Source organism: Microbacterium sp. S1037 (assembly GCF_048381605.1).
GTDB classification, from domain to species: domain Bacteria; phylum Actinomycetota; class Actinomycetes; order Actinomycetales; family Microbacteriaceae; genus Microbacterium; species Microbacterium testaceum_B.
Genome location: NZ_JBLWIG010000001.1, coordinates 1103723 through 1216750 on the forward strand (window position 1 = coordinate 1103723; position 113028 = coordinate 1216750).

The following is a 113028-nucleotide window of genomic DNA, read 5'->3' on the forward strand; positions in this document are numbered from 1 at the left end:
AACTGAACGGCGCCACGTTCACGGGCACGGGCCCGCGAAAGCTCACGGAGTTCCGTCGCGACCGCGTCGGATTCGTGTTCCAGTTCTACAACTTGCTCCCGCAGCTCACGGCGCTCGAGAACGTCGAGCTGGCCCGCCGCCTCCCGTCTCGTAAACGCGCGGACGTGCCGACGTCGATCGAACTGCTCGAGCGCGTCGGGCTGCGTGATCGCGCAGGCTATTTTCCTCCGCAGCTGTCGGGCGGCCAGATGCAGCGGGTCTCGATCGCGCGGGCGCTGGCGAAGGGGCCCGACGTGCTGCTGTGCGATGAGCCGACGGGAGCCCTCGACTCGGCATCCGGGGTCGAGGTGATGGCCCTGTTGACGGACGTCGCCCGCGAGGGCCGCACGATCGTGGCGGTGGTCACGCACGACCCCGCGATCCGCGACCTCGCTGATCACATCGTCGAGATGCGCGATGGGCGGGTCGTGGCCGACTCCCGCCCGCCCGTCTCATGAGCGTCCCGGCCCTGCTGCGTCGCAAGCTCGTGCGCGATCTGCGGATCCGCGCGGCGCAGTTCGGCGCCGTCTTCGTCATGAGCGCGCTATGCCTCGCCGTGTACGGCGGGCTCGAGGGCGGGTGGCGGGGGATGCAGGTCGAGCAGGAGCGGATGGATGCGGAGGCCCACCTCGCCGACGTCTGGATCACCGCGTCGTCCGTGTCGCCCGAACAGTTCGACGCGCTGCGGGGTCTTTCGGGGGTCTCGGATGCGGAGACGTCGGGTCTCGTCGATGCGACCGTCGTCGATGGTCGAAGCGTCCTCGTCGTAAGCGCACTGCCGGAACGGATCGACGTCCCGGAATCGGTAGACGGAGGCCTGGACGGTCTCTCGGACGACCAGATCGCTCTCGACGCCGCGTTCGCTTCGGCGCACGCGCTTCGGGTGGGGGACACCGTGCGGCTACGGATCGCGGGGACGGATCACTCCTTCACCGTCGCGGCGTCGGTGCGGGCAGTCGACCGGGTGTCGGATACCGGCGTCGATGGTCTGTACGCGCCTGACCCGGCGGCGTACGGGTATGCCTACGTCTCGCGGCAGCAGATGCAAGCTCTCGGTCCGAGTCGTGTATCCGTTGCCCTGGCGGGCTCGCCTGAGCAGATCATGGCCGAGGCGCCCGGGCTGCTCGGGGCGGAACGCCTGACCATATCCGATCGCTCCTCTCAGCCGGGAGTGGTGGGGTTGACCGACCGCATTCGACAGATCCGCAGTCTGTCTCTGTTGTTCCTCAGCCTGTTCGTCGTGGTCGCGATGCTGGCGATGTTCACCTCGATGCGGCGACTGGTCGACATGCAGCAGCGCGACATCGCGACGCTGAAGGCGCTCGGTGTCACCGACGCGGAGCTGCGACGGCACTACTCCCAGTACGCCGTCGTCGTCGCTCTGGGGGCCTTCGTCGGCTTCGCGTTCGCCCCCGTGCTCTCTCTTTTCGTCCTGGATTCTCAACGGTCGAGCTTCGGATTGATCACCTGGATTCCGGCGTACACCCCCGCGCCTGTGGCGCTGGCGGTCGCTCTGGTCGCGGGTGCGTCGATCGTGTCGGTCGTCGCCACTCGCGCGGCGCGGCGCGCGGAGCCGGCCGCGGCGATGCGCGGAGGGGGCGCGACGGCCCGGCGCGTCTTTCCGCGGCTCCGACGATTGTCGCCGCTGAACGCGTGGGGCCTGCGGGAGATCGCGGTAGCGCGCGGACGACTTCTCACGGCGCTGGCCGCCACGGTGGGCGGGACCACGCTTCTCATCGCGGGATTCGGGATGCCGGATTCCTTGCACCACCAGGTCGCGCGGTCGTTCGAATCGCAATACCTCTTCGACGCGCAGGCGCGGCTCTCTCCGGGCGCGTGGTCGCAGCAGGGTGAGGCCCTGGCATCCGGAATCGCCGACGTCCAGTGGCAGATGACGTTCCTCGCGCCAGGTGACGCTCTGTCAGGGGGAGAAGCCGTGAACGTCCTGTCGGACGGCGACCTCTATCGCCTGTCGGACGCTGACACCGCCGTGGCACTACCCGCCGATGGTGCGCTCGTGAGTATCGCGCTCGCCGACGCGCGCGGGATCGCGCTCGGGGATGAGGTCACGGTGCTTCCGCCTGGCTCCGCGAGGGGCGTCGCCGTCACCGTGCGCGGGGTCACTGACGCGGCGGAGCCGCAGGGACTCTTCCTCTCGCGGTCCGCGTGGGAGCGCGCGGGCGGCGTTTTCGAACCGAACGTGCTGCTTGCAAGGGGGGCTGAGGCCGCCGAGGTCCTCGACGGTCGACCCGGAATCGCGAGCGTCCTGACACACGACGCCCGGCGCGCGAACGCCGAGCAGGTGATCGACGGCCTCGGCGACGTCTTCGCGCTCATCAAAGGGTTTGGGCTGCTGCTGACCATGGTCGTGTTGGTGAACCTGGGGGCTCTGGCATTCGCCGAGCGCACCCGCGATTACGCCACACTCGCGGTGCTGGGAGTGCGTCCGCGCGAGATCCGAGCGCTCCTGCTGCGCGAGAACGTCGCCGTCACCGTCGCCGGTGCGGTCATCGGCATCCCTACCGGCATCGCCTTTCTGTCGGCGTACCTCGCGGTCTTCCGCACGGACCGCATCGTCTACGCACCGGCCGCATCGCCGGCCGCCATCGCGCTGTGCGTCGTCATCGTCGTGGGGTGCGGCCTGAGCGCATCTTTCCTCCTGGCGCGTCGTCTGCGTCGGGTTGACGTGCTGGGGGCGTTGAAGGGCGCTGAGTAGATCCGACCACCTCATTCCCGCTCCACGAGGTGTAAGGCGTCGGCGTGCCGGGTGTGGACGTTGCGCCGCTCGGGGTGGGGCGTCAGTGCTCGCTGCTCGATTGCATCCCGCGCGCCCCGTCTGCGACGCGGTGGTGGGACAATGGAGTCATGGCCGATCAGCCCGCCCCCGAACGACCGTCCTTCTCACGCGATGAGATCGAGACGGCCAGCGTTCGTCGCGCCCCCAAGTACGGCGTCTTCCTGGCCGCGGGCGCGTTCGTCGGCATCCTGGTCGCCCTCATCCTCACGTTCGCGATCGACAGCACCGACGTGAGCCCGTACACGCAGGTCGTGTACTCGCAGCTGCAGGTGTTCGGCTTCACCGCGCTGATCTGCGTCGTCGCCGGTGTGACGGTCGCGGCCATCGTCGCGTTGATCTTCGAGCGCGTCCTCGGTGGACGCACCCGCCAGGTCATCGTCGACCACGAGCAGCACGGCGTCTGACGCTCAGGCGAGCTCCGCGATGATCGGGTGGATCGCGGAGTCGAATGCCGCCACGTCTCCGCGCAGACCGTCGGTCACGGCGACCGTGAGCGAGCCGATCCACCACACTCCGCGCTGAGCCAGCGGCAGGATCTGCACGTTCAGCTCGAACGAGTGCGCGCGACGACCGACGATGCGTTCGTGCGCCGCGATCGCGCTGGCGTAGGCGCGATACGACACCCCCGGCCGTGCCGACGTCTCGCGCGCGTACCGTCCGTGCGCCTGCTGAGCGAAGTCGGTGGCCTCGTCGGCGAAGGGCGACGCGGCGTCGCGCAGGGCCTCCGCGCCCTCGATGGGCAGCGTCACGAGCCCGTCGAAGCCCTCGACCAGTTCGAGCGGGACGGGGGAGGGATGCGCCTGCGGCTCCACCGTCAACGCCCAGTAGGCGCGCCACTGTCTCTCGAGCTCCGACTGCGCGGCATCCGTTCTCGTCGTCTCCGCGGCCGCCGGCACGTGCCGCAGGGAGGGCAGGTCTTCGGGAGACCGGATGCCGAGCACCTGGCGTAGATACAGCGCGACGAGCACCGGCGACCCCGCGTCCTCTCGGATCACCCACTCGGGCTGGCCTGCCGTCATGGCGTCATTGTAGGGACGGGCTCACCCGGGGGCGATGGGCCTTGCGCGGGTGCCGCGGGGCGCGGGGCGGAGCGAGGGGAGGGCAGGGGACAAGCGGAGGATCGCGGCGCCGGATTCTTCCTCCCTCTGTCCCTCCCCCTCCGCTCGTCACGACCGGGTGCCCGCGTCGACTCCTCCTGCACACCAGCCGTTCTGCCAGAACCGTCCCCACCGGCCTCGAACGGTGCCATTCCGGCGCCCGGTATCGCCGACGCTGTGTCCATGCCGTCTCGCCTCATGGATGCCGTCGAGTTCGTTCGTCGAAGCGGGGGAGTCGTGCGTGGCGCGCGCCTGAAAGAAGAGGGTCTGTCCTGGCGTGCCGTCGCCGAAGCCGTCGATGGGGGTCATCTCCTGCGGATCCGGCGGTCGTGGCTCGCCCTCCCGGATGCCGATCCGACGCTTCGCGCCGCCGCGCGAGCGGGGGTGATCGTCTCCTGCCTCAGCGCCGCGGAGCACAGAGGACTGTGGGTGGCCAGGGGGCGCGGAATGCACGTCGCCGCAGCGCCGCATGCCGGTCGGATCGACGTCGCCGCGGGGACGCGCGTGCATCGATCGCGTCCCGCCGTGCCACGGCATCCCGATGCCCTCGTCGACGCACTCGAGAACGTGCTGGTCCTCGTCGCCACGTGCATCCCGCGAGAAGAGGCGCTCGTCGTCTGGGAGTCGGCCTTGAACAAGCACCTCGTCTCGCGCGAGGCGCTGACGCGCCTCGACCTGCCGGGCCGTGCTCGGTCGATCCTGGAAGAGGTCCAGCCTTTCGCCGACTCGGGCCTCGAGACGATCATCGTGGTCCGCTTGCGGTGGCTCGGACTTCGGCTCCTGCCCCAGGCCTTCCTCCACGGGCATCGTGTCGACCTCCTGATCGGAGAACGACTGGTCCTCCAGATCGACGGAGCGCATCACGTAGGCGCGCAGCGCGCGGAGGACATTCGTCACGATGCTGTTCTGACCCTGAACGGATACCACGTGATCCGCGTCGGATACCACCAGGTCATCGACGACTGGCCGAGCGTTCAGTACCTCATCACGCGCGCGGTCGCGCAGGGTCTTCACCTCGCGCGGCGCCGGTGACAGAGGCCGGTGGCAGGGGCCGGGGGCAGGGGCCGGGGGCAGGGGCCGGGGGTAGAGGCCGGTGGCAGGGGCCGGTGGCAGAGGGAGGGCGAGGGATGGAGGGAGGATGCCGTGGGGTTGATGGTCCTCCGCTTGCCCCTGGCCCTCCGTGGGTCACTGGTGCTGGTTCCGCGGCGTCGTGGCGGGTGCGCATTGCCTCCGGCAGCGTGAGGTGGGCGTGGGTGTGCGCGGGGGTGCGCGTGCGGTGGCGCGGGTGTGCGCGGGGCTGCGCGTGATGTCGGGAGGGCGAGGGATGGAGGGAGGATGCCGTGGGGTCGATGGTCCTCCCTTCGTCCCAGATCCTCCCTTTGTCACGCCGCCCCGCGCCGCACGGCCCCCGAGCCCACGCCGCCCCGAGCCGCCCGGCCCCCGAGTCCGCCCCGTCCCGAAGCCCACTCCGTCCCCGAGCCCACCCCGGCACCGAGCCCACCCCGGCCCCGCTCAGCCCGGCCCGCCCACCCTCGCCCCGCCGAGCGCGACGCCCGCACACAGCCGCCCCGGGTAGTCTGGTCCGGTGGCTTCCGCTCCCCACGAGAACCCCTATTCCGCTGCCGGCGTCGACACTGCCGCCGGAGACCTCGCCGTCGAACTGATGAAGTCGGCCGTGCGCCGCACGCACGGGCCCGAAGTGCTCGGTGGCGTGGGCGGTTTCGCCGGCCTCTTCGACGCCTCGGCGCTCCGCGACTACGCCAAGCCGCTGCTCGCGACCAGCACCGACGGCGTCGGGACGAAGGTCGCGATCGCGCAGGCGATCGACAAGCACGACACCATCGGCGAAGACCTCGTCGGCATGGTCGTCGACGACATCGTCGTGGTGGGCGCGCGTCCGCTCTTCATGACCGACTACGTCGCGTGCGGCAAGGTCGTGCCGCAGCGCATCGCCGACATCGTCGCGGGTATCGCGCGCGGGTGCGCGGCCACGGGCACCGCGCTTGTCGGCGGCGAGACCGCGGAGCACCCCGGCCTGCTCGGCATCGACGACTACGACGTCGCGGGAGCGGCGACCGGCGTTGTCGAGGCCGACCGCGTGCTGGGCGCGGATCGCGTGCGCAACGGAGACGTCGTGCTCGCGCTCGCCTCGAGCGGTCTGCACTCCAACGGCTACTCGCTCGTCCGCCACATCATCACCGGTGCGGGCATCGCGTACGGCTCGGCTTCCGCCGACCTCGGCGGCACGTGGGGCGAGGCGCTCCTCGAGCCCACGCGCCTGTACACCTCACCGCTGCTGCGTCTTCTCGACGACGCGGCGGTCGGTTCCGGCATCCACTCGCTCAGCCACGTCACGGGCGGCGGCATCGCGGCGAACCTCGCGCGCGTGCTGCCCCAGAACACGTGGGTCGACCTCGACCGGTCGACGTGGAGCCCCTCGCCGGTGTTCCGCGTGCTCGCTGACATCGGCGGCCTCGAGCTGACCGCGACCGAGGGCACCTGGAACCTCGGCATCGGCTTCCTCGCCGTCGTCTCGCCGGAGGTCGCGGATGCCGCGATCGCGGCGCTCACGGCCGACGGCATCGCCACGTGGCAGGTCGGTGTCGTCCGCGACGACCAGCGCCCCGACGGCGAGTACGAACAGGGCGCGAAGGGCGTCGACGGGGGCGCCGTGCGCCTGGTCGGCTCGTACGCGGATGCCGGTCACCCGGCGAACGGAGCGAAGTAACACCACATGTGCGGCATCGTCGGCATGGCCGGGCAGGGCCCGGTCAACCAGGAGATCTACGACGCGCTCCTCCTCCTCCAGCACCGGGGACAGGACTCCACGGGCATGGCCACGGCCGAGTCCAGCGGCGTCTTCCACATCCACAAGGCCCGCGGGCAGGTGCGCGAGGCGTTCCGCACCCGCGACATGCGCGCCCTCCTCGGCGACATCGGGCTGGGCCACGTGCGCTACGCGACGAAGGGCACCGCCTCCAACGAGGAAGAGGCGCAGCCCTTCTACGTCAACGCGCCGTACGGCATCGTGCTCGTCCACAACGGCAACCTGACGAACACTCGCGAACTCACGCGCGAGCTGTTCAGCAAGGACCGTCGTCACCTGAACACCAGCAGCGACACCGAGCTGCTCGTGAACATCCTCGGCTCGGAGCTGCAGTCCGAGATCACCGGCCCCGACCTCGACCCCGCTCAGGTCTTCCGCGCGGTCGGTCGCGTGCACGAGCGCGTCGAGGGCTCCTACGCCTCGATCGCCCTCATCGCCGGATACGGTTTGCTCGCCTTCCGCGACCCGTTCGGCATCCGCCCGCTCATCCTCGGCAAGCGTCCCGCGCCCGAGGTGCCCGGCGGCGAGCCCCGCGACGAGTACATCGTGGCATCCGAGTCGCTCGTGCTCGAGAACGCCGGCTTCGAAGTCGTCCGCGACGTCGAGCCCGGCGAGGCCGTCTTCATCAGCCTCGACGGCACGCTGCACGCCCAGCAGTGCGCCGAGAAGACGATGCTCGCGCCGTGCTCGTTCGAGTACGTCTACCTCGCGCGTCCCGACTCGGTCATGAACGGCGTCTCGGTGTACGAGACGCGCCTGCGCATGGGCGAGCGCCTCGCCGACACCGTCGCGAAGTACACCCCCGCCGGATCCATCGACGTGGTCATGCCGATCCCCGATTCGGCGCGACCGGCGGCGATGCAGGTGGCCCGCAAGCTCGGTATCGAGTACCGCGAGGGCTTCTACAAGAACCGCTACGTCGGCCGGACGTTCATCATGCCCGGGCAGGCGGTGCGCAAGAAGAGCGTGCGCCAGAAGCTCAACGCCATGTCCACCGAGTTCCAGGGCAAGAACGTGCTGCTGGTCGACGACTCGATCGTGCGCGGCACGACGAGCCGCGAGATCATCCAGATGGCTCGGGATGCCGGAGCCAAGAGCGTCACGTTCGCCTCGGCCGCTCCTCCCGTGCGCTTCCCGCACGTGTACGGCATCAACATGCCCTCCCGCCACGAGCTCGTCGCCCACGGTCGGACGATCCCGGAGATCGCCGAGGAGCTCGGCTGCGACTACCTCGTCTACCAGGAGGTCGACGACCTGAAGGCGGCGATCATGGAGGGCACCGATCTGGTCGACCTCGACATGAGCTGCTTCGACGGTCGTTACGTCACCGGCACCGTGTCGGAGGAGTACCTGGCCTGGGTCGAGGGTAGCCAGGAGTCTTGACTCCGCGCCGCGCGGGGACCGTCGCGCTCGCCGCGGCAGCGATCGTCCTGCTCGCGCTGACTCTGCGCATCGCCGTCGCGTCGCTGTCGCCGCTCCTGATCGTCATCGAGCGCGTCTTCCCCCTCCCGGCCGCCGTCGTCGGCCTCATCGGCATGGCTCCGCCGGTCGCCTTCGCGATCTCGGGCTTCGTGACGCCCGCGATCGAGCGACGCGTGGGTCTCGAACGCCTGGTGCTCCTCGCCGCGGTCGTCGCGGCGGCCATGCTCGGGATGCGCGCGATCGCCGTCGATGCGATCACCCTGCTCGCCGCGACCGCCGGGATCTTCGCGGCGGTCGGCGTCGCCAATGTGCTGCTGCCCGCGGTGGTGAAGAAGTACTTCCCCACCCGCATCGGCCTCATGACGACGATCTACACGACCACCATGGCGGTCGCCACCTTCATGCCGCCGCTCGTGGCGGTCCCGCTGGCCGAGAGCGTCGGGTGGCGCGGCTCGTTCGCGCTCTGGGCGGCGGTCGCCGTCGCCGCGGTGGTGCCGTGGGTCGCGATGAGCCTGCGTGGCCGGGCGGCCCGGGCGGACGTGATCGAGCAGCCGAAGACTCTGGTGCTGTCACGTGTGGTCCGCGTGCCGCAGACGTGGGCGCTGGCGGCGACGTTCGCCGTGAACTCCTCCGTCGCCTACGGTCTCTTCGCGTGGCTGCCACCGCTGGTGATGGGCGTGGCCGGGGTGGATGCCACCGAGGCCGGCGGGCTGCTCGCCCTGTTCTCGTTCATGGGTCTGCCGGTGTCGCTCGTGGTCCCGCTGCTGGTGGTGCGCGCACGGAGCGTCGCCCCGTTCTACGTCGTCGCCGTAGTGGGCGGGCTCGCCGGGGTCGCGGGGCTGCTCTTCGCGCCCGCGGCCGCGACGACGCTGTGGGTGGTGCTCATCGGCATCCCGCCCCTGCTGTTCCCGATGGCGCTCGTGCTCTTCGGCCTGCGCACGCGGTCGCACGACACCGCGGTCGCGCTCAGCGGGTTCGTCCAGAGCGTCGGCTACGGGATCGCCGCGCTCATGCCGCTCGCCATCGGCGTCACCCACGAGCTGACCGGCGGATGGACGGCCGGTTTGATCGTGCTCGGTGTCGTCATCGCGTGCGTGATCCCCGCGGGAATCGTCGTCTCACGCGGAGAGACGATCGAAGAAGCCTGGGAGCGCCGTCACGGCACCGCCTGGTGACAGCCGCGGACGCAGCCTGTGCAGGGCGCTGAGGCCCTACGCCTTCTCGTCTTCGTACTCGTCGGAGTACTCGTCCGCCCACTTGTCGACGTACGCGTCTTCACCCGGTTCGGGTGCGCCCAGTTCGCGCTCGAGCGCTGCGTAGTTCACCGAGTAGGTGTCGTACTTCAGCTCACGGGCGATCTTGGTGTGCTTCGCCTTCTGACGGCCACGCCCCATGCGAGACCCCCTCACGATCGACATCGCAGGCCGTGCTCAGGGCCATGCGTATTGCGGTTCCGGACCGAGCCGGTAAGAGTAACACCCAGGATATCACGGTGCCCCTCGACCCCGACCGTCGGCGGTCCGCGCGGGGGTTCACCGGCGACGAGGGGAGAACGGAATGAGCGACCACGAGCCGTCGGCGGTGGCATCCGGAGCCGTCATCGCGGGAGTCGTGCCGGGGCAATCGCCCCGCGTCGTGCACGAAGCCGCGCGGTACGCCGCACTGGCGGGCGTCGAACTGATCGTGGCGCACGTCGACACCACGCGGTTCGTCGCCTTCGAGGATCCGGACGGGTACGTGAACTCGGCGACCCTCGACGTCGCGGGCGAGGTGGCGCGGGCTGCGCTGGCCGAGGTCGAGAAGGATGCGGCGGTCGCCCTCGCGGGAAATCCCGTGACGTGGTCGGTGCGGCAGCTGATCGGCGATCCCGCGCTGTCGCTGATCCAGCTCGCCGACGAGGTGGGTGCGTCGTTGCTCGTCGTCGGTACCCGCAAGCGCGGACTGGGTGAGTCGCTCCGCGAGTTCCTGACGGGTTCGGTCGCCGCCCGGCTCTCCCACCGGCAGCACCGTCCGGTGCTGGTCGTTCCGCTGGGAGAGCCGGTCGGCGCCCACGAGGATCTGCCCTGGGAGTGAGGCGTCAGCCCTGCATCGCGCGCGCGACCGACTCGGACGCGTGACGCAGCGCCGCCTCGATCTCGTCGACTCCGGATGCCGTGAGCTCGCCGCCGCGGGCCACGTGCGACCGCAACTCCGACCGGACGCGTCCGCGGAACTCGGTGATCGCGGCATCCGCGCGGTGCAGCTGCTCGCGCGTGCGGGAGCGCGCGTCGTCGACGGGGGTCGTCTCAGCCTGCTCGCGTTCCTCACGGGACGCGGCGGCGAGATCGGCGCGGAGGCTGCGCATGGCATCCCGGACGCTCCCACGCACCTCGTCGGCGATGAGGCGCACGCTGTCGGCCAGGTCCGCCTGGATGCCCTCGAGGTCGCCCGTGCGGGCCGCGACCTCGGCGCGTCCGGCATCCGTGATCTCGTAGACGGTCTTGCGTCCGTCGACGGTCTTCGTGACGAGGCCCTCGTCCTCGAGCTTCGCAAGGCGCGGGTAGATCGTTCCGGCCGAGGGGGAGTAGGTGCCTCCCGTGCGGTCGGACAGGGCCTGCATGAGGTCGTATCCGTGGCGCGGGGCCTCGTCGAGGAGGCTCAGGATGTACAGGCGCAGACCGCCGTGCGAGAAGACCGGGCTCATCACCACTCCTCCTCTCCGGCGAGTTCCTCGGGGCGGAGTCCCGAGATGCCGCGGCGCAGCACCGTGATCTCTCCCGAGACCGTGTTGGCGCGCACGTCGACGAACGACCCGGCGAGGGTACCGGTCGAACCCGTGTAGTTGGTGGGGCCCGAGCCCGAGCGGACGTGTCCGTCGATCTGCACGCGCCCGCTCACCGAGCGGGAGACGTAGTTGGCGGGAAGGCCGCGGTCGAGGCGGATGGTGGCCGCGCCGTTGACGGAGTTGAGCGCGATCGACTGCACGGGGCCGGTGGAGTCCACGAGCATCGCTCCCGAGACCGTATCGATCGACGCCTTCGTCACGGCGCCGGTGACGGTGACGTCGCCGGAGACGCTGTTGGCGCTGAGTGCCCCCTCGAGCTCACGCACCTGCACGTCGCCCGAGACCGCGTTCGCGCTCACGTCGCCGACCAGGCCGTCGACGATGATGTCGCCGGACACGGTGTTGAGTCGGGCATCGGTGCGCAGACCCGAGACGAGGGCGCTCGCGCTCACGACGCCGAGGGTGAGGGCGACCGAGCGCGGCACGGCCACGCTCACTTCGGCCTTGGGGCCGCCGGCGCCGAAGTTGCGGAACACCTCGAGGAAGTTGTCCCAGCGCAGCTGCGGGTGGTCGATCTCGAGACGGCCGTCGGTCATCTCGATGCGGAGGTCTTTGACCGTGACGCCGTGCACCTCGATCCGCGCGCCGGGCTCGTCGTGGGCGATCACGTCGATCTGACCGCCGACGAGGCCGATCTTCAGCTCGCGCACGTCTTCGAGGTCGATGACGCGCGTCTCGCCGGGGTGGACGATCCATTTCTCCATGGCGGGCTCCTCTCTCGCGATATATCGCGTTCGACAACAGTATCGAGATATATCGCGTTTTCGTCAAGCGCCGGGTGTGATCGGCGCGCGTCGTGCCCGGGGCGGGGTGAGGGGAGGAGATGTGATGACGGGAGGAGGCTCGGCCCCGGATCGTCCTCCGCCGGTCCCCCGTCCTCCGCTCGTCCCCGCCGATCGCCTCGCTCCGACCCCCGGAACGACGGATGCCACGCGCTCGATGAGCACGTGGCATCCGGGGCGGGAGAACCGCCGAAGGGGAGGTGACGCGCACCCGAAACGCGTCGACCTCTCAGGGGGTCAAACGGGCTTGCGTCCGCTGATCAGGCGGAACAACAGCACGATGAGGGCGATGAGGCCGACGATGATCGCGACCCACAGGAGGAAGCTCGCGGCCTGGCTCATCCCGCTCACGATGGCGATGACGATCGCGGCCACGATGATGATGATGAGGAAGATGTTCATGGGGGGCTCCTTGCTGTTCACCGCGTCACGACGCGGCACCCTGGCGAGTGGTTCTTCAACCGTGTCACTCGGTCAGCGGATCGGGAGGGGGTTGACGCGCCTGGGAAAACGCTGTTAGCCGGGCTCGCGCGGGGAAGGGGAGGGCGCGGGCGATCGCGGGCGCGGTGTCAACCCCGAGGAGGTCCGCCTCGCGGTGGTCGTAGCGTCGGTGGTCCGACGGAAGGAGACGGTCATGCCCCAGGGGCGAGGATCCAACAGTCTGAAAGACCCGGAGCTCTACGAGGAACTGCGCAAGCAGGGCGACTCGAAAGAGAAGGCCGCGCGCATCTCGAACGCGGCCGCGGCCCAGGGTCGCGGCAAGGTCGGCGAGAAGGGCGGACACGCCGAGAACTACGAGGACCGCACGGTCGACGAGCTGAAGAAGCGCGCGAAGGAGCTCGGCATCACGGGCTACTCGGGCAAGAAGAAGGCGGAGCTGATCGACATGCTCCGCAACCACTGACCCGATGCCGCGGCTTATCCGCGTCCGGCCCTACGAGGACCCCGGGTTCCGCCGCGTGCGCTCGGGGTCGGGCTATCGCTTCGTGGACCATACGGGTGCCCCGGTGCCCGAGCGCGAAGCCGAACGCGCGCGGAGCCTCGTCATTCCGCCGGCATGGCGGGAGGTGTGGATCGCGACACAGCCCAACGCGCACATCCAGGCCGTGGGAACCGACGAGGCCGGGAGGCGCCAGTACACCTATCACGCCGACTGGTCGAAGCGGCAGGACAAGGGCAAGTTCGCCCGTGCGCTGCAGCTCGCCGAGGCGCTGCCGCGAGCCCGGGCCCGGGTGACGCAATCGCTGCGCCGGAGCGACATAGACCGGGAGCGGGTGCTGGCGGTGTCGTTCCGCTTCCTCGACCTCGTCGCTCCGCGCGTGGGGAACGCGCGGTACTTCGTCACGAACGGCAGCCGCGGCCTGACCACTCTCCAACGCAGGGATGCCACGGTCGAGGGCGACCTCATCCGGCTCTCGTTCCCCGCGAAGAGCGGCAAGCGCGCCGACCTTCGCGTTCACGATGCGGAACTGGCATCCCTCGTCGAAGAACTCGCGCTCGGCCGCTCGCGCGCCGCGCTCCTCAGCTACAAACGGGGGCGGCGGCGCGTGCCGCTCACCCCCGGCGATGTCAACGCCTATGTCCGTTCCCTCACCGGCGGACCGTTCAGCGCGAAGGACTTCCGCACGCTGCGCGGCACGATCCTCGCGGCGGAGTCGCTCGCGAAAGTCGGGGCCACGGGTGGCAAGAACGAACGCAAGAAGGCCGAGGTCGCTGCGGTTCGTGCGACCGCCGAGGCGCTCGGCAACACGCCCGCGGTGGCGCGGTCGAGCTACATCGACCCGCGCGTCTTCTCGCTGTACCGCAAGGGGCGCACGATGGAGCTCGGCGGGTCCAAGGATGCCGCGATCAGGCGGTTGATCCTCGGGGAGTGACCGCGTCGACGGTGATCGCGTCGACGATGTCGGGGAGCGCCGGGACGGGCACCACCACGACGTCCTGGATCTTCCAGTCGAGGGCGACGCATCCCTGTCGGGCACTGTCGACGTCGGCGAGCGCGACCTTCCGGCGACGGGGGACGACGAACGCCTCGATGTGGAACACGTGCCCCTCGTCTCGCACGCGGCTACCGGCCTCCCGTACCCACGGGAGCCCCGCGAGGTATTGGTCCACCCGGTCCACGAGAGGGTGCGGGTGGGCGTCGTCGAAGGTCGTCGCGCGCGCGTCCATCAGGTCGACGACGGCGGCGCGCAGGTTGCTGATGCCGTCGTGGACGATGCTCCCGGCGATGAAGATCGCCGCCGCGGCATCCATCCACCACAGGCCCACGCCGATCCCCAGGACACCCACGATGGTGCCGACGGAGGTCATCCAGTCGGCCTTGTTCATGTCGGCGTCGGCGTAGAGCACCTTGTCGTGCAGCTCGCGAGCGAGCCCGAGCTTCATCCGGCCGACGATGACCGGCGGGATGCCCGTGACCGCCATCACCGCGACCATCAACCAGCCGAGCCAGATCGTGACACCGAAGAGGTTCACGGTGCCGATCGTGGGGTGCTCTGCGGTGAGCAGGCCGATGCCGGAGTCGACGATGAGGAAGAGGCCCATCGCGGTCAGGGCGACAGCGGCGACGAGGTGGCCGATCGCGACCGAGCGATGGAAGCCGTAGGGGTGACGGACGGTGGGTCGGCGCCGCGCCAGACGCACGGCGATGAGGAACGCGATCGGAGGGATGAACGAGAGCAGGTCCTCGATCCAGGCCGCCTTCATCGCCTGCGAGTTGCCGAGGACGAGGAAGACGAGGGTGGCGGTCACCGCCAGGAACGCGAGCGTGATCCACTCGAGGCGGATCGCGCGGCGCAGGACCCGGGCCTGCCGCTCGGGGAGCTCGGTACGGCCGAAGCGCGCGATCATCCCCCGACCCCCTCGGTGGCGGCTTCGTCGGTCAAGAAGGTCTCGAGCCGCGAGACGAAAGCGTTCTCGCCGAGCGGGACGAGCATGACGAGCTTCGCGGTCGACCCGTCGTCGAGGGTGACCTCACCGTAGGGACGCGTCATCCCGGCCCGCTCCGTCCACGGGGTCTCGTCGGTCACGCCGCCGGCGACGACGTCGAGATCGCCGTTCTCGAGGCCGCGGACGAGCGCCTCCTCGGAGCCGACGGTCCAGTCGACCTCGGCATCCATCGATGCGGCGAAGTCGGTGAGGGCGTCGACCTCGCTCCCGCTCGGCAGGTCGCCGTCGATGCGTACGAAGTCGCCGTTGGGGGAGATGCCGGCGTGCAGGACTCCCCCCTCGACGCGGTCGAGGGTGCCCTGCGGGTCGGTAGGGATCCGGATGCCGCAGCCCGCGAGCAAGAGGACGCTCAGCGCCGCCACGACGACGGCCGCGGGTCTCGATCTGGGCATGACGCCGCCTTCCGTTGAGTGGACGCCGGGATTCTGCTCCGTCCGGGGCCGGCGCGTCGCGGGGGTTGCGTGCGCCCCGTCTCCCGCCCTCGCGCCTCGCTCCCTCGCCGCGCTCCCGGGCGTTGAGTGTCCAAGACACGCCGCAACGCGATGACCGGTTACGGCGTGTTTTGGACACTCAACGGGGCTTCGGGCGGGCGCGCGCTCCGGCGCCGGTGCGGGGGTGCGGCGTAGGGTGGCGCGGTGAGCATGTGGCGCGATGTCGTCCTCGTCGCGGTCGGCGGCGCGATCGGCACCGCCGCGCGCGCCGGGCTCACCCTCGCCCTGGGGGACGACCTCGGGCCCGCTCTCGTTCCCCTCATCAACGTGGTCGGGGCGTTCGCGATCGGCGTCGTGTTCGGCTTCCGAGCCCGGATGCCGGAGTCCTCGCGCGCGCAGCGAGCGCAACTGTTCCTCGGCACCGGGGTCCTCGGCGGCTTCACGACCTACAGTGCGCTCGCCGTCGAGTCCGCCGACCTCGCGCAGCTGTGGTGGGGCATCGCGACGGTGCTCGTGGGGACCGCGGTGGCATGGGTCGGCGTGGTCCTCGGGCGCGGGCGTCTTCGGTCGCGCTGAGCGGTGCGGCGCACTCGTCTGCGGTGCGCGTGACCTCGGGCTGCTTGTCCGCGCGGAGAGAAAATGGTACAAATGTGCCACTTACTCCGCGCGGGCCGTCCGTGCGGTGACCCGACCCGGAGGCTCGATGATGACCGCCGCCCCTCAGATCGTCACGCTCGGCGCACACGTGCTCGACACGATCGTGCAACCCGTCGACGAGATCCCCGAGGGACAGGGGTCCCTCCTCGTCGATGAGATCGTCATGTCGGCGGCCGGCCCCGCGGGTGGGACCGCGCTGGTCCTCGCCAAGCTCGGCGCCCGCGTCGTCACGAGCGGCTCTGTCGGCGATGACGTGACCGGGCGGGTGCTGGTCCAGCTCCTCGCCGACGAGGGGATCGACGTCGGCAACCTCCGCGTGGGCGACCTCCCCACCTCGGCTTCGGTGCTCCCGATCCGCTCGGACGGGTCGCGCCCCGCCCTCCACGTGGTCGGCGCGAACGCCCTCGCGGCCGACGTCGTGCCGTGGGACGCGCTCGCCGCGGCCGACCACGTCCACGTCGGCGCGCCCGAGCTGCTCGGTCCCGAGAACGTCATCGAGATCCTCGACTACGCGCGCGACCACGGTGCCACGACCTCGCTGGACTTCCTCATCGGCGGCGAGCAGGCCTTCTACGCGCTGATCGAGCCTCTTCTCTCGCACACCGACTACGTGCTCCCCAATGCCGAGCAGGCGCTCGGCTGGACCGAGGCCGCCGACCTGCACGCGGCCGCGCACGCCCTGGCCGCGGCGGGCGCGCGCGTGGTCGCGATCACCGACGGGGGCCGAGACATCGTGCTCGTCGAGGGCGGGGAGCTCCGCGAGATCCCGATCGTCCCGGCCGAGCCGGTCGACACGAGCGGGGGCGGCGACGCGTTCTCCGCCGGGTTCGTATTCGCGAAGCTGCAGGGACGGTCCTCCGCCGACGCGGCGCGGTTCGGTTCGGCGACGGCCGCGCAGGTGGTGGCCGGGGTCGGAACCTCGTTCGGCACCTACGACGCGGCATCCATCGACGCTCTTCTGGCGACGGTGCCCCGGTGACGGACGCACGCACGGCCGCGGCCGACGCGGCCCCGACCCCTGGCGCGGCGCAGCCCGCCGCAGCACAGCCCGCCGCAGCACAGCCCACCGGGGCGCAGCCCGCCGCGGCACAGTCCGCGGCGGCACCCGCGGACGACGCCCGCGAGCGCGTCGCGGCCGTGTGCCGCGCGCTCGCCGCCGACGGACTGGTGAAGGGGACGGCGGGCAACGTCAGTGTGCGCGTCGACGGCGGGATCGCGATCACCGCGACCGGTGTGGTCTTCGCCGAGGCGGTGGCCGACGACGTCGTGATCGTCGGTGAGGACCGGCACCTCGTACTCGGCCACCTCGCGCCCAGCTCGGAGCTCGACCTGCACTTCGCCGCGTACGCCGACGACGCGGTGGGCGCCGTCGTGCACACGCACGCTCCGGCTGCCATCGCCGTGTCGCTCGTTTCGGATCGTCTGCCCTGCGTGCACTACCAGCAGCTCACCCTCGGCGGCGAGATCGAGGTCGTCCCGTTCTCGGTGTTCGGTTCGCGCGAGCTCGCCGAGACCACGGGCGACGCGCTCTCGAGCGCGAACGCCGTGATCCTCGCGCACCACGGCGCGGTCACGACCGGGCGCGACCTCGCCGACGCCGTCGCCCACACCGCACTGCTGGAGTGGGCGTGCGACATCTACCTGCGCGCCCGCGCCGCGGGCGACCCCGCGGAACTGAGCCCGGAGCAGCAGGCCGACGTGGTCGCCGCGGCGGTCGCCACCGGCTACGGCCAGAAGCACGAGGCGTGAGATGACGTTCGACTCCCTGAGTCCGCTCGACGGTCGTGTCGTCGGGACGTTCCCCGTGCACGACGGCGACGACGTCGGTGCGGCCGTGGCCCGCGCTCGTCAAGGCGCGCGCGGATGGCGGATCCAGGGGTTCCGCGGCAGGCGCCGCGTCCTCGACGCGTGGCGGCGCGACATCGTCGCGCACCTCGACGAGCTGATCGCCGTCGTGCGCGCCGAGACCGGCAAGCCGGCCGGAGACGCGCGGCTCGAGATCATGCTCGCCCTCGATCACCTCTCGTGGGCGGCCGGGCATGCCGAACGCACCCTCCGCCGCCGCCGCGTGCGCGCGGGCCTGCTCATGCTGAATCAGTCCGCGAGCCTCGGGTATCTCCCGTACGGCGTGGTCGGGGTGATCGGACCCTGGAACTACCCGGTGTTCACTCCGATGGGCTCCCTCGCGTACGCGCTCGCCGCGGGCAACGCGGTCGTGTTCAAGCCGAGCGAGTACACCCCCGCGGTGGGCGATTGGCTGCGCCGCTCTTTCGTGCGGGCCGGGGGCGCGCCCGAGGTCTTCGAGATCGTGACCGGCTTCGGTGACACGGGTGCGGCGCTGTGCCGGGCGGGCGTCGACAAGGTCGCCTTCACCGGTTCGACCGCGACCGGCAAGCGGGTCATGGCCGCGTGCGCCGAGACCCTCACCCCCGTCGTGATCGAGGCGGGCGGCAAAGACGCCCTGCTCGTGGACGCGGATGCCGACATCGAAGCGGCGGCCGACGCGGCGGTGTGGGGCGCGTACTCGAACGCCGGTCAGACCTGCATCGGGATCGAGCGCGTCTACGCGCACACGCTCGTCTACGACCGCGTCGTGCACGCCATCTCGGAGCGCGTGCGGGAGCTGCGCGCGGGCACCGACGACGCGGCGCGGTTGGGTCCGCTCACGATGCCCCGTCAGGCCGATGTCGTGCGCGAGCACATCGCCGATGCGCTCGCATCCGGCGGCGTCCTCCGTGAGGGCGCTCTCGTCGAGACCGGGCAGACGCTCGCGCCGGTCCTCCTGGTCGACGTCCCCGAGTCGTCGTCGGCGGTGCGCGAAGAGACGTTCGGCCCGACGCTCGTCGTCAACCGCGTGGCATCCATGGACGAAGCCGTCGCGAAGGCGAACGCCGTGCGGTACGGGCTGTCCGGTGCGGTGTTCTCGCGGCGACGGGGGCACGCACTGGCCGAGCGCCTGCGCGGAGGCATGATCGCGATCAACTCGGTCATCTCGTTCGCCGCGGTGCCGTCGCTGCCGTTCGGCGGTGTCGGCGACTCCGGCTTCGGGCGGATCCACGGGGCCGACGGTCTGCGCGAGTTCGCCTACGCGAAGGCGATCACGCGTCAGCGCTTCCGACTCCTCACCCTCACGACCATGCGGCGCACGCCCCGGGTGGACGCGCTCGTGCAACGGATCATCCGCCTGCTCTACGGGTGAGGGCTCGGCGCACAGTGCGCGGTGCGCGCCCCGAGCCTCAGCGCACCGACCGCACCCGCATGACGGCCACGGCCCCGAGGAGCCCGGTCACGCCACTGGCGATGAACAGCCCCGGGAAGCCCCCGAAGAGCACCACGGCCCCGGCCCCGAGAAGGGGCCCGAACGCCTGCGGGCCGGCCATGGCGATGTTCATGATGCCGACGTCCTTGCCGCGCGTCTCGGCCGAGGGGAGCACCTGCGTCGCGAGAGCCTGGTCGACCGCGAAGAAGCAGCCCTGCCCGAGCCCGAGAAGCACGGCTCCCACGATCGAGGTGCTCTCGGCGGGGGCGACGGCGAGCAAGAGGGCGGCGACCGCCTGAGCGGTCCCGGATGCCAGGACGAACACCCGCCGTCGCCCCAGCACGTCGCTGAGCTTGCCGAGAGCGATGGACGCCCCGATCGTGACCACCATGTAGATCACCGTCGTGAACACGAGGAACCCGGTGGGGTCGGCGACGCCGAGCGCGAAGGTGAAGAAGTACAGCAGCATCGTGGTCGCGATCGCGTTGCCGAGGTTGATGAGCACGCGACTCATCACGGTCCAGGCGAAGTCCGGGTGCAGGCGCGGATCCACCCAGATGGATGCCAGCACCGACCGCGCCGTGAGCGGCCCGAGCCGGGCGGCATCCGACGCGCTCAACGGTGCATCGCGCAGCACGACGACGAACGGCACGGCGAGGACCACGGCGCAGACCGCGAGCGCGAGGTAACCCGACGGAATGGTCGTGAACACCGCGGTCACCAGCACGATGCCGAGCAGGATGCCGAGGGCGTTCGGCGCCGAGATCCACCCCGACACCAGTCCGCGCTGGCCCTCGGGCACTTGATCGGCCATCACGGCGGTGAGAGCCGCCGAGGCCATGCAGAACCCGAGCATGACGACGGTCCACATCACGATCGTGCCGACGGTCTCGGTCTGGATGCCGAGGAGCGCGAGACCGGCAGCGGCCGTCAGCGACCCGCCGAGGATCCACGGTCGCCGCCTCCCGAAGCGCGATCGCGTGCGATCGCTGAGCGCTCCGACGATCGGATAGGCGACCACGACGAACGCTCCGGCGACGGCGCTGACGAGGCCGTAGGAGACGAGAGAGGTGAGCCACTCGTCCGAGGCGTGCTGCGCCGCGATCTGCAGGGGGAGGAGCACCTGGACGGGCACGAGCTGAGCCATCCACAGGCCGAGCCAGGCTCCGGCGAACGCGGCGATCCAGCCCGCGTGCACCGGGCGGGTGGGTTCGGCGTAGGCGGCGACCGGAGCGGTCTGCTCCTCGGCGGTCACCGGCGTGCGCCCTCGGCGTGCGCGGAGACGCGCGACAGAGCCCACGTGCCCGCGGCGCTCACGGCATCCCGGGCGTCCTTCAGCGCTCCGCAGGCGTTGAAGAAGCCGTGGATCTGACCCGTGTGGTTCACGAGGGTCGTGTCGACCCCGGCCTCCTCGAGGCGCTGGGCGTACGCGATGCCCTCGTCGCGCAGCACGTCGAAGCCCGAGACGGCGACGTAGGCCGGGGCGAGGCCGCCGAGGTCTTCGGCGAGGAGCGGCGAGACGAGCGGATCGTCGGCGCGCCCGCCGCCTCCGAGGTAGTGGCTGGCGTACCAGTCCATCTGCGCCTCGGTGAGGAAGAAGCCGTCGGCGAACAGCTCGTAAGAGCGATGTTTGCGCGAGAGGTCGGTGACGGGGCAGAACAGGATCTGGAACGCGGGCGCGCCCTCGGCGTCATCGCGTGTGACGATCGAGGTGACCGCCGCCACGTTGCCGCCGGCGCTCTCCCCTCCGACCCCGACGGTTGCCGCCGTCCCGCCGTGACGCGCAGCGGTGTCGCGTACCCACCGGAAGGCGTCGATGCAGTCCTCGAGCCCCTCGGGGAACGGGTTCTCGGGGGCCAGGCGGTACCCGACCGAGACCACCGTCATTCCGGTGCTCTTCGCGAGCGTGCGGCAGGTGGCATCCGCGCTGTCGACGGATCCCAGTACCCACCCGCCGCCGTGGAAGTACACGATCGTGCCGGGGGACGGTCGGTCGAGCCGGGCCCGGTAGACACGTCCGGGAACGCCGCCCCCGCGCGTCGGAATCATGATGTCCTCGCGTTGCGCGAGGCGGGTGGTGCCGGCGAACGTCCACGCCTCGAGCTCGATGTGGGCGCGCGCGTCGTCGAGGGGGAGGCGTTCGAAGTGGGCCCCGGGAGAGTCGTTCATCACCCGGAGCGAGGTCTGTACCGCGGGGTGAAGGGTGTTGCCGTCGATGACGACGGGGCTGCCGTTCACCGAGCGGAGGACCGCGGGCGGCATCGAGCCCAGAGCGCGGGCACCCCAGCGGAGGAGGTGGTCCTGGGGGCGGGGACGGATCATCGAGGAACCCTTCTGTCGATCACGGCGATGGGATCGACTATCGGGTTACTTTATTGCACAGAAGTACCGTTTTCTGTATCCGTCGTGTGAATTCAGCGCGGACTGTGCAACTGGCTCCGTCTAAACATGTACATTTGTGCCAATTAGTCGCCCGAGCGATCCTCGCTCAGCGACGACGTCGTGGCAAGGGTCACGAACCCGACGATGGCGGCGCGCAGAGCGTGCGCCAGCGACTGGAACTGGACCTCCTCAGAACGGGCGATGCGATGCAGGGCGAAACCGTCGATCAGGGCGACGACCGCGGCGGCGGCGTGCGGGTCGGTCACGCCGTTGCTGCGCAGGACAGCCGCCGCCAACGCCCGCGTCTCGTCGAGGATGCGTTCGACGTGCTCCCGGAGGGCCGGGTGGCGCGAGGCGAACAGGTAGATCTCGAACTGCGCGACCGTGTTCTCCTGCGACTGGTTGCGCACGATCTCGACGAACTCGTCGATCGCCGCGCCCGGGTGGTTCCCGCCGGTCTCCAGCAGCGAGCGGAACTGCTGCAGACGATCCATCTCGGCGGCCATCGCGTGCGCGACGGCCTCGCCGATCATGTCGTCGAGGGAGTCGAAGAAGTACGTCGTCGACGAGTGCGGCACCCCCGCCGCCGCGGCCACCGCGCGGTGCGTGACGGCCGCGATCCCGCCCTCCGCGATGATGCGGAGCGTCGCGTCCAGCAGCAGCTCGCGTCGCGCGCGGCCGCGGGCTCGCATCGATCGACTCGTCGTCTCGCTCACGCTGCCCTCCTCGCCGACCGCGCCGGTCGGTGCCACACCAGAAACGGAGCAAGCCTATGACCGCTTCCTCGAACGTCGCGGATCGCGCCCCTAGCGCCGACGTCGACGTGATCGTCGTCGGTGCGGGTCTCTCGGGCCTGACCGCCGCCCATCGCCTGCGCCAGTTCGGGTCGACCGTGGCGGTGTTCGAAGCCGCCTTCCGCGTCGGGGGACGCGTGTCGTCGGCCGATGTCGACGGCGTCCACGTCGACCTCGGCGGTACCTTCGTGGGCCCGGGCCAGGACCGCATCCTCGCGCTGGCCGAGGAGGTGGGGGTCTCGCGCTACCCGACCTACTCCGCCGGTCGCAACGTGATCCGCTGGCGCGGTGAGCACCGGCGTTACCGGGGCACCGTGCCGCCCGTGGGGGCGAACCTCCTCGACGTCGGCCGCATCCAGCTCACCCTCGACCGCCTGGCGCGGACCGTTCCGTGCGGTGACCCGGCCGCGGCCGCGCACGCGGCGGAGTGGGATGCCGAGAGCCTGGGGTCGTGGCTGCGCCGCTCGCGCGCCTCGGCGGCGGCCCGCGACCTCATCGCCATCGCGGGCCGGACGACGTGGGGGTGCGAGCCCGACGAACTCTCTTTCCTGCACGCCCTGCACTACATCCACCAGGCCGGCGGACTGTCGTCGATGCTCGACACCGAGGGCGGCGCGCAGGAGGAGCACTTCGTCGAGGGGTCGCACGAGATCGCGGTGCGCCTCGCCGCGCAGCTCGGTCCGGCCCTCCGGCTGAGCGCGCCGGTGCGGTCGATCGAGGTCACCGACGAGGGTGTGCGCGTCTCGACCGCCGACGAACATGTCACGGCGCGCACCGTCGTGGTCGCCGTCCCTCCGTCGCAGCGCGGGCGGATCGACTTCTCGCCCGCCCTGCCGCCCGTTCACACGCAGATGGCGCAGCGCTGGCCCGCCGGAGTGCTGTCGAAGGCGTACGCGATCTACGAGCGTCCGTTCTGGCGCGACAGCGATCTGTCGGGCCAGGGGCTCTCCGACACCGGACCGGTGTTCATCACCTTCGACGCGAGCCCCGCGCGCTCCGACGGTCCCGGCGTGCTGCTCGGATTCATCGGCGGCGTCTACGCCCGCGAGTGGGACGAGCTTCCCGAGCCCGAGCGGCGGGCGCGCGCGCTGTCGTCGCTCGCCGATCTCTTCGGCCCGCGGGCTCTGGATGCCGTCGGCTACATCGACCAGCGCTGGGGGGCCGAGCCGTGGGTCGGCGGAGGACCCACGGCCGCCCCGGGGCCGGGGGCCGTGGTGCCCTATGCCGCCGCGGTCGGTGCTCCCGTCGGTCCTATCCTCTGGGCGGGAACCGAGACCGCGGAGCGGTGGACCGGGTTCATGGACGGTGCCGTCCGCGCCGGTGAACGAGCCGCCCTCCAGGCGCGCAACATCCTCGCCTCTTCTTCGACCGATCACGAGCAGACGGGAGCCGCCCGATGACCTGGCGCCGCGAGTACACCCACCTGACCACCGCCACCGCGGAGGCCGTGTGGAAGAGATGGACGACCCCCGAGGACTGGGCGATCGACGATCCCGATCTGCGCGAGGCGACCTTCGCGACGCCGCCGCGCGTCGGCGCGACCGGGCGCGTCGTCAACCACGGGACGCCCGCGCAACGGTTCACCTTCACCGAGCTGCAGCCCGGGGTCGCGATGAACTTCCGTATCGGTCTGCCGGGCGCGGTGCTGTCGTTCCCCCACCGGATGCGCGAGACCCCCCATGGGCTGTCGGTGACGCACGCGGTGGAGATCACCGGGCCCCTCGCCGCGGTGTTCGGGCCGCTGGTGGGGCGCAAGATCGCGGCGGGGCTGCCCACCGTGGTGCGGCTCGTCACGACGAACGCGCTCGCCGACATGGCCGCGGAGGGCTGAGCCCGTGTCGATGGCGATGAAGCTCACGGCGGCGGCGATGTGGATCAACGCCACGAGCATCCGCCGGGCGCTCGCCCGAGACGACTACCTCTCGACGCTGTCACCCGACCGCCGCCCCGTCGGTCCGCCGGCGCGGCTGCGCCGCTCGGGCCGCGTCGTCGTGACGAGACCCGGCGGGCTCCCCGTCGTCCGCTACGAACCGGCGACGCGCACGCCGGGCGTCGAGCTGATGTATCTGCCGGGTGGGGGACTCGTGAATCCGCTCGTCGCCGAGCACTGGTGGATCATCGAACGCCTCGCGCGGAGCACGGGAGCGGCGATCAGCGTGGTGAACTATCCGCTCGCTCCGGAGCATGACGCCGAGGAGACCGCGGCCTTCGTCGATGCCGAATACGCGCGTCTGGTCCGCCGCGCGGGCTCGTCGAGGCTCCTCGTGGCGGGGGACTCGGCGGGCGGGACGGTCGCCCTCGGGCTCGCGTCCCGCGCCGAGCGCCGCCCCGACGCTCTCGTGCTCTTCTCGCCCTGGCTCGACCTCGAGCTCGGTAACCCCGCGATCGCGCGCCGCGTGCGACGCGACCCGTCCCTGCGCGTGCCGGGGCTGCGCGCGGGTGCGGTCGCGTGGGCGCGCGGCCGGTCGCTTCGGGATGCCGCGCTCAACCCGATTCGCGCCGATCTGGCGGGCCTGCCGCCGACGGTGATCTTCCAGGGCGGCCGCGACATCTTCTTCGACGACGCGGTGTCGTTCGCCGCGCGGGCGCGCGAGGCAGGTTCCGCGGTGCGGCTGGAAACGGCCCCCGACGGCTTCCACGTCTACGTCGGCGCGTTCTGGACGCCGGAGGCCCGTGCCGCCTTCGCGCTGACCGGCGAGATCGCGCGGAATCCTTCCCGAATCCTGACATAGCTGTACATATGTGCAAAAATCTCGACAGGGTGACGACGGAGCACCCGGATCAGGAGACACGATGGCCGCTCGATACGACCTCGCGAAAGTGAAGCTCGGCAAGCTCATGACCGACCCGGATGCCGAGGCGATCATCCTCGACGTCATCCCCGACCTGAAGAAGAGCCCGACCTACCTCGTGGCGAAGACGCTCACCGCGAGCGCGGCCCTGCAGCTGGCGGCCGCTCAGATCGGCGCGGAGAAGGCGGCCGAGCTGCGTCGCCGGGTCGAAGCGCTCGAGGCCTGATCGCCGCGTAGATTGACGGGCGTGACCCCGCTCGTCTTCGCCGCCGTCGCCCTCGCGGGCGGAATCGGTGCGGCGGCGCGGTACCTGCTCGATGTCGCCATCCGTCGGCGGACGGGCGAGAGCTTCCCGTGGGGCATCCTCGTCGTCAACCTCTCGGGGGCGCTGGTGCTCGGCATCCTGAGTCGTCTTCCCGCGGACGAGGCGTGGCGGTGGATCGTGGGGACGGGGCTGCTGGGCGGCTACACGACGTTCAGCGCTGTCGCGGTGGCGACTGCGCTGTTCGCCGAAGAGGGGCGGACGCGGACGGCGACGATCTACGCGGTGGCGTCGTTCGTCGGTTCGGTGCTCGCCGCGCTCGCCGGTCTGGCCATCGGTTCGCTGCTCTGACCCGGCCTCACCCCCGGGGGTGCGTGGGATACTGGGCGTCGATACATCTCTGTATCGAATCGTGATCCCGAGAGGTCCTTCGTGTCGTATCTGGCCGTCCTGAGCCTGAAGAACCGCGCCCTGATCGCCCTTGTCACGATCGTCGCGGCGATCTTCGGCGGGCTCGCGCTGACGAACCTGAAGCAGGAGCTGATCCCCTCGATCCAGTTCCCGCAGCTCGCGGTCGTCACGACATACCCCGGCGCCTCTCCCGAGGTGGTCGAAGCCGACGTGTCGACACCGATCGAGAACGCGATCCGCGGCGTGGACGGGCTCGAGTCCACGACGGCCACCAGCACGACGAACTCGTCGATCGTCTCGGCGTCCTTCACCTACGGCACCGATCTCGCCTCGGCGCAGCAGAAGATCCTGGCCGCGATCGCGCGCATCAAGGACCAGCTCCCCGAGTCGGCCGACACCACCGTCGCGTCGGCGAGCATCGACGACTTCCCGGTCATCCAGCTCGCCGTCACCGGCTTCAGCGACGCCGAGGCCGTCCAGTCCACGTTGCAGACGAGCATCATCCCCGACCTCGAAGATGTGGAGGGCGTCAACGGCGCGCAGATCGTCGGCGGAACGGGGCAGCGGGTCACCATCACCCCCGACGCGGGCAAGCTCGCGGAGCGCGGGTACACGCAGCAGTCGATCACCGACGCCCTCGACGCGAACGGCGTGCTCTTCCCGGGCGGATCGATCACCGAGGGCGATCAGACCCTGACCGTCCAGACGGGCGCGAAGCTCACCAGCGTCGACGAGATCGCCGCTCTTCCCCTCGTTCCCTCCGATGCCGCGCAGTTCCGCGCCGGCGCCACGACGATCGCCGACGTCGCCAGTGTCGCTCTCGGGGCCGACCCCACCACGACCCTGTCGCGCGTCGACGGCAAGCCCGCCCTGACGATCGCCGTCACGAAGCTCCCGGCCGCCAACACCGTCGACGTGTCGCGCGGAGTGCTCGCCGCCCTCCCGGGGTTGGAGTCCACGCTCGGCGACGGCGCCACCTTCACGGTCGTCTTCGATCAGGCCCCCTTCGTGGAGCAGTCGATCGAGGCGCTCGCCCAGGAGGGTCTGCTCGGGCTCGTCTTCGCCGTCGTCGTCATCCTCATCTTCCTGATGTCGGTGCGCTCGACCCTCGTCACGGCGATCTCGATCCCGACGAGCGTGCTGATCACCTTCGTCGGACTCCAGGCGTTCGGCTACTCGCTGAACATCCTGACGCTCGGTGCTCTCACCATCGCGATCGGTCGCGTCGTCGACGACTCGATCGTGGTGATCGAGAACATCAAGAGGCACTACGTCGGCGACGCCGAGAAGATCCCCACCATCGTCCGCGCGGTGCGCGAAGTGGCGGCCGCGATCACGGCATCCACGATCACCTCGGTCGCGGTGTTCCTCCCGATCGCGTTCGTCGGCGACGTGACCGGCGAGCTGTTCCGTCCCTTCTCCCTCACCGTCACGATCGCGATGGCCGCTTCGCTGCTGGTGTCGCTGACGATCGTGCCGGTGCTGGCGTCGTGGTTCCTCAAGCCGGGCAAGGTCATCCGGGATGCCGAGGGCAACCCGATCGACCCCGAGGCCCCCGACGCGCCGCCCTCGCGTCTGCAGAAGGGGTACGTGCCCATCCTCCGGTGGACGCTGAAGCACTCCTGGGTCACGCTCACCGTGGCCGTGCTGGTGCTCGGCGGAACCCTCGCCGCTGTGCCCCTGCTCAAGACCGACTTCCTCGGGGACTCGGGCCAGAACACCTTCACCGTGACCCAGAAGATCGGGTCCGCTCCGAGCCTGGATGCCGAAGACGCCGCCGCACAGAAGGTCGAGGCCGTGCTCCTCGACACCCCCGGTGTCGAGACCGTGCAGACCTCGATCGGATCCAGCGGATCGGCCCTCCGGGACGCGTTCTCGGGCGGCGGCTCGGGCATCACCTACTCCATCACCTCGCAGGCGGGCGTCGATCAGGTCGACCTCCGCGAGCGCGTGCGCACCGAGCTCGAGGGGATCACGGATGCCGGCGAGATCGAGGTCGCCGCCTCGGGCGGCGGCCTGGGGTCCACCGACATCACCGTCGACGTGACCGCCGCCGACGGCCAGTCCCTCCAGGCGGCGAACGACGCCGTCGTCGCGGGCCTGCAGGGCAAGGACGGCATCGGGCAGGTCACGAGCAGCCTCTCCGCGTCGCTGCCGTTCGTCTCGGTACGTGTCGATCGCGCGGCCGCGGCCGAACGCGGGCTGTCGGAGCGGACGGTCGGTGCGCTCGTGTCCAACACGATGCAGCCGCGCCAAGCCGGCACCGTAGAGATCAACGGCCGCGGCGTGACGGTGTACGTCGCCGCGGAGAACCCGCCCGCGACGGTCGACGCGCTGCGCGCCCTCGAGATCCCCAGCGCGGGCGGGACCGTACCCCTCGACGAGATCGCGACGGTCGAGCAGAGCCAGACGCCCCCGTCGATCACGACCGCCCGGGGCCTGCGCACCGCGACGGTGACCGTCACCCCGACGACCGATGACCTGGGCAGCTCCTCGTCGAGCGTGAACGCGGCGCTCGCCGACGTGCAGCTCCCGGAGGGGGCGACGGCGAAGGTCGGTGGCGCGGTCACCGATCAGCAGGATGCCTTCGGGCAGCTGGGTCTCGCCCTGCTGGCCGCGATCCTCATCGTCTACGTCGTCATGGTGGCGACCTTCAAGTCGCTCCGCCAGCCGCTCGAACTGCTGGTGTCGGTGCCGTTCGCCGCGACCGGAGCGATCCTCCTGCTGCTGGTGACCGGGGTGCCCCTGGGGGTGGCCGGGATGATCGGCGCGTTGATGCTCGTCGGCATCGTCGTGACCAACGCGATCGTGCTCATCGACCTCGTGAACCAGTACCGCGCGCGGGGACTCAGCGTCTACGAGGCCACGATCGTCGGTGGCTCACGACGTCTGCGCCCGATTCTGATGACCGCGCTCGCCGCGATCTTCGCCCTCGTACCGATGGCGCTGGGCATCACCGGGCACGGGGGGTTCATCTCGCAGCCGCTGGCCGTCGTGGTGATCGGCGGGCTGGTGTCGTCGACCTTCTTGACGCTGCTGGTGCTGCCGACGCTGTACAACCTCGTCGAGGGAGCGCGGGAGCGACGCGTCGCACGGCGTGCGGCGCGCGAGACGCCTGAGCCCGCCGCGCCGGAGGTCGTTGCAGAGGACGGACACCCGCTGAGCCGACGCGAGCTGCGCGACCGGCACTGACGGCGCCGACCGCGCGAGCGGCGGATCGCGCCGCGGTGACTGAGCGTGTCGAAGCCGCCGCGCGCGTGTCCGATCCCTTCGACGCGCTCAGGGGCCTGTGGCCGGTGCTGCCGGCGCCAAGGGTCGCGAGGCGCGTCACCGGGCGACGCGCCGACGACAGGCGCCGTGCCGCCCGGCGGGCCGACGTCGCGGGGAAGGTGGGTTCTGCCTCGGTGGCGGCCGCGGGCGTCGCCTCCGGCCGGACGCCGGCCTGAGCGAGAGCGTGCGTGAACACGCCGGACCACCCGAACATCGCGGCGAACGCGATCACCTCGAACAGCGCGAGATTGATCGTCGCGGTGACGAAGAGCCATGCGCCCGCGAACAGGAACACGAAGACGAGGGCTGTCGAGATCGCCAGGCGCCGGTGCAGACGGTGCAGCAGCACGGGCGTGGTGATGAGCAGTGCGGCGAAGCCGAGGACCATCATGCCGGCGACCTTGTCGTGCAGGTCCTTGTTGGTGTTGAGGGGAACGCAGCCCACGAGCGCGAGGTTCACGCCGATCACGGAGAGGCAGATCAGGGCGACGGTCGCGGCTCCCCGGCGGCCCGCACGTGAACCGAGCCGGAGGAGGTCGCGGCGGACCCGGAAGGCGTAGACGACGACGAGAGCGCCCCCGACCTTGAGCGTGGTGTTGAAGAACGCGCCGGACACATCGTGGAAGGTGCCGAGCTGGCTGAAGTGCAGCTGCCACCAGAGCGGATCGGTCGTCGTGATGATCGAGGCGAGGATCCCGCCCACGAGCACGACCAGGACCAACGCCGCTACGTGCATCGTCGAAAGGGCGCTCACGCGCCGCGCCAGAGTGCGCGACGCCGTCAGCACCTCACGGGAGACGATGCGGAAGGAGGGGGAGGAAACGGTTGGTCGGACCGCGAGGCTCATTTTCGGGTGCTTTCCCTGAGGCGTGGACCGAAAGCCCCCCAGCACCGCGAGACCCTCGGCCCCCGTCGGCTAATCGGGTAAAGCCGAGAATCGAATTCCTTCGGTCCCCGGCGTCGACGGAGACCGTCAGCAGAATGCTAACTTTTCTTTCGCCTGGAGGGGAAATGTCTTTCGCAGAAATACCCCAGGTCGTAAGGGAAAAATATGTCCCCCAAAAGGGGGACATATTCGTTTGTTAAGCGCTAAAACGAATTCCCCACTCGCGGACGAGAATGCCGTTCGGCGCCAATGCGTGCACATCGATTCCGGAGGCGAAGGCATTCGCGGGTGCGGTCATCGGCTCGATCGCCACGGCGAGCGGCTGCCCGGGGTAGCGATCGGTCGTGAACACCTGCGCCCAGCCGAATCCGGCGTCCTGCCACAACTGCAGGACCCGACCGTCGGGGGCCGTGAGGGTGTGGACGGCCCGGCCCTCGGCATCCCTCTCCAGACCCCGGTATCCGTTGTCGAGTGAGGCGTCCCCGAGGCGGCGGCCACCACGCAGGTCGGTGTCGGCGTCGACCGGCACCTCGTCGATCGGGATGTTGCGCTCGTCGAGCACGAGCGTCGTCGTCCCGGTCGAATGGATGACCAGGTCGGCGGTCTCGACCCCGCCGATCTGCAGGTACGGATGCACGCCGAGGGCGACGGGGGCGGTCTTGGCGCCGACGTTCTCGATGTGGTGCGCGACGTGCAGCCCGTCGGGCAGGAGCGTGTACGTGACCCGCGTGCGCAGGTGGAAGGGGTAACCCGTCTGCGGCACCACGTCGGCGCCGAGGACGAGCCGATCGTCGGTGTGCTCGATCGGCTGGTACGTGCCGAAGCGCAGCAGTCCGTGGCTGGCGTTGCCGAACTTCGGCTCGCTGATCGCGAGCTGCAACTCTTCGCCCGCGAACGTGTACCGGCCGTCGCGGATGCGGTTCGGCCACGGGACGAGCACGACACCGGATGCCGCGGGCGTCGGCTGATCGTCGGGGTAGGACGGCACGAGGTCGACGCCGCCGACGGTCAGGGCCCGGAGTGCGGCACCCACCTGGGTGATCTCGGCGGAGGAGTGCTCTGCGCGGAGGACGAAGCGGGTTCCGGTCGGGTCAGCGGTCATGGCGAAGCCTTTCGCGTGCGGGGCGGACGCTGCAGCCACGGCCGCAGCAGTCGGGTGACCCACGGGAGCACCGCGTAGGTCATGACGGGGGTGAGCATGAGGGTCGTGGCCAGCACGCGCACGACGAGGGGGATCTCGGCGAACCCCGGGATGAAGCCGAGCAGCCACGACGCGAGCAGGTTCGTGGGGAAGAAGCCGACCCAGATCGTCACGGCCTGCTTCCAGCGCGGGGGAGCCGCAGGCACCGGCTGTTGCACGGGGGAGGTGGTGGCATCCGTCGGGTGGAGGACCGATCCGAAGGAGGCGTCGAACCAGCCCTCGATGCCGGTGCGGCGCTCGACGCGCTCCTCGCGCGCGAAGGGGCGGCCCGAGTCCAGCCACCACTGTCGCTGCGACGACGTCTCCCACCCCTCGAGCGTGGTGATGTCGCGGAAGCGGTACAGCATGTACCAGAGGTCGCTGTCTTCGCCCGCGCGCACCCACCCCGAGCCGAGGAAGCCCGGGAAAGCGGTCGCGAGGTCGGTGCCGGCCTGCATCCAGGAGGTCGCTTCGGCGGTGCGCGTCGGGTCGATGCGCCGCTCGATCGCCACCGTGATGGGGTGGGCGTCGGTGTCTGCCATGCGTCCATCTTCGTGCACCGCGCCGTGCCTTTCGGGCGCTTCTCCGTGTCGGTGCCACGGTGACCCTCGTCCCACATATGGCGGTGTATGTCCCTGTTGTAGAGGGTGCGGATGACTGGCACCGGCCATAAGTGGGACGAGGATCGATGGGGGCGACATGGATGCCATTCCCAGGCGCGACCTGTAACGTGGGCGGGTCGGCTCTGGACACCGCGTGTGATGCGCGGATGGGTTTGTGAGTCCAAGGGGCCGATGGACAGGACGCGATCGCGGCCTCGACCATCATCAGTGAATGGCCCCCGGCCGACGACGTTCCGGGTTTCGCACCGCCACGAGCGGTGCCGCTGTTTCGCGCGAACAGAACCCAGGAAGTCCCCCATGCCCAAGAACAAGAAGCCCGCCGGCGGCCGCGCCGCGAAGAACTTCGAGCCGCGCTACGGCGCGAAGACCTCGTTCCAGGACCGCAAGCGCCGCCCCGGCGCCGAGGCGCCCGCCAAGCCCGGCAGCAAGAGCCCGAACCACCGCGGGTACCGCCCCGAGGCTGAAGCCGCTCCCGACAAGCGCCGCTGGAGCGCGTCCGACCGTGCCGGTCGCGACGAGGCCCGCAGCATCCGTCACTCGGCTCGCGACGACCGCTTCGGTCGTTCGGATCGGGATGCCACGGCCGGCAGCCGCGACGAGCGTCCGGCGCGTTCGTTCGACGACCGCCCGCGTCGTGACTTCGGCGATCGCCCGGCCCGCTCGTTCGACCGCCCCGCGCGCTCGTTCGACCGTGACGAGCGTCCTCGTCGTGATGCCGGGGAGCGTCCCGCCCGGACCTTCGACCGCAGCGACCGCCCGGCCCGCTCGTTCGACCGGAACGACCGTCCTGCGCGTTCGTTCGACCGCGACGAGCGTCCTCGTCGTGACGCGGGTGATCGCCCCGCCCGCTCCTTCGACCGGAACGACCGTCCCGCGCGTTCGTTCGACCGCGACGAGCGTCCGCGTCGCTCGTTCGATGACCGCCCGGCGCGTTCGTTCGACCGGAACGACCGTCCCGCGCGGTCCTTCGATCGTGACGAGCGTCCCCGCCGTGACGCCGGCGACCGCCCTCAGCGCTCCTTCGACCGTGACGAGCGCCCGCGTCGCTCCTTCGATGACCGCCCGGCGCGTTCCTTCGACCGTAACGACCGCCCGGCGCGTTCCTTCGACCGCAGCGACCGCCCGCAGCGTTCCTTCGACGACCGCCCGCGTCGCGCCGACGGCCCGAGCCGCAGCGATTGGGCCCACGCGCCCGGAGGCTCCGCCCGCCGCGACAGCGGCGGGTGGAGTGGGCGTGGGGAGAACGCCACCCCCAAGCGCTCCGCCGAGCACGAGCAGCGCGTCGATGTCGTCCACGAGCGTCTGCAGGCCGAGGCCGTCGACGCCGCGACCGTGACTGACGCCGGCTTCGCCGACCTCGGACTCGGCGACAACATCGTCCGCGCGCTCGCCGGTCTCGGTGCGGCGAGCCCCTTCCCGATCCAGGCCGCCACGGTGAAGCCGATCCTCGAGGGCCGTGACGTCCTCGCCCGAGGCCGCACCGGCTCGGGCAAGACCATCGCCTTCGGCGCCCCGCTCGTCGAGAGCATCCTGCGCGCGCAGGCGGGCAAGCGCCGCGAGTTCGGCCGTGCGCCGAAGGCGCTCATCCTCGCTCCGACCCGTGAGCTCGCGCTGCAGATCGACCGCACCGTCCAGGTCATCGCGCGCAGCGTGGGCCTGTTCACCACGCAGGTCTACGGCGGCGTGCCGCAGGCACGCCAGGTCGGTGCGCTCAAGAAGGGCGTCGACATCGTCATCGGGACGCCCGGCCGCATCGAGGACCTGCTCAACCAGGGCAAGCTCGACCTGTCCGACGTGCAGATCGCCGTCCTCGACGAGGCCGACCACATGTGCGAGCTCGGGTTCCTCGAGCCGGTGCAGCGGATCCTTCGCGCAACCGCCGACGGCAGCCAGAAGCTGCTCTTCTCGGCCACCCTCGACCGCGAGGTCGCCGCGCTGGTCGACGAGTTCCTCGTCGAGCCGGCCGTGTACGAGGTCGCCGGTGAGGACCAGGACTCGGGCACGATCGACCACCGCGTCCTCGTGATCGACCACCGTGACAAGGCTGAGATCCTCGGGTCGCTGGTCGACCGCGACGGCAAGACGCTCGTCTTCGCCCGCACCCGTGCCTACGCCGAGATGCTCGCGGAGCAGTTCGACGAGGCCGGTATCGCCGCGGTCGCCCTGCACGGTGACCTGAACCAGCAGAAGCGCACCCGCAACCTGGAGAAGCTCACCTCGGGTCGCGTGAACGTGCTCGTCGCCACCGACGTCGCCGCTCGTGGCATCCACGTCGACGACATCGATCTGGTCATCCAGGCAGACGCCCCCGACGAGTACAAGACGTACCTGCACCGCTCGGGCCGCACCGGCCGCGCCGGTCGCAGCGGCACCGTCGTGACCCTCATCACGCGTCAGCGTCAGCGTCGGATGACCGAGCTGCTCGACCGTGCCGAGATCGACGCGCCCTTCGAGCCCGCACAGCTCGGCGACGACCTGATCGAAGAGATCTCGGGCCGCCAGCTGGCCGACGTCACGTCCTGATCCGGCCGTTCACCAGACCCCCGTCGCCTTTCGCGGCGGGGGTCTCGTGCGTTCGGAGTCCCGTGCGCTCAGAACAGCGTCGGCTCGCTCGCGGGGGCGACACGGGGTCTCACGGATGCCGAGCCCCCGGTGCCTCGCACCGGACCGAGGCTGCTGGTCGTCGGCGTGCGTGCGGCCAGCCCGGGCTGCGGTCGTCCGCGGGGGTGGTCGTCTTCATCCCAGCCGTCGAGGCGGTGCATCCGCAGGAGCGGGCGCATGCGCTTGCCGAGCCAGGTGCGGTAGGCCTTGGGGGCCGAGACCGAGACGCCGGGGTAAAGACCCCGATACGACGACACCAGGTGCGGATGCTCGCGTTCGAGCCACTCGAGGAACCATTGCTTGGCGCCGGGTCGGAGGTGCAGGGCTCCGTAAACCACGCGCGCGGCACCGGCCGCTCGGATGCGGGCGAGCGCGTCGTCGAGCACGGCGACCGAGTCGGTGAGGTGCGGCAGGATCGGCATCAGGAACACCGTGACGCGGAAGCCCGCCGCGGTCGCCGCGCGCACGGTCTCGAGTCGCGCCTCGGCGCTGGGGGTCCCGGGCTCGATCGACCGCTGCAGGGTGTCGTCGAAGACGGCGATCGACATCGCGAGGGACACCTTGACCTGGCGGGCGGCGTCCGAGAGAAGCGGCAGGTCGCGCCGCAGAAGCGTGCCCTTGGTGAGGATCGAGAACGGTGTGCGGTTCTCGGCGAGCGCGCCGATGATCTCGGGCATGAGGCGGTAGCGGCCCTCGGCGCGCTGGTACGGGTCGGTGTTGGTTCCGAGCATGACCGGCTCGCGGGTCCACGATCCCCGGCGCAACTCGGTGCGCAGCACGTCGGCGACATTGACCTTGACGACGATCTGCGAGTCGAAGTCGTTGCCGTAATCGAGGTCGAGGTACTCGTGCGTCTTGCGGGCGAAGCAGTAAACGCACTGATGATTGCAGCCCCGATACGGGTTCACCGTCCAGTCGAACGGCATCGCCGAGACCCCGGGAACGCGGTTCAGCGCGCTCTTGCAGAGCACCTCGTGGAAGGTCATTCCCGCGAACTCCGGCGTGGTCACCGAGCGGACGAGCCCGTCCATCCGCTCCATGCCGGGCAGTGCGGCGGTATCGTCGACACCCAGCTGCTGCCCCTGCCACCTCATGGAAAGAGTCGAACACAGATTCGAATGAATCGCAAGGTGGAAGCGTTTCTCATCGAAGATATGCAATGCCCCGTGCGTCGTCGGCATGGTTAGAGTGACAGCACGCCCATACGGCGGACCGGCGGGAGGGCAGGCCTGTGAGCTCAGGTGTCAGGGGTGAGCGACTGCTCGCTCGGTCGGGGCGGCGTCTCGAGCCCTTGCATCCGCGGTTCGTCAGTGAACACCCCACCGCCGCCGGGTGGATCTGGGTCGGCGCGATGGTCCTGCTGCTCGCCGTGTGCAACATCTTCGACCTCCCCCACGGTCTCCGCATGGTGATCTCGGCGGCCCTCGTCCTGCCGTCGCTGCTCGCGACCCTCCTCGTGCTCTCGCAGACGCCGCGCACCCACCTCGAATACGAGGAGTCGATCCTCGGACACTTCGCGTCTCGATTCGTCGGGCTGATGAGCGCGGTCGTGCTGTGGATGGGGTCGGTCGTGGTCGGTGCCGCCGTCGCCGTCCAGCTGACCGCCGACGCGGGACCCGATCCCGACGTCGCGTGGGACGAGGCGGCGGGCATCTTCGCGACGATCGTCCCCACCGTGATCGTGATCCTGTGGGCCGCGCTCGTTTTGCGATGCGTGAGCTACCTCGCGCGCCTGCGCGGGTGGGCGGCGGTCCCGTCGTCGCACCGCATCCCCGACCGCATGCTCGCCGAGGTGCCGCGGACGCGCCGCGTCGTCATCGGTCTCGCCCACCCGGGTCTGCTGCTGGTCTCCGGGCTCTTCACGGTCGTCGTCGGCTTCGGTTACGCCGGTCGGATCGCCCTCGACTTCATCTCCTGATCCGCACGGCTCCGCGCGGCCGTCCGGGTCCACGCACCCCGGGTCCACGCGCCACGCACCCCGGGTCCACGCACCCCGGGGCCGCGCACCCCGGGGCCACGCCCCCCGGCTCCGCACGCCGCCCCGGTCCATGCCCCCGGGGTCAGGGGTGGTACGAGGCTCCGTGGTGGAACTCTGGCGGCTCGGTCGCGTCGTCACCACCGGTCCGCGCCCCGAGCAGCAGTCGCGTGAGAGCGGCACCCGACGACAGCAGATCGTCCAGGGCCGTCTCCAGGTCGGCGTCGGTGACCGCGGTGCCATCCCCGCGGACCGCGGCGAGGAGGACCGTTCGGCGGATCAGCTCCTTCGCGAACGACCCCGTGGTTCCCTCGGCGCGGGCGGCGGCGGCATCCAGTGCGTCATCCGACAGGGGGAGGTTCGCGGCGTAGCGACGGAAGAGCCGGCGTCGCGCGTCCGGTCCCGGAAGGGGGATCTCGACGCCGAGGTCGACGCGGCCGGGCCGGGCGGCCAGTGCCTCTTCGAGGATGTGTACGTGGTTGGTCGTCATGACGAACGCGACGTCGGCGTCCCCCTCGAGGCCGTCCAGCGCGTCGAGCACCTCGAAGAGGATCGGTTGCGGCGAGTACCCGCGATCGGCGGCGACGAGGTCGATGTCCTCCAGCACGACGAGCGACGGCGGGAAGGTCCGGGCGATCTCGGCCGCCGCCGCGATGAAACGGATGCTCGAGCCGGTCAGGACGACCGCCGTGGTCTCGGGGGTCCGCGACAGGAGGTGCCGAACCGTCAGGGTCTTCCCGGTTCCGGGTGGGCCGTAGAGGAGGACGCCGCGCTTGAGGTGCTGTCCCGCCGCGCGAAGGGCCTCACGGTGCTCGCCGACGCCGACCACGTGCTCGACCACCCGCTCGAGGACCCCCTCCTCGAGCACGATGTCGTCGGCGTGCACGTCGGGACGCTCGAGAAACGTCGCGCCCGCGTCGTGGCCGTACTCCGTCGGCACGAACGACAGCACCCGCCCCTTCAGGACGCTGCGCTCGACCATCAGGCGCCGCAGCTCGGCGATCAGCGAGGTCGCGGCATCCTGATCCGCACTCAGCACCTCGAGGCGGGCCGTCTGCTCGCCGTGGCGGGGCGAGGCGCCGCGTTGGACGATCACGATCGGGTGTCCCGCGAACGACAGCAGGCGCACGCCGAAGGCCACCACGCGACGCTCGGTGTGCGGTCCGGTCGCCCGCATCTCGTACGACACCGGCCCGGGGGCGAAGCGGGTATGCGCGTTGGCGATCAGGTCGGCGACGGAGGAGTGCAGACGCTGCTCTCCGCCGGTGACGCCCAGGAGGGTTCCCCCACCTGTGGTCGTCAGTTCGTCGAGGGCGATGTCGGCATCGACCAGCCGGTGTGGCGGGACGGTCTCGGTCAGGACGGGCACGGACGCGGCGTCCACGCCCAGGTGCTCGCTGAGCGCGACACCCAGGGGCGTGCGTTCGCCGGCGGCTTCGGTGGCGGCGAGTCGTTCGACGTGCTTCAGGTAGCTCCGGACAGCGCGCATGAGGTCGCGATCGTCGTCGTCGAGCATGGGTGCTCCTCTCCCTCGGATCGGGACACGGTCTTCCCAGCGTGCCCTCGCCCTCGCCAGGTCGCAACCGAGGATTCACCGAGCGAGCCCCCGCCCGGGTCGACCCGGGTGAGCGCTCGGGGGACAATGGGGTGAATGAGCTCCTCTGATCCGACGTTCCCGACCCGTCGCGCCGCGCGCGCGGAGGCCGAACGTCGGGCGACGGCGGCCATCCCGATCGCCGGCGCCGAATCCGGCCCCCGCCGGTCCACCTTCGAGGAGCACGTCCCCGCCGAGCAGCCCCTCACGCGACGTGCGAGGCGTGACGGCGAGAGCCCGCGCACGGCGCTCGGCGCGCTCCTTCTGCGCCGACGTATCGCGGTGGCGGCCGCGGGGATCATCGTCGTCGCGGCGTGCGCGGTCGCGATCGGCGCAGCCGTCACCGGAGGATCACAGGATGCCGCGGGCCCGGCCAACGCCGCCGGCGCCGACGCGGTGGCCGTGGTGCAGGGACCCCCGGCCGTTCCCGCCGAGGGCTTGCCGGTCCCCACCCTCGCCGCCGCCCCCGCGGCCGCGACGCCGTGCGACAACCCCGCCTTCACCGCCGCTCTCGCCGCGAAGGACGACGGGGCGGCGATCGCCGCGGCCGGAGGGGGAGCGACCTTCCGTGACGCCGTGGCATCCGGGATCGCCCCGTGCGTCTCTCTGAGCGATCCGACGCATCAGTGGGTGGTGGTCAACAAGCAGCGCCCCTACGATCCGGTCGACTGGCGCCCCGACGACCTCGTCATGCCCGACGGCGTCCGGGCGCTGGAGCAGAGCGCGATGCGGTCGTCGGCGGCGAACGCGTTGTCGTCCCTCGTGCGCGCAGCCGACGATGCGGGTGCGGGCGAGATCGGATACCTCAGCGCCTTCCGCTCGTACGCGACGCAGCAAGAGACCTACGCCGGTCGCGTCGCGGTGGGCGGCGTCGAGGCGGCCGATCGCGAGAGCGCCCGCGCGGGGTACAGCGAGCACCAGTCCGGAATGGCCGTCGACATCGTGCCGTGCAGCGGTTCGTGCGGGTCGCTCGACGACATCGCCGGCTCGTCGCAGGGCGCGTGGGTGCGCGATCACGCGTGGGAGTACGGCTTCATCGTCCGCTACGTGGACGGGCAGGAGAGCGTGTCGGGTTACGAGCCCGAGGCCTGGCACCTGCGGTACATCGGGCCCGAGCTCGCCCAGGCGTACCACGACGGCGGGTACTCGACCCTCGAGGCCTTCTTCAACCTCCCGGCCGCGCCGAGCTACTGAGGGATGCGGCGCGCGGTCACCAGCGGCGCGCCCGTGACGCGCCGGCGCGTCAGTTCACGACGCCGTTGCTGCAGGTCTGCTGCGCCGCACTCGAGCCGGTGATCGACTCCGGAAGGGCGACGGACCCGGTGGTCGGGTCGACGGTGCCCGGCTCGACCTCGGGAGCATCGGTCGGCGCGGCGGTCTCGCCGGGGGCGGGCTCCGCGACGACGCCGTCGTTCGCGCCGACCGCACCGGTGACCTCGATCCCCTGGTTCGCCGAGAGCGCGTCCCACAGCACCTGCGCCGCGGCGTAGTTCGGCTCGACCCGGTTCGCGTCGGAACTCGCCGTCACCGTCGGGTACTGCACGAACACGATGTCTTCGAACGGCACGTCCTTGACCGCGGAGGCGATCTGGACGAGCGTCAGCGGATTGGTGAGGCTCTGGGTGGGCGTGACGTTGCGCAGTCCCGTGGACGCCAGACGGAACACCGTCGCGGGATTCGAGAGCACCTCTTCGCTGACGAGCTTGCGTGCCAGGCGCGACATGTACTGCTGCTGGTTGCTGATGCGCGCGAGGTCGCTGCCGCCGACGCCGTAGCGAGTGCGGAGGAACTGCAACGCCTCGTAGCCCTGGATCGTGCGGGGGCCCGCGGGCCAGTCGATCGCGGTGTTCTCGTCGCGCATGGGGCTCGCGAGACAGATCTCGACACCGCCGATCGCGTTGGTGATCTCGATCACGCCGCCGAAGGTCACCATCGCGCCGAACTGCACCTGCTGCCCGCTCATGTCCGACACCGCGGTCATGACGCACGACAGCCCGCCGTGAGAGTAGATCTCGTTGATCTGCACGTACCCGCCGCCCCACCGTCCGCCGTCGGGGGTGTCGCACGCCGGGGCCTCGAAGAGCAGATCGCGCGGGAACGACACGACCGTCACCCGACGCGGTGCGTCGGAGATGTGCAGCAGGATGTTGACGTCGTTCAGCTGGCCCTCGGCATCCGGACCTTCGCACCGTTCGCCGAACAGGGCCTTCAGGTGCTCCTCGCACGCGTCGATGCCGACGACCATCATGTTCACGCCGCCCTCGAGCTGCCCGAGGTCGGGCGGGATCGCGGGCTGGTTCTCGACCACGACGGCCTCGGCGACGTACTCCGAGGTCAGATCGACCGCGGTGTACGCCGTGACGCCGGCGACCGCGACGAGCACGACCGTGGCAGCGACGGCGAGCAGTTTTACCAGCTGCGCGAACGGGTGAGGGGAGCGCAGACGAGCGTGTTGCGCGACGGTGCGACGGCGCCGGGGCATGGCTTCTCCTGAGGTTTCCCCGAGTCTAGGGGGACGGATGCCGGAGCCCCGGCGCGCGAATCGCTCAGAACGGACGCACGACGACGAACACGGCGGCCGACACCGCCCAGCAGAGCGCGACGAACACCGTGTCTCGTCGGCGCCACGGAACCCGGTGGCGCTCGGTGCGGTCGGGGTGGGCGCCGAAGGCGCGGGCGTCCATCGCGAGCGCGACGCGTTCGGCGTGCCGGATCGCGCCGGCGAGCAGCGGGACGACGTACCCCGCCCACCGTGCGGGAGCCGACAGGAAGCCGCCGCGCGCACCCCGGATGCGGTGCGCCTGACGGATCACCGCGAGCTCGTGCCCGAAACGCGGGACGAACCGGATCGCGGCGAGGGCCGCGTATCCGATCCGGTACGGCACGCGGAGCTGCTGGACGAGTGCGCGCACGAGGTCGGAGCCCTCGGTCGTGAGTCCGCCGATGAAGGCGAGGGTCATGATCGCCGCGAGCCGTAGTCCGGTGGCGAGGCCGATGGCCAGCGCACCCTCCGTGAGTGCCCAATCGCCCACGCGAAGGACCTCGCTGGTGCCCTCGACGCGCTCGGGGTCGACCCACAGCGCGAACCCGACGGCGACGACGACGGTGGCCGCCGGGATCACGCCGATCAGGATGCCGACCACCCGCCGGGTGAGACGAGTGCCGAGTAGCAGGACGAGGGAAGCGAGAACGAGGAACACGAGCGGGCTCGTGAGGTCGCGGACGAAGACGAGGGCGATCATCGCGGGCAGGGGTCCGGTGAACTTCGCGAGCGGATTCACCACGGCGAGGCCGCGTCGCCCCTCCTCGCGGCCGGCGACCTCCGCGACCGCGGTCATCCCGCACCGCCGGGGAGGTCGCGCAGACGGGTGATCGCCGCGAGCTCGGGGTGACTTGAGAGTCCGGCGAACGCCTCGCGCAGGGGCGGCGGCCGGAGCCCGGCGCGCGCGAGGAGCGCGTCGTCCGCGAAGACGTGCGCGGTGGGGCCGTCCGCCACGATGCGCCCGTCGTCGACGACGATCAGTCGGTCGGCGTGTTCGGCGACCACCTGCATGTCGTGCGTCACCACGATGATCGTCGTGCCGCTCTCGCGCAGGTCGTCGAGGAGCGCGAGCAGTTCGTCTGCGCGGGCGCGGTCCTGTCCGAACGTCGGTTCGTCGAGCACGAGCAGCCGCGCGCCGCCGACGAGCGCCGTCCCCACCGACAGTCGTCGCTTCTGGCCGCCGGAGAGGAGGAAGGGATGGATGCCGGCCTTGTCCGCCAGACCGAAGCGGGCGAGCAGGTCGTCGGTGCGCCGGCGCACCTCGGCGTCGTCGAGGCGGCGACCGTCGAGACGCTGCGCCCGCAGGCCGTGCGCGATCTCGTCGAACACCGTCGTCGCGATGAACTGGTGCTCGGGGTTCTGGAACACGAAACCCACGTGCCGCGACAGGGCGCGTGCGTCGACGCGGCGCACGTCGAGTCCGTCGATCCGCACGGTCCCGCGCGGGGGACGCAGGACCCCCGCGATCGCCTGGACCAGCGTCGTCTTTCCCGCGCCGTTCGCACCGACCACGGCGACGAACTCGCCCGCCCTCACCTCGAGGTCGACCCCGTGCAGCACGGGCGTGCGCCCGCGCGAGAGTCGCAACCCCTCGACGCGCACCAGGGCGTCGCCGCGGTGCGGCGCCCGCAGGGGAGCGGCGGCCGCGACGGGCTCGGGGGTGTCGACCAGTGCCGCGCGCAGCTCGGCCGGCGTGAGCGGCAGCCGGTCGAAACGGTGGCCGCTCTGCTCGAGGCGGAGCGCCGCGAGGGTCGCCGTGGGGAGCCACACGCCGAGCGCGTGGAGATCGGCGGCGCGGTCGCGCAGGATCGCGTCGACCGGACCGTCGGCGACGAGGCATCCGGTTCCGTCCAGCACGACGACGCGGTCGACGAGCTCGACCGCCGCGTCGAGGTTGTGTTCGACGAGGACGATGGCCCGATCGCCCGCGGCGACCACGTCGCGCAGCGCCGAGTAGACGTCGTCGACGCCGGCCGGGTCGAGGTTGGCCGTGGGCTCGTCGAGCACGAGGAGGGGCGAGCCCATCGCGAGGGCGCACGCGATCGCGAGGCGTTGCCGACCGCCGCCGGAGAGAACATCCGGCGACTCATGTCGCCGGTGCCAGAGGCCCATCCGCCGCAGGGCCGCTTCCGCGCGCGCGAGCACGTCGGCGACGGGAAGGCGCAGGTTCTCGGGACCGAAGGCGACCTCGTCGAGCAGCGTCCCGGTGATCAGCTGGGCGTCCGGGTCTTGGAAGACCATGCCCACCGTGGTGGCGAGCTCGGCGACCGTCGCGGTCGCGGCATCCTGTCCCGCCACCCGCACCATGCCCTCGACCGTCGCCGGGACGGTGTGCGGGACGAGGCCGTTCATCGCGAGGGCGAGAGTCGACTTGCCGGAGCCGCTCGGGCCGAGGATCAGCACGACCTCGCCCGGGTGGACGTCGAAGCTCACGGCCGAGGGTGTGGGGGCGCTCGCCTCGAGGTGCGTGATCGTCACGTTTCGCAGGCTCAGCAACGCCGCCGTGTCCGCCGCGGCGGAGGCGGCGACGGGGTGGGGGCGAGTGGTCACGGGCGAGTCCTCGGAAGCGCGTACGCCCCCCAACTTAGTGCACCCTAACTCGGGCGGTCCGCGCTCATCTCGGTGTCGAGAGACCGCGCGCCACGCCCGCGCCGCGCAGCCCCGAGCCGATGCCGAGGCCCACGGCCGTCCACGCCACCGGACCCAGGATGCTGATCGCCACCGCCGCGACCCGCGCGATCGGGGCGAGGCTCGCGACGTCGCCCGCGAACCACACCGGGACGGCGATCACGACGCCGACGATGACCGCCGAGATGAAGAAGCGGGCCGCCGCCCACACGCGGTAACGGGTGAGGGCCGCCACGCCCTCCTGGATCCCGCCGATCAGGATCGCGGTGCCCAGGAAGCGGAAGGTCCACTGCGGCGCCATCGCGCTCGCGACGAGGGCGGCGAGCACGTGGGTGACGAGGGCGACCCAGGGGCGGCGGATGACCTGCTGCGCGATGATCCCGGGAAGAACGTGCGAGCCGAGGACGAGTCCGTAGGCCCACGGCGCCGCCGCCAGGACCGCGAGGGTCAGCCAGCCGGCGGCCCCGCCGAGGATGCCCGTCCCCACCCCGATCGCCGCGCAGACGAGCAGCACGCGGGTCGAGAGAACGGATGCCGGGGCCATGGGGCCAGCGTATCGGCGGCCGCGCAGCGTCGGTGCGCGCGTCTCTCGACGTCGAGTGTCCAAGAAACCCGGAAAAGACGCGCTCGATTCCCGGGTTTCTTGGACACTCGATGGGGGTGGGCGGGCGGGTCAGCGCCGCCGGCGTGGCGTCAGGCGCACCGCGGGGAGCGGCGGAGCGGGGATGCGCTCGGGGCCGTGGTCGACGACCTCGCCGAAGCGCGGAGCGCGAGCCTCCCACGCCTCTCGCGCCTCGACGATCTCGTCGTGCGACCGGCCGACGAAGTTCCACCACATGACGATGTCCGCCTCGAACGGTTCCCCGCCGAGCAGGAAGACACGGGCGCCGTCGACGCTCACGACGTCGACGTGGTCCCTGCCCGTGCCGAGGTAGAGCAGGCGGGATCCGTCGACGGATGCCACACCGCCGTCCTTCAGGGCGGGCGACGAGCGGCGCGCTGCGTCGGCGTCGACGGCATCCATTCCCGTCTCGACATCCGCGGTGCCGATCATTCCGTAGAGTGCATGCTCCCAGTCAGGTCTCAGAGGGATGCGCACGCGGACGCCGGCCGGGAGACGCAGCTCGGCCCCCACGATCGGCGTGTGCACGGTCGCGGGGGAGGTCACCGTGCCCAGCTCGCCCATGACGACGACCGCGTCCGCGCCGTCGCCGAGATCGAGGACGGGGAGATCCTCGTGCCGCTCGAAAGCGGGAGCCCCGTGGCGGCGTGACTCGGGGAGCGCGACCCACAGCTGCAGGGCGTCCAGCGGGATCGCCTCGTCGCCGACCGAGTACTCCGAGTGGGCGATACCCTCGCCGCTCGTCATGAGGTTCAGCGCGCCCGGTCGCACCACGACGTCGCTGCCCACGGCATCCCGATGGCGGACCTCCCCGATGATCGGCCAGGTCACCGTCTGCAGGCCGATGTGCGGGTGCGGTTCGACGCGCATGAGCGTCTCCTGCGGGCCGAACCGGTCGAGGAAGCACCACGCGCCGACCATCGGCAGCGCGCGGTGCGGCAGCGTGCGGTGCACCTCCATCGCGCGGACGCCACCCAGCGGAACCTCGCGCGCCTCGACCACGAGGGCGCGGGGTCCGTCGCACTCGACGGGGCCCTCGGATGCCTCCGGCGCGACGTCGAGGCGGGTCATGCCGGTTCGCTGGGGTCGGCCGAATCGGCCGCGTCGGTGTCGTGCGGCCACTCGATGACGAGGCCGGGAACGTCGTGCTCGCGGAGGTAGTGCGCAACGAACGGGCACGAGGGGATGACGCTGTCGCCTCGGCGGGCGAGATCGCCCAGGGCTTCGCTCGCGAGCGTCGAGCCGAGGCCGCGTCCCTTGAACGCGGGATCGACCTCGGTGTGCGGGAGGACGAGCCGGCCCTCGCCGGCCGGGCGGAACTCGAGGAACCCGCCCAGCTCCTCGCCCACGTGGATCTCGTAGCGGTGGGCGTCGTCGTTGCGGGTCACGGTCAGTGCGTCGGTCATGGCGCCTCCTGTCGTCGGTCTCTTCAGCAACGTACGGGGGCCGTGCGGTGTTCCGCACCCCCTCGACAAACGTCGAAGCCTCCGGCCCCCTCGGCGAGCCCGGGACAGCGGGAGTGAGGGCCCCGCCGCACCGCTCACCGCACCGTTCACGCCGCTCACCGCACGATCGACGGATGCCGCGGCCTCGGGCGCGCGGCATCCGGTTCACTGTGCGAGTCCGCAACGCCGCGAGCAGGAGACAACATGAGCGCTTCCGTCGACGACGACGTCGTCACCGACCCGACCCTTCCCCCGGTCGCCGTTCCGCCCGAAAAGCTCCGGAGCAGATGGACCCCGGCCAAGATCGCGCTGTGGGTCGCGATCGCGCTGCTCGGCGGCCTCGCCTGGACCATGCTCGCGATCGTGCGCGGCGAGACGGTGAACGCGATCTGGTTCGTGTTCGCCGCCGTCTGCACGTACCTCATCGGCTACCGCTTCTACTCGAAGGTGATCGAGCGCTACATCACGCGTCCCGACGACCGTCGGGCCACCCCCGCCGAGCGCAAGGCGGACGGCAAGGACTACGTCCCCACCGACCGCCGCGTGCTCTACGGCCACCACTTCGCCGCCATCGCCGGCGCCGGTCCCCTCGTCGGGCCCGTGCTCGCCGCGCAGATGGGCTACCTCCCCGGCACGATCTGGATCATCGTCGGCGTGATCCTCGCGGGCGCCGTGCAGGACTACCTCGTCCTCTTCTTCTCGATGCGCCGCGGTGGTCGCACGATCGGTCAGATGGCCCGCGACGAGCTCGGGAAGATCGGCGGCACCGCCGCGATCCTCGCGAGCCTGCTGATCATGCTGATCATCGTCGCGATCCTCGCGCTCGTCGTCGTCAACGCGCTCGGCGAGAGCCCGTGGGGCGTCTTCAGCGTGTCGATGACGATCCCGATCGCCCTCTTCATGGGCCTCTACCTGCGCTACATCCGCCCGGGCCGCATCACCGAGATCTCGATCATCGGCTTCGTCCTGCTGATCGGCGCGATCATCGCCGGCGGCTGGGTCGCCTCGACCGAGTGGGGCTACGCCGCCTTCCACCTCGACCGCTCCGTCATCGCGTGGGGCATCATCGTCTACGGCTTCGTGGCCGCGGTGCTGCCGGTCTGGCTGCTGCTCGCTCCCCGCGACTACCTCTCGACCTTCATGAAGGTCGGCGTCATCGTGATGCTCGCCGGCGCCATCGTGCTCGTGCGTCCCGAGATCTCGGTACCCGCATTCAGCGAGTTCGCCGGGGGACAGACCGGTCCGGTGTTCAGCGGCCCGATCTTCCCCTTCCTCTTCGTCACGATCGCGTGCGGTGCGCTCAGCGGGTTCCACGCGCTCATCGCCTCGGGCACGACGCCCAAGCTCGTCGAGAAGGAGCGCCAGACGCGCTTCATCGGCTACGGCGGAATGCTCATGGAGTCGTTCGTGGCGATCATGGCGCTCGTCGCCGCCCTCTCGATCGACCGCGGCATCTATTTCGCCATGAACGCCTCGCCCGCGGCCACCCTGGGCACGGTCGAGGGAGCCGTCGCGTTCGTGAACGGGCTGGGGCTCGCGGGCGTCAACCTCACGCCCGACATGCTCACGACCACGGCGGCGGCCGTGGGGGAGACCTCGATCGTCTCGCGCACCGGCGGTGCACCGACCCTCGCGCTCGGTCTCGCGCACATCATGCAGCAGGCCCTCGGCGGTCAGGCGATGATGGCGTTCTGGTACCACTTCGCGATCATGTTCGAGGCCCTCTTCATCCTCACGGCGGTGGATGCCGGCACTCGCGTCGCCCGTTTCATGCTCCAGGATTCGATCGGCACCGTGATCCCGAAGTTCAAGGACCTGTCGTGGCGTCCCGGCGTCTGGATCTGCACGGCGGTCATGGTCGCCGGGTGGGGATCGATCCTGATCCTCGGCGTGACCGACCCGCTCGGCGGCATCAACACGTTCTTCCCGCTGTTCGGCATCGCGAACCAGCTGCTCGCCGCGATCGCGCTCGCCGTGGTGCTGGCGATCGTCGCGAAGCGGGGCCGGTCGTACTTCCGCTGGTTGTGGATCGTTGCCCTGCCCCTGGCGTTCGCCGCCGTCGTCACGATCACCGCGTCGATGTACAAGATCTTCTCGCCGGTTCCGGCGGTGGGGTACTGGGCGAACCACTTCGCGTTCCGCGATGCGCTCGCCGCGGGGAAGACCGAGTTCGGCACCGCGAAGACGGTCGCCGCGATGGAGGCGGTCGTGCGCAACACCTTCGTGCAGGGCGTGCTGTCGGTGATCTTCGTGACGCTGGCGATCGTCGTGATCGTCATGGCCGTGATCGTGACGATCAAGGCCCTGCGCAACGGCGGCGGTGCCGACCTCGAGGACGCCCCCGTGGCATCCCGTCGCTTCGCTCCCGCCGGCTTCCTCGCCACGAAGGCCGAGCGCGAGATCGAGAAGGAGTGGGAGGCCCTCCCCGCCGACCACCCCGCCCGTCCGACCGCGTCGGCGCACCACTGAGAGGTCGTCATGGCTCTGTCACACGCGGAATCCGGTCCGGCTCTCACTCGCCTCGGGGTGCGCCTCGCGCGGCTCGGGCGTGGCATCCGGTGGTATGTCACGACACTCATGGGCGACCGTGCCTACGACGTGTACGTCGCGCACCACCGGGTGCACCACCCGGGGGAGGAGCCCCTGACCGAACGGCAGTTCTGGCGGCAGCGTGCGGCGGACCAGGATGCCGACCCCGGCGCGCGCTGCTGCTGACTAGGCTGCGAGCATGCTCGACGCACCGCTGCTCGCCGGGGCCGCGGGGGTCGTCGTCGGTGCGGCGCTGACCCTCGCGCTGGTTCTCGCACGCCGCTTCGCTCTCGCGCCGCGCGACCTGGGGAGCGACGCCGAGCGGGCGACGCATCGGACCCTGCACCTCGCCGCCGCGGCGGCATCCGCCCTCCGCGGGGGACGGGACGAACCGGATGCCGCCCGCGCGGCCAAGCACCTGCGGACGCTCCTCGCCGCCGACGCCGTGGCGATCGTCGATGCGGCCGAGGGTCGCGTCGCGCTGGACGGCCCCGAGACGCTGACCGCGTCGGCGCGCCGCATCGCCGCCCGCGTCCGCGAGACCGGGCGCCGGCAGGTGTTCACCGAGAGCGACGGCGATGCCGTGGGGGCGCCGATCGTCGTGGACGGGCGCGTCTGGGGCGCCGTGATCGCCTTCGCGTCGCCCGTGCGGGGACCGCTCGTGCGCGCCACGGGTGATGTCGCGCAGTGGTGCGCGGCGCAGCTCGAGCTCGCGGGTCTCGACGCCTCGCGCGCGGCGCTCGCCGAGGCGGAGCTGCGCGCCCTGCGGGCGCAGATCAGTCCGCACTTCATCTACAACGCGCTCACCGCGATCGCCTCGTTCATCTCGACCGATCCGCCACGCGCTCGCGACCTCGTCCTCGAGTTCGCCGACTTCACGCGGTACTCGTTTCGCCGCCAGGGCGAGTTCACGACGCTGGCCGAAGAGCTGCGCAGCATCCACTCCTACCTCGAGTTGGAGCGCGCCCGGTTCGGCGACCGGCTGTCGGTTCGCCTGCGGATCGCGCCCGAAACGCTCGCGACGGTCATCCCGTTCCTGTCGGTGCAGCCACTCGTCGAGAATGCGGTGCGGCACGGCCTCGAGCCGGGAGAGCGCGGCGGGGTCATCACGGTGACCTCGATCGACGACGGCACGCACACCGAGGTGGTCGTCGACGACGACGGGATCGGGATGGACCCCGAGGAGCTCGCGACCCTGCTCGACCTCGATGCCGCATCGACCCACGTGGGGCTGCGCAACGTCGACGCGCGCCTGCGGCAGCTCTACGGACCCGCGGGAGGTCTGGTGGTCGAGACGAACGTCGGCTCGGGCACGGCCGTGCGCCTGCGGGTGCCGAAGTCGCAGCCGCAGCACGAGACGGCGCTGCCGTGAGCGTCGCGGTTCTGGTCGCCGACGACGAGGCGCCGGCGCGCGCCGAACTGGTCGCGCTGCTCGCCGCCGACCCGCGCGTGGCCGAGGTGCACGCGGCCGCGAGCGGGGCCGAGGCCCTGCGCATCCTCGACACGGTCGACGTCGCGGTGGCGTTCCTCGACATCCACATGCCGGGGCTCTCGGGGTTCGACCTCGCTCGCGCTCTGGCGCGCCTGCGCGAGCGACCCGCGGTCGTCTTCGTCACCGCCGACGACGCGGGGGCCGTCGAGGCGTTCGACGTCGAGGCCGTCGACTTCGTGCTCAAGCCCGTCCGCGCCGAGCGCCTCAGCCGTTCGCTCGGGCGTGCCCTCGCGGCGGGCGCGGGCGCGGGCGCCGACGCAGACGACGACGAGACGATCGCGGTGACCGTCGGGTCGACCACGCGCCTGGTTCGTCGCGCCGAGATCAGGTGGGTCCAGGCCAGCGGCGACTACTCAAGGCTGTACACCCCGACCTGCGACCACCTGGTGCGTCTGCCGCTGTCCGATCTCGCCGATCGCTGGGCGCATGCCGGCTTCGTCCGCGTGCACCGGTCGTACCTCGTGCATCGGGATGCCATCGTCGAGGTGCGCCTGTCGGGTCCGGCGCCGTCGGTGGTCCTGGCCGAGATCGAGCTGCCGGTCAGCCGTCGGCTCGTGCCGTCGGTGCGCGACGCTCTGCTGCGCTGAGGCGCCCGGCGAGAGCATGTCCCACTTTTCGCGGAGTATGTCCCGAAATGTGCTGCGGGGGACGGTCTCAGGCGGCAAAAAGTGGGACATGCTCTCGCGTGCGCCGGCATTACCCACGCGCGCGGTGCCGGCGCACGGCCGCGCGATTCGCGCAGCGCACCGAGCAGTACCGCTGGCGTCCGTTGCGTGTGACGTCGACGACGACGTTGACGCAGGGCTCCGCCGCGCAGCGGCCGAGGCGGTCCTGACCCCGCGTGACGAGGTGCAGCGCGGTGCCGACCGAGATGACCGCGGCGAGCACGCGCGGGAGCGCGTCGTTCTCGTCGCGGTAGTGCAGGTGCCAGCCCTCCCCGTTGTGGTTCGTCAGCCGGGGGTAGGCCGTCACTTCGGCCATCTGCGCGTTCAGCAGGGCGGCGCGGGCGTCGTGATCGGGCTCGTCGACGACCCGCAACCACGCGTCGATGACCTCGCGCGTGCGCTCGTGATCGTCGGCGCCGACGGGGAACTCCATCGACATACCCAGCTCCCTCGCCCTCTGCTCCACGCCGTCGCGGTCGGCGGGCCAGTCGTTCGCGAGTGACGCGGCGAGCAGGACCGCGTACTCGCCGTAAGGGTTGAGATGCATAAGGGCATTACAGCACGCTGGCTCCATGAGCGCCCCCGACACCCTCTCGCTTCCCGTCACGGCATCCGTCCACGAGCACGCGTGGGTCACCGAATCGGTGCACGCGACGAGCGATGGGCGCGTGCGCTACGTGCGGTGCACCGGGTGCCGCGCCCGCCGCGTCGACCTCGATCCCGCCGCCGCGACGCCCCCGGTCCCGCTGTCCCGGGAGGTGTGAGAACGAGAGGACGCGCATCGACGCCGACCGCCCCGGATGCCACGATGGGAGGCCATGACCGACGAGACGCCGCGCCTTCCGCGCGTCCGGGTCACGGCATCCGGATCCGCTCGGGTGCCGCGCCCGGCGACGCGCGGCTTCGCGCTGCCGGGACACGCTCCCGACGAGGCCGACGACGTGTTCTCGCGCGGGCTGGTCCGCGCGCAGCTCCGTCTCGCGATCGGCTGCGTGGCCGCGTTCCTCGTCGTGGCGGGGGCGTTCGCGTTCGCGATCGCAGCGCTTCCCGCGCTCGGTGATCCGGTGCTGTTCGGCGTGCCGCTGTCGTGGCTCGCGCAGGCGTACGGCTTCTATCCGCTGATCCTCGTCTTCGCGCTCATCTTCGTGCGCGCGGCGGCGCGCAACGAACGGCGCTACCGCCACCTCGCCGACCCCGGATCCGACGCGTGAACCCGGTGTTCGATCTCGCCGCGGTGGGGCTCTTGGTCGTCGTCACCGCGGTGCTGGGCTTCTCGGGCGTGCGCCTGTCACGCACGACCGGGGACTTCTTCGTCGCCTCGCGCAGCGTCGGGAGCGTGTGGAACGCCTCGGCGATCAGCGGCGAGTACCTCTCGGCCGGGACGTTCCTGGGGCTCGCGGGCCTCGTGCTGCTCTCGGGCTCCGAGGGGTTCTGGTTCCCGATCGGGTACGCGGCCGGGTATCTGCTCGTCCTGCTCTTCGTCGCGGCGCCGCTGCGACGAAGCGGTGCGTACACGATCCCGGACTTCGTCGAGGCGCGGCTCGAGTCGCGCGCGGCCCGGCGGATCACGAGTGTCGTCGTGCTGATGATCGGCTGGTTGTACATCGTGCCGCAGCTGCACGGGGCGAGCCTCGCCCTCGGCGTCGTGGCCGATGTGCCCCGGTGGACCGGTGCCGTGGTGGTGGCCACCCTCGTCGCCGGGATCGTCGCCGCGGGAGGCATGCGCGCGATCACCGCCGTGCAGGCGTTCCAGTACTGGCTCAAGCTCACCGCGCTGCTCGTGCCCGCGGTGTTCCTCCTCGTCGCGCTGTCGCAGGGCGGGCGCGACCTCGACCCGGCCGCGATCTTCCCGGCCGCCGACGGCCCCGGTGCCGTCGACACCTACGCCACGGTGTCGCTGCTCCTCGCCCTTCTCCTCGGCACGATCGGGCTCCCGCACGTGCTCGTGCGCTTCTACACGAGCCCGAACGGCGGGTCGGCGCGACGCACGACCGTCGTCGTCATCGTGCTCATCGGCGCGTTCTACGCCGTGTCGTCGACGATGGGACTCATCGCCCGGGTGGTCGCGCCCGATCTGGCGGTGCGCGGCCTCGCCGACACCGTCGTGCTCGCCCTGCCTTCGCGCCTTCTCCCCGGCGTGGTCGGCGAGCTGCTCACGGCGCTCATCGTCGCGGGAGCCTTCGCCGCGTTCCTCGCGACCTCGTCCGGTCTGGTCGTCTCGCTCGCGGGCGTGGTCAGCCAGGACGTGTTCGGCGGCAGCGTCCGTTCGTTCCGCCTGTCGGCGGTGCTCTGCACGGTGGTGCCGCTGGCGGTCGCGCTGCTGACCGAACCCGCGGGTCTCGTGTCGAGCGTCGGCGCGGTGTTCGTGTTCGCGGCATCCACGCTCTCGCCCGTGCTGCTGCTCGGCGTCTGGTGGCCGCGTCTGACGGCGCGGGGCGCGGTCGCGGGCATGGTGGTGGGTGCGATCGCGTGTGGTGCGGCGTTCGTGGCCGGAGGGATGATCCCGGATGCCGGGGGCTGGGGCGCCGTTCTCGCACAGCCCGCGGCCTGGACGATCCCGTTGACCACCGCCGTGATCGTGGCGGTGTCGCTGAGCGATCGCGCGGGGGTTCCGTTCCGCGTCGAGCGGTACCTGGCTCGTCTGCACACCCCGGATTCGTGAGCCACCGTCCACAGATGCCCGGACCGTCCCACGCGGGTGTCGGTGCCCCGGGTTACCGTGGACGGGTGACTTCTTCCGGCGCCGCCCCCGAGCCCTACGCCGACGCGCCGCCCGAGCCGTTCGGCGGGTACGACGACCCGTACGCCGACGTCGACTGGGATCCCGATCTCTTCGCCCCGCCCGACGATCTCGATGCTCCACCGCCGCCCGTCGACCCCACCTCCGCCTTCGCGCGCGCCGCGGCCGCGACCGGCACCGCGCGCGAACTCCCGGCGGTGCGCGACTTCACCGGTCGCGACCCGCGCGAGGTCCTTCACGAGGTCTACGGGTACGACGCCTTCCGCGGCGACCAGGCCGACATCGTGCAGCACGTCGTCGACGGCGGAGACGCCGTGGTCCTCATGCCCACCGGAGGTGGCAAGAGCGTCACCTACCAGGTGCCCGCGCTCGTGCGGCCCGGCACGGGGCTCGTCGTCAGCCCGCTGATCGCCCTCATGCACGACCAGGTCGAAGCGCTCATCGCCAACGGCGTGCGCGCCGGGTACCTCAACTCGACGCAGGCCCCCGCCGAGCGTCAGGCGGTGGAGCAGGCGTACCTCGCGGGCGAGCTCGACCTGCTCTACGTCGCCCCCGAGCGGCTCAACGGCGCGCAGACGCTCGGGCTGCTCTCGCGCGGACGTCTGAGCGTGATCGCGATCGACGAAGCGCACTGCGTGTCGCAGTGGGGTCACGACTTCCGCCCCGACTACCTCGCGCTCGGCGATCTGGCCGACCGCTTCCCCGGGGTGCCGCGCATGGCGCTCACGGCAACGGCGACTCCCGCCACCGCGCAAGAGATCGTCGAGAGGCTGCGGCTGCGCGACGCCCGCGGCTTCGTCGCGAGCTTCGACCGCCCCAACATCCAGTACCGCATCGACGCCAAGGTCGACCCGCGACGCCAGCTCGTGCAGTTCATCAAGAGTCAGCCCGAGGGCTCTGCCGGCATCGTCTACGCGCTGAGCCGCAAGAGCGTCGAACAGATGGCGACCTATCTCTCGACGCAGGGCCTCGACGCCCTGCCCTATCACGCGGGTCTCGACGCCTCCGTGCGCGCCGCGAACCAGTCCCGTTTCCTGCGCGAAGACGGGGTGATCATGGTCGCCACGATCGCGTTCGGCATGGGCATCGACAAGCCCGACGTGCGCTTCGTCGCCCATATCGACCTGCCCAAGTCGGTCGAGGGCTATTACCAAGAGACCGGCCGCGCCGGCCGCGACGGTGACCCCTCGGTCGTGTGGATGGCGTACGGCCTCGGCGACGTGGTGCAGCAGCGCCGCATGATCGACCAATCGCCCGGCGATCGCTCCTACAAGATGCGTCTGGGTCAACACCTCGACGCCATGCTCGCCCTGTGCGAGACGGTCGGATGCCGCCGCCAGAACCTCCTCGACTACTTCGGTCAGAAGTCCGAACCGTGCGGCAACTGCGACACGTGCCTCACCCCGCCCGACACGTGGGACGGGCTGATCGCCGCGCAGAAGCTGCTGTCGACCATCGTCCGCCTGCAGCGCGAGCGGGGTCAGGCGTTCGGGGCGGGGCACCTGATCGACATCCTCCGTGGAGCGAAGACCGAGCGCATCTCCCAGCAGGGGCACGATCGGCTCAGCACCTACGGGCTCGGCGCCGACCTCTCCGATCAGGACTGGCGGAGCGTCATCCGTCAGCTGCTCGCCCGGGGGATCATCGTCGCCCAGGGCGACTACGGCACCCTCGCGCTGAGCGAGGCGTCGGCGGGTGTGCTGCGCGGTGAGACGCCGGTGCCGCTCCGCCGCGACGTCCTGGGCCGCACCGGCGGGGGCTCCTCGCGCCCGCGGAAGTCCAGCGCCGACGACGTGGCTCCGGGTGACCGCGACCTCTTCGAGGCTCTGCGCGCGTGGCGCGCCGAGAAGGCCCGCGAACAGGGCGTTCCGGCGTACATCGTGTTCGGTGACGCCACGCTCCGGGCCATCGCGGCCGCGCGTCCCGCGTCGACCGGCGACCTCGACGGCATCACCGGCATCGGCGCCAAGAAGCGCGAGGCGTACGGCGACGGCATCCTGACGGTGGTCGCCGCGAACTGACGCGGAGTCTCGGTCCCATCGACGAGCTCAGGGACCTCGCCTCGGGGATTCCACGCGAGGTGGCCGCCCCCGCCCCGGCCCCCAGCCCCCGCGCCCCGCTCCCCGCCCCCGGCCAGCCCAAGCCGGCGAGACTGCATCCAGCTGACAACCCCACTGCACGCTGCAATGGTTTTGTCAGCTGGATGCAGTCTCGCCTCGCGAGGGCGACCCCCGCCGAGCCGCCGCGCCCGCCCCACAGGCTCCGCACGGGAATGTTGACCACCCACAACGACCCCGCCTCCCGTCGCGCGCAGGCATTGTCGACACCTCACACACCGTTTGCCGGTGCGTTGTGGGACTCCTACCGTGGTGGCATCCCTTTGCAACGTCGAAAGGTGCCGAAAATGACCGACGCCGCCGTCCGTCCCACCACGCCCGCCACGAGCACGCGCACGCCCGTCGGGGGTGCACCGTCTGCTCCGCACTCCGCAGCCGAGGCCGCGGAGTCGCGCATCGACATCGATCGGGTCACCGATCTGCTCCTCGGCACCTGGGGTGACACGCGCCGCCAGGCGCGCGAGATGCTCAAGGACCCCGCGCTGTGGCGCGACGACAGCCTCGGGATGGACGCGCACCGCGAGCGCACCCTGAGCCAGTTGCACCTGCTCGTGCAGAACAACGCCGTGCACCGCGCCTTCCCGAAGCGATTCGGCGGCGAGGAGAACAACGGCGCGAACATCGCCGGCTTCGAAGAGCTCGTGGCCGCAGACCCGAGCCTGCAGATCAAGTCGGGCGTGCAGTGGGGCCTCTTCGGCTCCGCGGTGCTGCAGCTCGGCACGGCCGAGCACCACGACAAGTGGCTGCCCGGCATCATGAGCCTCGAGATCCCCGGCGCCTTCGCCATGACCGAGACCGGCCACGGATCCGACGTCGCCGCGATCGGCACGACCGCCACGTACGACCCCGAGACCGAGGAGTTCGTGATCCACACCCCCTTCCGCGGGGCCTGGAAGGACTACCTCGGCAACGCCGCGCTCCACGGCAAGGCCGCGACCGTGTTCGCGCAGCTCATCACGAACGGCGTCAACCACGGCGTGCACTGCTTCTACGTCCCCCTGCGCGACGAGGAGGGCAACTTCCTTCCCGGCATCGGCGGTGAGGACGACGGCCTCAAGGGCGGCCTGAACGGCATCGACAACGGACGCCTGCACTTCGACCACGTCCGCGTCCCCCGCACGAACCTGCTCAACCGCTACGGCGACGTCGCCCCCGACGGCACGTACTCGAGCGACATCGCGAGCCCCGGTCGCCGGTTCTTCACGATGCTCGGCACGCTCGTCCAGGGCCGTGTCTCGCTCGACGGCGCGGCCGCGTGGGCCTCGGCGATCGGCCTGATCATCGCGATCACCTACGGCAACCAGCGTCGCCAGTTCGATTCGGGCAGCGGAACGCCCGAGGTCACGCTGCTCGACTACGGCAAGCACCAGCGCCGTCTTCTGCCGCGCCTCGCCACGACCTACGCCGAGATCTTCGCGCACGACGAGTTCCTGCAGAAGTTCGACGGCGTCTTCAGCGGCGCGCTCGACACCGACGCCGACCGCGAAGACCTCGAGACCCTGGCCGCGGCCCTCAAGCCCCTGTCGACCTGGCACGCGCTCGACACCCTGCAAGAGGCGCGTGAGGCCTGCGGCGGACAGGGCTTCCTCTTCGAGAACCGTCTCGTGGGGCTGCGCGCCGACCTCGACATCTTCGTGACCTTCGAGGGTGACAACAACATCCTCCTGCAGCTCGTGGGCAAGCGTCTGCTCGCCGACTACGCCCGTCAGTTCAAGGGCAAGGATGCCAAGCAGCTCGCCGCGTTCGCCGTCGGCCAGACCGCGGGCAAGCTCTTCCACGGGGCGGGGCTGCGCCAGCTCGGGCAGGCGGTCACCGACCTCGGGTCGACGGCTCGCTCGGTCGAGCGCGGGCTCCGCGCGGACCAGCAGCACGAGCTGCTCGCGGGTCGCGTCCAGCAGATGATCGCTGACATCGCGGGTCGGCTGCGTCCGGCATCCAAGCTCTCCCGCGAGGACGCGGCCGCTCTGTTCAACGCGAACCAGGCCGAGCTGATCGAAGCGGCGCGCGCCCACGGCGAGCTGCTGCAGTGGGAGGCCTTCACCGACGCGATCAACCGCATCTCCGACCCCGGCACGGCTCGAGTGCTCACGTGGCTGCGCGACCTGTTCGGTCTGCAGCTCATCGAGAAGCACCTCGCGTGGCACCTCATCAACGGTCGCCTGTCGACCCAGCGTGCGGCGGCGGTCTCGAGCTACATCGATCGGCTGTGCGCGCGCCTCCGACCGCACGCGCAGGATCTCGTGGATGCCTTCGGCTACGGGCCCGAGCACGTGCGTGCCTCGATCGCGACGGGCGTCGAGGACGACCGTCAGAACGAAGCGGCGGCGTACTACGCCGCGCTGCGCGCCTCGGGCAACGCGCCGGTCCCGGAGAAGAAGCCGGCCAAGTAAGCGCGCGCGGGCGGCGGCCGTGGGGGACCGCCGCCCGCGCGCTTCCGCCGCCGGGCCGGGCGGCTGAAGGGCGGAGCACCAGAACAGGCGATGCGCCGAGAACAGGACGATCCGTGGGGATGCCGTTCTGTTGCGGGCGCACCGCCTGTTCTCGTGACACCGGGGCCACCGCGCTCGACCGGAGCCGTGCCGCGCTCCCGACGCCCCGCGCGCAGACGAAGGCCCGCCCCGCCCCGAAGGGCGAGACGGGCCTCGCGTGAGCGTCAGCGCAGCGTGAACGTCACCGTCGTGCTGTTTCCGGCGACGTCGTACACGACGAGCGTGTTCTCGCCGGACACGGCCCCGAACACTCCCGGGGCGACGAAGTTCACGTCGGACCAGGTGTTGTCGGTCAGATCCTTCACGACGCCGTTGATGACCGCGCGGTCGATTCTGCCGGCGTCGTAGAGCTTGAAGCTCACCCTGTCGTACGCCTCGGCGTCGCCCTGGGTGAACTCCGCGCCCTGCTTGACCGTGACCGTCGGGGCCGTGGTGTCCGTGTCGCCGGCAGCGACCACACGGACGTCGTCGACGAACCCGGTGTTGTCGCCCTCGGTGGTGGTCGCCACGAACGAGATCGTGTGCTCGCCCTGCGTCACGGTGAAGGGCGCCGTCTCGTAGTACTGGTAGTCCCCGCCCACCGGCACGTAGTGGCCGAGCTTCTGCCCGTCGACCTCGACGTCGAACTCCTGCTGGCCGCCGAAGCCGACGCGGTTCGCCGCGGCGAACGTGATCGCGTAGGTCCCGGCCGGGAACACCACGGTCTGATCGATCCGGCTGGCGAGCCCCGAGTCGCTCTTGAGGTACGCCGTGCGCTCCCCCTGCGGGGCGGGCGAAGCGGGGACGAACACGCTGTTGTTGTGCTGGATACCGGCGCGGGCGCTGAACGTCCAGCCGTTCACCATCGGCCCGTTCGCGGTGCCGCCGGTGGCGGGGCGTTCGAACCCGGCGTTGAGGATGCTCACCAGCGGCGGCTCCTCCGACACGTCGGGGTTGACGAAGCAGCGGTTGTCGCCGCCCGGGTTCGGGTTCGAGCCGAAGGAGGCGACCGTGCAGTCCACCCCGTCGGTGAAGGTGCCGAAGACGAAGAGCCCGTCGGAGCCGAAGGCCACGTTCGCCTCCCCGTCGAAGGCGCACTCGCCGCCGTCCGCGTACTGGCAGAAGGTGTACCCGTCGGGCGCGTTCTGCACGTCCCTCACCTTGTACAGCCTCGAGGTCACTCCCGACGCGTCCGCCCCGGGTGCCACCGCGACGGCTCGTAGGTAGGTCGTCTTGAGCGGCTCGAGGAAGATCTGCCCGGTGTACGGGGTGGAGGATGCCGTGGGCTCGCTGCCGTCCGTCGTGTAGAAGATCTGCGCGTCAGGGGTGGCGCTCGTGATCGTCACGGCCTCGATCGAGTCGTAGACGCCGCGCTCGAGGCTGAACACCGGAGCGTCGGTGACTCCGGCCGTACTGGCCGGGGTGACCTCGACCTGCGCGACGCCGTACTCCCCGTCGGGAAGCGTGGCCCGCACGGCGACGGTGCGCTCGGCGGTCACGGACGGGGCCGTGAACAGACCGTTCGCGTCGATGGTGCCGTTGTCGTCTCCGACCACCGACCAGGTCGGCGTGCCGGTGCCGTCGATGACGTTCGCGTCGAGCTGCACCTGCGCACCGCCGGCGACCGAGGTGCGCACGGGGGTCATCTCGACCTGCGTGGCCACGGAGGCCGTCGTGTAGATGGCGTAGGTGTGCTCGTCGCCGATCTCGGTGTCGGTGAAGGCGTTGGCATCCGGGGTCAGGGTTCCGCTCGAGGCGGGGAGAAGGGCGTTCTCGCCGGGCTGTGCGATCGAATCCGTGTACGCGATGCGGGTGAAGTCCGCGGTCGCGTCGCCGCCGTCGAACTGCACGCGGACGTCCTTCGGCGATCCCGACTGGGTCTCGACCAGCACCGTCAGCTCACCGTCGGGCGCCCGGAACGCCGTCGCGCGCACATCGGCATCCGACACCTCCGTACCGAGCACCGTGCTGTGCGTGGGCACGTACCGCATGAGCGGGCCCGCCTCCGAGAACGCGGCCGTGGGCTCGAGGCCGAGGATGAGCGAGTCCCACAGGTTGTACGACCCGTTCGTGTCGCCCGCGGGGTCGCCCGTCATGACGCCGTTGAGCTGCCAGATGAGGTTCGAGTGCACGCCGTCGTTGGCGCTGCGGATGATGTAGTTCGCGTAGCCGGTCTCCCAGACGCTGGTGCCGGGGTTGGTCCAGCCCATCTCCGACAGGTTCAACGGGGCATCGCCGATGACGGCGCGGCGCTGGGCGATGGCATCCCCCATCGCGTCGTACGACTCGCCGTACAGGTGGAACGAGTACTGGTCGAAGACGTCGCCCGCGTTCTCGGCCATGTACTGGGTCCAGGCCACGGCGTTGACCTCTTCGGGGCCCCAGATCTGCACGTCGTCGCGCAGGCCGTCGGCGGTCAGCCGATCGCTCACCGCGCGGGCCATGTCGGCGTAGTAGGCCTTCTCGTCGCCCGGTGCCCAGAAGTCCCAGCTGCCGTTCGGCTCGTTGTAGAAGGTGAGGTGGTCGACGTTGTCGTAACCGCGGTCGAAGAGGTTCTGCAGCAGCGCCGAGGCGGAGGCGCCGTACGCGGGCAGGTCGGCCGGTGCCGAGATGTACGGGTCGGGCGCGCCGGGGATCGTGAACCAGTCGTGCACGCGCGCGCCGACCTTCCAGCCGAAGTTCAGCTCGACCTCGGTGCCCGCGTCTTTGAAGGCGTCGAGGTAGCGGTAGAACGCGAGCATCTCGGGGCTCTCGAAGTCGTACTGGCCCTTCTCGAGCTCCATCCAGTCGATCTGGAACCAGATGCGGGCGACCTTCGGCTGCAGGGTGTGGATGCGCTCGACGTCGACCTCCCAGTCGGCGTCGTCGTAGCCGTACTTCGTGGTGCCCTCGAGCAGGCTCCACGGGATGACGTTGACGCCGACGCCGAGGTAGTCCTCCTGCACGGTCTGGTCGAGGTGGACGGTGACGGTGCGCTGCTCGTCGGCCGCGGATGCCGCGGTCGTGGGGACGAGCAGGGCGGCAGCGACGACGCTCGTCGTCGCGGTCAAGGCGAGGGCTGTGCGCCGTCGTCTCATGGGTTCTCCTATCGCCGGTGATGGGAGGCGTCGCGGCGACTCATCGCGGGATGTGCCGCGCGAATCGGTAGTAAAGCTACGCCGGGGGGTGACGTGAGTGAGGTTATGCGGGGAGGCGGGTCGGCGCAAGAGCCGAAAAAACGGGTCTGCTTCGTGGCCCTGGGAAGCAAGTCGGTAGTTGGGCTACCAAGAACCACTAATTTCAGTTACTTTACTTAAACCTCGCCAGACGGTGAGGACGACGTCCGGCACGGTGGTGTGCCGGGAGAGGAACGACGATGATCCTGCGTAGCTCCCGGCGGGGCCTTGCCCTCGCCGCCGCCCTCGGTGCGACCGCCATCGCTGTGAGCGGATGCGTGTCGCCCGGCGGCGATCAGAACGGCATCTCGATCGCCACCGGCTCGTTGGGCGACATCACGAAGAACTTCAACCCGTTCTCGCCGAACGTCCTGCAGCCCACCCTCGGGGCGATCTACGAGCCGCTGTTCTTCTACAACACCATCTCGGCGGGCGACCCCGAGCCGATGCTCGGGACGGAGTTCGCGTGGAACGACGACGCGACCGAGCTGACGATCGAACTGCGCCCCGACGTCCAGTGGAGCGACGGCGAGGCCTTCACCGCCGACGACGTCGTGTTCACCTACGACCTGCTCGCCAAGACGCCCGAGATCAACACGATCGGCTACGCCGGTGAGGCGACGGCCGTCGACGACGACACCGTCACCGTGAGCTTCGCCGAGCCCTCTCTGCCGATCGGGCCCGAGCTCATCGGCCGGACCGCGATCGTCCCCGAGCACCTGTGGAGCGGGTTCGACGACGTGGTCAACTTCGTCAACGACGCGCCCGTGGGGACGGGGCCCTTCACGCTCGCGAGCTTCACCCCGCAGAGCTACGTCCTCTCGCGCAACGAGAACTACTGGCAGCCCGACCGACCGCAGCTCGAGACGCTGCGCTACGTCTCGTTCGCAAGTGGCGACGCGGCGATCACCGCCATGACCAACGGCCAGCTCGACTGGAACACCGGCCTCGTGCCCAACTTCGCCGAGCAGGTCGAAAACGACCCGTACCTCGAGCAGATCAACACCCCCATCAACCAGACCACGTGGGTCGCGTGCGCCGAGGCGTCGCTGGGATGCTCCGGCCCGCAGACCGACCCGGCGGTCCGTCTGGCGATCAGCGCGGCGATCGACCGCCAGGAGATCATCGACATCGCCTTCGAGGGACTCGGCGGCGCGGTGTCGCCCGCCCTGCTCCTGCCGGAGCGCGACGCAGACCTCATCGCCCCCGACCTCGCGGTGCAGACGCCGCCGAACGCCGACCCCGACGAAGCCGCGAGCCTCCTCACCGCGGCCGGGTGGTCGCGCGGAAGCGACGGCTTCTTCGCCAAGGACGGCCAGAAGCTCAGCGTCACCGTCCAGGTCCCGCAGGAGTGGACCGACTACGTCACCGCCATCGAGGTCGCCTCCCAGCAGCTCGCGGCGGCGGGGATCGACCTCAAGCCCGAGGCCCTTCCGGGTGCCCAGTGGAACGAGCGCCGCTTCTCCGGTGACTTCCAGTTCACGATGGACGGCGTCTATCAGGGACCCGCGCCCGACCCGTACTACATCTATGCGACGTACTTCACGACGGATGCCACGGCCCCGGTGGGGCAGCAGGCGCCCACGAGCTACTCCCGGTACTCCGACCCCGCGGTCGACCAGCTCGTCGCCGCGGCTCGCGTGGAGCTCGACCCCGAGAAGCGCAAGGAGACGTACTTCGAGATCCAGCGCGTGATCTCGCAGGCGATGCCGTACATCCCCGTCCTCGTCGTCCCGACCGTGACGTACTACAGCACGCGGAACGCCACCGGATGGCCGACCGAGGACGACCTGTACGCCTTCCCGGCATCCTGGTCGATCTGGAACCTGGGTGTCGTCACCGCACGTCTCCAGCCGGCGGCGGCCCAGTGACGGGGGCGAGCCCGCGCGGGGGTGAGGGAGGGTGAGGTACTACGGCCAGAAGCTCGCGTTCTACGTGATCGCCCTGTGGGCCGCGCTCACGCTGAACTTCTTCCTCCCGCGCCTGCTGCCGGGCAACCCGGTCGACATCATGCTCGCCAAGCTCGCGCAGAAGGGGCCGGTGAGCCCGGCCGCGCGACAGAGCCTCGAACTGCTCCTGGGCACCGATGACGACCGCTCCCTGTGGGAGTCGTACGTCGGATACCTCGGCAACGTCCTGCGCTTCGACTTCGGTCCGTCGATCACGTACTTCCCGACTCCCGTGCAGGACGTGATCGGCCAGGCCCTGCCGTGGACGGTCGTGCTCGTCGGGGTGTCGACCCTGCTGTCGTTCGTGTTCGGGGTCACCCTCGGCACCCTCGCCGGATGGAAGCGCGGGGGATGGCTCGACAACCTCATCCCGGTCACGACGATGCTGCAGGCGGTGCCGTACTTCTGGATGGCGATCCTGCTGGTCTACCTGCTCGCCGTGGTGTGGCGCATCTTCCCGGCGTTCGGGGGATACGACATCTACACCACCACCCCCGGGTGGACCTGGTCGTTCGTGTCGAGCGCGGTCGTGCACGCGACCCTGCCCGCCGCCACGATCATCATCAGCTCGGTCGGCGGCTGGATGCTCGGCATGCGCAACATGATGGTCGCCACGCTCTCGGAGGACTACATCACCACGGCCGAGGCGAAGGGGCTGTCGCCGGTGCGCATCCGTCAGCGGTATGCGGCACGCAACGCCGTCCTGCCCTCGGTGGCCGGTTTCGCCCTGTCACTCGGCTTCGTCGTCTCGGGGTCGCTCGTCACCGAGCAGGTCTTCTCGTACCCGGGGATCGGCTACTCGCTGCTCCAGGCGGTCAACAACAACGACTACGCCCTCATGCAGGGGCTGTTCCTCGTCATCACGGTCGCCGTCCTCGGCGCCAATCTCATCGTCGATCTGCTGTACGGGGTCATCGACCCCCGCACGCGGGTCCGGAGGTAGTCATGTCTTCGCAATCCGTGACCGCGACCATCGCGCAGCTCTCGCCGCGGCGGCGCGGGCGTCGTCGCCTCGGCGGCAAGCTCGTCGCCGGACTCTCGATCACCGGCGCCATCGTGGCGTTCGGTCTGATCGCCCCGCCCTTCGTGGGAGACCCCTTCCTCATCCGCCCGATCGGGATCACGCCCCCGAGCGGCGAGTTCTGGCTCGGGACGACGCAGAAGGGACAGGACATCTTCGCCCAGCTGGCCGTCTCCACCACCAACTCCCTGCTGATCGGGGTGAGTGTCGGCATCCTGAGTCTGGTCCTCGCGGCGTTCTTCGGCATCGTGGGCGCCTACCTCGGACGATGGCTCGACGAGGGCTTCTCGCTCATCACCAACATCGCGCTCGTGATCCCCGGGCTCCCGCTCATCATCGTCATCTCGAGCTACGTCGAGGACCGCGGTCTCGCGGTCGTCGCGCTCATCCTGGCGTTCACGAGCTGGGCGGGCGGAGCGCGCGTCCTGCGCGCGGTGACGCTCAGCCTCCGGAGCCGCGACTACGTCTCCGCCGCACGCGTGGCGGGGGAGCGGTCGTGGCGCATCATCGCCGTCGAGATCCTGCCGAACCTGCTGCCGATCCTCGCCTCGTCGTTCGTCTTCGGCGTGGTCTCGGCGATCCTCGCCGAGGCGGGGCTGTCGTACCTCGGCCTCGGCGTCTCGTCGGACTACACCTGGGGGCGCATGCTCTACGAAGCCCAGATGGGGTCCGCGCTGCGCTCGGGGGCGTGGTGGTGGTTCGTGCCACCGGGCCTGCTGATCGCCCTGCTCGGGGCCGCCCTCTCGCTCATCAACTTCGCGCTCGACGAGATCGTGAACCCGAAGCTGCGGGCACCGCGCCGCGTGCGTCCCGTGAAGGCGACCGCATGAGCGCCCCGGTGCTGCGCGTCGACGATCTGCGCATCGACTACCTCTCCGACCCGGTCGTGCACGCCGTCCGCGGGGTCAGCTTCGACCTCGTGCGCGGCGAGATCCTCGGCATCGCGGGGGAGTCCGGGTGCGGCAAGACCACGCTCGCCTACGGCATCACCCAGCTGCTCCGGCCCCCGGCGCAGCTGACGGGCGGTGAGGTGACCTTCCTCGCCGGTGGGGAGTCGATCCGCGTCGACCTCCTCGAGGGGTCGGCGCTGCGGGCGTTCCGCTGGGATCGCATCTCGATGGTGTTCCAGGGCGCGATGAACGCGCTCAACCCAGTGCTGCGCATCCGCGCGCAACTGGAGGACGTGCTGACCACGCACCGTCCGGCGATGACCGCCTCGGAGCGTCGCGCGCGGTGCGCGACGCTGATGGAGGTGGTCGGGGTGCCGGCCGAGCGGCTCGAGGCGTTCCCGCACGAGCTCTCGGGCGGGATGCGCCAGCGTGTGATGATCGCGATGGCACTGCTTCTCGACCCGCCGATCATGATCATGGACGAGCCGACCACCGCCCTCGACGTGGTGGTGCAGCGCGACATCCTGCGCGAGGTCACGCGCCTGCGCGACGAGCTCGGGTTCGCCGTGATCTTCATCACCCACGACCTCCCGCTGCTGCTCGAGGTGAGCGATCGCATCGCGGTGATGCGAGCCGGGGAGATCGTCGAACTCGCCCCGACGCGCGAGCTGTACGAGAACCCCCGCCAGGAGTACACGCGCGAACTGCTCGCCGCCTTTCCGAGCCTGACCGGCGACGGGTGGACGGGACGCAACCCGGAGGAGAACGAATGAACGCGATCGAGGCCGTCGGGCTGCGCAAGACCTACGGGAGCGGCAGACACGCCGTCGAGGCGGTGAAGGGCGTCGACTTCACCGTCGCCGCCGGCCGCACGGTGGCGCTGGTGGGCGAGAGCGGCAGCGGCAAGTCGACGGTCGCGAAGATGCTGCTGCAGCTGGAGCGACCGACGGCGGGCGAGATCCTGCTCGACGGGCAGCGGCTGGGGACCCGCGCTTCAGACCTGCGGCGGTTCCGTTCGCACGTGCAGATGGTGTTCCAAGACCCCTTCGCCTCGCTGAACCCCTTCCACTCGGTGCTGCACCACCTCGCCCGTCCCCTGGTGATCTCGGGTCGCGCGCGCGGCCGCCGCGCCGTGAGCGAGGCGGCGGAGCAGCTGCTGGAGCGGGTGCACCTGAGTCCCGGAGCCGACTTCCTCGCCCGGCGTCCGCACGAGCTGTCGGGCGGTCAGCGTCAGCGCGTGGCCATCGCCCGCGCACTGGCTCCCGGCCCGCGCGTCCTCATCGCCGACGAACCCGTCTCGATGCTCGACGTCTCGATCCGCCTCGGGGTGCTGCGACTGCTCGCCGACATCCAACGGCAGGAGGAACTGGCGCTGCTGTACATCACCCACGACCTCGCAACGGCGCGGCACTTCTCCGACGAGATCCTCGTCATGTACCGCGGCGAGATCGTCGAGGCGGGGGCCGCGGACGACGTCATCCTGCGCCCGCAGCACCCGTACACGCAGCGCCTGGCGGAGGCGGCCCCGGACCCGCGTCGGCGTTTCGCGACGCCGTCATGAGCCCCCGGCTCCCGGGGTGTCGTGCGGATCCGTGGTACTGCTACAGGGTGGACCTCGACGCCGTGCAGCCTCCGCATCGCGCGGGCGCCGAGGCCGGTGGCATCCGGATCCATGAGGCGCTCACCGTGCGCTTTCGCGGTGGTGACCGATGACGGATGCCGATCGCGCGGCCCCTCGACCGCCTACCCGGAGCGTGGTGCTCGAGCTCATCCGTGCCGCCGGACCCATCAGTCGCATCGAGCTCGCCGCCGCCACGGCTCTCACACCCGCGTCGATGACGACGGTGGTGCGCGAGCTGATCCGGGACGGCCTCGTCACCGAGGTCGGGCAGGGGACGCCGACTCGCGGCAAGCCGCGGACACTCCTGGAGGCTCGGCCCGACGCCCGCTACGCGGTGGGGGTGTTGCTGGGCTTCGGCTCGACCTCGTACGTCGCCGTGAACCTGTGGGGCGAGGTCGTCGCCGAGCGCGACGGCGCAGGGGCGGGCAACGATCCGCCCGCGACGGTCGTGCGCCGCGTCGCCGACGACGTCCGCCGACTCGTCGTCGAGCTCGACGTCGATCCCGCGATCGTCACGGGCGCGGGAGTCGTCGTGCCCGGCCCGATCGACAGCGTGCGCGGAACCGCTGTGCAACTGCCCGCCGAGCGGCCCTGGTCGGACTTCGGGCTGCGGGCTGCTCTGTCCGAGGCGACGGGACTCCCCGTCGTGATGGAGAACGACGCGACAGCGGCCGCCGTCGGCGAGTACTACTCGCGGGCGACACGGGGCGAGTCGACGTTCGCGACCATACACATGGGGGTGGGCATCGGAGCCGGAATCGTCATCGGAGGGGAGCCGCTGCGCGGCGCGAGCGCGAACGCCGGCGAGATCGGGCACCTCTCGGTCGACTTCGACGGTCCGCTGTGTCACTGCGGAAACCGCGGATGCCTCGAGCTCGTCGCCGCGCCATTCGCCGTCGAGCTCGCGTATGCGCAGCGCACGGGTCGGTCGCTCGCCTGGTCCGAGATCGTGTCCGGGGCGCTGACGGCGGGCGACGCCGATGCCGTCGCGGTGCTCACGCGCGCGGCGGATGCCCTCGGGGTGGCCATCACGGGGCTGGTGAATCTCCTCGACGTGGGTCTCGTCGTCCTCACCGGTGACGGCTTCGGCGCCGCGGCGGACTTCTTCGCCACCCGCGCACAGGAGAGCGTCGACCGCGCGTTCTTCGCACGAAGGACCCACCCGGTCCGCGTCACGGTCTCGGCCCACCCGTCGAGAGCCGCGGCCCTCGGCGGTGCGGCCCTCGCGCTCCGCTCCGCACTCGCGGGGTGAGGCCGGGCCGTCGGGCCGTCGGGCGGCCGCCGTGCCGCCGGGTGGTGGCCGGGCCGTCGGGCGGAGTTCGGCCGTGACTCGCCGGTTCGGGATGCCGTGGGCTCGGCGTGTCGGGTGCGGACTCCGCGTGACGGTACGGGGGTGGGGCTCGCAGCGCCGATCGTGCCGGTGGGCCGTCGGGCGGAGTTCGGCCGTGACTCGCCGGTGCAGGATGCCGTGGGCTCGGCGTGTCGGGTGCGGACTCCGCGTGACGGTACGGGGGCGGCGGCGTTCGTGCCGGTGGGCGGTCGGGCGGAGTTCGGCCGTGACTCGCCGGTTCGGGATGCCGTGGGCTCGGCGTGTCGGGTGCGGACTCCGCGTGACGGTACGGGCACGGGGACGCTGCGCCGATCGTGCCCACGTGCCGTCGGGCGGAGTCGGGCCGCGACACGCCGGTCCAGGATGCCGGAACTCGGCGTGTCGGCCGGGGACTCCGCGGGACGGCACGGGCACAGGCTGCCTCGCGCCCGGCCGCCCCGCGGAGATCGGTCAGGACGCGGCGACGGCCGCCGACGCCTCAGCCGAGAGAGTGCGGACGGTGTCGGCATCCCGTGCCGTGAGGGCTGCGGCCGGTACCATCCAGGATCCGCTCACCGCGAAGACGTTGCCGAGCGCCAGGTACTCGCCGGCGTTCGCGGCCGAAACGCCGCCCGACGGCAGGAAGCGCACGTCGGGGAACGGACCGGCGAAGGCCTTCAGCGCGGTGGGGCCACCCACAGCGCCCGCGGGGAACAGCTTGAGCCGGTCGAGTCCCGCGGCGATCGCCCGCTGGATCTCGGTCGCGGTCGCCACCCCGGGGATGAACGGGATGCCGAGCTCCGCTGCCCGCTCGATCACGGCGTCGTCGAACCCCGGTGAGACGAGGTAGGTCGCTCCGGCGTCGACGGCCGCCTCCACCTGGGTGACGGTCGTCACCGTGCCGGCTCCGACCGCGAAGCCGGAGCGGCCGGCCACCGCGCGGATCGCGTCGAGGGCTGCGGGGGTGCGGAGGGTGATCTCGGCCGTCGGGATCCCGCCGGCCGTCAGAGCGTCGGCGAGGTCGGGCGCGAAAGACGCGTCGTCGAGGACGACGACGGGGACGATCAGGCTGCCGTGCAGCACGTCGACGCCGGTCATGCGTCTTGAGAGGTCGGGGCGACCACGATCTCGCGGAAGCTCACGTGCTGCGGGAGCTGGTACGCGGCGAGGATCGCGCGGGCGATGTCGTCGGGGACGAGTCCGCCGCCGATGCTCTGCTTGTACTCGCGGTAGCCGTCGAGCACGTCGCCCTCGCCGGTGTTGCTCAGCAGAGCGGTGTCGACCATTCCGGGGGCGACGAGGAGCACGCGGACGCCGTGCGCGGCGTTCTCCCGGCGGAGCCCCTCGGTCATCGCGTGCACCGCGTACTTCGTGCCGTTGTAGACGACGTGGTTCTCGTAGAGCTGCTTCCCGGCGATCGAGCCGATGTTGACGATCGTCCCGTGACGGCGGTCCTGCATGCCCGGCAGCACGAGCTGGCTGTTCTTCACCAGGGCGACGCAGTTCACGTCGAACTGCTCCTGCACGAGCGCCGGGTCCTGCTCGGCGACCGTCGACAGGGCCATGAGGCCCGCGTTGTTGACGAGGAGGTCGACGGGACCGAAGCGATCCTCGGCGCGCGCGATCGCTGCAGCCACCGCGGCGGTGTCGGTGACGTCGGCCTCGGCGAGCTCGGCATCCGGAAGACCGAGGGCCTGCATCGGGGCGAGGCGCCGCGCGATGAGGAGCAGCGGGTGTCCGGCGGCCGAGAAGGCGCGCGCGGTCGCGGCACCGATACCGGAGCTGGCTCCGGTGATGACGACGAGGGGAAGGGAGGTCATTCGTTCTCCTGGGAGGGGGTGGATCGGGCGAAGACCACCGCGGCGTCGGCCGCGGCGGTGTAGCGGTCACGGAGCGCGGCATAAGCGCGCACCCCGTCGGGGTCGGGGGCCACGCGGTCGACGACCTCGTGCGCGTCGTCCGCCGCGGCGAGCGAGGGCCACACCCCGGACCCGGCGAAGACGAGGGCGGCAGCGCCGAGGGTCGCCGCCTGCTGATCGACCGTGGTGCGCACGAGCGGAGTGTCGAGCACGTCGGCGTAGATCCGGTTCCAGACGGCGGACCGACTACCCCCGCCCGAGACGAGCAGGTCGGTGTCGGACGGCAGTCCGCTGAGCGTACGGATGTGACGCAGACTCCGGTCGAGCGCGAACGCCACACCCTCGAGGCATGCCCGCACGAGATCCTCGGCACCGGTGCCGAGCTCGACACCCGAGACGAGGCCTCGCACGCCGCTGCCGCCCTCGAGCGGGGTGCCGCCCGCGAGCGTCGGGACGAAAACGGCGCCGCGTGACCCGCGCGGGCTCGCCGCGGCACCGTCGATGAACGAGCCGATGTCACTGCCCGGGCGCATGACGTCGCGGAGCCACGTCAGGGTCGTGCCGCTGCTGAACGTCGACAGCGCGCTGATGTAGAGACCCGGAACGGCGTGACGGAACACGTACGGACGCGTGTCGACGTCGAGGACGGGGGCGCTCGAGGTCACCGTCATCCAGCTCGACGAGCCGAGGGCGGCGTAGATGCGACCGTCGGTCGTGCCCCGCGAGCCCAGTGCCATCGCCGCATTGTCGACCGCCCCCGCGTGCACGGGCACACCCACGGGTAGGCCGAGTGCTTCGGCGGCGTCCGCCCGCAACGTGCCGACGACGTCGGACGACTCGCGCGGAACGGGGAGCAGGGAGCGATCGAGCTCGGCCGCATCGAGGAGCGCGTCGTCGTAGTCGCCGCGGGTGAGGTCATAGGCGCCGGATCCGGATGCCATGGAGTGGTCGGTCGCGATCTCGCCGGTGAGCCGCAGGGTGATCCAGTCCTTCGAGCCGAGGAGCGTCCGCGTCCTCGACCATCCCTCGGGGTCCTCGAGACGCATCGTGCGCGTCTTGAAGAGCGGATACAGCTGCGCGCCGAAGCCGTTGCCCGTGCGCAGGTACCAGGCGTCCTCGTCGAGGTGGGCGAAGACGTCCTCGGTCCGGCCACGGGTGTCCGACCAGATCGGGGTGTCGCGGGCGACGAGCTCTCCGGCGGCGTCGACCTGCACGACGCCGAGACTCTGCCCCGACAGGGCGATCCCGACAACGGCCTCCCGTGCGCCGGGTGTCTGGGCGATGACGTCACGGGTCGCCGAGACGACGGCATCCCACCACTCGTCCGGCCGCTGCTCGGCACGGCCGGGACCGGGATGCCGCGTCGGATACGACACGACCGTCTCGGCGACTGAGCGGCCCTCGGGCGACCAGAGCGACGCCTTGCACCCCCCGGTGCCGAGGTCGAGAGCGAGAGCGAGAGGACCCATCGATCAGCGGGTGGCCAGGGCGAGCTCGCTCAAGCGCTCGAAAGAGGGGCCCGACGTCGGGATCTCGATGTCGAAGACCTCGGCGATGACCTGCGTCCATCCGTGCACGAAATAGATCCAACCATCCTCGACCCGCAGGCGGCGCTCGGCGCTCTGCGCCCGTGCCTGATCGAGGAAGACGAGATCGCCGCGGTAGTTGAGATCCCACGCGACCCCGTCGAGGGGGAAGACGGCGTCGTCGGGGAGCGGGGAGCCGGGGGCGTCCTTGCCGAGACCCGTCGCGTTGACGACGAGCGAACGCGGCGCCAGGTCGGCGAGCACGCGGGCGTTGTCGGACGCGGTGGGCGTGAGGTGGTACTCGAACAGCGTGTCCGTCGGCAGCGTGGCGTGGATCTCGCGCAGGTGCTCGAGGCGCGCCGCCGAGCGGTTCGTCACGATGACGCGCGCGGGACGGTCGAGGCCCCGCTCCTGCCGGGACAGGTACCAGCTGATCGCGATCGACGAGCCACCCGCGCCGAGGCACAGGGCGTCGGCGGGTCCTCGCGACCAGAATCCGGCGGGGAGGAACGCGTCGAGCGCGAGACCGCTGGAGATCGGATCCTTCGCGTGGCAGATGAGTCGCCCGTCACGCTTCGAGATGCAGCTGGTCTCGCCCATCAGCGCCGCGAAGGCGTCGATCTCGTCGAAGAGGTCGCGGCAGGCGGCGAAGAGGTCGATCTTGTGCGTGGTGACCAGGGCCCCGAGGCTCAGCGGGTCGTCCGCGATGAACCGCACGACGGCGCGGTAATCGTCGGCGGGCGCGTGCAGGGGCAGGTCGATGCCCTGCAGCACGGCATCCTGCAATCCGAGGTGTGCGGCCCACCGGGGGAAGACGTGCTGGATCGAGGAACTCCCCGTCGTGACGCCGATGAAGTAGAGCGTGGGGGCCGTCGCCGGACGCAGGGTCGAGGCGGTGAGGGTGGGAAACGTCATCGTTGGTCCTTCGTGGCGGCGACCGCGGCCAGCGCGGCCGTGGCATTCATGCCGAATCGGGTGACGCCGAGCTCGGCCATCGCGCGGACGGTGTCGAGGTCGCGGATTCCTCCCGCGGCCTTGAGGGCCGCGCGACCGTCGGCCCGGTCGGCGATCAGGCGGATGTGCTCGATCGTGGTCGCAACGCCCGACCAGCCGGTGCCCGTCTTGATCCAGGGGACTCCGGCAGCGATGGCCGCGTCGACTCCGCGACGGATGTCGTCGTCGTCCAGACGGCCGACCTCGAGGATCGCGCGCAGCGGCACGCGGCCGTCGACGACCTCGACGATCGCGGCGAGCTCGTCCGTCACGTAGGCGTCGTCTCCCGAGCGCAAGCGCCCGATGGCAACGACGACGTCGAGCTCTTGAGCGCCGAGGTCGAGGAGTTCGGATGCCTCGGCCACTTTCGTCGCGGTCGTGGCACCGCCGCTCGGGAACGACACGGGCGAACCCGCGAGGACGCCCGTGCCCTCCAGCCGTTCGCGCAAGTACCCGAGCCACTCGGGGAGGACGTGGGCGCTGACGAAGCCGCCCGCGACGGCCTGGCGCACGAGCTCGTCGATGTCTGCGCGGGCGTGCTGCGCCTGGACGCAGCTGATGTCGACGTGCCGCGCGAGATCGGCGAGGACGGGACCGGGATCAGGCACGGTAGCCTCCGTGGTCGGGGTTCGGGCGGGTCGTCCAGTCGTCGCCGTCGGCCACGACGAGCTGTCGCATGCCTCCGGCATCGGCGATGATCCCGTAGTCCTGACCGGCCTCGGTGGCGTAGGTGAAGAGCGTGACGAGCGTGTCGTCGCCGACGTTGACGCTGCGGTGGATCCAGCCGCCGGGGACGTGGACCACCACCCCGGGGGTGATCGGAAGGGCGCGGGAATCGCCCTCGACCGACTCGAGCAGCATCACCCCGGAGCCGGCGACGCCGTAGTACAGCTCCGCGAACTCGGACTGCGCGTGAAGGTGCCCCCGCGTCATTGCGAACTCGTCGCCGATCCGGCCGGGCCGGAGGACGCTCAGGCCGATGGTGAGCGCTCCGCGCCCGGTTTCGGGGGTGCTGCTCTCGACCCAGTAGACCGGCTCGCCGCCGTCGAGCGCGACCGCTTCGGCGTAGGCCGCGTCATCGCGGTAGACGCCCGCGAGGTCGGGCAGGTGCTTCTCGTAGCGCTCGGAACCTCCGGCGAGGAGGCCTCGAGCGATATCGACGGTCATCCGGGCCGGTTCGGCCAGTCGTGCAGCGGCGCACATGCAGTCGTTCCCTTCGCCGACGACTGGGGTACGTCGTCGTGCGTAGTAACACTACAAGAAGTAGGGGAGTTTGGGCAATCGGAGGTCGGTTTGGGGAGTTTGCGGAGGTCTGGGGGTAGTTGGGCTACGTCGGGTGGTGGCGCAGGTGGGCGGGGTGAGCGGCGGCGCGGGCGAGTGGGGCGCGGGCGAGCGCGGGCGAGCGCGAGCGGGGGTGAGCGGAGGGGATGTGCCGTGGGGAGGATGTGGGAGCGGTGCCGGGTCCTCCGGTTGTCACATCTCCTCCCTGCGTTACGGATGCCGCGAGGGCGGCGGTGCGGGGAGCCGCGGGGGCGGCGGCGCGGATGGCGCGGGGGCGGCGGGCCACGTCGCCGCGTGCGTGGCGGGGCGGTCTCGCGCGCGAGCGGGGGTGAGCGGAGGGGATGTGCTGTGGGGAGGATGTGGGAGCGGTGCCGGGTCCTCCGGTTGTCACATCTCCTCCCTGCGTCACGGATGCCGAGAGCTCGGCGGGACGTGCCGGGGGCAGGTGCGTGCGGCAGGTGTGGGCGGCAGACGTTCAGCGCCAGGTCAGCCAGGCGGCGGGGTTGCGGCGGAGGACGGCGTCGGCGAGGTCGTCGCCACCCTCGGCTCTCAGCCGCGGGACGAACCTGTCGCCGAGGTATCGCAGCCCCGGCATGCCGCCGTATGCGATGTAGCGCGTGCGGCGGGCCACGTCGCCGCCGAGCAGGATGCGGTCCCCGCCGCCGGCCGCGGCGGTGGCGATCAGGCAGGACAGGATGACGGAGTCGGGATGCTCGCGCGCACGCGCGGGTCCGTCGTAGCCGAGGAATGCTCCCGTGGCCGCGAGCTCGGCGTGCAGCCCCGGGTCGGGATTGCGATCGACGTGCGCCAGGGCGACCCGGTCTGCCCGCACGCCGACGTCCGTCAGTGCATCGAGCGCCTCGAAGGCCGCGGTCCCGTGCTCGAGGTGCACCATGACCGGAGCGCCGGTCGCCGCGTGCGCGCGGCCGATCGCCTCGATGGAGCGTCGGGCGATGGCATCCAGTCGCCAGTAGCCCATCCCGGCTTTGAGGACACCCGCCCGGACCGCCGGATCGCGCGTTTGGCCTGGCTCGGCGGCGCCGAGCAGGAGGTCGTCCACGAACGCCGTCGCGAGGGTGTCGACGTCGGCAGACAGCAGCGGATGATCCTCGGCGTAGTGCTCGCGTCGGTGCAGTCCGGTCGTCAGGACCACCGTGATCCCGGTGGCCTCCGCGATGCGACGCGCGGCGGCGGGGCGACGCCCGAGACCGAGGGGTGTGGCATCCACGAGGGTCTTGAATCCGGATGCCGCGAACTGGCGCGTCTCTTCGGCACTGGCCGCTTCGTCGTCGAGGTCGTCGCCGGGGAGCAGTGGCGAGACCTGGAAGAGGTGCTCGTGATAGTCGACGTTCCCGAGCGCCTCGGGGGCGAGGTCGCCCGTGACGGTTCGGACGAACCCGCTCATGCGGGCACGGGGTGGGCGGGAGTCTGTCCGCGCAGGAGAGCGACCATGTCGTTCACGGCCATGCGTCCCATCCCGTCGACGCCCTCACGGGTCTGCGCCCCGAGATGCGCGGTGACGACCACGCGGTCGGCGAGGTCGGCGGCCAGCAGCGGCGATGCTGCGTCTCCGGCGGTCTCGATGGCGAGGGTGTCGGCGGCGTACGCGGCCACGCGTCCGCGCCGGGCGGCGCGGGCGACCGCCTCCTCGTCGACGAGGTCGGCGCGAGCCGTGTTCACGAGCAGAACGGGCCGGTCGGCGGCCGACAGCCACCGCTCGTCGATGACCTTCTGCCCGCCCGGCGCATGTAGTGTCACAACATCACAGCGGGTCGAGAGCGTCTCGGTGTCGGCGCGCTCGACGGTCTCGAAGAGCGGATCGCCGGCGTCGACCCAGGGATCGGCCCCCAGGACCGTGGCGCCGAACGCGCGCAGGCGCTCGGTCACGAGGCGTCCGATGCGACCGAGCCCGACGACCCCGACGGTCAGCGCAGAGAGCTCTCGCGCGGGCTTGCCCGACCAGTCGCCCGCGCGCACGCGACGATCCGCGGCCGGGATGCCCCGCAGCGCCGTCAGGAGGAGGGCGAGGGTGTGCTCGGCCACCGCGGCCGAGTTCGCGCCGGGAGTGTTCGTGACCGGGATGCCACGCGCCGCCGCCGCGGCCAGATCGACGTTGTCGACGCCGACGCCGTAGCGCGCGATCCCCTTCAGGTGCGGGGCGAGGTCGAGGTGGGCCGCGGTCACCGGGCCCGTGCCGGCGATCCACCCGTCGGCCTCGGCGAGCAGGGGAGCCAGCTCCTCGAGATCGTGCGACGAGCCGGCGCGGACGACGCGGTATCCCGCCTCCGCGAGGACCGCTCCGGGGTCGTACTCGCCCGACCCGAACGAGCGGGAGGTGACCAGCACGACCCCGGTCACGAGTCGGCCTCGGTGGCGTCGCCCTCGGCGTGACGCATGGCCGCGAGCTCGCTCTTCATGCGGCGGATGGCTTCGCTGTGGGCCGGGGAGCGGCGCAGCGCGACACCGGTGGCGAGGATGTCGATGACCACGAGCCCGGCGAGACGGCTCGTCGACGGGGTGTACACGTCGGTGTCTTCGAAAGTGCGCACGATCAGGGGAATATCCGCGACTTCGGACAGCGGGCTGACCCGGCCCGTCAGCGAGATCACGGTTCCGCCGGCCTTGCGCGCCGCCCGGGCGACGGTGAGGGTCTGCTCGGTGTGCCCGGTGTTCGAGATCGCCACGGTCACGCTGCGGGGACCCGACATCGTCGCGGCGATGAACTGCTGGTGAAAGTCCTCGGGGGCTTGGCAGGGGACCCCGAAGAGGGGGAACTTCTGCTGGGCGTCCTGCGCGATGATGCCGCTGGCGCCGAAGCCGACGAAGAGGATGTCGCTGGCATCCAGGATCGCCTCGATCGCACGCTCGACGGCTGCGGGCGCGAGGGTGCGGCGCGCGCGGTCGAGGCTCGAGATGGTGTGGTCGAAGATCTTCTCGGCCACGTCGCCCGAGGAGTCCGACGAGGTGATGGTCGAGTGGGTGACCGGCAGCCCGAGGGCGAGGGTCTGGGCGAGCTGGATCTTGAAGTCCTGGAACCCCTCGCAGCCGACCGAGCTGCAGAAGCGCATGACGGTGGGCTCGCTGACCTCGGCGGCCTCGGCGAGGCCGGCCATCGTGTACTGGGCGGCGCCGACGGGATTGTCGAGGACGATCGCGGCGACCCGCTGTTCGGAGCGGCGCAGGTGCGGCAGTTGACGGGTGATTCGCTCGAGAAGCGTGTCGGTGGACTCTTCGCTGGCCTGCTCGACGTCGAGGGTCATCGCGAGCTCCTTCCATGTAGTATGGCTACATCTTAGCCGATGCGGGCTCCCCCGCACAGCGCGACAGCACAGGAGGACGAAGATGTACCGACAAAGGCTGGAACTCACCGACCGTGTGGCGGTCGTGACCGGAGGCTCCCGCGGCATCGGGTTGGCGGTCGTCACCGCTCTCGAGGAGTTCGGGGCGACCGTCGTGATCGCCGACGTGCTCGATGAGGCCGGAACCGCCGCCGCGGCGTCGTTCGAGGGGGGACGGGTGTCGTACGTCCACCTCGACGTCACCGATGCTGCCGAGGTGGAGCGTGTCTTCGCGGATGTCGCCGCCCGCCTCGGTTCGATCGACATCCTCGTCACCTCCGCGGGCATCGCGAACCACCAACCCTCGCTCGAACTCGAGCGGGAAACGTGGGACCGGGTCCTCGCCGTGAATGCGACGGGCACGTTCTGGTGCGCGCGCGAGGCCGCGCGCCACATGCAGGAGCGTGGTGGTTCGATCGTCGCGATCGGCTCGATGTCGGGCGAGCTCGCGAACGCGCCCCAGCGCCAGGCCGCGTACAACGCCTCGAAGGGAGCGGTGCACCTCGCGGTGAAGTCGCTCGCGATCGAGTTCGCCGAGCAGGGCATCCGTGTCAACGCGGTCGCCCCCGGCTACGTCGGCACGGAGTTGACCAAAGAGGGCGTCCCCGGCGACTGGTGGGACGACTGGGTGCGCCGCACGCCGATGGGCCGCCTCGGCGCGCCCGAGGAGATCGGCTCCCTCGTCGCGTTCCTCGCGTCGGACGCCGCGTCGTACATGACAGGCTCGGTCGTGCTGATCGACGGCGGTTACTCGGCCTGGTGACCCGCGCCGGGCGCGGCGCTGCTGCCGCCGCTGTCGTGCTGCGCTGCCGCGGTCTCGCGCGCGGGCGCTGCCGCGCGCCCCGCGCCACGCATAAACGCTGTTCGCTCGCATAAACGCGCTCTCCTCGCGTTTATGCGCGTGGATCGCGTTTATGGGTGGGTCACCGCGCGCCCGCCCCGCGCCCCGTTGCGCCGTCCGTGCCCCCGCACGCGCCCCGCGCCACGCATAAACGCTGTTCGCTCGCATAAACGCGCTCTCCCCGTGTTTATGCGAGTGGATCGCGTTTATCGGTGAGCTACGGCGGTGCTCCGCGGCGCCGTCCCGCCGCCCCGCGGCTACGGCGGTGCTCCGCGGCGCCGTCCCGCCGCCCCGCGCCGCCGCGCGACCCCGTCGCGCCGCCCGCGCCACGCATAAACGCTGTTCGCGCGCATAAACGCTGTTCGCGCGCATAAACGCGCTCTCCCCGTGTTTATGCGAGGGGATCGCGTTTATGGGTCAGCTACGGCGCCGCCGCGCCCCCCCCGCTCCCGCGCCCCGCGCGTCACGCATAAACGCCGTTCGCTCGCATAAACGCGCTGTGCTCGTGTTTATGCGTGTGGATCGCGTTTATGGCCGACCCGCGGCGGTGCTCCGCGGCGCCGCCCCGCCGCGCCGCCGTGCGACCCCGTCGCGCCGCCCGCGCCCCGCCCCCGCCACGCCGCTCCGTCCCGCCCCGCGCGCGGCGCTGCCGCCGCCCCGCGCGACCGCCGCCTCACTCCAGAAACGCCACCGGAAGCGCGGCAACGGGCAGGCCGGAGTCGGCGATCAGCCGCTCGATCGCGTCGTGCTGCGCGTCGGGGGCGGTCACCTGCACCTTCTCGACGCCGTCGATCGGCGTTCCGCCGCCCCCGAACGAGAAGTACGTGACGTCGTGCTCGTCGACGAGCGTCGTGAGGAGGGCGTGGTACCCCGCCGCTTCGCCGGGGCCGATCTCGACGCCGAGCCGCGGTCCCGAGACCTCGACCGGCATCGCCGGATCCACCCCCGCCGCCTCGCGCAGTGTGTCGGCGTGAGCGACGAGGGGCAGCAGCTGCGCCCCGACCTCCGACCGTCGGCCGTCGAGCGAAGAGAGCGCGAAGCGCTCGGCATCCCAGATCGCCGCTTGGATCACGCTCTCCGGTGCGACCCGGAAGATCTCGGATGCCACGGCCTCCAGGTCGAACCCGAACTCGGGGCATCCCCTCCCGGCGTCGGCGTACGCCGAGACCCGGGTGCCTCCGGCGCCTTCGAGGTCGAAGCCCCACTCGACGGCATCCGGATACGCGGTGTCGCACGCGATGTCGCGAACCTCGGGGAACGCGGATGCATCGGCCGTGACCTGCACCCAGGACAAGGGATTCGCGAACAGCGGCGCCTCGACCCAGCGCTGCTTCTGCACGTCGGACACCCCGGGGACGCCCGTGATCTCGGCGGCCAGGGCGTCGAACGCGGGGTCGGGGCGGTCGAAGCGCGTCTCGTCGATCATCCAGCCGAACACCACCACCGCGGCGCCGCCGACGGCGATCGCCCCCAAGACGGCGGCGGCGATTCCGATGCGGGCACGTGTGGTCATCGGCATCCGTCGACCCCCCTGTCGTTTCGCGGCGACCCTAACGCGGGTGGGTGAACGAGGGGCGAACGGGCCGCGGAGGTCAGTCCCGGGCTGTCGCGTCGTCGCCGCGAGCGCGAGCGGCGGACGAAGAGCACGACGGCGCGGATCGCTGCCCCGACCGCGAGCAGAGTCAGGACGACGGATGCCATGAGCCCGGCGACGATGACGACGAATCCACCCGGCCGCTCGTCGTAGAAGTAGGTCGAGTGCTGCTCATCCCAGACGAGGAAGGAAGTGCCATACGCCATCGCCCCGCCGTACACGACGGGCACCAGCAGCAGCAGAAGGGCGCTCGAACCCGCCCACGCGAGAGGCTTCGCCATGGCGGACACCGTAACGGCGTCCGGTGTCCGCCGGGTGAACCGCGGGAGGGCAGCACACCGCGCGCATAAACGCGATCCCCGCCGATAAACGCGAGCAGAGCGCGTTTCTGTGCGCGGATCGCGTTTATGGCCGAACGGGACCCCCGCGGCTGCCGGATCGCCCCGCCCCCAGCCCCGCCCCGCCCGGCCCAAGCCCCGCCCTCAGCCCAGCGCCACCCGCACCTCGTGCCTCCCGGCCTCGGCCCGGCGGCGGAGTCCCGGCAGCTCGATCTCGGCACGCACGCCGATCGGCACCTCGCACGACAGCGTCACCTCGCCGTCCTCGACGCGCCAGTCGACCGACAGCTCGCCATACGGGGTCCGCACGGCGGCCGACGCCGACGACAGCGCGGTCCCGAGAACGCGCGGAGCGATCCGCGCCTCACGCCATCCCGGCGAGACCGCCTGGAGGCCCGCCACGTCGGCGTAGAACCAGTCCTCGATCGTGCCGAGGAAGTAGTGTCCGCGCGAGCGCGACTCCTCCTTCCAGTGCTCCCAGAGCGAGGTCGCGCCCCGCTCGACCCAGAAGCCCCAGCTCGGGAAGGTCGTCTGCAGGGCGACCGCGACCGCGACGTCGGCGTGGCCGAAGCGCGTGAGCTGAGGGAGCAGGTGCTTGGTCGCGAGCGCACCCGTCGACAGGTGGTGCCCGCGGTCGACGACGTCGGCGGCCAGGCGGTCGGCCGCGCGCTGCCGGTCCACGGCGGGGAGGATGTCGAAGGCCAGCGCCAGAGTCGTGTGGGCCTGGCGATACCCGGCGTCGTCCCGTCCGCGCACCTCGGCGGTCGCGGCATCCCAGAAGGCGCCGACGAAAGCGTCGCGCGAGCGCGCGGCGGCGGCCTCCCACTCGTCCGGATCCTCGCCCAGCACGCGGGCGATCGCGGCCGCCGTGTCGCACATCGCGATGACGAACGCCGTGGCGGCGATACGGGTGTCCTCGGGCGCGTTCCCCCCGCCCGGGTTGGTCTCGGGACTCACCCAGTCGCCGAGGGTCGTGTCGAAGAGACCGTCGACTCCGCGCTCGAGTTCGAAACGAAGGTAGTCGCGCGCGTCGGGCCATACGTCCGCGAGCACGCGCTCGTCGCCGCGCAGTTCGTGGAGGTCCCACGGCACCAGCACGAGAGCCGAGTGCCACGTCGGCGCGGGCGTCCAGTCCATGCTCCATCCGCCGTGCGGGGCGATCACCTCGGGGGCTCCCTCGCCGTGGCGGGATGCCGCGATGTCGTCGACCCACTTCGCGAGCAGCTCGTGCGTGTCGAGGTTGAGGAGCATCATGCGGGCGCCGACCATTCCGTCGCCGGTCCACCCGTTCTTCTCGTACTTCGGCGTATCGGTGGGGATGCCGTGCAGGTTGTTGAGGATCGTCCGCACCGTGAGCTCGTGCAGGGTGTTCAGCATCGGCGACGATGTCGCGAAGCGTCCCGTCCGCTCGGCGCGCGTATGGACCACCCGCGCGCGCAGGGTCGGCAGCGTCTTCGCGCGTACTTCGACGTGCTGGAAGCCGTGCCAGGTGAATCGCGGATGCCAACGCAGCGGCCGATCGGCGAGCGTGACGCGGTCCGTTTGGAACCGCCCGTCGAAGTACCCCTTCTCATCGTCGGAGTTCGGCGTCCCGTCCGCGCGGAGGCTCTCGCCGAACCGCAGCTCGATCTCGGCGCCCGGATCCGGATCGGCTTCGACCTCGACCCAGCCGGCGATGACGCGGGGGAACGAGACGACCCAGCGGCCCTCGTCGAGCTGCGTCACTCGCGTCGGTTCGAGCGCCTCGCCCTCCACGATCGGAGGCTGACGCTGCGGGACGGGAACCCCACGCGGCCCTTCGACCTCGCGGGCCGAGACCCACGCGCCGTCGTCGAACCCGGCGGTGCTCCACCCGGGCTGCTCGAGGCGTGCGTCGTAGTCCTCGCCGGCGTAGAGGTCGTCGAAGCGGGTCGGGCCCGCGGTGGTGGTCCACGCGGTGTCGCTCGCGACGATGCGCTCGCCGCGGGCGTCGCGGAGAACCAGCAGCACGCGCGCCGAGGGGTCGGCGTGCCAGGGCGCGGTCTCCCAGTTCCAGGTGTTGCGACCGCGCATGCCGTAGAAGCCGCGGCCGAGTTCGAGCCCGATCGCGTGGCGGCCGGGGGTCATCCGTTCCGTGACGTCGACGACCGTGTACTGCGCGCTCACCTCGTAGTCGGTGAAGCCGGGGCCGAGAACGCTGTCGTCGGGGGCGTCGCCGTCGATCTCGACGCGGGCGAGACCCCCGGCCCCGACCACGAGGTACGCCTCGTCGGGGGTGGCATCCACCTCGAACTCGGTGCGCAGCAGGGGAGCGGCCGGCCCGTCATCCGCGGCACCGATGAAGGTCGCGCCGCGCCAGTCGCCGTCGGTGACGGCGGTGACGAACGCGCCCGTCGCGACCGCGTCGCCGGCGGTCGTGGTGACCACCACCGTCCACTCGTGGCGACGGAGCGGAGCGAGCGGCGGGCCGTCGTAGGCGATGTCGACACTGCGGTCGGATGCGACGGGTCCACTCCGCCATCGCGTCTCGGTGCCGGTGCGCACGCTCAGGCGGTAGGAGAGCTGCCGGACGCCGTCGATGTCGGAGCGCAGGGTCCAGCCGAAGCGCGGCGATGCGGGCACGCCGACCGGGTCGACGGCGTGCTCGACGGTGAGGTCGGTGACGGAGATCATGCGGCGTCTCGCAGTTCGCGGAGTTCGGGGGCATCGCCCCAGTGGCGGTCGAGGGCGGCGTCGACGTCGGGGTGCTGCGCGAGGAAGGCGGCCAGGGCCACCGGCCGGTCCTGCGGGCGCGTCTGCTTCTGGTTGATCTCGCCCAGGAGGCTCCACCGCCGATCCCCGCGTTCCGCCGGCTCGGCGAAAGCGCCGATATAGGAGGTGTAGTCGAATACCTCGACCGCGTCGCCGACCTGGACGACGCCGAGGCGGAAGTCGGCGCACATGAACCACGTCACCGTCTCACCCGCGCGCGACGCCTGGACGCCGCTGCCGCTCTGCTGCAGGAGGTACGCGAGGTCCTCGTTGTCGGCGTGACGCGCGCGCCATTCGTCGCCGAACCGGCTGATCGTGGTCACCTCGAGGTCGCTCCAGCGCTCGCGCAGGCCCCCGAGCCAGCCTGCCCACGCATCGAGGGTGGTGGGGTCGTGAGCAAGCCCGCGCGCGACCTCGCTGATCTCGTAGTTGACGGTCAGCCAGCCGAGGCCGTTGCGCGCGACGTTGCGGTCGTTCAGGTGCGCCTCGCTCGTGGCATCCAGTTCTCTCAGCGCGTCCGCGCGCGGCAGGCGGTGGAGCGTCTCGATGGGGCCGAGCCCGAGTCGGGAGTTGTAGTCGGACGACATGCCCGCGGTGCGGGCGGCGACGAGGTCGACCGTCCAGCCGTCGAGCTGGACCGCGTCGATGCGGTCGTCGCCGCGGCCGGGCACGAGGAAGTGGCTCCGGGAGGGGTAGTAGGGATACGCGAGCGAGCCGTCTCCGTCTTGCAGATCGATGTCGAACTGGCTCCAGATGTTGCCCTGGACGGTTCGGATGCCGAGATCGCGCGCCCCAGCGATGTTCGCGGCCGAGAGGAACCCGGCGACCAGCGCGGTGGTCGGACGGTCGAAGTGGGTGTGGAGCAGGTCGACAGCGTCGGAGATGTCGCGAGCGACCTCGTCGCGCGTGCCGTAGAGGTTGGCGAAGAAGCCGCCGGGGACGAACGTGATGTCGTCGCCGTGCTCGGCGGCGAGACGCGCGAGCGTGCGGCGGATGTCGCGGTAGCGCGGGGAGTCGTCGGTCAGGGCGCCCCACGAGAGGGCCCACGTGAGAGAGGCGTCGGGGACCGCGCCGCGCACAGCGTCGGAGAAGCGCTCGACGAGAGCTGCGGAGTGGAGTTCGGTCTCGTCTTCCCAGAGGGAGGTGTCTCTCGTCGCCTCGATCTGGTGGCGGCGGACGATGGTGTTGATGGTCAGTCGTCGGCCGAGTGGCGGGCGTGTCTGCATGGGGCCTCACCCTATCCGCCGCCGCAGACGTTTGCGTAGTTCCACTAGCAATAATCCCGCGATGGAGTGCCGTTACGCATTCGATATGGGCGAATGAACCGATTTTGTGTAGTGTTGCTACCGACACCACGTTCCGCGGAAAGAGCCGCGCGACGATCGACGGAGATGAGGGAGTGGCCATGACGAAGTGGCTGAGGCACACGGCGGTAGCGGCGGTCGCGTTGACCACCGTAGGCGCGCTGAGCGGCTGCGCGGGAGGTGCCGGCGGCGGTCCCACCGAGCTCAGCTTCTTGATGTGGGGTGACGGCGGCGACACGCAGAAGGCGTACGAAGACGTCATCACCGAGTTCGAGGCGGCGAACCCCGACATCACGATCAACGCCGAGTTCTTCAACACGAACGACTACGACAACATCCTCAAGACCCGCCTCTCCGGTGGGGCCGGCCCCGACATCTACGGTTTCGACCTCGGCAACATCGACACGTTCGTCGCCGACGGCTTCGCCGCCGATCTCTCCGACGGGGGCGAGAGCTACCTGTCGAAGCTGACCCCCGAGGCCGCGAAAGACAGCCAGCGCGCCGGCGGCACCTACAACCTGCCGATCTCGCTCTCGGGCAACGGCATTATCTACAACAAGGCGCTGTTCGAGAAGGCGGGTATCGACGCCCCGCCCACGACCTACACCGAACTGCTGGCCGACTCGAAGAAGCTCTCGGATGCCGGGATCATCCCCTTCGCGATGAGCGCGCAGGACAACTGGTGGCCGCAGTTCATCGTCTACTACGCCCTCGCCGAGCACGGCGCGAACGAAGAGCTCGGCGCCGAGATGGCCGCTGGCAAGACGACCTTCTCCGACAGCAAGGCCTGGGCCGAGTCGCTCGACGTCGTCAAGGACCTCACTCCGTACTACATGCCCAACCCGGTTGGCACGAGCCAGACCGCTGCGCAGTCGGCGTTCCTCGGCGGGCAGGCGGCGATGTTCCCCGCGACGTGGATCCTGTCCGACGCGCGCGAGGCGGGCCTCGACCTCGGCTACATGAACTTCCCGACCGTCGACAAGCCGTCCGACGACATCTGGGGCACGTACCAGGTGCGGTTCGGCCTGAACCCGAACAACGGGGATGCCAAGCTCGCCGCCTCGCAGAAGTTCCTCGACTTCTTCCTCCAGGACGACACCTACAAGGCCTTCCTCGACAAGGTGAAGCTGTTCCCGACCACCAAGGACGTCGAGATCGGCGCCGACGTCGACCCGCTCTTCCCCGAGATGCAGGCCGCCTGGGAGGGCAAGACCTTCGTCGCCGCGTTCTCGCCCACCGACCCGAGCATCCAGGACGCGCTCCTGGTCGGGCTGCAGAACATCATCAGCGGACAGAAGAGCACCGAGCAGGTGCTGAGCGACCTCGACACCGCCCTCGCGCAGTACCGCGCCAACAACGGCTGAACCAACCGAACCGCCTCGCTCGGGAGTGCCCGGGCGAGGCGGTTCCCTTTTTGAAAGACGATCCCCCATGCCTCGTTCCCTCGCCCTGACAGTCACGACCGCGACGGCGCTGAGCGCCCTGGCCCTGGCATCCCTCACCGGATGCCAAGCCGGCTCGAGCGACACGACCACCCTCAGCTTCCTCATGTGGGGCGACGGCGGCGACACGCAGAAGGCCTATGAGAAGGTCATCGACGCGTTCGAAGCCGAGAACCCCGGCATCACGGTGAACGCCGAGTTCGTCAACACGAACGACTACGACAACGTCCTCAAGACGCGCCTGTCCGGCGGTGCCGGGCCCGACGTCTACGGGTTCGATCCGAAGAACCTCACCGACTTCGTCCGCGACGGCTTCGCCACCGACCTCTCGGGTGCCGACTTCTTCTCGCGTCTCGACGACGCGGCGGCGCAGGAAGCCCGCCGGGGAGCGGACGGGGATGCCGCGTACTCGGTGCCCATCTCGCAGTCGGGCAACGGCATCATCTACAACACCGCGCTGTTCGAGAAGGCGGGCATCGCCGAGGTTCCGCAGACCTACACCGAGCTGAAGGCCGCGGCCGAGAAGCTGTCCGCCGCGGGCATCACGCCGATCGCGATGAGCGCTCAGGACAGCTGGTGGCCGCAGTTCATCGCGTACTACGCGATGGCGCAGCACGTCTTCCCCGACGACCCGGGTGCCATCGAGGAGCTGCTCGCCGGAGAGAAGACCTTCGCGGACATCCCCGGCTACGCCGAATCGCTCGAGGTCGTGAAGGATCTCGTTCCGGCCTACATGCCCGACCCGCTCGGGACGAACCAGTCGGCCGCGAAGTCGGCCTTCCTCAGCGGGCAGGCGGCGATGTTCCCCGCGACCTGGATCCTCTCCGACGCGCGTGCGGCGGGCGTGGAGCCCGGCTACATGAACTTCCCCACCCTCGACGCCGACGTCGCCGACATGTGGGGGAGCTACCTGGTCGCGTGGGGGATCAACCCCGGCAACGATCGCGTCGACGCTGCCGAGAGCTTCATCGACTTCTTCTTCCAGGACGAGGTGTACACCGACTTCCTCACCTCGGTGAAGGCGTTCCCCACCACGGAGGGCATCGACGTCTCGGCGAACGACCCGCTCTTCCCCGACATGGTCGCGGCGTGGGAGGGCAAGACGTTCCGCCCCGTCGTGATCCCCGCGCACCCGCAACTGCAGGAGACGCTTCTCGTCGGCATGCAGAACCTCATCGCCGGGCGCAGTGACGTCGACACGGTGATCGACGAACTCGACGCCACACTCGTCGAGGTTCGGGCGAACGCCGACTGATCCGCGACGGGTCGCCGGTCCCGTCGCCTCGGGTTCGGGGCGTGTTTCTCCGTTTGGGGCGGGTGAATCCCTGCCCCGAGCGACAGAACACGCCCCGAATTTGCGGAGGGAGGGATGCCACTGGCTCGGGCGGTAGCGCGGCTACGCGAAACGGCCGCGGCGGCGATGGATTCTGCATCGACAGCGGCAGTATCGACCAGAAGATGTAGTATGGCTACACGACGAGAACGAGGATGTGCTTGTGACCTCCCTGCTGACGATCACCGATGATCGCACCACCGCGACGTTCGACCCCCAGACGGGCGGACTGCTCGCCCTCGACGGCCCGAACACCGGTCTCGCACCCCTCGCTGGCGGGCGACCGTCACTGTTCGTGCTCGAGATTCCGCGGGGCGGCGACCGGACGGTCGTCGTCGAGACGGCGGCGCAGACGCTCACGAACGTCGAGCGTGAGGGCGACGGCGCGCTGCGTCTGGTGTGGCGCGACCCCGTGACCTCCGCGGGCGAGCGGCTCGCGGGCGAGATCGGCGTCGACGCGCGCGTTCACAACGGGGCCCTGCGGCTGTCGCTGTCGTTCCACCTCGACGAGGGCGGCGTGGAGGCCGTGCGCTTCCCCTCGCTCGGCGGCATCCGTCCGGTCGAGGGCGCGCTCGAGCTCCGCGGGGTCGACTACTCCACGGGCACCCGCGTGTCGCTGCTGCCCGTGTTCGACTCCAACGCCCCGTACTGGGGGACGCTGTACCCCGACTACGCCAGCGGCAACCTGCGGCCCGAGCTGGTGGGCACGCCGACATCGCCCTTCGTGGTGCTGGCGAGCGAGACCGGCGGGGTCACGGTGCAGCCGGCCGCGCGCACTCTCGCCTTCATCGGGTGGCGCGCGAGCCTCGTGCCCGGCTTCGCCGACAGCCTGCGTCGCACGGCGGCGGCGGATGCGGCCGTGACTCTCGACGCGATCCACTTCCCCGCGGGAGACGGCGTCGGAGCCGACCTGCCTGAGATGGCCGTCGTCCCGTTCTCGGGGGAGTGGGAGCGCGGTCTCGACGCGTACCTGCCCACCCAGGACCCGACGCGGCGGAGCGCGGCATCCTGGCTCCGAGAGCCGCGCTCGTGGCTGCAGGTGCAACTCATGTCGACCGAGGGCGAACCCCGGTACGACTTCAACGCCCTCGTCGACATCATCGAGGAGTGCGCGCGCGAGGGCATCGGTGCGATCCAGATCGTCGGCTGGAACGAGGGAGGCCAGGACGGTCTCGTCCCGCAGCACCGACCCGCCGCCAAGCTCGGAGGCGAGGCGGGACTGCGCCGCGCGCTCGATCGCGCGCGTGAGCTCGACGTCGCCACCGTCCTGTACGTGAAGTACGTGTGGGTCGAGAAGCCCGGACCGCTGTGGGACGAGCTCGAGCCGTTCGTCTCGCGCGACCCGAACGGTCAGCCGTACGCCCAGCCCGGCCCGGTGTACCACTCGTCCCGCAAGCGCTACGGCATCAACCCCCCCTGGTACGTGCCGCTGTGCTTCGGCGTCGAGGCGCTGCGGCGGCGCTTCGCCGACGAGGTCGCCGAGATGGCCGCGTGGGGGGCCGATGGCATCCTGGCCGACGAATCGCTCTATCACGGGCGTGCCCTGCTGTGCTTCGCCGACGATCACGGCCACCCCGTGGGTGCCAGCGCGTTCACGTGGGATGCCGCCTTCGTCGAGGACATCCGCGCGGGACTCGGCGACCGCGCCGACACGTTCGTCATCGCAGCCGAGGGCGCGTACGACGACCAGTTCGCGCACTACGACGTGTCGTACTTCCGCAGCGCCTCGCCGACCCACCGCCCACTCGGCCGCCAGCTGCGTCCCGACGCCCGCATCGTGACCGCCCTCACCGGATTCGATGACCGCTCGATGGTCGCGCAGTGCCTCCTCTACGGGTACGCGATGAGCCTCGAGCCCTACAACTTCAAGGGGCGGCCGGGCGACATGCCCGCGACCGTCTCGCTCGCCCGACAGGCCGACGCCCTGCGCGATCGTCACCGCGATCGCCTGTGGAACGGGCGCCTCGTCGTCGATCACGACGTCGTCGTCCTCCGGCCGGACGGTTCCGTCCACGACCTCCTCACCGTGTGGGAGGGGGACGACGGTGGCCGCGCCCTCGTCGTGGCCAACTATGGCGACGAGGTGCTCTCCCTGCATCTCCCCGGCCTCGGCGACGCCGAGACCGACGACCTCGACGGGCTCCGCGCGCCGGTCTCGGACGGGCGCGTCGATGTGCCCGCCCGGAGCGCGACCGTCGTCATCCCCTCTCTCGACTCGATTGGATCGCTATGAGCAGTACACGCGTCGAGGACCCGCGGGTCCTCGCCCTGGACGACCCCACCGCCACCCAGGCGGTGACGACGCGCTCGCTGAAGGCGCGCCTGTGGACCGGTCGGTCGACGGCGGGCAAGTTCTGGATCGCCGTCGCTCCCGCGCTGATCCTCTACACCGTGTTCACGGTGTACCCGATGGGGCAGGTGATCGTCGCGAGCTTCACCGACGCCCGCGGGTTCAACCGGGCGTGGGACTTCGTCGGTGCCGACAACTTCGTGCGGATCTTCTCGGGCGACCCCGTACTCATGGAGGCGATCGGGAACACCGCGATCTACGGGTTCTTCAAGATCATCGTGCAGACGATCCTCGCGTTCCTCATCGCCGTGCTCCTGCACCGCCAGCTCCGGCTCGGCAACATCTACCGCGCGATCTTCTTCGCGCCGATGGTCATCTCCCCCGTGGCGATCGTGTTCACGTGGAGCTTCATGTATGACCCCACCACGGGGACGTTCAACACGCTGCTGCGCAGCATCGGGCTCGGAGGTCTCGCGCAGGACTGGCTCGGCAACTACGACCTCGCCCTGTACAGCGTCATCCTCGTCGACCTGTGGAGCGGTCTCGGCTTCAACGTCGTCATCTTCCTCGCGGGACTCTCGACGATCCCCGGCGAGATCCTCGAGGCGGCCAAGGTCGACGGCGCGCGGGGGTGGAAGGCGATGCGCTTCATCACGATCCCGCTCATGATCCCCTCGATCGGACTCGTGCTCGTGCTGTCGATCAACGGCGCCTTGCGGGCCTTCGACACCGTCTACCTGATGACGCGAGGCGGGCCGGGCAACTCGACCCAGCTGTTCATGACCCAGGTGTTCCAAGAGGGCCTGGTCAACAACAACTTCGGCTACGCCTCGGCGATGGCCGTGCTGGTCCTGATCGTGCTCATCGCGATCGCGGCCGTGCAGAACAGACTCAACAACCGCGTCGCCGCCGAGGAGGGCAACCGATGACCACGCACGCGCCCGCGCGCTCACGCTTCGATTCCCGGTCGATGCTGCGCTTGGCCCGCCGTCTCCCGATCAACCTGCTGCTGATCGTGCTGAGCATCGCGATGATCTACCCGATCGTCATCATCGTCATCACCGCGTTCAAGCCGAACCTCGAGGTCCTGACGAACCCCACCGGGCTGCCGCAGTCCCCGACCTTCGACAACTTCGTCACCTCGTGGCAGGATGCCGGCTTCACCAACCTCTTCTTCAACTCGGTGCTGCTCACGGTCTCGAGCATGACGATCGCCACCTTCGTCGCGGCCCTCGCGTCGTACGCGATCGTGCGCCAGGCCACGCGCATCGGCTCGGGCGTGTACCTGCTGCTCGCGGCCGGGATCTTCCTGCCCATGCAGCTCGCGCTCGTGCCGCAGTTCCGGGTGGTGCGCGATCTCGGGCTGATCAACAACTACGCCGGGGTGATCCTGATCTACATCGCCGGTGCCTTGCCGTTCGGCGTGTTCCTCATGGCGGCCTTCATGCGTCAGGTGCCGAAAGAGATCGTGGAGGCCGCGGTCATCGACGGCGCCGGGTACTTCACCCTCTTCCGTCGGATCTTCCTCCCGCTCGCGCGCCCCGCGATCGCGACGTTCTGGGTGCTGCAGGGCGTCGGTGTGTGGAACGACTACCTCGTTCCGCAGCTGCTGCTCACCGACCCCTCGAAGCGGACTCTGACCACCGGCGTGCTCTACTTCAAGGCGCAGTACCTCGCCGACTGGGGCAACATCATGGCCGCCGTTCTCATCATGAGCCTGCCGATCCTGCTGCTGTTCGTCTTCGCGCAGCGCTTCTTCGTCAGCGGTCTGTACGCCGGGGCGGTGAAGTGACGGCATGACCTCGCTCGACGATCGCGAGCGGGCGCGGTCGCTCGCCTCTCCGCTGTTCGGCGACCGGTGGGTGCAGGAGCACGCGGCGCTCCCGGTGCACGAGGTCGTCCCGGCATCCGTTCGCGACGGAGTCGGAAGAGCCCCGGATGCCGAGATACCGGCGCCGAAAGAAGACTCACCGCCCACGCGCGAGACGATCTCGCTCGACGGAGAATGGCTGCTCGCGGGTGCTCCCGCCGGCCGCGAGTTCGCGATCGAGCGGTGGTTCGGCGGACAGGCCCCTCCCGCGCCCGTGGGCTGGCACCGCCCCGACACCGACCGCTCGTCGTGGATCCGCGCGACCGTTCCGGGGACGGTCCAGGCCGCCCTCACCGCGGCGGGAGAAATCCCCGACCCGCTGTTGCACGACCACACCCACGCCGAACTCACCGAGCACGGCGTCCCGCGCGAGTGGCCGTGGTACTTCCGCCGCACCCGCGTCGAGGAGCAGCAGTGGTGGTACGCCCGGCGCTTCGACGTGCCGGCCGCGTGGCACGGGGAGCGGGTGCGCCTCGCGTTCGACGGGGTCGACGACGCGGCATCCTTCTGGCTCAACGGCGAGCCGATCGCCCGGCACACCGGAATGTACGGCGGCCCCGACATCGACGTGACCGCCCTGCTGCGCGGCGACGGCACCGACGAGATCGTCGTCCGCATCGACGCGCCCCCGCGCGACTGGCACGGCGTGCTCAAGCCCTCGCCGGGGTGGGGGTGGCACTACGGTCACCTCATCTCGATCGGGATCTGGCGCGGAGTCCGCCTCGAACGCGTGCCCGACCTCGAGCTCGACGACCTGTTCGTCTCGACGGCCCAGGCCGCGGAGGGTGCCGCGCGCCTGCGCGTCCAGTGGGACCTCGTCGCGCACGGCGACCCCGACACGGTCCCCGCGCGCGTGCGGGTGACCGACCCCGAGGGCGCGGTCGTCGCCGACATCACGGCCGAGGTCGTGGCATCCCGGGGCACGTCCCGACACGCGGTCGAGATCGACGTGCCGGACGCCCGGCTGTGGTGGCCTCTCGGCTACGGCGCGCAGCCGCTGTACCGCGTCGAGGCAAGCATCGACGGGTCTTCGCGCTCGACGACGGTCGGCATCCGCACCGTGGAGATGCGTGCGCTGCCCGAGGTATCGGGCGACGACGTCTACGACTGGCGATTCGTGGTCAACGGGCGTCCGCTCTTCCTCAAGGGCGCGAACTGGTGCTTCACCGACCCGATGGCTCGACGCGGGTTCGACGTCGACCGGCACATCCTCGACCTGTGCGTGCGCGCGAACCTCCAGATGCTCCGCGCCTGGGGCGGCGGGACGATCGAGAGCGACGCCTTCTACGACGAGTGCGATCGTCGCGGCATCCTCGTCCTCCAGGAGTTCCCGCTCTCGTTCGGACTCGACGCCACGGGGGCCACCCTCGCCGTCGCCGATGAGCAGGCGTCGCGCATCGTCCGGCGTCTGCGCACCCACCCGTCACTCGTGATGTGGGGCGGGGGCAACGAGAACCCCGAGACCGTCTCGGGCGACGATCTGCTCACGGTGATCGGCACGCGCGTGCGGCAGTACGACCCCACGCGCCCCTTCCACCGCACCGACCCGTGGGGCGGAAGCGAGCACTTCTACGGCGTGTACCACGAGGGTCAGCCCGTCGAGGCGTACGCCGAGCACGTCCCGCCGGTGTTCGGGGAGTACGGGCTGTCGAGCCAGTGCGATCTCGACAGCATGGCGCGCTTCCTCGATCCGGCCCTGCTGGAGCAGTGGCCGCCTCCCGCGCACGGCGCGATCCTGCAGCACCAGGCGCAGTTCTCGCTCTTCGACCTGTTCAAGCAGGCGCGCTACGCGCACTACGGTCCCCTCACTGACTGGGCGACGTTCGTCGAGTACTCGCAGCTCGCGCAGGGCGATGCGCTGCGCTTCGCCTCGGAGCGCCTGCGCGCCCACGCGGGGGAGCGCACCGCGGCCTACTGGTTCTACAAGGTGGGCGAGGTTTTCCCGGGCGCCTCCTGGGCGATCGTCGACTATTACGGCCGCGCGAAGCTGTCGTACTACCGCGCGCGCCAGTTCGGCGCCGCCCGGACGGCCTTCGCGGTGTACGACCGGACGGCGCTCGCCGCGGGCGAGACGTTCTCGGCCGAGGTGCACGTCGCGAATGACACTCCCGAGGCCCTCGTCGGTGCGGTGACGGCCCGGCTGTACGACGCCCGGTTCGGCGTGATCGCCGAGCGGGCGGCATCCGTGGACCTGGATGCCGACTCCCACGCCCTCGCGTTCACGCTCGAGGCCGAGGTCCCTGCCGACGAGGTGCTCGTGCTGGCGGTGCACCTTCGCGACACGCGTGGCGAGCGCGTCTCGTCGGCCTGGTACGCGCTGAACGCGCAGCCGAAGAGCGCGGAGGTCGCGGCCCTCGAGGCCGAGCCGCTCGACAGCCTGACCGACCGGCCGATCGAGGAACTGCTCGCCCCCTACGCCACGGGCCCCGCGCCGCTCAAGGAACAGCCCCGCACACGGTTGGAGGCGCGTTTCTCCGACGGGGTGCTGCGCGTGCGCAATGTCGGCGCGGTTCCGGCGCCGATCGTGCTCATCGACGGTTTCCCGACCGCGCCCGGTGCGTGGCTCGACGACAATGCCTTCGGCCTCGAGGCGGGGGAGGAGCGTGTGATCGCCTACGACCTCGCCAGCGCCTCCTGGCCGCGTCCGCGCGTGCGGGCGTGGAACGCGGATGCCGTGGCGGTGACGTCGTGACCGTGCCCCGCATCCTCGCGACCTGCGGCGGCTGGGCCGACGCGTCGTGGGGCGACGTGCGCTTCGGCCCCCTCCTGCGCTTCGCCCTCGACCTCACCGGGGTCGAGGGGCGCCCGCGGGTCGTGTTCGTCAACACCGCCGGGGGAGACCAGCGCGTCGACGAGGGGCGCGAGCTCGCCGCGGCGATGGCGGCGGGGGTGGATGCCGTGCACCTGCGCCTCTTCGGACGCACGGCCCTCGATCTGGACGAGGTCGTCGGCACGGCCGACCTCATCTGGGCGGGCGGCGGCAGCGTCGCGAACCTGCTGCCGGTGTGGCGGACGCACGGCCTCGACGTCGCGCTGCGCCGGGCGTGGGAGCGCGGGACACTGCTGGCCGGGACCTCGGCGGGCGCACTGTGCTGGCACGAGGGCGGTCCGACCTCGGGCTTCGGCGAGATCCGCACGGTGACGAACGGCCTGGGCTTCATCCCCGGCTCACTCGGAGTGCACTACGACTCGCAACCCGAGCGGCGCCCCGCGCTGCACGCGGCCGTCGCGTCGGGCGCGCTGCCGGGCGGGTTCGGCCTCGACGAGGGCACCGGCGTGCTGTACGAGGGAACGCGCGCGGTGGACGTCGTCACCGAGCTGCCCGGGGGCGCGGTGCATCGCGTCGATCGCTTCGGCGACGGGGTGGTCGAGGAGGCTCTCCCGACGCGGGTGCTGTGAGGCGTCCGTCGTTCCGTCGGGCGCGGCGCGGTGTCGGAGGCCCGCCGTAGCCTGTGGGCATGATCGACCTCCTCACCGGCCCCGACGGCGTCACGCGATGCGGCTGGGTCGGCGACGACCCCGAGTACCGCCGGTACCACGATGAGGAGTGGGGCACCGAGCTGCGCGGCGACCGCCCGCTGTTCGAGAAGATGAGCCTCGAAGGCTTCCAGGCGGGTCTGTCCTGGATCACGATCCTGCGCAAGCGCCCCCGCTTCCGCGAGGTGTTCCACGGCTTCGAGCCGGCGGTCGTCGCCGCGTTCGGCCCCGACGACGTCGAGCGATTGCTTCAGGATGCCGGCATCATCCGGCACCGCGGAAAGATCGAGGCCGTGATCGGCAACGCGACGATCGTGGCCGGGATGGCAGAGGGGGAGCTCGACGCCCTGCTGTGGTCGTTCGCCCCCGCGGAGCACGCCCCACCGGCGACGTTCGCCGAGGTGCCGCCGGTGACGCCCGAGTCGACGGCGATGAGCAAAGAGCTGCGTCGGCGCGGCTTCCGCTTCGTCGGTCCGACCACGATGTACGCCCTCATGCAGTCCTCCGGCATGGTCGACGACCACGTCGCGGGGTGCTGGCGCGCGGCAGCCTGACGCCGCGGTCGCTCAGGCGGACCCGTCTTCCCTCTCCGCGTCGAGCTCTTTGAGGCGGCGCAGCTTCGACCAGGGCACGAAGGCGATCCAGGCGACGGAGGCGATCGACGCGCCCATGATCATCGATGAGATGTCCATGCCTCGACGCTAGGGAAGGGGCCGGTCCCGCGGATCCGTCGGGCGACGGAGATGTGCGCTCACCCGCTAGACTGGTTGACGGAGCTTTCGCTCCCAGCGTCGTCGAACGCACCGGCCCCTTTCTCTCGGGCCTTTGACCTTCACGGCGAACGGATGCGCCACCCGGCGCCTTCGCCCCTTGCAGCCGCAGCATCGCGGCATCCCGAATCGCCGTGTGCGCGTGCGCCGCGGCAGGAGTATTCATGACGTCCCAGACTTTCGCCGACCTCGGCGTGCCCGCCCCCCTCATCGACGTTCTCGCCGCCCAGGGTAAGAACGAGCCCTTCCCGATCCAGGCCGACACCCTGCCCGACACCCTCGCCGGGCGCGACGTGCTCGGCCGTGGCAAGACCGGCTCGGGCAAGACCCTCGCCTTCTCGCTGCCGCTCGTCGCGCGCCTCGCCACGAACACCGACCGCCGCCGTGGCCGCAAGCCCCGCGCGCTCGTGCTCGCCCCGACGCGTGAGCTCGCCAACCAGATCGACGAGGTCATCAAGCCCCTCGCCGCGGCGTACCAACTCGTGACGACCACCGTCTACGGCGGCGTGAACCAGAAGCGCCAGGTCGACGCGCTCAACGCGGGCGTCGACATCCTGGTCGCGTGCCCCGGCCGCCTCGAGGACCTCATCGGCCAGGGCTTCGCGAACCTCGGCGACATCGAGATCACGGTGCTCGACGAGGCCGACCACATGGCCGACCTCGGCTTCCTCCCCGGCGTCACGCGCCTGCTGGCTCGCACGCCCGCCGATGGCCAGCGTCTGCTCTTCTCGGCGACGCTCGACAACGGTGTGGACAAGCTGGTCAAGCGGTTCCTCCGCAACGAGGTGCTGCACTCGGTCGACGAGGCCCACTCGCACGTCGCCGCGATGACCCACCACGTCTTCGCCCCGGTCGACGCGGATGCCAAGAAGGACCTCGTGCAGACCCTCGCCTCGGGCACGGCACGCCGCATCCTCTTCATGCGCACGAAGCACCAGGCGAAGAAGCTCGCGAAGCAGCTCACCGCCTCGGGCATCCCCGCCGTCGACCTGCACGGCAACCTCTCGCAGCCCGCTCGCGACCGCAACCTCGCCGCCTTCGGCGACGGCCGCGCGAAGGTCCTCGTCGCCACCGACGTCGCCGCGCGCGGCGTGCACGTCGACGGTGTCGAGCTGGTCGTGCACGTCGACCCGCCCGTCGAGCACAAGGCGTACCTGCACCGCTCGGGTCGCACCGCCCGCGCGGGCTCGGCCGGCGACGTCGTCACGATCATGCTCCCCGAGCAGCGTCGCGACACCCTCGACATCCTCCGCAAGGCCAAGATCTCGGCCACCCCGCAGCAGGTCACCTCGACCTCGCCCGAGGTCGTCGCCCTCGTCGGCGAGGTCGCCCCGTACGTCAAGCCCGAGCCGGTCGTCGCGCAGCCCCAGGGCGGCGGACGTTCGCAGGGCGCCAACGCGCAGCGCAAGCGCGCGGCGCGCGGCGAGGGTCAGCAGCCCGCCGGTCGCTCCGGTGGTCAGGGCGGCGGCGGTCGTCGTCGTGGCGCGGGTGCCGCGGCATCCGACGCTCCGGCCGCGGGTCGCGCTCCCCAGGGCGGTCGTGGCGGCCAGCGGTCCGGCGCCGGTCGCGGTCAGGGCGGCGCGGGTGCGCAGCGCACCGGTGCGTCCGCCGGTCGTCCGCAGGGCGCCGGTCGTTCGGCATCCGGCACTCCCACGACCGGCATGGTCGTCGGCGCCCGCAACCCGCGCACGAACCGTCGCGCCCAGGGCTGAGTCTGTTCTCCGGTGCCCCCGCGGATTCGTCCGCGGGGGCACCGTCGTCTCCGCCGCGAGTCGCGGCACCGCGCGGCGTCGATCGGCCCGGCCGCGCCGACCCGGCGTGCATGTGCCGTGCCGTCCTGCGGAGTTGAGCCGCGACGCGCCGTTTCCGGATGCCGCGGTCTCGGCGTTTCGCCCGGGACTCCGCGTGACGGTACGCGCCGCGCCCCCGGGACTCCGCGTGACGGGACGTCCGGGTCGCCGTGGGTGCCGGCGTGCGTGTGGTGTGCCGTCCTGCGGAGTTGAGCCGCGACACGCCGGTTCCCGATGCCGCGGTCTCGGCGTTTCGCCCGGGACTCCGCGTGACGGTACGCCCCGCGAGCCCCGGTCTCCGCGCGACGGTACGCCCCGTGGCCCCGTGGCCCCGTGGCCCCGTGGCCCCGTGGCCCCGTGGCCCCGTGGCCCCGCGGCCCCGGGACTCCGCGCGACGCCACGCCGAGCCGCCCGCGCGAGCGGCGCCGTCGCGAATGTCGGACGTCTCCGCCACACTGGGACGACCCCGAGGAGGCGCCCATGACCGAGCCCGACGCCCACGACGTCATCCGCGTGCGCGGTGCCCGCGAGAACAACCTGCAGAACGTCGACCTCGACGTTCCCAAGCGCCGGCTCACGGTCTTCACCGGCGTCAGCGGCTCGGGCAAGTCGTCGCTGGTGTTCGGCACGATCGCCGCCGAGTCGCAGCGGCTCATCAACGAGACGTACCCCACCTTCGTCCAGCAGTTCATGGGGCAGCTCTCCCGCCCCGACGTCGATGCGCTCGAGAACCTCAGCGCCACGATCCGCGTCGACCAGGAGCGCATGGCCGCCAATGCCCGATCGACGGTCGGCACGGCCACCGACGTGCACGCCATGCTGCGCGTGCTGTTCAGCCGGCTCGGTCAGCCTCACGTCGGTTCCTCTCAGGCCTTCTCCTTCAACGTCCCCTCGATCTCGGGCGCCGGTGCCGTCACGATCGCGACCGGGGCGCGAAAGGGGCAGAAGGAGCGGCGCTCGTTCGAGATCACGGGCGGGATGTGCCCCGACTGCGAGGGTCTCGGTCAGGTGAGCGACATCGACATCTCGCAGCTCCTCGACGAGACGAAATCATTGAACGAGGGAGCGATCACCGTCCCCGGATACACGGCCGACGGGTGGATGGTCCGGGTCTTCAGCGAGTCGGGGTTCTTCGACGGCGACAAACCCGTCTCCGAGTTCACCGCCGAAGAACGCCACGACCTGCTCTACAAAGAGCAGACGAAGGTGCGCATCGCGAACACCAACATGACCTACGAGGGGCTCGTTCCCAAGGTCACCAAGAGCATGCTGCAGAAAGACCGCGACGCCCTGCAGCCGCACATCCGCGCGTTCGTCGATCGCGCCGTCACCTTCATCGCCTGCCCGGCGTGCGGGGGAACCCGACTCAACGAGGGCGCTCGGTCCTCGCGCATCGGCGGGGTGAACATCGCGGATGCCGCCGCGATGCAGATCACCGACCTCGCCGCCTGGGTACGTACGATCGACGACCCCTCGGTGGCTCCGCTCGTGCAGGGGCTCCGCGACACCCTCGACGCGTTCGTCCATATCGGGCTCGGATACCTCTCGCTCGACCGCGCGAGTGGCACGCTGTCGGGCGGTGAGGCGCAGCGCACCAAGATGATCCGCCATCTCGGCTCGAGCCTCACCGACATCACCTACGTCTTCGACGAGCCCACGGCGGGTCTTCACCCGCACGACATCCAACGCATGAACGAGACCCTCCTGCAGCTGCGTGACAAGGGCAACACGGTGCTCGTCGTGGAGCACAAACCCGAGGTGATCGACATCGCCGATCACGTCGTCGACCTCGGGCCCCGCGCCGGACGAGAGGGCGGGTCCGTGCAGTACGAGGGCGATGTCGACGGCCTCCGCGCATCCGGCACCCTCACGGGCCGGTTCCTCGATCATCGGGCCGAGCTCAAGAGCGCGGTGCGCCCCGCCACCGGCGCGCTCCCCATCCGCGGGGCGACCCGGCACAACCTCCGCGATGTCGACGTCGACGTCCCCCTCGGGGTGCTCACCGTCGTCACGGGCGTCGCCGGATCCGGCAAGTCGTCGCTCATCCACGGCGCTCTCCCCGCTTTCGACGACGTGGTGGTCGTCGACCAGACACCCATCAAGGGCTCGCGTCGCAGCAGCCCGGCCACCTACACGGGCATCCTCGACGCGGTCCGCGCCGCCTTCGCGAAGGCGAACGGCGTGAAGCCCGCCCTGTTCAGCGCGAACTCCGAGGGAGCCTGCGCCGCCTGCAAGGGTCTCGGGGTGATCGTCACCCAGCTCGGCTTCCAATCGACCGTCGAGACCGACTGCGAGCTGTGCGGCGGGAGCGGCTTCTCCGACGAGGTGCTCGAGTACACACTCCACGGCAAGAACATCGCCGAGGTACTGGCGATGTCGGTGTCCGAGGCATCCGAGTTCCTCACCACCGGGCCCGCGGTCGCGGTCCTCGGTCGACTCGTCGACGTGGGGCTCGGTTACCTCACGCTCGGCCAGGCGCTGAACACGCTCTCCGGAGGCGAGCGGCAGCGACTCAAGCTCGCCATCTCGATGGCGAAGTCCGGGGCGGTCTACGTCCTCGATGAGCCGACGACGGGCCTGCACCTCGCCGACGTCGACAACCTGCTCGGTCTGCTCGATCGACTCGTGGATGCCGGCAACACCGTCGTCGTGATCGAGCACCACCAGGCGGTCATGGCGCATGCCGACTGGATCATCGATCTCGGACCCGGGGCCGGCCACGACGGCGGACGGGTGGTCTTCGAAGGCACCCCCGCCGATCTCGTCGCCGCACGCTCCACCCTCACGGGCGAACACCTCGCCCGCTACGTGGGAAGGTGATCACGAGATCCGACCACCGTCACCCACGGGCGTCGACGAAGGAGACACCGGCATGACACAGCCCCTGACACCGTCGACGCTCGTCGAGCGATACCTCGCTGCTCTCGAGCGATCCGACCTCGACGCGGTGTTGGCGCTTTTCACTCCGTCTGGGCGGGTGCACTCACCGCTCTACGGCGAGCGTCCCGCCGCTGAGTTCTACCCGGACCTGTTCTCCGACACGGCGTCCTCGCGGCTGACGCTCCGTCGCGTCATGAGCGCCGTCGACGGTGCGCCCGTCATCAGCTTCTGGTTCCGTTTCGACTGGGTTCTCGCCGACGGGTCGCCGGCGCCGTTCACCGTCGTCGACATCGCCGAGCTCGCGCCCGACGGACGCATCGAGACCCTCCACATCGTGTACGACACCGCCTCCGTGCGTGAGGCGTTCGATGCGAGAAGGCCTCCCCTCACGCCGACGTAGACGCTGACGGCGTACACCGACGGCGTAGACACGCCCACGACGTCAGGCGTGCGTGCTCAGCGTCGCATCGTGCAGGTGACGCTCCCCGTGCGAGAGGACCTTCACCATCACGCCCCGTTGACGGAGTTCGGCGACCGCGCGCGTCTCGTCGTCGCGCGTCACCCCGAGAGAGCGAGCGCTCGTCACGACGAGCACGTCACCGCGCGTCAGCGTGCTGAAGAACCGGTCCAGGCGCGCCGCCCATCCCTCGAGGGTCTCGGGAGCCGGGTGGCGGAAGCCTTCGATGGGAACGCCGAAGCGTGTGAGGTCGTCGCGCTGCTGGACGACGCTCGGCATCCCCGGTCGCGACACCACCAAGCCCACGAGGCGCGATCCAGCCGGACGGGCACGCCACCAATCGCGGTCGCTCTGCAGCTCCGTGAAGCACTTCGGGCACTCGGCCGCCGCGTGTGCGAGGGGGACGGGGCTGGTCCCGGCGGCATCCGCGGGTGACGTCGTCGTCGTGCTCGGATCGCTCATGGAAACCTCCGCTCCCATTGTGCCGCACCGCGGCCTCGATCCGTTCGCCGACGCGGCGCACCGGATGTCGCCGTTGCGCTTCCCGGCGGACGGATCGAGGCTGCCGCGGTCAGTGCGCGGAGTACCCGCCGTCCACCAGGTGGTAGCTGCCCGAGATGAACGACGCGGCATCGCTCAGGAGGAACAGGGTCAGCGCCGCGACCTCGGCGTCCGTTCCGAGGCGCCCCGCCGCGTGTTCCTGCTCGAGGTGGCTGAGGGCTTCGGCGCTCAGGCTCGAACGCACCAGGGGGGTGTCGATGAAGCCGGGCCCGACCGCGTTGGTGCGCACGCCCTGCGCGGTGTACTCCAGAGCGGCGACTTTCGTCAGCCCGACCAACGCGTGCTTGCTCGCGACGTAGGCCGCGTTCTGTGCGATGCCGACCGATCCGAGAACGGAGGACATGTTGACCACGGCTCCGCCACCGGACGCGACGATCGCCGGGAGCTGGAATCGCAGACCGTAGAAGACGCCGTCCAGGTCGACGGACCGCACGCGGTCCCAGGCTTCGATGTCGTACTCTCCGATGTTCTGCGCAGCGGCACCGATACCGGCATTGTTCACGGCCAGGTGCAGCGCGCCGTAGGTCGTCTTGGCGAACTCCACGGCGGCTTCGGAGTCCTGCCACTTGGCGGTGTTCTGTGCGAATGCCTCGGCGGTGCCTCCTGCGTCGCGGATCTGTGAGACGACAGCGTCCGCGGCATCCTTGTTGATATCGGTGACGACCACCGACGCGCCCTCCGCTGCCAGCTCGCGCGCGATCTCGGCGCCGATACCGCTCCCCGCGCCCGTGATGAGTGCGACCTTGTGGGTGAACCTGCTCATGATCGGATTTCCTTTCCGCATTCTGTCCGCGCGGATCTCACCCGGATTTCATGCGCATGAATACAAGCCCCCGCGCCCTGGCGAATATTCCGTCACTCCTCCTCGCCGTCGTCCAATCGCAACTCGAGGCTGAGCTGGTCGGCGTCGAGCTCGGCCAGAGCGTGCCGCAGGGCCGCGGTGCTGTATCGGCCGTCGCGCCCGACGCGAGCGAGCCGCCGTCGCATGGCTTCGATCGAAGCGAGGCGCAGCTCGAGCAGATCGCGCATACGGCCCGAGACATCCTCGTCGGGCGGCTCCGTGATGCGTGCCCCGACGCGTTCGATGATCTCGTCGGGGAAGGCTTCGCCGTCGCGTCGTCGGAGCTTGCCCGCCTGCAGGGCTGCGGCCGACGCCTCGCGCAGTTCGGCGTCGAGCGCGCGCTGTTCTTCCCGTGTCGGCCCCTCGCCGCCGTCGCCGGAGAGGCCTACGGCGCGGACGACGGCCGGCAGGGTCAGGCCCTGCACGACGAGACTGAAGAGCGCGACGAGGAACGCCACGAAGATCAGGAGGGGGCGGTCTTCGACCCCCTCGCGCGGCAGTGTCTGGGCGGCGGCGAGGGTGACGACACCGCGCATGCCCGCCCACACGATGATGGAGCCGTGTCGCCACCCGAGGGGGCTGTCGCGGTAATAGTCGAGGTCGGCCATCGTGCGTGAGATGCGAAGCCGCATCCACCCGATGCGACGGTCTGTCCGGGCGGGATCGTCGACGCGCCGGCTCAGACTGCCGGAGTCGTTGCGGACCGACTCCTCGAACCGATCGAGGCGGTCCCGCGCCTCGTCGATGCGCCCCTGGTGGCGCGCGAGGTTCCGGCCGCGCCGACCCTGGATCCAGATGAGCCCCGACACGTACAGGGCGCGCACGACCAGGGCGATCCCCAGTGCTGACAGGGCGAGCCAGGTTCCGTGCCAGAGGCCCTCGTGCTCGCTCAGGTTGCTCTGCACGATGTCTTTCAGCTCGAGGCCGAAGACGAGGAAGACGCCACCCTCGAGGATCAGCTCGATGGTGCGCCAGTTGAGCCGATCACTCATCCGCTGCTCCGGCGTGAAACGGCGGGTCGCGCCCTGGCCGGTCACGATCCCCGCCACGACCGCCGCCACCAGGCCCGAGCCGCCGAGGTGCTCGGTGGGCAGGTAGGCGATGAAGGGAATCGTGAAGCTCAGGGCGGTGTTCGCCGCCGAATTGGTGACGCGTTCCCGCACCCGCAGGTTGACCCAGCCGATCGCCGCGCCGATGACGAGGGCCAGCACCACCCCCCACGCGAAGTTGGCGATCGCGTCACCGAACGCGAAACCGGATGCCACGGCCGCCACCGCGGTGCGCAGCAGCACCAGCGCGGTGGCGTCGTTGAGCAGGCTCTCGCCCTCGAGCATCGTCACGACGCGCGGTGCGATGCCCAGCCGTTTCGCGATCGAGGTCGCCACGGCATCCGTGGGGCTCAGGATCGCCCCGAGCGCGATGCCGAGAGCGAGCCCCAGGCCGGGGATCACGGCCCAGAAGAACAGACCGAGCACGACGGAACTGAGCACGACCAGCAGCACGGACAGCCCCGCGATGGGGACGAAGTCGCGGCGGAACTCGATGGCGGGAAGCTGCACGGCCGCGGAGTACAGCAGCGGTGGGAGGACCCCGACGAGGATGACCTCGGGATCGAGCGAGAACGGCGGGAAGAACGGAAGCAGGCTCACGCCGAGGCCCAGGGCCATGAGGACGAGCGGCCCCGCCACGTTGAACTTGGGGGCGATCACCGTCACGAGGGCCACGACCACGACCCCGGCCACGACGAGGATGAGGGGATCGATCACCTTTCGAGGCTAGCCCCGGGTGTCGAGACCCTCCGACGAGAGGCGTCGGGATCGGCCGTGAGCGTCACGCCGATCCGGCGTGCGCGGAGAGTTTCGCGAAGAAGTCCTCGAGCAGGTATCGCGTGTCGACCTGTTCGCAGACCCGGACGTCGGGGCCCGTGCCCGGCCCGTCGGTCATGAGCGCATCGGCCGTGAATCGCGGGCGCGGGCGCCGACGCCAGACCGCTCCGAACGGGTTAAGGGCCACGGCGATCGCGGGGGAGTCGCCGAGCGAGCGGAAGTCGGCCGCGTATCCCGGCTTGCTCTCGTTGTAGTCCTGCACCGTCTGTGCGAGGTAGGCACCGATCTCGCCGCACGGCCGCACCCGACGGTCGAGCTCGGCCTGGCCGACGCCGACGTGCGTGTACACCGGCATCGGGATCTGCCAGAGGTCGATCTCGGAGTCGAAGACGACATTGGCCGACGCGATGTCGTTGTTGAGGTTGTATTCCGGTCCGTACACCGCCTCGATGCCGTCGTACGGGGGTCCGCCGATCCAGATCACCGTGACGTCGCGTCGTGCGAACTCGGGATCGATCAGCAGGGCTGAGGCGACGTCGGTGAGCGGCCCGAGGACGCAGACGGTCAGCGGACCCTCGAGGCTCGCGCTGAGCAGGAGATCGGATGCCGCCGACAGCCGGGCCGTGGTCTCGTCGTCGAGCGCGCGGTCGCCACCGTCGCGGACGACCACATCCGGGTCGTTCAGCAGGGCCAACAGGCGGTCGACCTCGGCTCGGCTCTTCTGCATCGATCCCGGGGCGCCGAAATGGGCGGGGGCGATCCCGACGATGTCGAGAACAGGGGAGAGGAGGGCGTGGACGATCGCGAACTGATCGTCGGCCTCGTTCGCAGCGTCGGTGCTGATCACCACGCGTCGTCGCGTCGTCGTCATGGCAGTCCTTTTTTCATGTCCTTTATTAACGGCTTGTAATTAGTGTCGCACAGTTGCTAACGTCGGTCCGGCCCAGCAAGGGAGCTCGAGGAGGACGCAATGACGGGACGATCCCGATGACCGTGACGACGGCACCGCCTGCCACGCGCCAGACCGCCTCGACGCCCTCCGCGCCGAGAACTCGAGGACGTGGCATCGGGGTCCGCGCACCCTGGTGGTTCCTGCTCCCGGCGCTCGCCGTCTACGCGCTGATCGTGGTCTGGCCGAGTCTCACCGGTGCGTTCTTCTCGGTCACCGACTGGAACGGCGTCTCGCCGGACTGGTCGTTCGTCGGTCTCGAGAACTTCGTCGCCGTCCTCGAAGGTCGGCGCGGTCTCACCGCCCTGACCAACACCCTCATCCTGGCGTTCGTCGTCACCGTGGTGCAGAACCTCGTCGGTCTCGCGCTCGCCCTCGGACTGAACTCGCTCGTCAAGACCCGCGGCATCCTGAAAGTCGTCTTCTTCGCGCCGGTCGTGCTGACCCCGCTCGTGGCCGGCTACATCTGGAGCTACCTCCTCGCGCCGTCGGGCGCGCTGAACGAGTTCCTCGGAGCGGTCGGTCTCTCGGCGCTGCAGCGCGACTGGCTCGGTGACCCGCAGACCGCTCTGCTGGCCGTCAGCGCCGAGATCGTCTGGCAGTTCTCGGGATACTCGATGGTCATCTTCCTCGCCGGTTTGCAGGCGATCCCGGAGGAGGTCCTCGAGGCGGCGACGATCGACGGCGCGGGGCCGTGGCGCCGGTTCGTCAGCGTCATCCTGCCCCTGCTCAACGGTGCGGTCGTCATCAACGTGATGCTGTCGCTCATCGGCGGCCTCAAACAGTTCGACCAGGTCGTCGCCATGACCGGCGGGGGGCCGGGCATCGCGACCGAGACCCTCTCCACGACCATCTACAAGAGCGCCTTCACCACCGGCGACTACCCGGGATCGATCGCGCTCGCCGTTCTCATGACACTGCTCATCGCGGTGCTCGCGGGCGTGCAGTACCGCCTCACCCTTCGGAAGGCGGACGCGTGAATCGTTACACCTGGCGCACGGGAGTGCGCGAGACCGTCCTGATCGCGGTGGCGCTGGTCTACCTCATCCCCATCGCCGCCCTGCTGAACGTCGCGTTCCGCCCCGCGGAGTCGCGCGCCGGAGCCCTCTCGCCGTCGTGGCCGCCGACGTTCGACAACTTCGCCCAGGCCTGGACGCAGGGCGCCCTGGGGCCGGCGCTCGTCAACAGCGTGATCGTGTCGGTGGCGAGCGTGCTCGGCGTCACCGTGATCTCGGCGTTCGCCGCCTACCCGCTCGCGCGGGTGGGGCGACGGTGGTCGCGGTTCGCGTTCTACGGCTTCCTCGGGGGCCTGCTCCTGCCCGGTCAGCTCGCGCTGCTGCCCCTGTACACCACGATGCGCGACCTCGGTCTGCTGGGCGGTCTGCCCGCGCTCATCCTCATCAACATCGGCGGCCAGTTGCCGTTCTCGATCTTCCTGTACACGACGTTCCTGCGGGAGATGCCGCGCGACTACGAAGAGGCCGCGCTGCTGGACGGCTGCGGACCCGTGCGTGCCTTCGTGAGCGTGGTGTTCCCGATGCTGCGAGCGGTCACCGGCACGGTCGTGATCTTGAACTCGGTGTCGGTCTGGAACGAGTTCTTCAACCCGCTGCTGTACCTCTCCGGCAGCGGCAACACCACCGCTCCCGTGGCGATCTACAACTTCGTCGGGCAGTACGTCGCGCAGTGGCCCCTGGTGTTCGCGGGGCTGGTCATCACCACGATCCCCGTGCTGGTGCTCTACTTCGCGCTCCAGAAATACATCATCAAAGGCTTCGCGGGCGGGCTCAAAGGCTGAGCCGACGCGCAGATCCGGGGCTTCCATCCCCGGCGCATCAAGGAGATGACATGAAAACACACCGCAGTGCTCTCGCCGTCGCCGCCCTCGCGGGCGCCACCGCTCTCGTGTTGAGCGGGTGCTCGACCGCCGTGGGTGGAGGCGCCGAGGACGCGAACGTCCTCACCTTCGCATCGGGCAGCGAGGAGACGACGCAGAAACTCATCGACGGGTTCGAAGCCGCCAACCCCGGCGTCTCGGTCAAGGCGGAGTTCATCGAGTCGGACGCCTCCTACATCCAGCAGCTGCGCACGCGCCTGTCCGGAGGAACGGCACCCGACGTGTTCAAGGTCTGGGCCGGAGGTGGGGGCACCATGGCGACCTGGAAGGTCGCCACCGACGGCCTCGTCGCAGAACTGGATGACCAGCCCTGGGCCGCCGATGTCCCCGACAACGTCCGGTACGTCAGCAGCCTGGACGACAAGCTCTACGCGCTCCCGTCGAACCTGGGTGCGATCGGTGCGCTCTACAACGATCAGGCGCTCGCGGCCGTCGGCGCCTCGATTCCGCAGACGTGGACGCAGGTGCTCGACCTGTGCAAGACAGCCGCGGCCAATGGCAAGGTCGCCTACGCCCTCGGCAACAAGGACGCATGGACGACGCAGCTCATCCCCTACGCGCTGACGGCGACACTGGTCTACGGCCCCAACCCTGGCTTCTCCGAGGAGCAGGCCGACGGCTCGGCCACCTTCTCCGATTCCACGTGGAGCGACGCGCTCGACAAGACGAAGCAGATGATGGATGCCGGGTGCTTCAACGCCGGTCCCAACGGCACCAGCTACGACGCCCAGATGACCCTGCTCGGCCAGGGCGACGCCCTGGGCGCTGTCCAGGTCAGCCAAGCGATCTCGGCCGCCGAGCAGTACGCCGCGGACGGTGCGACGTTCTCGATGGCCCCGCTGCCGGCCACCGACGAGGTCGGAGCGCAGTACTACCCGACCGGCGTCGGCGTCTCCTTCGCGATCAACGCGAAGGCGAAGAACCCCGAGCTCGCGCAGAAGTTCCTCGCCTACGTGGCATCACCGGCCGGTCAGAAGCTCTGGGCCGAGGTGTCCGGGAGCATGCCCGCCCTCCCGTCCGACGAGCGCGAGCTCAGCCCGGTGCTCGAGGCCGTCGAGACCGCGCGTTCTGCGGGCCTCACCACGCAGTACTACCCCGACCAGGTGTGGCCCTCGACGGCCGTCCAGGACGGCCTGCTCGTCGACATGCAGCGTTTCTACAACGGAGAGATCTCCGGCGCGACGGTGCTGGAGAACATGGACGAGGCCTACAAGGCGTCCTGACCGGACGACGATCAAGACGTCGACGACGGACGGGCGGTGCGGCAGTGGATGCCGTGCCGCCCGTCCGTCGTTCCGGCTTCAGCGCGCGGGAGCCGTCGAAGCCCGCACGATCAGCTCGGGCGAAGGGGCGGTCATCACCGGGTGGGCGTCGTGGCCGAGTGCCTGCAGAATCGCCGTTCCCGCCCGCTCGCCGAGAGCGGCGACGTCGCGGGCCATCGCGCTGAGCGGCGGCACGGTCGATCGGCACAGCACCGAGTCGTCCCAGGCCAGGAGTGACAGGTCGCCGGGCACGTCCACTCCGCGCCCGGCGAGCTCGGACGCCGCAGCCGCGGCCATCACGTCGTTGTCGAAGACGATGGCGGTCGGTGCGGCGGGTGCCGCGAGCAAGCGGTCCACCGCCGCGACACCCCCGGCACCGCTGAAGTCGGCCACCTCGATACGCGCGTCGAGCCCCAGTCGAGCCGCGGCGGACTCGAACGCGTCCGTGCGCCGCCGCGTGTGCGCGAGAGTGTCCGGGCCCGAGACGCGCCCGATTCGCGTGTGCCCGAGCTCTCGCAGATAGTCGACCGCGGTCTGCATCGGCGCCTCTTCGTCGACCCACACGACCGCGTGGTCGGGAGCGTCGTTGGGGTGAGCGAGGGCGACGCTCGCGAATCCGAGACGGTCGGCGAGCTCGAGCCGGGGGTCGTGCTGCTCGAGGATGTCGACCAGCACGACCCCCGCGACCCGACCCGACTGCGCCCAGCGCTGATACGCGTCGAGCTCCTCGTCGAGGTCGGGCACCACCTGCAGGACGAAGGGGCGACGGTGCTCGGTGAGCACCTCCTCGAGCCCGCTCATGAAGTCGCTGTAGAAGGCCTCGACGCCGAGCTGACGCACGGGGCGCCGGAGCACCAGGCCGACGGAGCGCCGCAGAGCGGAGGGGGGTGCGGGCTCGACCATCATCGTCGCCAGTATCGCCTATCTCACGAGCGCGCGGGCGACCAGGTCGTTCGCACTGCGCAGGACGCCGGCGCGCGCGAAGGCCGCGGGGTCGATCCCCGCGGGACCGCTCACCCGGAAGACATGTCGTTCCCCGGCGGTCAGGGTCACCATGCCCGAATCCACGCGCGCGGCGGGATCGACGAGGTCCACGAGGAGCGTGGCATCCTTCACCAGCGTCTGCGCGGTCAGTGTGACCTCGTAGCCGTCCGCCACGGCGCGCGCGTGCACCTCCGTCGCGTCGACGAGGGCGAGGGCGGTGTCCTCCGCGAAGTAGTGCAGACCGCGCTCTCCCGAGGACGACTCGGCGACGAGGACTTCGCGCGACGGGTCGCCGGCCACGGCCAGCGACGCGTCGATCGGGGCCGTCCAGGCCGAGCGCGCCGCCACCTCGAGATCGAGAGTGAGGGATGCCAGGACGGTGCCATCGAGGCCCTCGCGGCGCAGCTCGACACGGCCGGTGATCGCCTCGTCGCTGTCGTTGTGGAGGGTCACGCGCAGGCCGTCGCCGTCGAGCACGGGCTGGATCGTCAGGAGTCGCGGGGCAGAGACGCGTCGCAGCTCGTACCAGAGGGGCTTGCGGTGACGGTGGCTGTCGACCGCGGCCCACGACACGACCGGCCAGCAGTCGTTGAGCTGCCACACGATCCACCCGCGGTTCAGGGGGGACAGCGAGCGGAACCACTCGATGCCGAAGGAGACCGCCCGGGCCTGGTTCAGCTGCATCGTCCAGTGCCAGTCGGCGTAGTCGCCGGGCGCCGGCAGGTGCGCGCCCAGACCCCGCTCGAGCTTGTCATTGCCCTCGTTCGCCTTCTGGTGCGCGAGCATCTCGCGGCCGAAGGGGCTGCGGGGCTCGTCGCGAACGACGCTCTCGAGCGTTGAGAACGCGGGTGGGCCCTGGAAGCCGAACTCCGAGACGAACCGGGGGTGGTAGGCGCGGTAGCCGTCGTAGTCGCGCGTGTTCCAGACGTCCCAGATGTGCATCGTTCCGTGGGCGTCGTCGTTGGGGTGGACGTACGAGCTGAACGAGAACGGGCTCCCGTCCGAGTAGAAGGTCGTCGGTGCGAGCTCGGCGACGATGCGGGGGAAGAGGTCGCGATAGTAGCCCTCACCCCACGTGCGCCCGTTCAAGCGAGAGCGCCATTTCCAATCGACGTAGCCCCAGATGTTCTCGTTGCCGCCGTTCCAGATGACGAGGCTCGGGTGGCTCGTCAGACGCGTGACGGCCTCGCGCGCCTCCGCCTCGAACTCGTCCCACAGCTCGGCATCCTCGGAGTACGCGGCGCACGCGAGCAGGAAGTCCTGCCAGACGAGGACGCCCTCGCGGTCGCAGATGTCGTAGAAGTCGTCGCTCTCGTAGAGGCCGCCGCCCCACACGCGCAGCAGGTTGAGGCCCGCGTCCGTGGCATCCGTGATCGAGGCCGCGAGGCTCTCGGGCGTGATGCGGGTGACGAAGACGTCGTCGGGAATCCAGTTGGCCCCGTGCACATAGACGTCCCGGCCGTTGATGCGCACCGAGAAGGGGCTGCCCTGCTCGTCGGGCGCGATGTCGACTTCGACACGGCGGAATCCGATCGCCCGCGACCAGCGGGTCGCCTCGTCGACACCGTCGCCCACCCGCACGGCGAGGTCGTAGAGCCTCGCCTCGCCGTAGCCGCGCGGCCACCAGGGCTCGGCATCCGGGACATCGAGGTCGATCACGACGGGCTGACCCGGCCGTGCCTCGACTCGCGCGGAGGCTCCCGCGACCTCGATCTCGACCGTGACCGGCTCCTCGTCGTCGCCCTGCCACTCGAGGTCGACATGCGCGGTGAGGTGCGGGATGCCGTCGACGATGTCGACCACCGGGCGCACCGCCGCGATGCGCACGTGCGCCCACTCCTGCAGGCCGAGGGGCCGCCAGATGCCGGCGGTGGCGAAGTCGGGACCCCAGTCCCAGCCGAAGTTGCAGGCGCTCTTGCGGATGGTGTTGAACGGGTGCGCGTACGAGTGGGGGCGTTCCCCGAGCACCTCCTCGCGCTCACGGGCGTACCGGACGGGGGAGCGGAAGTCGATCTCGACGCTGTTCTCCCCCTCGCGCAGCACCGCGGCGAGGTCGGTGCGGTAGCTGCGGTGCTGATTCACCGTCTCGAGCACGACCACGTCGTTGATGCGGACGGTCGCGACGGTGTCGAGTCCCTCGGCGACGAGGTCGACGCGCGCGTCATCGAGGGTGGGGTGCCACGAGAACGTCGATCGGTAACGCCAGTCCGATTCTCCGATCCACGCGAGCTCGGCCTCCTGCGCACCCGGGAAGGGATCGGCCATCAGGCCGGCGGCGAGGAGGTCGGTGTGCACGACCCCGGGAACGGTCGCCGGGATGCCGTCGTCGAGGGCCGCGTAGGCGTCCGGGCGGTCTCCGCGCAGGAGGGTCAGGGTCCAGCCTTCGTCGAGGGGGTGGTACATCAGCGTCGGTGTTCCTTCCGGGAGAGGCCCGCCGTCACGCCCACGCGGATCCGGGTGGGCGGTAGTATCAGAACGGTCACGGGTGTTATTCAACCTACTAAATTAAGCGGGTGAGAGAAAGTATGCCGGGAGAGACGACCGGCGTCTCCACGCCATCGCTGGTGCTCGACGTCATCCGTACGCGCGGGCCGATCAGCCGCATCGAGCTCGCCGCCGCGACGGGCCTGACCCCCGCGACGATGACGAACGCCGTGCGCCACCTGATCGACCAGAGGCTCGTCATGTCGGTGGGTCACAGCGAGTCCACCGGGGGGAAGCGACGCGAGCTGCTCGACGTCAACCCGACGACGCGCTACGGCCTCGGGGTGCAGCTCGGCCCTGAATCGGTGCAGGTCGTCGTGGCCAACCTCTGGGGTGCCGTCGTCGGCCGCATCGGCGTGGCCGGCGCGGCGGACGCCGACCCGAACGACATCGTCGCCTCCGTGACCTCGGCCGTGACCGAGTTGCTCACGGCGACATCGCTGGGCGACGGACTCGTCGAGGGTCTGTGCGTCGCCGTGCCCGGGCCGCACGACGACGCGGGAGCGATCGTCGATACGCCCGGCCTCGCCACGTTGGAGGGGTTCCCCCTCCGCTCCGCGCTGGAGGCGGCGACGGGCCTGGACGTCCGGCTCGAGAGCGCCGCACTCCTCTCCGCCGCCGGTGAAGTGTGGACGGGTGCGGCGGCCGACTCGCGCGCCCTGGCGGTGATCCACCTCGATGGGGAGCTCGGTGCGGGGATCGTCGTCGACGGGCGTCTCGTCCGCGGATCGCGCGGTCGAGCGGGTGACATCCGGCATCTTCCCATCGATCCGGCCGGCCCCCTGTGCCGCTGTGGGCAACGGGGCTGCCTCGCCGTCGTGGGCACGACCGACGCGATCGTGAAGAGGTACCACGACGAAGCCGGCACCAGACTGACTGCCGATCGCATCGCCGCGCGGGCGGGCACCGACCCCCGCGCCGCTCGGGCGATCGACGATGCGGTGGCCGCTTTCAGCCGGGGAGTGGTCGCGTTCGCCGACGTGCTCGACCTCGACCGGCTCGTGCTCTCGGGGCGCGGCTACGGCCGGATTCTCGACCGCTACCTCGACGGCGTGCGTGACCACGCGCGCGCCCTCGGCCGCACGAACCTGGTCGTCGCGGTCTCGGCGAACCAGCGCGATGCGGGCGCGGTCGCGGCCGCCGGTTCCGTTCTGCGCGACCACGTCGACGCGCGCTGACGCTCCCGCCGCGCCACCCGCGGCACTCGACGTCCAACGGTGCGGCGACACGCGACGCGCCGAGCCGGGAAGCGCCGGGCTCAGGCCTCGGCGCGTAACGCCTCGGCGACCGCCTCGAGGCCCGTGAGCACCTCGGCGAAGCTCGTCGACAGCGGCGACAGGCCGATGCGAAGTCCCCCCGGGTCGCGGTAGTCGGGCAGGACGTCCTGCGTCCACAGACGGGCGGTCACCGCGCGCATCGCCGGGTGCGAGAGCGTCACGTGCCCCCCGCGCTCCGCCGCGTCCCGAGGTGAGGCGACACGCACGTCGAGGGGAGACAGGATGCCATCGCTCACGCGCAGGGCGAACTCGGTGAGCGCGACGGACTTCTCACGCACGGCGGCGATCCCGGCCGATTCGAGGAGGTCGAGCGTGTCCTGCATCGCGATCATGCCGAGGATCGGCGGCGTCCCCGAGAGGAAGCGGCGCATCCCCGTCGCGGGCCGGTAGTCGGGGCCCATCGAGAAGACGTCGGCCGCGCCCATCCACCCCTGCACGGGCTGGGTGAGGGTGTCGTGGTGGCGCGCGGCGACGTAGGCGAAGGCGGGGGACCCGGGTCCGCCGTTGAGGTACTTGTAGGTGCACCCGACCGCGAGATCGGCGCCCCACGTGTCGAGTTCGACCGGCACCGAACCCGCGGAGTGGCACAGGTCCCAGAGCACGAGGGCTCCGGCGTCCTGGGCGATGCGCGTCAACTCGGCCCCGTCGGCGAGGAACCCGGAGCGGTACGAGACGTGGCTGAGGAGCACCACCGCCGTGTGAGGACCCACGACCGCGCGGAGGAGTGCCGGCTCGACGCCGCGCGACGTGTCGACCTCGACCCACACGACGCGCGCCCCGCGTTCGGCGGCGATGCCCTCGACCAGGTACCGATCGGTCGGGAAGTCGTCGCGCCCGACGACGATCTCGACGCGATCCGGATCCGCGGCCATGCGCTCGTCGAGGGCGGCGCGCAGGAGCTTGTAGAGGAGCACCGTCGTCGAGTCGCCGATGACGGTCTGCCCCGCCGCGGCGCCCAGCGCGACGGCGCCGATGCGGTCGCCGATCTCGAACGGCAACTGCATCCAGGACTCGTCCCAGCCGCGGATCAGGCGGCCGCCCCACTCGTCTTCGACGAATCGGGCGAGGCGTTCCCCGGTCGCCCGCGGAGGGCGACCGAGGGAATTGCCGTCGAAGTAGACCAGCGATGTATCGGCGCCGACGAACGCGTCGCGATGGTGTGCGAGCGGATCGGCGGCGTCGAGAGCCGTTGCCTCCGCTGCGAAGGCGGCCGTCAGGTCGGTCGACACGGGGTCAGGCGACAGGGGGTCAGATCAGCGACAGTTCGCGCAGCTTCGCCTCGACGTCGGCGTTGCTGGGCTCGACGTGGTGGCTCGAGTCGGGGTACACCACGACGGGGATGCTGGTGCGGCCCGAGATCTCCTTCGCCACGTCGGCGGCGGCGGGGTCGGCGACCAGGTCGACGTACTCGTACGCAATGCCGAGGTCGTCGAGCTGCTTCTTCGTGCGGATGCAATCGCGGCACCAGTCGGCACCGAACATGCGGATGGGAGCGTCAGAGGACATGTCTCCAGGGTACGCCGGAGAGTAGGTCCGCAGGCGGCCGGCGGGTCAGGCCGCGAGTTCGTCCTCGAGGGGTTCGCGCACCGCGGCCACGGCAGGCGCCGCCTGAGCCTTCTTCGGTGCGTACACGACGAGGGCGTGGAACACGAAGCGGATGATGAACGCCGCGATGAGCGTGAGTGCCGCCGCGAGCACGCTCTGGATGTGCGCCTCGTTGACGAGTAGCCAGATGACCGGGATGCGCACGATCGCCTCGATGCCGTTGAACGTGAACGACTTGATGA

The 113028-nt window shown here is 70.7% G+C and carries 99 protein-coding genes and 1 pseudogene (2 of these 100 only partly in view); 54 read left to right on the plus strand and 46 right to left on the minus strand.

From position 1 onward, the window contains the following. The 3 genes from ACMW4R_RS04870 to ACMW4R_RS04880 all read left to right on the plus strand — a co-directional run. Positions 1 to 497, plus strand: partial view of an ABC transporter ATP-binding protein gene (locus ACMW4R_RS04870; protein WP_058628378.1) — the 3' portion only. Its footprint begins 202 nt before the window's first position; only the last 497 of its 699 coding nucleotides appear in the window; its start codon lies off the left edge, out of view; its stop codon occupies positions 495 to 497. Further along, positions 494 to 2755, plus strand: a complete 2262-nt coding sequence (locus tag ACMW4R_RS04875; RefSeq protein ID WP_418299314.1) for an FtsX-like permease family protein — start codon at positions 494 to 496, stop codon at positions 2753 to 2755. The genes ACMW4R_RS04870 and ACMW4R_RS04875 overlap by 4 nt, the downstream gene beginning before the upstream one ends. Before the next feature lie 149 nt (positions 2756 to 2904). After that, complete coding sequence (locus tag ACMW4R_RS04880; protein WP_058597511.1) at positions 2905 to 3240, plus strand: hypothetical protein; 336 nt, start codon at positions 2905 to 2907, stop codon at positions 3238 to 3240. A gap of 3 nt (positions 3241 to 3243) precedes the next feature. On the opposite strand, the gene ACMW4R_RS04885 is transcribed toward ACMW4R_RS04880, so the two are convergent. Then, the gene (locus tag ACMW4R_RS04885) at positions 3244 to 3855 is read right to left on the minus strand and encodes a hypothetical protein (protein ID WP_058597510.1); all 612 of its coding nucleotides are present in this window, start codon (positions 3853 to 3855) and stop codon (positions 3244 to 3246) included. Between the two features lie 261 nt (positions 3856 to 4116). Between ACMW4R_RS04885 and ACMW4R_RS04890 the strand changes: the two genes are divergently transcribed. From ACMW4R_RS04890 to ACMW4R_RS04905, 4 genes are all read left to right on the plus strand, one after another. Further along, positions 4117 to 4965 (plus strand): endonuclease domain-containing protein, encoded by an 849-nt coding sequence (locus ACMW4R_RS04890; protein WP_418299315.1) that lies wholly within the window; start codon positions 4117 to 4119, stop codon positions 4963 to 4965. 553 nt (positions 4966 to 5518) lie between these two features. After that, complete coding sequence (gene purM / locus ACMW4R_RS04895; protein ID WP_418299316.1) at positions 5519 to 6661, plus strand: phosphoribosylformylglycinamidine cyclo-ligase; 1143 nt, start codon at positions 5519 to 5521, stop codon at positions 6659 to 6661. A gap of 6 nt (positions 6662 to 6667) precedes the next feature. Next, a complete protein-coding gene (purF, locus tag ACMW4R_RS04900; RefSeq protein WP_058629883.1) occupies positions 6668 to 8143 on the plus strand; it encodes an amidophosphoribosyltransferase in 1476 nt (491 codons plus the stop codon). Beyond that, positions 8140 to 9357, plus strand: coding sequence for a CynX/NimT family MFS transporter (locus ACMW4R_RS04905; protein WP_418299317.1), 1218 nt, complete (start codon positions 8140 to 8142; stop codon positions 9355 to 9357). The genes purF and ACMW4R_RS04905 overlap by 4 nt, the downstream gene beginning before the upstream one ends. Before the next feature lie 36 nt (positions 9358 to 9393). On the opposite strand, the gene ACMW4R_RS04910 is transcribed toward ACMW4R_RS04905, so the two are convergent. Beyond that, a complete protein-coding gene (locus ACMW4R_RS04910; RefSeq protein WP_013584267.1) occupies positions 9394 to 9576 on the minus strand; it encodes a DUF3073 domain-containing protein in 183 nt (60 codons plus the stop codon). Between the two features lie 163 nt (positions 9577 to 9739). Between ACMW4R_RS04910 and ACMW4R_RS04915 the strand changes: the two genes are divergently transcribed. After that, positions 9740 to 10255 (plus strand): universal stress protein, encoded by a 516-nt coding sequence (locus ACMW4R_RS04915; RefSeq protein WP_058614387.1) that lies wholly within the window; start codon positions 9740 to 9742, stop codon positions 10253 to 10255. Between the two features lie 4 nt (positions 10256 to 10259). On the opposite strand, the gene ACMW4R_RS04920 is transcribed toward ACMW4R_RS04915, so the two are convergent. The 3 genes from ACMW4R_RS04920 to ACMW4R_RS04930 all read right to left on the minus strand — a co-directional run bounded on the left by ACMW4R_RS04920 (position 10260) and on the right by ACMW4R_RS04930 (position 12190). Further along, the gene (locus ACMW4R_RS04920; protein WP_058597505.1) at positions 10260 to 10865 is read right to left on the minus strand and encodes a PadR family transcriptional regulator; all 606 of its coding nucleotides are present in this window, start codon (positions 10863 to 10865) and stop codon (positions 10260 to 10262) included. Then, positions 10865 to 11710, minus strand: coding sequence for a DUF4097 family beta strand repeat-containing protein (locus tag ACMW4R_RS04925; protein ID WP_058597483.1), 846 nt, complete (start codon positions 11708 to 11710; stop codon positions 10865 to 10867). The genes ACMW4R_RS04920 and ACMW4R_RS04925 overlap by 1 nt, the downstream gene beginning before the upstream one ends. Positions 11711 to 12025: 315 nt before the next feature. Then, positions 12026 to 12190 carry a hypothetical protein gene (locus ACMW4R_RS04930; RefSeq protein ID WP_013584263.1) on the minus strand — a complete coding sequence of 55 codons (165 nt, stop codon included), beginning with the start codon at positions 12188 to 12190 and terminating at the stop codon, positions 12026 to 12028. A gap of 232 nt (positions 12191 to 12422) precedes the next feature. On the opposite strand from ACMW4R_RS04930, the gene ACMW4R_RS04935 reads away from it, so the two are divergent. Next, positions 12423 to 12692 carry a DUF7218 family protein gene (locus ACMW4R_RS04935; protein ID WP_058597506.1) on the plus strand — a complete coding sequence of 90 codons (270 nt, stop codon included), beginning with the start codon at positions 12423 to 12425 and terminating at the stop codon, positions 12690 to 12692. Positions 12693 to 12696: 4 nt separating this feature from the next. Next, positions 12697 to 13662 carry a DNA topoisomerase IB gene (locus tag ACMW4R_RS04940; RefSeq protein ID WP_058597484.1) on the plus strand — a complete coding sequence of 322 codons (966 nt, stop codon included), beginning with the start codon at positions 12697 to 12699 and terminating at the stop codon, positions 13660 to 13662. Here the strand turns inward: ACMW4R_RS04940 and ACMW4R_RS04945 are convergent. Together ACMW4R_RS04945 and ACMW4R_RS04950 are read right to left on the minus strand one after the other, a co-directional pair. Beyond that, positions 13637 to 14638 carry a cation diffusion facilitator family transporter gene (locus tag ACMW4R_RS04945; RefSeq protein ID WP_418299318.1) on the minus strand — a complete coding sequence of 334 codons (1002 nt, stop codon included), beginning with the start codon at positions 14636 to 14638 and terminating at the stop codon, positions 13637 to 13639. The two genes, ACMW4R_RS04940 and ACMW4R_RS04945, sit on opposite strands and share 26 nt — an antisense overlap. Then, entirely contained in the window at positions 14635 to 15129 is a 495-nt protein-coding gene (locus ACMW4R_RS04950; protein WP_418299319.1) for a transporter substrate-binding domain-containing protein, read from the minus strand. Before ACMW4R_RS04950 ends, ACMW4R_RS04945 begins: the two co-directional genes overlap by 4 nt. A 249-nt stretch (positions 15130 to 15378) precedes the next feature. Here ACMW4R_RS04950 and ACMW4R_RS04955 point away from each other — a divergent pair, with 249 nt between their 5' ends. The 4 genes from ACMW4R_RS04955 (at position 15379) to ACMW4R_RS04970 (ending at position 19024) form a co-directional block, all read left to right on the plus strand. Next, positions 15379 to 15744 (plus strand): fluoride efflux transporter FluC, encoded by a 366-nt coding sequence (locus ACMW4R_RS04955; RefSeq protein ID WP_418299888.1) that lies wholly within the window; start codon positions 15379 to 15381, stop codon positions 15742 to 15744. A gap of 130 nt (positions 15745 to 15874) precedes the next feature. Next, the gene (locus tag ACMW4R_RS04960) at positions 15875 to 16804 is read left to right on the plus strand and encodes a carbohydrate kinase family protein (RefSeq protein WP_418299320.1); all 930 of its coding nucleotides are present in this window, start codon (positions 15875 to 15877) and stop codon (positions 16802 to 16804) included. Then, positions 16801 to 17574, plus strand: a complete 774-nt coding sequence (locus ACMW4R_RS04965; protein ID WP_418299321.1) for a class II aldolase/adducin family protein — start codon at positions 16801 to 16803, stop codon at positions 17572 to 17574. Before ACMW4R_RS04960 ends, ACMW4R_RS04965 begins: the two co-directional genes overlap by 4 nt. A 1-nt stretch (position 17575) precedes the next feature. After that, a complete protein-coding gene (locus ACMW4R_RS04970) occupies positions 17576 to 19024 on the plus strand; it encodes an aldehyde dehydrogenase family protein (RefSeq protein ID WP_418299322.1) in 1449 nt (482 codons plus the stop codon). 37 nt (positions 19025 to 19061) lie between these two features. On the opposite strand, the gene ACMW4R_RS04975 is transcribed toward ACMW4R_RS04970, so the two are convergent. The 3 genes from ACMW4R_RS04975 to ACMW4R_RS04985 form a co-directional block, all read right to left on the minus strand. Beyond that, positions 19062 to 20339: an MFS transporter gene (locus tag ACMW4R_RS04975; RefSeq protein ID WP_418299323.1), complete on the minus strand. Its 1278-nt coding sequence runs from the start codon at positions 20337 to 20339 to the stop codon at positions 19062 to 19064. Then, positions 20336 to 21406 (minus strand): alpha/beta hydrolase, encoded by a 1071-nt coding sequence (locus ACMW4R_RS04980; RefSeq protein ID WP_058614382.1) that lies wholly within the window; start codon positions 21404 to 21406, stop codon positions 20336 to 20338. Before ACMW4R_RS04980 ends, ACMW4R_RS04975 begins: the two co-directional genes overlap by 4 nt. A 143-nt stretch (positions 21407 to 21549) precedes the next feature. Then, the gene (locus ACMW4R_RS04985; RefSeq protein ID WP_153001365.1) at positions 21550 to 22182 is read right to left on the minus strand and encodes a TetR/AcrR family transcriptional regulator; all 633 of its coding nucleotides are present in this window, start codon (positions 22180 to 22182) and stop codon (positions 21550 to 21552) included. 56 nt (positions 22183 to 22238) lie between these two features. Here ACMW4R_RS04985 and ACMW4R_RS04990 point away from each other — a divergent pair, with 56 nt between their 5' ends. From ACMW4R_RS04990 to ACMW4R_RS05015, 6 genes are all read left to right on the plus strand, one after another. After that, complete coding sequence (locus tag ACMW4R_RS04990) at positions 22239 to 23660, plus strand: flavin monoamine oxidase family protein (RefSeq protein WP_418299324.1); 1422 nt, start codon at positions 22239 to 22241, stop codon at positions 23658 to 23660. Next, positions 23657 to 24091 (plus strand): hypothetical protein, encoded by a 435-nt coding sequence (locus ACMW4R_RS04995; protein ID WP_418299325.1) that lies wholly within the window; start codon positions 23657 to 23659, stop codon positions 24089 to 24091. The genes ACMW4R_RS04990 and ACMW4R_RS04995 overlap by 4 nt, the downstream gene beginning before the upstream one ends. Positions 24092 to 24101: 10 nt before the next feature. After that, on the plus strand, positions 24102 to 24992 hold the full coding sequence (locus tag ACMW4R_RS05000; RefSeq protein WP_418299889.1) for an alpha/beta hydrolase: 891 nt from the start codon (positions 24102 to 24104) through the stop codon (positions 24990 to 24992). A gap of 61 nt (positions 24993 to 25053) precedes the next feature. Next, entirely contained in the window at positions 25054 to 25278 is a 225-nt protein-coding gene (locus ACMW4R_RS05005) for a hypothetical protein (RefSeq protein WP_058597494.1), read from the plus strand. A 21-nt stretch (positions 25279 to 25299) separates the two neighbouring features. Next, positions 25300 to 25665 carry a fluoride efflux transporter FluC gene (locus tag ACMW4R_RS05010; protein ID WP_058597495.1) on the plus strand — a complete coding sequence of 122 codons (366 nt, stop codon included), beginning with the start codon at positions 25300 to 25302 and terminating at the stop codon, positions 25663 to 25665. Between the two features lie 81 nt (positions 25666 to 25746). Continuing rightward, the gene (locus ACMW4R_RS05015; RefSeq protein ID WP_418299326.1) at positions 25747 to 28917 is read left to right on the plus strand and encodes an efflux RND transporter permease subunit; all 3171 of its coding nucleotides are present in this window, start codon (positions 25747 to 25749) and stop codon (positions 28915 to 28917) included. Positions 28918 to 29194: 277 nt separating this feature from the next. Here ACMW4R_RS05015 and ACMW4R_RS05020 read toward each other — a convergent pair. The 3 genes and pseudogenes from ACMW4R_RS05020 to ACMW4R_RS05030 form a co-directional block, all read right to left on the minus strand. Continuing rightward, positions 29195 to 29842, minus strand: a pseudogene (locus ACMW4R_RS05020) (DUF998 domain-containing protein); the annotation flags it as partial. Positions 29843 to 30077: 235 nt separating this feature from the next. Further along, on the minus strand, positions 30078 to 30983 hold the full coding sequence (locus ACMW4R_RS05025; RefSeq protein ID WP_418299327.1) for an aldose 1-epimerase family protein: 906 nt from the start codon (positions 30981 to 30983) through the stop codon (positions 30078 to 30080). Further along, entirely contained in the window at positions 30980 to 31603 is a 624-nt protein-coding gene (locus ACMW4R_RS05030) for an antibiotic biosynthesis monooxygenase (protein WP_418299328.1), read from the minus strand. Before ACMW4R_RS05030 ends, ACMW4R_RS05025 begins: the two co-directional genes overlap by 4 nt. 378 nt (positions 31604 to 31981) lie before the next feature. Between ACMW4R_RS05030 and ACMW4R_RS05035 the strand changes: the two genes are divergently transcribed. Beyond that, entirely contained in the window at positions 31982 to 34207 is a 2226-nt protein-coding gene (locus ACMW4R_RS05035; protein WP_418299329.1) for a DEAD/DEAH box helicase, read from the plus strand. 68 nt (positions 34208 to 34275) lie between these two features. On the opposite strand, the gene ACMW4R_RS05040 is transcribed toward ACMW4R_RS05035, so the two are convergent. Continuing rightward, the gene (locus tag ACMW4R_RS05040; protein ID WP_058627297.1) at positions 34276 to 35379 is read right to left on the minus strand and encodes an Rv2578c family radical SAM protein; all 1104 of its coding nucleotides are present in this window, start codon (positions 35377 to 35379) and stop codon (positions 34276 to 34278) included. Between the two features lie 137 nt (positions 35380 to 35516). Between ACMW4R_RS05040 and ACMW4R_RS05045 the strand changes: the two genes are divergently transcribed. Next, entirely contained in the window at positions 35517 to 36203 is a 687-nt protein-coding gene (locus ACMW4R_RS05045) for a hypothetical protein (protein ID WP_153001366.1), read from the plus strand. A gap of 142 nt (positions 36204 to 36345) precedes the next feature. Here ACMW4R_RS05045 and ACMW4R_RS05050 read toward each other — a convergent pair whose 3' ends face one another. Beyond that, the gene (locus ACMW4R_RS05050; RefSeq protein WP_418299330.1) at positions 36346 to 37776 is read right to left on the minus strand and encodes an AAA family ATPase; all 1431 of its coding nucleotides are present in this window, start codon (positions 37774 to 37776) and stop codon (positions 36346 to 36348) included. A gap of 135 nt (positions 37777 to 37911) precedes the next feature. On the opposite strand from ACMW4R_RS05050, the gene ACMW4R_RS05055 reads away from it, so the two are divergent. Next, the gene (locus ACMW4R_RS05055; protein WP_058614372.1) at positions 37912 to 39048 is read left to right on the plus strand and encodes a M15 family metallopeptidase; all 1137 of its coding nucleotides are present in this window, start codon (positions 37912 to 37914) and stop codon (positions 39046 to 39048) included. A gap of 49 nt (positions 39049 to 39097) precedes the next feature. Here ACMW4R_RS05055 and ACMW4R_RS05060 read toward each other — a convergent pair whose 3' ends face one another. From ACMW4R_RS05060 to ACMW4R_RS05085, 6 genes are all read right to left on the minus strand, one after another. Next, complete coding sequence (locus ACMW4R_RS05060; protein WP_418299331.1) at positions 39098 to 40336, minus strand: LCP family protein; 1239 nt, start codon at positions 40334 to 40336, stop codon at positions 39098 to 39100. A 64-nt stretch (positions 40337 to 40400) separates the two neighbouring features. Then, a complete protein-coding gene (locus tag ACMW4R_RS05065) occupies positions 40401 to 41192 on the minus strand; it encodes an energy-coupling factor transporter transmembrane component T family protein (protein ID WP_418299332.1) in 792 nt (263 codons plus the stop codon). After that, positions 41189 to 42946 carry an ABC transporter ATP-binding protein gene (locus tag ACMW4R_RS05070; RefSeq protein ID WP_418299333.1) on the minus strand — a complete coding sequence of 586 codons (1758 nt, stop codon included), beginning with the start codon at positions 42944 to 42946 and terminating at the stop codon, positions 41189 to 41191. The genes ACMW4R_RS05065 and ACMW4R_RS05070 overlap by 4 nt, the downstream gene beginning before the upstream one ends. 64 nt (positions 42947 to 43010) lie before the next feature. Continuing rightward, positions 43011 to 43568: an ECF transporter S component gene (locus tag ACMW4R_RS05075; RefSeq protein ID WP_418299334.1), complete on the minus strand. Its 558-nt coding sequence runs from the start codon at positions 43566 to 43568 to the stop codon at positions 43011 to 43013. Positions 43569 to 43697: 129 nt separating this feature from the next. Then, a complete protein-coding gene (locus ACMW4R_RS05080) occupies positions 43698 to 44717 on the minus strand; it encodes a pirin family protein (RefSeq protein ID WP_418299335.1) in 1020 nt (339 codons plus the stop codon). Next, positions 44714 to 45052, minus strand: coding sequence for a GNAT family N-acetyltransferase (locus ACMW4R_RS05085; protein WP_058613736.1), 339 nt, complete (start codon positions 45050 to 45052; stop codon positions 44714 to 44716). The genes ACMW4R_RS05080 and ACMW4R_RS05085 overlap by 4 nt, the downstream gene beginning before the upstream one ends. Positions 45053 to 45295: 243 nt before the next feature. On the opposite strand from ACMW4R_RS05085, the gene ACMW4R_RS05090 reads away from it, so the two are divergent. From ACMW4R_RS05090 to ACMW4R_RS05105, 4 genes are read left to right on the plus strand one after another with little or no spacing between them, the layout of a single operon-like run. Continuing rightward, entirely contained in the window at positions 45296 to 47560 is a 2265-nt protein-coding gene (locus ACMW4R_RS05090; protein WP_058597572.1) for a carbon starvation CstA family protein, read from the plus strand. Positions 47561 to 47569: 9 nt separating this feature from the next. Continuing rightward, the gene (locus ACMW4R_RS05095) at positions 47570 to 47806 is read left to right on the plus strand and encodes a YbdD/YjiX family protein (RefSeq protein WP_058613737.1); all 237 of its coding nucleotides are present in this window, start codon (positions 47570 to 47572) and stop codon (positions 47804 to 47806) included. 13 nt (positions 47807 to 47819) lie between these two features. Next, positions 47820 to 48992 carry a sensor histidine kinase gene (locus tag ACMW4R_RS05100; RefSeq protein WP_418299336.1) on the plus strand — a complete coding sequence of 391 codons (1173 nt, stop codon included), beginning with the start codon at positions 47820 to 47822 and terminating at the stop codon, positions 48990 to 48992. Continuing rightward, positions 48989 to 49699 carry a LytR/AlgR family response regulator transcription factor gene (locus tag ACMW4R_RS05105; protein ID WP_058627120.1) on the plus strand — a complete coding sequence of 237 codons (711 nt, stop codon included), beginning with the start codon at positions 48989 to 48991 and terminating at the stop codon, positions 49697 to 49699. The genes ACMW4R_RS05100 and ACMW4R_RS05105 overlap by 4 nt, the downstream gene beginning before the upstream one ends. Before the next feature lie 109 nt (positions 49700 to 49808). Here ACMW4R_RS05105 and ACMW4R_RS05110 read toward each other — a convergent pair whose 3' ends face one another. Further along, positions 49809 to 50324, minus strand: coding sequence for a CGNR zinc finger domain-containing protein (locus ACMW4R_RS05110; protein WP_058597576.1), 516 nt, complete (start codon positions 50322 to 50324; stop codon positions 49809 to 49811). A 25-nt stretch (positions 50325 to 50349) separates the two neighbouring features. Between ACMW4R_RS05110 and ACMW4R_RS05115 the strand changes: the two genes are divergently transcribed. From ACMW4R_RS05115 to ACMW4R_RS05135, 5 genes are all read left to right on the plus strand, one after another. After that, positions 50350 to 50541 (plus strand): hypothetical protein, encoded by a 192-nt coding sequence (locus ACMW4R_RS05115; RefSeq protein WP_058629586.1) that lies wholly within the window; start codon positions 50350 to 50352, stop codon positions 50539 to 50541. Positions 50542 to 50595: 54 nt separating this feature from the next. Further along, positions 50596 to 50988, plus strand: coding sequence for a heavy metal transporter (locus ACMW4R_RS05120; RefSeq protein WP_418299337.1), 393 nt, complete (start codon positions 50596 to 50598; stop codon positions 50986 to 50988). After that, entirely contained in the window at positions 50985 to 52439 is a 1455-nt protein-coding gene (locus ACMW4R_RS05125) for a cation acetate symporter (RefSeq protein WP_418299338.1), read from the plus strand. Before ACMW4R_RS05120 ends, ACMW4R_RS05125 begins: the two co-directional genes overlap by 4 nt. Before the next feature lie 65 nt (positions 52440 to 52504). Beyond that, positions 52505 to 54538, plus strand: a complete 2034-nt coding sequence (gene recQ, locus ACMW4R_RS05130) for a DNA helicase RecQ (protein ID WP_058597580.1) — start codon at positions 52505 to 52507, stop codon at positions 54536 to 54538. A gap of 383 nt (positions 54539 to 54921) precedes the next feature. Beyond that, the gene (locus ACMW4R_RS05135; RefSeq protein WP_058597581.1) at positions 54922 to 57024 is read left to right on the plus strand and encodes an acyl-CoA dehydrogenase; all 2103 of its coding nucleotides are present in this window, start codon (positions 54922 to 54924) and stop codon (positions 57022 to 57024) included. A 263-nt stretch (positions 57025 to 57287) separates the two neighbouring features. Here the strand turns inward: ACMW4R_RS05135 and ACMW4R_RS05140 are convergent, their stop codons facing one another. Then, complete coding sequence (locus tag ACMW4R_RS05140; protein ID WP_418299339.1) at positions 57288 to 60179, minus strand: chitobiase/beta-hexosaminidase C-terminal domain-containing protein; 2892 nt, start codon at positions 60177 to 60179, stop codon at positions 57288 to 57290. Positions 60180 to 60457: 278 nt separating this feature from the next. Here ACMW4R_RS05140 and ACMW4R_RS05145 point away from each other — a divergent pair, with 278 nt between their 5' ends. The 6 genes from ACMW4R_RS05145 (at position 60458) to ACMW4R_RS05170 (ending at position 66990) form a co-directional block, all read left to right on the plus strand. Next, a complete protein-coding gene (locus ACMW4R_RS05145) occupies positions 60458 to 62128 on the plus strand; it encodes an ABC transporter substrate-binding protein (protein ID WP_058613742.1) in 1671 nt (556 codons plus the stop codon). Between the two features lie 31 nt (positions 62129 to 62159). Beyond that, positions 62160 to 63149 carry an ABC transporter permease gene (locus tag ACMW4R_RS05150; RefSeq protein WP_058596652.1) on the plus strand — a complete coding sequence of 330 codons (990 nt, stop codon included), beginning with the start codon at positions 62160 to 62162 and terminating at the stop codon, positions 63147 to 63149. 2 nt (positions 63150 to 63151) lie between these two features. Next, positions 63152 to 64057 (plus strand): ABC transporter permease, encoded by a 906-nt coding sequence (locus ACMW4R_RS05155; RefSeq protein WP_153001390.1) that lies wholly within the window; start codon positions 63152 to 63154, stop codon positions 64055 to 64057. Next, on the plus strand, positions 64054 to 64890 hold the full coding sequence (locus ACMW4R_RS05160; RefSeq protein WP_418299340.1) for an ABC transporter ATP-binding protein: 837 nt from the start codon (positions 64054 to 64056) through the stop codon (positions 64888 to 64890). Before ACMW4R_RS05155 ends, ACMW4R_RS05160 begins: the two co-directional genes overlap by 4 nt. Further along, the gene (locus tag ACMW4R_RS05165) at positions 64887 to 65678 is read left to right on the plus strand and encodes an ABC transporter ATP-binding protein (protein ID WP_058596654.1); all 792 of its coding nucleotides are present in this window, start codon (positions 64887 to 64889) and stop codon (positions 65676 to 65678) included. Before ACMW4R_RS05160 ends, ACMW4R_RS05165 begins: the two co-directional genes overlap by 4 nt. Positions 65679 to 65826: 148 nt before the next feature. Then, a complete protein-coding gene (locus ACMW4R_RS05170; protein WP_418299341.1) occupies positions 65827 to 66990 on the plus strand; it encodes an ROK family protein in 1164 nt (387 codons plus the stop codon). A gap of 528 nt (positions 66991 to 67518) precedes the next feature. Here ACMW4R_RS05170 and ACMW4R_RS05175 read toward each other — a convergent pair. The 9 genes from ACMW4R_RS05175 to ACMW4R_RS05215 form a co-directional block, all read right to left on the minus strand. Beyond that, complete coding sequence (locus tag ACMW4R_RS05175; protein WP_418299342.1) at positions 67519 to 68145, minus strand: bifunctional 4-hydroxy-2-oxoglutarate aldolase/2-dehydro-3-deoxy-phosphogluconate aldolase; 627 nt, start codon at positions 68143 to 68145, stop codon at positions 67519 to 67521. Beyond that, positions 68142 to 68867 carry an SDR family oxidoreductase gene (locus ACMW4R_RS05180; protein ID WP_058627111.1) on the minus strand — a complete coding sequence of 242 codons (726 nt, stop codon included), beginning with the start codon at positions 68865 to 68867 and terminating at the stop codon, positions 68142 to 68144. Before ACMW4R_RS05180 ends, ACMW4R_RS05175 begins: the two co-directional genes overlap by 4 nt. Further along, positions 68864 to 70375: a xylulokinase gene (locus tag ACMW4R_RS05185; protein WP_418299343.1), complete on the minus strand. Its 1512-nt coding sequence runs from the start codon at positions 70373 to 70375 to the stop codon at positions 68864 to 68866. The genes ACMW4R_RS05180 and ACMW4R_RS05185 overlap by 4 nt, the downstream gene beginning before the upstream one ends. Before the next feature lie 3 nt (positions 70376 to 70378). Beyond that, positions 70379 to 71347 carry a shikimate dehydrogenase family protein gene (locus tag ACMW4R_RS05190; protein ID WP_058615210.1) on the minus strand — a complete coding sequence of 323 codons (969 nt, stop codon included), beginning with the start codon at positions 71345 to 71347 and terminating at the stop codon, positions 70379 to 70381. Beyond that, positions 71344 to 72033 carry a deoxyribose-phosphate aldolase gene (gene deoC, locus ACMW4R_RS05195; protein WP_418299344.1) on the minus strand — a complete coding sequence of 230 codons (690 nt, stop codon included), beginning with the start codon at positions 72031 to 72033 and terminating at the stop codon, positions 71344 to 71346. The genes ACMW4R_RS05190 and deoC overlap by 4 nt, the downstream gene beginning before the upstream one ends. Beyond that, a complete protein-coding gene (locus ACMW4R_RS05200; protein ID WP_418299345.1) occupies positions 72026 to 72592 on the minus strand; it encodes a glucose-6-phosphate isomerase family protein in 567 nt (188 codons plus the stop codon). Before ACMW4R_RS05200 ends, deoC begins: the two co-directional genes overlap by 8 nt. A 589-nt stretch (positions 72593 to 73181) precedes the next feature. Then, positions 73182 to 74111 (minus strand): phosphotriesterase family protein, encoded by a 930-nt coding sequence (locus ACMW4R_RS05205; protein ID WP_418299346.1) that lies wholly within the window; start codon positions 74109 to 74111, stop codon positions 73182 to 73184. Continuing rightward, complete coding sequence (locus ACMW4R_RS05210; protein WP_058630260.1) at positions 74108 to 75064, minus strand: NAD(P)-dependent oxidoreductase; 957 nt, start codon at positions 75062 to 75064, stop codon at positions 74108 to 74110. The genes ACMW4R_RS05205 and ACMW4R_RS05210 overlap by 4 nt, the downstream gene beginning before the upstream one ends. Further along, a complete protein-coding gene (locus ACMW4R_RS05215; protein ID WP_058597295.1) occupies positions 75061 to 75966 on the minus strand; it encodes an SIS domain-containing protein in 906 nt (301 codons plus the stop codon). The genes ACMW4R_RS05210 and ACMW4R_RS05215 overlap by 4 nt, the downstream gene beginning before the upstream one ends. An 82-nt stretch (positions 75967 to 76048) precedes the next feature. On the opposite strand from ACMW4R_RS05215, the gene ACMW4R_RS05220 reads away from it, so the two are divergent. Then, the gene (locus ACMW4R_RS05220; RefSeq protein WP_058597294.1) at positions 76049 to 76807 is read left to right on the plus strand and encodes an SDR family NAD(P)-dependent oxidoreductase; all 759 of its coding nucleotides are present in this window, start codon (positions 76049 to 76051) and stop codon (positions 76805 to 76807) included. A gap of 751 nt (positions 76808 to 77558) precedes the next feature. On the opposite strand, the gene ACMW4R_RS05225 is transcribed toward ACMW4R_RS05220, so the two are convergent. The 4 genes from ACMW4R_RS05225 to ACMW4R_RS05240 all read right to left on the minus strand — a co-directional run bounded on the left by ACMW4R_RS05225 (position 77559) and on the right by ACMW4R_RS05240 (position 82773). Further along, a complete protein-coding gene (locus ACMW4R_RS05225; RefSeq protein WP_418299347.1) occupies positions 77559 to 78398 on the minus strand; it encodes a hypothetical protein in 840 nt (279 codons plus the stop codon). Beyond that, positions 78395 to 78760 (minus strand): hypothetical protein, encoded by a 366-nt coding sequence (locus tag ACMW4R_RS05230; RefSeq protein WP_418299348.1) that lies wholly within the window; start codon positions 78758 to 78760, stop codon positions 78395 to 78397. Before ACMW4R_RS05230 ends, ACMW4R_RS05225 begins: the two co-directional genes overlap by 4 nt. 201 nt (positions 78761 to 78961) lie before the next feature. Further along, the gene (locus tag ACMW4R_RS05235; protein ID WP_418299349.1) at positions 78962 to 81469 is read right to left on the minus strand and encodes a family 78 glycoside hydrolase catalytic domain; all 2508 of its coding nucleotides are present in this window, start codon (positions 81467 to 81469) and stop codon (positions 78962 to 78964) included. After that, on the minus strand, positions 81466 to 82773 hold the full coding sequence (locus ACMW4R_RS05240) for a DUF3863 domain-containing protein (RefSeq protein ID WP_418299350.1): 1308 nt from the start codon (positions 82771 to 82773) through the stop codon (positions 81466 to 81468). The genes ACMW4R_RS05235 and ACMW4R_RS05240 overlap by 4 nt, the downstream gene beginning before the upstream one ends. A gap of 179 nt (positions 82774 to 82952) precedes the next feature. Here ACMW4R_RS05240 and ACMW4R_RS05245 point away from each other — a divergent pair, with 179 nt between their 5' ends. The 8 genes from ACMW4R_RS05245 (at position 82953) to ACMW4R_RS05280 (ending at position 93817) form a co-directional block, all read left to right on the plus strand. After that, entirely contained in the window at positions 82953 to 84215 is a 1263-nt protein-coding gene (locus ACMW4R_RS05245; protein ID WP_058595791.1) for an ABC transporter substrate-binding protein, read from the plus strand. A gap of 67 nt (positions 84216 to 84282) precedes the next feature. Next, a complete protein-coding gene (locus ACMW4R_RS05250) occupies positions 84283 to 85548 on the plus strand; it encodes an ABC transporter substrate-binding protein (protein WP_058613930.1) in 1266 nt (421 codons plus the stop codon). 241 nt (positions 85549 to 85789) lie between these two features. Beyond that, a complete protein-coding gene (locus ACMW4R_RS05255) occupies positions 85790 to 87859 on the plus strand; it encodes a DUF6259 domain-containing protein (RefSeq protein ID WP_418299351.1) in 2070 nt (689 codons plus the stop codon). Further along, positions 87856 to 88845 carry a carbohydrate ABC transporter permease gene (locus ACMW4R_RS05260; protein WP_058595788.1) on the plus strand — a complete coding sequence of 330 codons (990 nt, stop codon included), beginning with the start codon at positions 87856 to 87858 and terminating at the stop codon, positions 88843 to 88845. Before ACMW4R_RS05255 ends, ACMW4R_RS05260 begins: the two co-directional genes overlap by 4 nt. Beyond that, complete coding sequence (locus tag ACMW4R_RS05265; RefSeq protein WP_058595787.1) at positions 88842 to 89708, plus strand: carbohydrate ABC transporter permease; 867 nt, start codon at positions 88842 to 88844, stop codon at positions 89706 to 89708. The genes ACMW4R_RS05260 and ACMW4R_RS05265 overlap by 4 nt, the downstream gene beginning before the upstream one ends. Before the next feature lie 4 nt (positions 89709 to 89712). Beyond that, positions 89713 to 92478, plus strand: coding sequence for a glycosyl hydrolase 2 galactose-binding domain-containing protein (locus tag ACMW4R_RS05270; RefSeq protein ID WP_418299352.1), 2766 nt, complete (start codon positions 89713 to 89715; stop codon positions 92476 to 92478). After that, positions 92475 to 93185 (plus strand): Type 1 glutamine amidotransferase-like domain-containing protein, encoded by a 711-nt coding sequence (locus ACMW4R_RS05275; RefSeq protein WP_418299353.1) that lies wholly within the window; start codon positions 92475 to 92477, stop codon positions 93183 to 93185. Before ACMW4R_RS05270 ends, ACMW4R_RS05275 begins: the two co-directional genes overlap by 4 nt. A gap of 59 nt (positions 93186 to 93244) precedes the next feature. Then, positions 93245 to 93817, plus strand: a complete 573-nt coding sequence (locus ACMW4R_RS05280) for a DNA-3-methyladenine glycosylase I (protein ID WP_058613927.1) — start codon at positions 93245 to 93247, stop codon at positions 93815 to 93817. Between the two features lie 12 nt (positions 93818 to 93829). On the opposite strand, the gene ACMW4R_RS05285 is transcribed toward ACMW4R_RS05280, so the two are convergent. Next, on the minus strand, positions 93830 to 93955 hold the full coding sequence (locus tag ACMW4R_RS05285) for a hypothetical protein (RefSeq protein WP_275044487.1): 126 nt from the start codon (positions 93953 to 93955) through the stop codon (positions 93830 to 93832). Between the two features lie 242 nt (positions 93956 to 94197). Between ACMW4R_RS05285 and ACMW4R_RS05290 the strand changes: the two genes are divergently transcribed. The 3 genes from ACMW4R_RS05290 to ACMW4R_RS05300 all read left to right on the plus strand — a co-directional run bounded on the left by ACMW4R_RS05290 (position 94198) and on the right by ACMW4R_RS05300 (position 99103). Further along, complete coding sequence (locus ACMW4R_RS05290; protein ID WP_058595784.1) at positions 94198 to 95745, plus strand: DEAD/DEAH box helicase; 1548 nt, start codon at positions 94198 to 94200, stop codon at positions 95743 to 95745. A 558-nt stretch (positions 95746 to 96303) separates the two neighbouring features. Then, positions 96304 to 98643: an ATP-binding cassette domain-containing protein gene (locus tag ACMW4R_RS05295; RefSeq protein ID WP_418299354.1), complete on the plus strand. Its 2340-nt coding sequence runs from the start codon at positions 96304 to 96306 to the stop codon at positions 98641 to 98643. A gap of 52 nt (positions 98644 to 98695) precedes the next feature. Next, entirely contained in the window at positions 98696 to 99103 is a 408-nt protein-coding gene (locus ACMW4R_RS05300; protein ID WP_418299355.1) for a nuclear transport factor 2 family protein, read from the plus strand. Between the two features lie 42 nt (positions 99104 to 99145). Here the strand turns inward: ACMW4R_RS05300 and ACMW4R_RS05305 are convergent, their stop codons facing one another. The 4 genes from ACMW4R_RS05305 to ACMW4R_RS05320 form a co-directional block, all read right to left on the minus strand. After that, entirely contained in the window at positions 99146 to 99622 is a 477-nt protein-coding gene (locus ACMW4R_RS05305; protein WP_058595781.1) for a hypothetical protein, read from the minus strand. Between the two features lie 109 nt (positions 99623 to 99731). Beyond that, positions 99732 to 100484, minus strand: coding sequence for an SDR family NAD(P)-dependent oxidoreductase (locus tag ACMW4R_RS05310; RefSeq protein WP_058595780.1), 753 nt, complete (start codon positions 100482 to 100484; stop codon positions 99732 to 99734). Between the two features lie 92 nt (positions 100485 to 100576). After that, positions 100577 to 102328, minus strand: a complete 1752-nt coding sequence (locus ACMW4R_RS05315; protein WP_081317263.1) for a cation:proton antiporter — start codon at positions 102326 to 102328, stop codon at positions 100577 to 100579. A gap of 64 nt (positions 102329 to 102392) precedes the next feature. Next, positions 102393 to 103259, minus strand: coding sequence for a nucleoside hydrolase (locus ACMW4R_RS05320; RefSeq protein WP_418299356.1), 867 nt, complete (start codon positions 103257 to 103259; stop codon positions 102393 to 102395). A 116-nt stretch (positions 103260 to 103375) separates the two neighbouring features. Between ACMW4R_RS05320 and ACMW4R_RS05325 the strand changes: the two genes are divergently transcribed. The 3 genes from ACMW4R_RS05325 to ACMW4R_RS05335 are packed head-to-tail and all read left to right on the plus strand — an operon-like array spanning position 103376 to position 106457. Further along, on the plus strand, positions 103376 to 104317 hold the full coding sequence (locus ACMW4R_RS05325; protein ID WP_058595778.1) for a carbohydrate ABC transporter permease: 942 nt from the start codon (positions 103376 to 103378) through the stop codon (positions 104315 to 104317). After that, complete coding sequence (locus ACMW4R_RS05330; RefSeq protein WP_058613921.1) at positions 104314 to 105135, plus strand: carbohydrate ABC transporter permease; 822 nt, start codon at positions 104314 to 104316, stop codon at positions 105133 to 105135. Before ACMW4R_RS05325 ends, ACMW4R_RS05330 begins: the two co-directional genes overlap by 4 nt. Positions 105136 to 105185: 50 nt before the next feature. Then, on the plus strand, positions 105186 to 106457 hold the full coding sequence (locus tag ACMW4R_RS05335; RefSeq protein ID WP_418299357.1) for an ABC transporter substrate-binding protein: 1272 nt from the start codon (positions 105186 to 105188) through the stop codon (positions 106455 to 106457). A gap of 78 nt (positions 106458 to 106535) precedes the next feature. Here the strand turns inward: ACMW4R_RS05335 and ACMW4R_RS05340 are convergent, their stop codons facing one another. Both ACMW4R_RS05340 and ACMW4R_RS05345 read right to left on the minus strand, forming a co-directional pair. Next, positions 106536 to 107402, minus strand: a complete 867-nt coding sequence (locus ACMW4R_RS05340; RefSeq protein ID WP_418299358.1) for a LacI family DNA-binding transcriptional regulator — start codon at positions 107400 to 107402, stop codon at positions 106536 to 106538. A 15-nt stretch (positions 107403 to 107417) separates the two neighbouring features. Continuing rightward, on the minus strand, positions 107418 to 109883 hold the full coding sequence (locus tag ACMW4R_RS05345; protein WP_418299359.1) for a glycoside hydrolase family 2 protein: 2466 nt from the start codon (positions 109881 to 109883) through the stop codon (positions 107418 to 107420). Positions 109884 to 109993: 110 nt separating this feature from the next. Between ACMW4R_RS05345 and ACMW4R_RS05350 the strand changes: the two genes are divergently transcribed. Beyond that, complete coding sequence (locus ACMW4R_RS05350; RefSeq protein ID WP_418299360.1) at positions 109994 to 111142, plus strand: ROK family transcriptional regulator; 1149 nt, start codon at positions 109994 to 109996, stop codon at positions 111140 to 111142. A gap of 80 nt (positions 111143 to 111222) precedes the next feature. Here the strand turns inward: ACMW4R_RS05350 and ACMW4R_RS05355 are convergent, their stop codons facing one another. The 3 genes in view from ACMW4R_RS05355 to ACMW4R_RS05365 are tightly spaced (at most 45 nt apart) and all read right to left on the minus strand, a layout consistent with a single transcriptional unit that may run on beyond the window. After that, positions 111223 to 112470 carry a kynureninase gene (locus ACMW4R_RS05355; RefSeq protein ID WP_418299361.1) on the minus strand — a complete coding sequence of 416 codons (1248 nt, stop codon included), beginning with the start codon at positions 112468 to 112470 and terminating at the stop codon, positions 111223 to 111225. A gap of 19 nt (positions 112471 to 112489) precedes the next feature. Then, complete coding sequence (locus ACMW4R_RS05360; RefSeq protein WP_058595771.1) at positions 112490 to 112747, minus strand: glutaredoxin family protein; 258 nt, start codon at positions 112745 to 112747, stop codon at positions 112490 to 112492. Positions 112748 to 112792: 45 nt separating this feature from the next. Further along, positions 112793 to 113028: the final stretch of a glycosyltransferase family 2 protein gene (locus ACMW4R_RS05365; protein WP_363337844.1), read on the minus strand. It continues 895 nt past the right edge of the window; only the last 236 of its 1131 coding nucleotides appear in the window; its start codon lies beyond the right edge, outside the window — the gene reads right to left on this strand; it ends in the stop codon at positions 112793 to 112795.

What these genes read in the sequence shown, in the direction of transcription:
- ACMW4R_RS05205 (WP_418299346.1), bottom strand. Translation starts at nt 74,111, where the DNA reads ATGAGCGGGTTCGTCCGAACCGTCACGGGCGACCTCGCCCCCGAGGCG.
- purF (WP_058629883.1), top strand. Translation starts at nt 6,668, where the DNA reads ATGTGCGGCATCGTCGGCATGGCCGGGCAGGGCCCGGTCAACCAGGAG.
- ACMW4R_RS05025 (WP_418299327.1), bottom strand. Translation starts at nt 30,983, where the DNA reads ATGACCGCTGACCCGACCGGAACCCGCTTCGTCCTCCGCGCAGAGCAC.
- ACMW4R_RS04970 (WP_418299322.1), top strand. Translation starts at nt 17,576, where the DNA reads ATGACGTTCGACTCCCTGAGTCCGCTCGACGGTCGTGTCGTCGGGACG.
- ACMW4R_RS04995 (WP_418299325.1), top strand. Translation starts at nt 23,657, where the DNA reads ATGACCTGGCGCCGCGAGTACACCCACCTGACCACCGCCACCGCGGAG.
- ACMW4R_RS05145 (WP_058613742.1), top strand. Translation starts at nt 60,458, where the DNA reads ATGATCCTGCGTAGCTCCCGGCGGGGCCTTGCCCTCGCCGCCGCCCTC.
- ACMW4R_RS05220 (WP_058597294.1), top strand. Translation starts at nt 76,049, where the DNA reads ATGTACCGACAAAGGCTGGAACTCACCGACCGTGTGGCGGTCGTGACC.
- ACMW4R_RS05340 (WP_418299358.1), bottom strand. Translation starts at nt 107,402, where the DNA reads ATGATGGTCGAGCCCGCACCCCCCTCCGCTCTGCGGCGCTCCGTCGGC.
- ACMW4R_RS04955 (WP_418299888.1), top strand. Translation starts at nt 15,379, where the DNA reads ATGTGGCGCGATGTCGTCCTCGTCGCGGTCGGCGGCGCGATCGGCACC.
- ACMW4R_RS05120 (WP_418299337.1), top strand. Translation starts at nt 50,596, where the DNA reads ATGACCGACGAGACGCCGCGCCTTCCGCGCGTCCGGGTCACGGCATCC.
- ACMW4R_RS05320 (WP_418299356.1), bottom strand. Translation starts at nt 103,259, where the DNA reads ATGACGACGACGCGACGACGCGTGGTGATCAGCACCGACGCTGCGAAC.
- ACMW4R_RS05160 (WP_418299340.1), top strand. Translation starts at nt 64,054, where the DNA reads ATGAGCGCCCCGGTGCTGCGCGTCGACGATCTGCGCATCGACTACCTC.
- ACMW4R_RS04880 (WP_058597511.1), top strand. Translation starts at nt 2,905, where the DNA reads ATGGCCGATCAGCCCGCCCCCGAACGACCGTCCTTCTCACGCGATGAG.
- ACMW4R_RS05030 (WP_418299328.1), bottom strand. Translation starts at nt 31,603, where the DNA reads ATGGCAGACACCGACGCCCACCCCATCACGGTGGCGATCGAGCGGCGC.
- ACMW4R_RS05060 (WP_418299331.1), bottom strand. Translation starts at nt 40,336, where the DNA reads ATGCCCCGGCGCCGTCGCACCGTCGCGCAACACGCTCGTCTGCGCTCC.
- ACMW4R_RS05090 (WP_058597572.1), top strand. Translation starts at nt 45,296, where the DNA reads ATGAGCGCTTCCGTCGACGACGACGTCGTCACCGACCCGACCCTTCCC.
- ACMW4R_RS05085 (WP_058613736.1), bottom strand. Translation starts at nt 45,052, where the DNA reads ATGACCGACGCACTGACCGTGACCCGCAACGACGACGCCCACCGCTAC.
- ACMW4R_RS04890 (WP_418299315.1), top strand. Translation starts at nt 4,117, where the DNA reads ATGCCGTCTCGCCTCATGGATGCCGTCGAGTTCGTTCGTCGAAGCGGG.
- ACMW4R_RS05235 (WP_418299349.1), bottom strand. Translation starts at nt 81,469, where the DNA reads ATGATCTCCGTCACCGACCTCACCGTCGAGCACGCCGTCGACCCGGTC.
- ACMW4R_RS05325 (WP_058595778.1), top strand. Translation starts at nt 103,376, where the DNA reads ATGACCGTGACGACGGCACCGCCTGCCACGCGCCAGACCGCCTCGACG.
- ACMW4R_RS05165 (WP_058596654.1), top strand. Translation starts at nt 64,887, where the DNA reads ATGAACGCGATCGAGGCCGTCGGGCTGCGCAAGACCTACGGGAGCGGC.
- ACMW4R_RS05290 (WP_058595784.1), top strand. Translation starts at nt 94,198, where the DNA reads ATGACGTCCCAGACTTTCGCCGACCTCGGCGTGCCCGCCCCCCTCATC.
- ACMW4R_RS04925 (WP_058597483.1), bottom strand. Translation starts at nt 11,710, where the DNA reads ATGGAGAAATGGATCGTCCACCCCGGCGAGACGCGCGTCATCGACCTC.
- ACMW4R_RS04980 (WP_058614382.1), bottom strand. Translation starts at nt 21,406, where the DNA reads ATGATCCGTCCCCGCCCCCAGGACCACCTCCTCCGCTGGGGTGCCCGC.
- ACMW4R_RS05095 (WP_058613737.1), top strand. Translation starts at nt 47,570, where the DNA reads ATGGCTCTGTCACACGCGGAATCCGGTCCGGCTCTCACTCGCCTCGGG.
- ACMW4R_RS04910 (WP_013584267.1), bottom strand. Translation starts at nt 9,576, where the DNA reads ATGGGGCGTGGCCGTCAGAAGGCGAAGCACACCAAGATCGCCCGTGAG.
- ACMW4R_RS05000 (WP_418299889.1), top strand. Translation starts at nt 24,102, where the DNA reads ATGGCGATGAAGCTCACGGCGGCGGCGATGTGGATCAACGCCACGAGC.
- ACMW4R_RS05135 (WP_058597581.1), top strand. Translation starts at nt 54,922, where the DNA reads ATGACCGACGCCGCCGTCCGTCCCACCACGCCCGCCACGAGCACGCGC.
- ACMW4R_RS04940 (WP_058597484.1), top strand. Translation starts at nt 12,697, where the DNA reads ATGCCGCGGCTTATCCGCGTCCGGCCCTACGAGGACCCCGGGTTCCGC.
- ACMW4R_RS05180 (WP_058627111.1), bottom strand. Translation starts at nt 68,867, where the DNA reads ATGACCTCCCTTCCCCTCGTCGTCATCACCGGAGCCAGCTCCGGTATC.
- ACMW4R_RS05285 (WP_275044487.1), bottom strand. Translation starts at nt 93,955, where the DNA reads ATGGACATCTCATCGATGATCATGGGCGCGTCGATCGCCTCCGTCGCC.
- ACMW4R_RS05225 (WP_418299347.1), bottom strand. Translation starts at nt 78,398, where the DNA reads ATGACCACACGTGCCCGCATCGGAATCGCCGCCGCCGTCTTGGGGGCG.
- ACMW4R_RS05175 (WP_418299342.1), bottom strand. Translation starts at nt 68,145, where the DNA reads ATGACCGGCGTCGACGTGCTGCACGGCAGCCTGATCGTCCCCGTCGTC.
- ACMW4R_RS05115 (WP_058629586.1), top strand. Translation starts at nt 50,350, where the DNA reads ATGAGCGCCCCCGACACCCTCTCGCTTCCCGTCACGGCATCCGTCCAC.
- ACMW4R_RS05050 (WP_418299330.1), bottom strand. Translation starts at nt 37,776, where the DNA reads ATGCTCGACGACGACGATCGCGACCTCATGCGCGCTGTCCGGAGCTAC.
- ACMW4R_RS04960 (WP_418299320.1), top strand. Translation starts at nt 15,875, where the DNA reads ATGACCGCCGCCCCTCAGATCGTCACGCTCGGCGCACACGTGCTCGAC.
- ACMW4R_RS05140 (WP_418299339.1), bottom strand. Translation starts at nt 60,179, where the DNA reads ATGAGACGACGGCGCACAGCCCTCGCCTTGACCGCGACGACGAGCGTC.
- ACMW4R_RS05305 (WP_058595781.1), bottom strand. Translation starts at nt 99,622, where the DNA reads ATGAGCGATCCGAGCACGACGACGACGTCACCCGCGGATGCCGCCGGG.
- ACMW4R_RS05345 (WP_418299359.1), bottom strand. Translation starts at nt 109,883, where the DNA reads ATGTACCACCCCCTCGACGAAGGCTGGACCCTGACCCTCCTGCGCGGA.
- ACMW4R_RS05230 (WP_418299348.1), bottom strand. Translation starts at nt 78,760, where the DNA reads ATGGCGAAGCCTCTCGCGTGGGCGGGTTCGAGCGCCCTTCTGCTGCTG.
- ACMW4R_RS04885 (WP_058597510.1), bottom strand. Translation starts at nt 3,855, where the DNA reads ATGACGGCAGGCCAGCCCGAGTGGGTGATCCGAGAGGACGCGGGGTCG.
- ACMW4R_RS04930 (WP_013584263.1), bottom strand. Translation starts at nt 12,190, where the DNA reads ATGAACATCTTCCTCATCATCATCATCGTGGCCGCGATCGTCATCGCC.
- ACMW4R_RS05035 (WP_418299329.1), top strand. Translation starts at nt 31,982, where the DNA reads ATGCCCAAGAACAAGAAGCCCGCCGGCGGCCGCGCCGCGAAGAACTTC.
- ACMW4R_RS05155 (WP_153001390.1), top strand. Translation starts at nt 63,152, where the DNA reads ATGTCTTCGCAATCCGTGACCGCGACCATCGCGCAGCTCTCGCCGCGG.
- ACMW4R_RS04990 (WP_418299324.1), top strand. Translation starts at nt 22,239, where the DNA reads ATGACCGCTTCCTCGAACGTCGCGGATCGCGCCCCTAGCGCCGACGTC.
- ACMW4R_RS04945 (WP_418299318.1), bottom strand. Translation starts at nt 14,638, where the DNA reads ATGATCGCGCGCTTCGGCCGTACCGAGCTCCCCGAGCGGCAGGCCCGG.
- ACMW4R_RS05310 (WP_058595780.1), bottom strand. Translation starts at nt 100,484, where the DNA reads ATGAGCAGGTTCACCCACAAGGTCGCACTCATCACGGGCGCGGGGAGC.
- ACMW4R_RS05280 (WP_058613927.1), top strand. Translation starts at nt 93,245, where the DNA reads ATGATCGACCTCCTCACCGGCCCCGACGGCGTCACGCGATGCGGCTGG.
- ACMW4R_RS05240 (WP_418299350.1), bottom strand. Translation starts at nt 82,773, where the DNA reads ATGCAGACACGCCCGCCACTCGGCCGACGACTGACCATCAACACCATC.
- ACMW4R_RS05185 (WP_418299343.1), bottom strand. Translation starts at nt 70,375, where the DNA reads ATGGGTCCTCTCGCTCTCGCTCTCGACCTCGGCACCGGGGGGTGCAAG.
- ACMW4R_RS05075 (WP_418299334.1), bottom strand. Translation starts at nt 43,568, where the DNA reads ATGGCCCCGGCATCCGTTCTCTCGACCCGCGTGCTGCTCGTCTGCGCG.
- ACMW4R_RS05065 (WP_418299332.1), bottom strand. Translation starts at nt 41,192, where the DNA reads ATGACCGCGGTCGCGGAGGTCGCCGGCCGCGAGGAGGGGCGACGCGGC.
- ACMW4R_RS04920 (WP_058597505.1), bottom strand. Translation starts at nt 10,865, where the DNA reads ATGAGCCCGGTCTTCTCGCACGGCGGTCTGCGCCTGTACATCCTGAGC.
- ACMW4R_RS05265 (WP_058595787.1), top strand. Translation starts at nt 88,842, where the DNA reads ATGACCACGCACGCGCCCGCGCGCTCACGCTTCGATTCCCGGTCGATG.
- ACMW4R_RS05295 (WP_418299354.1), top strand. Translation starts at nt 96,304, where the DNA reads ATGACCGAGCCCGACGCCCACGACGTCATCCGCGTGCGCGGTGCCCGC.
- ACMW4R_RS05360 (WP_058595771.1), bottom strand. Translation starts at nt 112,747, where the DNA reads ATGTCCTCTGACGCTCCCATCCGCATGTTCGGTGCCGACTGGTGCCGC.
- ACMW4R_RS05100 (WP_418299336.1), top strand. Translation starts at nt 47,820, where the DNA reads ATGCTCGACGCACCGCTGCTCGCCGGGGCCGCGGGGGTCGTCGTCGGT.
- ACMW4R_RS04875 (WP_418299314.1), top strand. Translation starts at nt 494, where the DNA reads ATGAGCGTCCCGGCCCTGCTGCGTCGCAAGCTCGTGCGCGATCTGCGG.
- ACMW4R_RS05190 (WP_058615210.1), bottom strand. Translation starts at nt 71,347, where the DNA reads ATGACGTTTCCCACCCTCACCGCCTCGACCCTGCGTCCGGCGACGGCC.
- ACMW4R_RS05270 (WP_418299352.1), top strand. Translation starts at nt 89,713, where the DNA reads ATGACCTCGCTCGACGATCGCGAGCGGGCGCGGTCGCTCGCCTCTCCG.
- ACMW4R_RS04935 (WP_058597506.1), top strand. Translation starts at nt 12,423, where the DNA reads ATGCCCCAGGGGCGAGGATCCAACAGTCTGAAAGACCCGGAGCTCTAC.
- ACMW4R_RS05110 (WP_058597576.1), bottom strand. Translation starts at nt 50,324, where the DNA reads ATGCATCTCAACCCTTACGGCGAGTACGCGGTCCTGCTCGCCGCGTCA.
- ACMW4R_RS05170 (WP_418299341.1), top strand. Translation starts at nt 65,827, where the DNA reads ATGACGGATGCCGATCGCGCGGCCCCTCGACCGCCTACCCGGAGCGTG.
- ACMW4R_RS05055 (WP_058614372.1), top strand. Translation starts at nt 37,912, where the DNA reads ATGAGCTCCTCTGATCCGACGTTCCCGACCCGTCGCGCCGCGCGCGCG.
- ACMW4R_RS05215 (WP_058597295.1), bottom strand. Translation starts at nt 75,966, where the DNA reads ATGACCCTCGACGTCGAGCAGGCCAGCGAAGAGTCCACCGACACGCTT.
- ACMW4R_RS04915 (WP_058614387.1), top strand. Translation starts at nt 9,740, where the DNA reads ATGAGCGACCACGAGCCGTCGGCGGTGGCATCCGGAGCCGTCATCGCG.
- ACMW4R_RS04950 (WP_418299319.1), bottom strand. Translation starts at nt 15,129, where the DNA reads ATGCCCAGATCGAGACCCGCGGCCGTCGTCGTGGCGGCGCTGAGCGTC.
- ACMW4R_RS05005 (WP_058597494.1), top strand. Translation starts at nt 25,054, where the DNA reads ATGGCCGCTCGATACGACCTCGCGAAAGTGAAGCTCGGCAAGCTCATG.
- ACMW4R_RS05080 (WP_418299335.1), bottom strand. Translation starts at nt 44,717, where the DNA reads ATGACCCGCCTCGACGTCGCGCCGGAGGCATCCGAGGGCCCCGTCGAG.
- ACMW4R_RS05300 (WP_418299355.1), top strand. Translation starts at nt 98,696, where the DNA reads ATGACACAGCCCCTGACACCGTCGACGCTCGTCGAGCGATACCTCGCT.
- ACMW4R_RS05260 (WP_058595788.1), top strand. Translation starts at nt 87,856, where the DNA reads ATGAGCAGTACACGCGTCGAGGACCCGCGGGTCCTCGCCCTGGACGAC.
- ACMW4R_RS05200 (WP_418299345.1), bottom strand. Translation starts at nt 72,592, where the DNA reads ATGACCGTCGATATCGCTCGAGGCCTCCTCGCCGGAGGTTCCGAGCGC.
- ACMW4R_RS05040 (WP_058627297.1), bottom strand. Translation starts at nt 35,379, where the DNA reads ATGAGGTGGCAGGGGCAGCAGCTGGGTGTCGACGATACCGCCGCACTG.
- ACMW4R_RS05335 (WP_418299357.1), top strand. Translation starts at nt 105,186, where the DNA reads ATGAAAACACACCGCAGTGCTCTCGCCGTCGCCGCCCTCGCGGGCGCC.
- ACMW4R_RS05245 (WP_058595791.1), top strand. Translation starts at nt 82,953, where the DNA reads ATGACGAAGTGGCTGAGGCACACGGCGGTAGCGGCGGTCGCGTTGACC.
- ACMW4R_RS05250 (WP_058613930.1), top strand. Translation starts at nt 84,283, where the DNA reads ATGCCTCGTTCCCTCGCCCTGACAGTCACGACCGCGACGGCGCTGAGC.